General features: G+C 74.1%; 92 protein-coding genes and 6 pseudogenes (1 of these 98 running past the window's edge). 46 read left to right on the forward strand and 52 right to left on the reverse strand.

The window, feature by feature from the left end; genetic code table 11:
* The 5 genes and pseudogenes from QSK45_RS15350 to QSK45_RS15370 all read right to left on the reverse strand — a co-directional run.
* Positions 1-101: pseudogene (locus QSK45_RS15350) on the reverse strand (leucine zipper domain-containing protein); the annotation flags it as partial.
* A 110-nt stretch (positions 102-211) separates the two neighbouring features.
* The gene (locus tag QSK45_RS15355; RefSeq protein WP_285557120.1) at positions 212-754 is read right to left on the reverse strand and encodes a flavoprotein; all 543 of its coding nucleotides are present in this window, start codon (positions 752-754) and stop codon (positions 212-214) included.
* Between the two features lie 95 nt (positions 755-849).
* Complete coding sequence (locus tag QSK45_RS15360; protein WP_285557121.1) at positions 850-1068, reverse strand: ferredoxin; 219 nt, start codon at positions 1066-1068, stop codon at positions 850-852.
* A gap of 12 nt (positions 1069-1080) precedes the next feature.
* On the reverse strand, positions 1081-2310 hold the full coding sequence (locus QSK45_RS15365) for a cytochrome P450 (protein WP_285557123.1): 1230 nt from the start codon (positions 2308-2310) through the stop codon (positions 1081-1083).
* Positions 2311-2471: 161 nt separating this feature from the next.
* Positions 2472-2930 (reverse strand): nuclear transport factor 2 family protein, encoded by a 459-nt coding sequence (locus QSK45_RS15370; protein ID WP_285557124.1) that lies wholly within the window; start codon positions 2928-2930, stop codon positions 2472-2474.
* Between the two features lie 187 nt (positions 2931-3117).
* On the opposite strand from QSK45_RS15370, the gene QSK45_RS15375 reads away from it, so the two are divergent.
* Positions 3118-3567: a nitroreductase family deazaflavin-dependent oxidoreductase gene (locus QSK45_RS15375; RefSeq protein ID WP_285557126.1), complete on the forward strand. Its 450-nt coding sequence runs from the start codon at positions 3118-3120 to the stop codon at positions 3565-3567.
* Between the two features lie 79 nt (positions 3568-3646).
* On the opposite strand, the gene QSK45_RS15380 is transcribed toward QSK45_RS15375, so the two are convergent.
* A complete protein-coding gene (locus tag QSK45_RS15380; protein WP_285557128.1) occupies positions 3647-4666 on the reverse strand; it encodes a cation diffusion facilitator family transporter in 1020 nt (339 codons plus the stop codon).
* Positions 4667-4783: 117 nt separating this feature from the next.
* On the opposite strand from QSK45_RS15380, the gene QSK45_RS15385 reads away from it, so the two are divergent.
* Together QSK45_RS15385 and QSK45_RS15390 are read left to right on the forward strand one after the other, a co-directional pair.
* Positions 4784-5806, forward strand: a complete 1023-nt coding sequence (locus tag QSK45_RS15385) for a glutathione S-transferase family protein (RefSeq protein ID WP_285557129.1) — start codon at positions 4784-4786, stop codon at positions 5804-5806.
* A 28-nt stretch (positions 5807-5834) separates the two neighbouring features.
* Complete coding sequence (locus tag QSK45_RS15390) at positions 5835-6185, forward strand: DUF4235 domain-containing protein (RefSeq protein ID WP_285557130.1); 351 nt, start codon at positions 5835-5837, stop codon at positions 6183-6185.
* Between the two features lie 24 nt (positions 6186-6209).
* On the opposite strand, the gene QSK45_RS15395 is transcribed toward QSK45_RS15390, so the two are convergent.
* Together QSK45_RS15395 and QSK45_RS15400 are read right to left on the reverse strand one after the other, a co-directional pair.
* The gene (locus QSK45_RS15395; RefSeq protein ID WP_285557132.1) at positions 6210-6674 is read right to left on the reverse strand and encodes a pyridoxamine 5'-phosphate oxidase family protein; all 465 of its coding nucleotides are present in this window, start codon (positions 6672-6674) and stop codon (positions 6210-6212) included.
* A gap of 105 nt (positions 6675-6779) precedes the next feature.
* Positions 6780-7640, reverse strand: a complete 861-nt coding sequence (locus QSK45_RS15400) for a hypothetical protein (RefSeq protein ID WP_285557134.1) — start codon at positions 7638-7640, stop codon at positions 6780-6782.
* Between the two features lie 125 nt (positions 7641-7765).
* Here QSK45_RS15400 and QSK45_RS15405 point away from each other — a divergent pair, with 125 nt between their 5' ends.
* Both QSK45_RS15405 and QSK45_RS15410 read left to right on the forward strand, forming a co-directional pair.
* The gene (locus QSK45_RS15405; RefSeq protein ID WP_285557136.1) at positions 7766-8716 is read left to right on the forward strand and encodes an NADP-dependent oxidoreductase; all 951 of its coding nucleotides are present in this window, start codon (positions 7766-7768) and stop codon (positions 8714-8716) included.
* Between the two features lie 126 nt (positions 8717-8842).
* Entirely contained in the window at positions 8843-9220 is a 378-nt protein-coding gene (locus tag QSK45_RS15410; protein ID WP_285557138.1) for an anti-sigma factor antagonist, read from the forward strand.
* A gap of 51 nt (positions 9221-9271) precedes the next feature.
* On the opposite strand, the gene QSK45_RS15415 is transcribed toward QSK45_RS15410, so the two are convergent.
* From QSK45_RS15415 to QSK45_RS15445, 7 genes are all read right to left on the reverse strand, one after another.
* Positions 9272-10216 (reverse strand): ribose-phosphate diphosphokinase, encoded by a 945-nt coding sequence (locus QSK45_RS15415; protein WP_285557140.1) that lies wholly within the window; start codon positions 10214-10216, stop codon positions 9272-9274.
* Positions 10217-10930: 714 nt separating this feature from the next.
* On the reverse strand, positions 10931-12700 hold the full coding sequence (locus QSK45_RS15420; protein WP_285557142.1) for a complex I subunit 5 family protein: 1770 nt from the start codon (positions 12698-12700) through the stop codon (positions 10931-10933).
* Positions 12700-13047 carry a sodium:proton antiporter gene (locus tag QSK45_RS15425; RefSeq protein WP_285557682.1) on the reverse strand — a complete coding sequence of 116 codons (348 nt, stop codon included), beginning with the start codon at positions 13045-13047 and terminating at the stop codon, positions 12700-12702. Before QSK45_RS15425 ends, QSK45_RS15420 begins: the two co-directional genes overlap by 1 nt.
* An 8-nt stretch (positions 13048-13055) precedes the next feature.
* Entirely contained in the window at positions 13056-13796 is a 741-nt protein-coding gene (locus tag QSK45_RS15430; RefSeq protein ID WP_285557144.1) for an MnhB domain-containing protein, read from the reverse strand.
* Positions 13793-14053, reverse strand: a complete 261-nt coding sequence (locus tag QSK45_RS15435) for a hydrogenase subunit MbhD domain-containing protein (protein ID WP_285557146.1) — start codon at positions 14051-14053, stop codon at positions 13793-13795. The genes QSK45_RS15430 and QSK45_RS15435 overlap by 4 nt, the downstream gene beginning before the upstream one ends.
* A 42-nt stretch (positions 14054-14095) precedes the next feature.
* Positions 14096-14548 (reverse strand): monovalent cation/H+ antiporter complex subunit F, encoded by a 453-nt coding sequence (locus QSK45_RS15440; protein ID WP_285557149.1) that lies wholly within the window; start codon positions 14546-14548, stop codon positions 14096-14098.
* Complete coding sequence (locus QSK45_RS15445) at positions 14545-14739, reverse strand: hypothetical protein (protein ID WP_285557151.1); 195 nt, start codon at positions 14737-14739, stop codon at positions 14545-14547. Before QSK45_RS15445 ends, QSK45_RS15440 begins: the two co-directional genes overlap by 4 nt.
* A gap of 325 nt (positions 14740-15064) precedes the next feature.
* Here QSK45_RS15445 and QSK45_RS15450 point away from each other — a divergent pair, with 325 nt between their 5' ends.
* Entirely contained in the window at positions 15065-16306 is a 1242-nt protein-coding gene (locus QSK45_RS15450; RefSeq protein ID WP_285557152.1) for a ricin-type beta-trefoil lectin domain protein, read from the forward strand.
* Between the two features lie 9 nt (positions 16307-16315).
* Here the strand turns inward: QSK45_RS15450 and QSK45_RS15455 are convergent, their stop codons facing one another.
* A complete protein-coding gene (locus tag QSK45_RS15455) occupies positions 16316-16561 on the reverse strand; it encodes a hypothetical protein (RefSeq protein ID WP_285557154.1) in 246 nt (81 codons plus the stop codon).
* Positions 16562-16668: 107 nt separating this feature from the next.
* Between QSK45_RS15455 and QSK45_RS15460 the strand changes: the two genes are divergently transcribed.
* Both QSK45_RS15460 and QSK45_RS15465 read left to right on the forward strand, forming a co-directional pair.
* Complete coding sequence (locus tag QSK45_RS15460; protein ID WP_285557156.1) at positions 16669-17709, forward strand: PHP domain-containing protein; 1041 nt, start codon at positions 16669-16671, stop codon at positions 17707-17709.
* Between the two features lie 56 nt (positions 17710-17765).
* Positions 17766-18422 carry an HAD family hydrolase gene (locus QSK45_RS15465; protein ID WP_285557158.1) on the forward strand — a complete coding sequence of 219 codons (657 nt, stop codon included), beginning with the start codon at positions 17766-17768 and terminating at the stop codon, positions 18420-18422.
* Positions 18423-18700: 278 nt separating this feature from the next.
* Here the strand turns inward: QSK45_RS15465 and QSK45_RS15470 are convergent, their stop codons facing one another.
* A complete protein-coding gene (locus QSK45_RS15470) occupies positions 18701-19591 on the reverse strand; it encodes an alpha/beta fold hydrolase (RefSeq protein WP_285557160.1) in 891 nt (296 codons plus the stop codon).
* 208 nt (positions 19592-19799) lie between these two features.
* On the opposite strand from QSK45_RS15470, the gene QSK45_RS15475 reads away from it, so the two are divergent.
* From QSK45_RS15475 to QSK45_RS15485, 3 genes are all read left to right on the forward strand, one after another.
* Positions 19800-20831 carry an SDR family oxidoreductase gene (locus QSK45_RS15475; RefSeq protein ID WP_285557162.1) on the forward strand — a complete coding sequence of 344 codons (1032 nt, stop codon included), beginning with the start codon at positions 19800-19802 and terminating at the stop codon, positions 20829-20831.
* 49 nt (positions 20832-20880) lie between these two features.
* Positions 20881-21141, forward strand: a complete 261-nt coding sequence (locus QSK45_RS15480) for a hypothetical protein (protein ID WP_285557165.1) — start codon at positions 20881-20883, stop codon at positions 21139-21141.
* 86 nt (positions 21142-21227) lie between these two features.
* A complete protein-coding gene (locus QSK45_RS15485) occupies positions 21228-21977 on the forward strand; it encodes a dienelactone hydrolase family protein (RefSeq protein ID WP_285557167.1) in 750 nt (249 codons plus the stop codon).
* Positions 21978-21982: 5 nt separating this feature from the next.
* Here QSK45_RS15485 and QSK45_RS15490 read toward each other — a convergent pair whose 3' ends face one another.
* Positions 21983-23275: an ROK family transcriptional regulator gene (locus QSK45_RS15490; RefSeq protein ID WP_285557170.1), complete on the reverse strand. Its 1293-nt coding sequence runs from the start codon at positions 23273-23275 to the stop codon at positions 21983-21985.
* Between the two features lie 75 nt (positions 23276-23350).
* The gene (locus QSK45_RS15495) at positions 23351-24295 is read right to left on the reverse strand and encodes a DUF3626 domain-containing protein (protein WP_285557171.1); all 945 of its coding nucleotides are present in this window, start codon (positions 24293-24295) and stop codon (positions 23351-23353) included.
* A gap of 83 nt (positions 24296-24378) precedes the next feature.
* On the opposite strand from QSK45_RS15495, the gene QSK45_RS15500 reads away from it, so the two are divergent.
* The 3 genes from QSK45_RS15500 to QSK45_RS15510 all read left to right on the forward strand — a co-directional run bounded on the left by QSK45_RS15500 (position 24379) and on the right by QSK45_RS15510 (position 27549).
* A complete protein-coding gene (locus QSK45_RS15500; RefSeq protein ID WP_285557173.1) occupies positions 24379-24873 on the forward strand; it encodes an FBP domain-containing protein in 495 nt (164 codons plus the stop codon).
* A 153-nt stretch (positions 24874-25026) separates the two neighbouring features.
* A complete protein-coding gene (locus QSK45_RS15505; RefSeq protein ID WP_285557175.1) occupies positions 25027-26277 on the forward strand; it encodes an FUSC family protein in 1251 nt (416 codons plus the stop codon).
* 78 nt (positions 26278-26355) lie between these two features.
* A complete protein-coding gene (locus QSK45_RS15510; protein ID WP_285557177.1) occupies positions 26356-27549 on the forward strand; it encodes a lactonase family protein in 1194 nt (397 codons plus the stop codon).
* Here QSK45_RS15510 and QSK45_RS15515 read toward each other — a convergent pair.
* From QSK45_RS15515 to QSK45_RS15525, 3 genes and pseudogenes are all read right to left on the reverse strand, one after another.
* Positions 27517-28021 (reverse strand): annotated as a pseudogene (locus tag QSK45_RS15515) (DUF2470 domain-containing protein); the annotation flags it as partial. The gene QSK45_RS15510 and the pseudogene QSK45_RS15515 sit on opposite strands and share 33 nt — an antisense overlap.
* Positions 28022-28086: 65 nt before the next feature.
* A complete protein-coding gene (locus QSK45_RS15520) occupies positions 28087-29151 on the reverse strand; it encodes a tyrosine-type recombinase/integrase (RefSeq protein WP_285557179.1) in 1065 nt (354 codons plus the stop codon).
* 201 nt (positions 29152-29352) lie between these two features.
* Entirely contained in the window at positions 29353-30666 is a 1314-nt protein-coding gene (locus QSK45_RS15525; RefSeq protein WP_285557181.1) for an MFS transporter, read from the reverse strand.
* 44 nt (positions 30667-30710) lie between these two features.
* Between QSK45_RS15525 and QSK45_RS15530 the strand changes: the two genes are divergently transcribed.
* Positions 30711-31340, forward strand: coding sequence for a TetR/AcrR family transcriptional regulator (locus QSK45_RS15530; RefSeq protein WP_285557182.1), 630 nt, complete (start codon positions 30711-30713; stop codon positions 31338-31340).
* Positions 31341-31371: 31 nt separating this feature from the next.
* Here the strand turns inward: QSK45_RS15530 and QSK45_RS15535 are convergent.
* From QSK45_RS15535 to QSK45_RS15545, 3 genes and pseudogenes are all read right to left on the reverse strand, one after another.
* A pseudogene (locus QSK45_RS15535) lies at positions 31372-31713 on the reverse strand (Tn3 family transposase); the annotation flags it as partial.
* Between the two features lie 13 nt (positions 31714-31726).
* Positions 31727-31858, reverse strand: a pseudogene (locus QSK45_RS15540) (DUF2470 domain-containing protein); the annotation flags it as partial.
* Between the two features lie 107 nt (positions 31859-31965).
* Positions 31966-32571, reverse strand: coding sequence for a TetR/AcrR family transcriptional regulator (locus QSK45_RS15545; RefSeq protein ID WP_285557184.1), 606 nt, complete (start codon positions 32569-32571; stop codon positions 31966-31968).
* Between the two features lie 117 nt (positions 32572-32688).
* Here QSK45_RS15545 and QSK45_RS15550 point away from each other — a divergent pair, with 117 nt between their 5' ends.
* Entirely contained in the window at positions 32689-34254 is a 1566-nt protein-coding gene (locus QSK45_RS15550; RefSeq protein WP_285557186.1) for a cytochrome P450, read from the forward strand.
* Positions 34255-34334: 80 nt separating this feature from the next.
* Here QSK45_RS15550 and QSK45_RS15555 read toward each other — a convergent pair whose 3' ends face one another.
* Entirely contained in the window at positions 34335-35177 is an 843-nt protein-coding gene (locus tag QSK45_RS15555; RefSeq protein WP_285557188.1) for a pentapeptide repeat-containing protein, read from the reverse strand.
* Between the two features lie 208 nt (positions 35178-35385).
* On the opposite strand from QSK45_RS15555, the gene QSK45_RS15560 reads away from it, so the two are divergent.
* Positions 35386-36540 carry a glutathione-independent formaldehyde dehydrogenase gene (locus tag QSK45_RS15560; protein WP_285557684.1) on the forward strand — a complete coding sequence of 385 codons (1155 nt, stop codon included), beginning with the start codon at positions 35386-35388 and terminating at the stop codon, positions 36538-36540.
* A gap of 46 nt (positions 36541-36586) precedes the next feature.
* Here QSK45_RS15560 and QSK45_RS15565 read toward each other — a convergent pair whose 3' ends face one another.
* The gene (locus QSK45_RS15565) at positions 36587-37888 is read right to left on the reverse strand and encodes an alpha/beta fold hydrolase (protein WP_285557190.1); all 1302 of its coding nucleotides are present in this window, start codon (positions 37886-37888) and stop codon (positions 36587-36589) included.
* Between the two features lie 291 nt (positions 37889-38179).
* Here QSK45_RS15565 and QSK45_RS15570 point away from each other — a divergent pair, with 291 nt between their 5' ends.
* The 4 genes from QSK45_RS15570 to QSK45_RS15585 all read left to right on the forward strand — a co-directional run bounded on the left by QSK45_RS15570 (position 38180) and on the right by QSK45_RS15585 (position 42261).
* Positions 38180-38935, forward strand: a complete 756-nt coding sequence (locus QSK45_RS15570) for a (Fe-S)-binding protein (protein ID WP_285557192.1) — start codon at positions 38180-38182, stop codon at positions 38933-38935.
* Positions 38932-40407: a LutB/LldF family L-lactate oxidation iron-sulfur protein gene (locus QSK45_RS15575; RefSeq protein ID WP_285557194.1), complete on the forward strand. Its 1476-nt coding sequence runs from the start codon at positions 38932-38934 to the stop codon at positions 40405-40407. The genes QSK45_RS15570 and QSK45_RS15575 overlap by 4 nt, the downstream gene beginning before the upstream one ends.
* Complete coding sequence (locus tag QSK45_RS15580) at positions 40404-41045, forward strand: LutC/YkgG family protein (protein WP_285557195.1); 642 nt, start codon at positions 40404-40406, stop codon at positions 41043-41045. Before QSK45_RS15575 ends, QSK45_RS15580 begins: the two co-directional genes overlap by 4 nt.
* Before the next feature lie 61 nt (positions 41046-41106).
* Positions 41107-42261 carry a betaine/proline/choline family ABC transporter ATP-binding protein gene (locus QSK45_RS15585; protein ID WP_285557197.1) on the forward strand — a complete coding sequence of 385 codons (1155 nt, stop codon included), beginning with the start codon at positions 41107-41109 and terminating at the stop codon, positions 42259-42261.
* A 24-nt stretch (positions 42262-42285) separates the two neighbouring features.
* Here QSK45_RS15585 and QSK45_RS15590 read toward each other — a convergent pair whose 3' ends face one another.
* From QSK45_RS15590 to QSK45_RS15600, 3 genes are read right to left on the reverse strand one after another with little or no spacing between them, the layout of a single operon-like run.
* Entirely contained in the window at positions 42286-43221 is a 936-nt protein-coding gene (locus QSK45_RS15590) for an ABC transporter substrate-binding protein (RefSeq protein ID WP_285557199.1), read from the reverse strand.
* Positions 43218-43889, reverse strand: coding sequence for an ABC transporter permease (locus tag QSK45_RS15595; protein ID WP_285557200.1), 672 nt, complete (start codon positions 43887-43889; stop codon positions 43218-43220). Before QSK45_RS15595 ends, QSK45_RS15590 begins: the two co-directional genes overlap by 4 nt.
* Before the next feature lie 28 nt (positions 43890-43917).
* The gene (locus tag QSK45_RS15600) at positions 43918-44598 is read right to left on the reverse strand and encodes an ABC transporter permease (RefSeq protein ID WP_285557202.1); all 681 of its coding nucleotides are present in this window, start codon (positions 44596-44598) and stop codon (positions 43918-43920) included.
* Between the two features lie 201 nt (positions 44599-44799).
* Here QSK45_RS15600 and QSK45_RS15605 point away from each other — a divergent pair, with 201 nt between their 5' ends.
* The 7 genes from QSK45_RS15605 to QSK45_RS15635 all read left to right on the forward strand — a co-directional run bounded on the left by QSK45_RS15605 (position 44800) and on the right by QSK45_RS15635 (position 51649).
* The gene (locus QSK45_RS15605) at positions 44800-45657 is read left to right on the forward strand and encodes an AAA family ATPase (protein WP_285557204.1); all 858 of its coding nucleotides are present in this window, start codon (positions 44800-44802) and stop codon (positions 45655-45657) included.
* Complete coding sequence (locus QSK45_RS15610) at positions 45654-47003, forward strand: vWA domain-containing protein (RefSeq protein ID WP_285557206.1); 1350 nt, start codon at positions 45654-45656, stop codon at positions 47001-47003. The genes QSK45_RS15605 and QSK45_RS15610 overlap by 4 nt, the downstream gene beginning before the upstream one ends.
* 126 nt (positions 47004-47129) lie before the next feature.
* A complete protein-coding gene (locus QSK45_RS15615) occupies positions 47130-48098 on the forward strand; it encodes a D-cysteine desulfhydrase family protein (RefSeq protein WP_285557208.1) in 969 nt (322 codons plus the stop codon).
* Between the two features lie 793 nt (positions 48099-48891).
* Positions 48892-49551 (forward strand): RNA polymerase sigma factor, encoded by a 660-nt coding sequence (locus tag QSK45_RS15620; protein WP_285557210.1) that lies wholly within the window; start codon positions 48892-48894, stop codon positions 49549-49551.
* Positions 49548-49880, forward strand: a complete 333-nt coding sequence (locus QSK45_RS15625; RefSeq protein ID WP_285557212.1) for a hypothetical protein — start codon at positions 49548-49550, stop codon at positions 49878-49880. The genes QSK45_RS15620 and QSK45_RS15625 overlap by 4 nt, the downstream gene beginning before the upstream one ends.
* A 66-nt stretch (positions 49881-49946) precedes the next feature.
* Positions 49947-50912, forward strand: a complete 966-nt coding sequence (locus tag QSK45_RS15630) for a pirin family protein (protein ID WP_285557214.1) — start codon at positions 49947-49949, stop codon at positions 50910-50912.
* Positions 50913-51466: 554 nt separating this feature from the next.
* Entirely contained in the window at positions 51467-51649 is a 183-nt protein-coding gene (locus QSK45_RS15635; RefSeq protein WP_285557216.1) for a hypothetical protein, read from the forward strand.
* 76 nt (positions 51650-51725) lie between these two features.
* Here the strand turns inward: QSK45_RS15635 and QSK45_RS15640 are convergent, their stop codons facing one another.
* Positions 51726-52355 carry an LUD domain-containing protein gene (locus QSK45_RS15640; RefSeq protein WP_285557217.1) on the reverse strand — a complete coding sequence of 210 codons (630 nt, stop codon included), beginning with the start codon at positions 52353-52355 and terminating at the stop codon, positions 51726-51728.
* A 158-nt stretch (positions 52356-52513) separates the two neighbouring features.
* Between QSK45_RS15640 and sigJ the strand changes: the two genes are divergently transcribed.
* On the forward strand, positions 52514-53452 hold the full coding sequence (sigJ, locus tag QSK45_RS15645) for an RNA polymerase sigma factor SigJ (protein ID WP_285557219.1): 939 nt from the start codon (positions 52514-52516) through the stop codon (positions 53450-53452).
* A 126-nt stretch (positions 53453-53578) separates the two neighbouring features.
* Here sigJ and QSK45_RS15650 read toward each other — a convergent pair whose 3' ends face one another.
* Complete coding sequence (locus QSK45_RS15650; protein ID WP_285557221.1) at positions 53579-54895, reverse strand: PP2C family protein-serine/threonine phosphatase; 1317 nt, start codon at positions 54893-54895, stop codon at positions 53579-53581.
* Between the two features lie 580 nt (positions 54896-55475).
* On the opposite strand from QSK45_RS15650, the gene QSK45_RS15655 reads away from it, so the two are divergent.
* The 6 genes from QSK45_RS15655 (at position 55476) to QSK45_RS15680 (ending at position 63934) form a co-directional block, all read left to right on the forward strand.
* A complete protein-coding gene (locus QSK45_RS15655) occupies positions 55476-56540 on the forward strand; it encodes a tellurite resistance/C4-dicarboxylate transporter family protein (RefSeq protein ID WP_285557223.1) in 1065 nt (354 codons plus the stop codon).
* Between the two features lie 289 nt (positions 56541-56829).
* Entirely contained in the window at positions 56830-60477 is a 3648-nt protein-coding gene (locus tag QSK45_RS15660; protein WP_285557685.1) for a nitrate reductase subunit alpha, read from the forward strand.
* Positions 60477-62108 carry a nitrate reductase subunit beta gene (narH, locus tag QSK45_RS15665; RefSeq protein ID WP_285557225.1) on the forward strand — a complete coding sequence of 544 codons (1632 nt, stop codon included), beginning with the start codon at positions 60477-60479 and terminating at the stop codon, positions 62106-62108. Before QSK45_RS15660 ends, narH begins: the two co-directional genes overlap by 1 nt.
* Entirely contained in the window at positions 62105-62818 is a 714-nt protein-coding gene (gene narJ, locus QSK45_RS15670) for a nitrate reductase molybdenum cofactor assembly chaperone (protein ID WP_285557227.1), read from the forward strand. The genes narH and narJ overlap by 4 nt, the downstream gene beginning before the upstream one ends.
* Positions 62815-63558 carry a respiratory nitrate reductase subunit gamma gene (narI, locus tag QSK45_RS15675; protein ID WP_285557228.1) on the forward strand — a complete coding sequence of 248 codons (744 nt, stop codon included), beginning with the start codon at positions 62815-62817 and terminating at the stop codon, positions 63556-63558. The genes narJ and narI overlap by 4 nt, the downstream gene beginning before the upstream one ends.
* A 43-nt stretch (positions 63559-63601) precedes the next feature.
* Positions 63602-63934 carry a cupin domain-containing protein gene (locus tag QSK45_RS15680; protein ID WP_285557230.1) on the forward strand — a complete coding sequence of 111 codons (333 nt, stop codon included), beginning with the start codon at positions 63602-63604 and terminating at the stop codon, positions 63932-63934.
* A gap of 748 nt (positions 63935-64682) precedes the next feature.
* On the opposite strand, the gene QSK45_RS15685 is transcribed toward QSK45_RS15680, so the two are convergent.
* Positions 64683-66815 (reverse strand): cellulose binding domain-containing protein, encoded by a 2133-nt coding sequence (locus QSK45_RS15685; protein WP_285557231.1) that lies wholly within the window; start codon positions 66813-66815, stop codon positions 64683-64685.
* 258 nt (positions 66816-67073) lie between these two features.
* Between QSK45_RS15685 and QSK45_RS15690 the strand changes: the two are divergent.
* A pseudogene (locus QSK45_RS15690) lies at positions 67074-67170 on the forward strand.
* A gap of 151 nt (positions 67171-67321) precedes the next feature.
* Here QSK45_RS15690 and QSK45_RS15695 read toward each other — a convergent pair.
* Together QSK45_RS15695 and QSK45_RS15700 are read right to left on the reverse strand one after the other, a co-directional pair.
* Positions 67322-68431: a CU044_5270 family protein gene (locus tag QSK45_RS15695; protein WP_285557233.1), complete on the reverse strand. Its 1110-nt coding sequence runs from the start codon at positions 68429-68431 to the stop codon at positions 67322-67324.
* A complete protein-coding gene (locus tag QSK45_RS15700; RefSeq protein WP_285557687.1) occupies positions 68428-69066 on the reverse strand; it encodes an RNA polymerase sigma factor in 639 nt (212 codons plus the stop codon). Before QSK45_RS15700 ends, QSK45_RS15695 begins: the two co-directional genes overlap by 4 nt.
* A 115-nt stretch (positions 69067-69181) precedes the next feature.
* Between QSK45_RS15700 and QSK45_RS15705 the strand changes: the two genes are divergently transcribed.
* The gene (locus tag QSK45_RS15705; RefSeq protein ID WP_285557235.1) at positions 69182-69880 is read left to right on the forward strand and encodes a VOC family protein; all 699 of its coding nucleotides are present in this window, start codon (positions 69182-69184) and stop codon (positions 69878-69880) included.
* A 73-nt stretch (positions 69881-69953) separates the two neighbouring features.
* On the opposite strand, the gene QSK45_RS15710 is transcribed toward QSK45_RS15705, so the two are convergent.
* Complete coding sequence (locus QSK45_RS15710) at positions 69954-70973, reverse strand: LacI family DNA-binding transcriptional regulator (RefSeq protein WP_285557237.1); 1020 nt, start codon at positions 70971-70973, stop codon at positions 69954-69956.
* Positions 70974-71360: 387 nt separating this feature from the next.
* On the opposite strand from QSK45_RS15710, the gene QSK45_RS15715 reads away from it, so the two are divergent.
* The 3 genes and pseudogenes from QSK45_RS15715 to QSK45_RS15725 form a co-directional block, all read left to right on the forward strand.
* On the forward strand, positions 71361-74594 hold the full coding sequence (locus tag QSK45_RS15715; protein WP_490993575.1) for a glycosyl hydrolase 115 family protein: 3234 nt from the start codon (positions 71361-71363) through the stop codon (positions 74592-74594).
* Between the two features lie 75 nt (positions 74595-74669).
* Positions 74670-76001, forward strand: coding sequence for an SGNH/GDSL hydrolase family protein (locus QSK45_RS15720; protein WP_285557239.1), 1332 nt, complete (start codon positions 74670-74672; stop codon positions 75999-76001).
* 180 nt (positions 76002-76181) lie between these two features.
* Positions 76182-76307, forward strand: a pseudogene (locus QSK45_RS15725) (glycoside hydrolase family 11 protein); the annotation flags it as partial.
* Between the two features lie 38 nt (positions 76308-76345).
* Here the strand turns inward: QSK45_RS15725 and QSK45_RS15730 are convergent.
* The 10 genes from QSK45_RS15730 to QSK45_RS15775 form a co-directional block, all read right to left on the reverse strand.
* Positions 76346-77677, reverse strand: a complete 1332-nt coding sequence (locus QSK45_RS15730; RefSeq protein WP_285557242.1) for a protoporphyrinogen/coproporphyrinogen oxidase — start codon at positions 77675-77677, stop codon at positions 76346-76348.
* A gap of 71 nt (positions 77678-77748) precedes the next feature.
* The gene (locus QSK45_RS15735; protein ID WP_285557244.1) at positions 77749-79344 is read right to left on the reverse strand and encodes a class I adenylate-forming enzyme family protein; all 1596 of its coding nucleotides are present in this window, start codon (positions 79342-79344) and stop codon (positions 77749-77751) included.
* Positions 79345-79393: 49 nt separating this feature from the next.
* Positions 79394-80425 carry a UbiA family prenyltransferase gene (locus QSK45_RS15740; protein WP_285557246.1) on the reverse strand — a complete coding sequence of 344 codons (1032 nt, stop codon included), beginning with the start codon at positions 80423-80425 and terminating at the stop codon, positions 79394-79396.
* A 469-nt stretch (positions 80426-80894) separates the two neighbouring features.
* A complete protein-coding gene (locus QSK45_RS15745) occupies positions 80895-81386 on the reverse strand; it encodes a hypothetical protein (RefSeq protein ID WP_285557248.1) in 492 nt (163 codons plus the stop codon).
* A 135-nt stretch (positions 81387-81521) separates the two neighbouring features.
* Positions 81522-82028, reverse strand: coding sequence for a DUF6584 family protein (locus QSK45_RS15750; RefSeq protein WP_285557250.1), 507 nt, complete (start codon positions 82026-82028; stop codon positions 81522-81524).
* Positions 82029-82038: 10 nt separating this feature from the next.
* The gene (locus tag QSK45_RS15755; RefSeq protein WP_285557252.1) at positions 82039-84354 is read right to left on the reverse strand and encodes a lantibiotic dehydratase; all 2316 of its coding nucleotides are present in this window, start codon (positions 84352-84354) and stop codon (positions 82039-82041) included.
* Between the two features lie 71 nt (positions 84355-84425).
* Positions 84426-84689, reverse strand: a complete 264-nt coding sequence (locus tag QSK45_RS15760; protein WP_285557254.1) for an acyl carrier protein — start codon at positions 84687-84689, stop codon at positions 84426-84428.
* On the reverse strand, positions 84686-85879 hold the full coding sequence (locus tag QSK45_RS15765) for a threonine ammonia-lyase (RefSeq protein WP_285557256.1): 1194 nt from the start codon (positions 85877-85879) through the stop codon (positions 84686-84688). The genes QSK45_RS15760 and QSK45_RS15765 overlap by 4 nt, the downstream gene beginning before the upstream one ends.
* A 125-nt stretch (positions 85880-86004) precedes the next feature.
* Complete coding sequence (locus tag QSK45_RS15770; RefSeq protein WP_285557259.1) at positions 86005-87492, reverse strand: amino acid adenylation domain-containing protein; 1488 nt, start codon at positions 87490-87492, stop codon at positions 86005-86007.
* Positions 87492-89816, reverse strand: a complete 2325-nt coding sequence (locus tag QSK45_RS15775; RefSeq protein WP_285557261.1) for a lantibiotic dehydratase — start codon at positions 89814-89816, stop codon at positions 87492-87494. The genes QSK45_RS15770 and QSK45_RS15775 overlap by 1 nt, the downstream gene beginning before the upstream one ends.
* A 246-nt stretch (positions 89817-90062) precedes the next feature.
* Between QSK45_RS15775 and QSK45_RS15780 the strand changes: the two genes are divergently transcribed.
* The 3 genes from QSK45_RS15780 (at position 90063) to QSK45_RS15790 (ending at position 92116) form a co-directional block, all read left to right on the forward strand.
* Complete coding sequence (locus tag QSK45_RS15780) at positions 90063-90311, forward strand: MbtH family protein (RefSeq protein WP_395484571.1); 249 nt, start codon at positions 90063-90065, stop codon at positions 90309-90311.
* 172 nt (positions 90312-90483) lie between these two features.
* Positions 90484-91230 (forward strand): 4'-phosphopantetheinyl transferase family protein, encoded by a 747-nt coding sequence (locus tag QSK45_RS15785; RefSeq protein ID WP_285557262.1) that lies wholly within the window; start codon positions 90484-90486, stop codon positions 91228-91230.
* Positions 91231-91375: 145 nt separating this feature from the next.
* On the forward strand, positions 91376-92116 hold the full coding sequence (locus QSK45_RS15790; RefSeq protein WP_285557264.1) for a Type 1 glutamine amidotransferase-like domain-containing protein: 741 nt from the start codon (positions 91376-91378) through the stop codon (positions 92114-92116).
* Between the two features lie 25 nt (positions 92117-92141).
* Here the strand turns inward: QSK45_RS15790 and QSK45_RS15795 are convergent, their stop codons facing one another.
* Together QSK45_RS15795 and QSK45_RS15800 are read right to left on the reverse strand one after the other, a co-directional pair.
* Positions 92142-92741 carry a response regulator transcription factor gene (locus QSK45_RS15795; protein WP_285557267.1) on the reverse strand — a complete coding sequence of 200 codons (600 nt, stop codon included), beginning with the start codon at positions 92739-92741 and terminating at the stop codon, positions 92142-92144.
* A gap of 5 nt (positions 92742-92746) precedes the next feature.
* Positions 92747-93349 (reverse strand): helix-turn-helix transcriptional regulator, encoded by a 603-nt coding sequence (locus tag QSK45_RS15800; protein ID WP_285557268.1) that lies wholly within the window; start codon positions 93347-93349, stop codon positions 92747-92749.
* A 471-nt stretch (positions 93350-93820) separates the two neighbouring features.
* On the opposite strand from QSK45_RS15800, the gene QSK45_RS15805 reads away from it, so the two are divergent.
* The 3 genes from QSK45_RS15805 to QSK45_RS15815 all read left to right on the forward strand — a co-directional run bounded on the left by QSK45_RS15805 (position 93821) and on the right by QSK45_RS15815 (position 100338).
* A complete protein-coding gene (locus QSK45_RS15805) occupies positions 93821-96985 on the forward strand; it encodes a type 2 lanthipeptide synthetase LanM family protein (protein WP_285557271.1) in 3165 nt (1054 codons plus the stop codon).
* 96 nt (positions 96986-97081) lie between these two features.
* On the forward strand, positions 97082-97285 hold the full coding sequence (locus QSK45_RS15810; RefSeq protein WP_285557273.1) for a hypothetical protein: 204 nt from the start codon (positions 97082-97084) through the stop codon (positions 97283-97285).
* A 137-nt stretch (positions 97286-97422) separates the two neighbouring features.
* Positions 97423-100338, forward strand: coding sequence for a helix-turn-helix transcriptional regulator (locus QSK45_RS15815; protein ID WP_285557275.1), 2916 nt, complete (start codon positions 97423-97425; stop codon positions 100336-100338).
* Here the strand turns inward: QSK45_RS15815 and QSK45_RS15820 are convergent.
* The 4 genes in view from QSK45_RS15820 to QSK45_RS15835 are tightly spaced (at most 55 nt apart) and all read right to left on the reverse strand, a layout consistent with a single transcriptional unit that may run on beyond the window.
* Complete coding sequence (locus tag QSK45_RS15820; RefSeq protein ID WP_285557277.1) at positions 100335-101603, reverse strand: MFS transporter; 1269 nt, start codon at positions 101601-101603, stop codon at positions 100335-100337. The genes QSK45_RS15815 and QSK45_RS15820 overlap by 4 nt on opposite strands.
* A gap of 39 nt (positions 101604-101642) precedes the next feature.
* Complete coding sequence (locus tag QSK45_RS15825) at positions 101643-102941, reverse strand: cytochrome P450 (protein ID WP_285557278.1); 1299 nt, start codon at positions 102939-102941, stop codon at positions 101643-101645.
* A complete protein-coding gene (locus tag QSK45_RS15830) occupies positions 102938-110272 on the reverse strand; it encodes a non-ribosomal peptide synthetase (protein ID WP_285557279.1) in 7335 nt (2444 codons plus the stop codon). Before QSK45_RS15830 ends, QSK45_RS15825 begins: the two co-directional genes overlap by 4 nt.
* Positions 110273-110327: 55 nt before the next feature.
* On the reverse strand, positions 110328-114929 hold the 3' portion of the coding sequence (locus QSK45_RS15835; RefSeq protein WP_285557281.1) for a non-ribosomal peptide synthetase. The gene runs 1653 nt beyond the window's last position; 4602 of the gene's 6255 nt are visible here — the last part of the coding sequence; the start codon falls outside the window, past its right edge; it ends in the stop codon at positions 110328-110330.

A 114929-nucleotide genomic window follows, 5' to 3' on the forward strand; every position in this document is an offset into this window, starting at 1 on the left:
AAGCGTTCCGCGGCCCGCCGCAGCGGCCAGCCGTCGTCCACGACACACCGGGCCAGACGCAGCCTCCCGGTCGGCGTCAGCGGGGCGTTACGGTGGGACACGAGGGCCTCCTGGACGTCGGTGCAGATGTCGCAATCCACACCGAACCCAGAAGGCCCTCACCTGTTCAAGCACCCAGCGCGCGTGTCACCAACGTCCCGGGACAGCACACCTAGTCCCCTTCCAGCAGGTCCAGGGCGGTCGTCCACGGGAACGTGGGACGGCCGCCGCCGGGGCCCGGCTCACCGGAGTACGGCTCCCCGAAGCGGACGCCCATCCCGCGCAGCCGTGCCAGGCTCTCCCGGTAGGCGGGGTGGGCGGCCAGACCGCCGGCCACACAGGGCAGCACGGCGATCGGCACGCCGAGACCCGCGGCCTCGCACAGGGTACCGACGGCGAGGGTGTCGGCGATGCCCGCCGCCCACTTGTTGACGGTGTTGAAGGTGGCCGGCGCGACCACCACGGCGTCCGGCGCAGGGAACGGGCGCGGGTCGTCCGGCGAACGCCACGCCGAGCGGATGGCCCGCCCGGTACGGGCCTCGACCGCCGCGACGTCGAAGAACCCGCCCGTCGCGATCGGAGTGGCGATCACCCCGGTCTCCCACCCCCGTTCCTGCGCGGCTTCGATCAACTCGCCGACACCGGCGGCGACCCCGGCCGCGCAGACGACGACGTACAGGAACGGCTTCTCGGACCCCTCGACGCGTTCGGTCATCCGGGAAGCCTAGCGAGCGACGGGCGGCCGCGCGGGGATGTCCCCGCGCCGGGCCCCCGCCGGCCGGCCGGCCAGGGGCCCCGCGCGTCCGCCGGTCAGTCCGCCTTCGCGTCCGCCGGCTCCGTCCCGGTCACGGTGATCGCGCCCACCGGGCACGCCCGCGCCGCCTCGCGGACCATCGGGTCCCCCGCCCCGTCCTCACGGCCGGGGACCAGCATGCTGAACCCGTCGTCGTCCTGGGTGAACACGCCCGGCGCGGTCAGCGCGCACTGGCCCGCCCCGATACAGACGTCCTTGTCGATCTCGATGTGCATGAGCTGAGCCTCTTACCAGGTCACGGGGAGTTCCAGCATCCCCTGGATCGTGTCGCCGGGTTTGAACGGGATCTCCTCGGCCGGTGCGGCGAGGCGCAGTCCCGGCAGCCGGGCGAACAGGGTGCCGAGGGCGATCTCCAGCTCCGCGCGGGCCAGGTTCTGGCCGAGGCACTGGTGGATGCCGAAGCCGAACGCCAGGTGGTGGCGGGCGGGACGGTGGAAGTCCAGGTCGTCGGGGTCGTCGTACTGGCCGGGGTCCCGGTTGATCACCGAGGTGGAGAAGAACACGCCCTCGCCGGCCCGGATGACGGTGCCGTCGGTCTCGATGTCCTCCAGCGCGATCCGCACCAGGCCGTCGGCGATGGACAGCATCCTCATCAGCTCCTCGACGGCGGCGGGCAGCAGCGCCGGGTCGGCGCGCAGCTCGGCCAGCCGGTCGGGGTTCCGCAGCAGGGTGAAGGTGCCGAGGGAGATCATGTTGGCGGTGGTCTCATGGCCCGCGACCAGCAGGATCACCGCGAGCGAGACGACGTCGGCGCGCTCCAGGGTGCCCTGGGCGAGCTGCTGGTGGACGAGGTCGTCGAGAACGCCGTCGCCGGGTTCGGATTGCCGGGCCTTGGCGTCGACCAGGCCGCCGAGGTACTCCTCCAGCCGGGTGCGGGCGCTCTGGGTGTCCTCGGCGGTCGGGCCGCGCAGCAGCCGTCGGGACTGCTCCTCGAAGAACTCGTGGTCGGCGTAGGGGACGCCGAGCAGGTCGCAGATCACCATCGACGGGACCGGCAGCGCGAAGGCGGAGACCAGTTCGGCGGGCGGGCCCTGTTCGATCATCGCGTCCAGCAGCCCGTCCACGATCCGCTGGATGGCGGGGCGCAGCCCGGCGGCGCGTTTGACGGTGAACGACGGGATCATCATCCGCCGCTGCCGCTGGTGCTCGGGGTCGTCCTGGCCGAGCAGGGCCACCCGGCGTTCGCGGACCCCCGCGAAACGCGCCGAGGGCATCGGGAACCCGGGACGGCGGCGGTCACTGGACAGCCGGGGATCGGCGAGCAGCGCGCGGGCGGTGGCGTGCCCGGTGACCATCCAGACCTGGCGGCCGTCGTAGAGGGTGACGCGGGCCAGCGGCCGCTGCTCGCGCAGCGGGGCGTATCCGGCCGGCGGGTGGTAGGGGCAGGTGCGGTCCTGGGGGAAGGAGACGGGGTCGGCCGGGGTCGCCGGGCCGGTGATGTCCGTCAGTTCCTGCATGGAAAGACCTCGCAGACGAAGAGGTGCGTCGTGCCGATCTTCATTAGATGCCTCAGGCATCTATGCGTCGACGGCAAGTTCGGCCAGTTCAAGGATCCTCCCGATCTGTCCGGAACGCGAAGCCACAGGTACCGGATCCGGCCATCCGGCGTAAGGGCCGCTCACACCGGGCCGGCGTCCCCCTCGCGCGGCGCGAAGGCACGAGCCACGGCGAGGCTGTCCTCGTACACGTGGTGGCGTACGACGACGCCGTCGCGGACCGTGAGGTGCAGGGCGAACCGGGCCGCGTAGGCGCGGCCGGTCGGTGCGGCCGTCTGCCGGATGACGCCGAGCACGACCGCGTCCTCGCCGTCCACCAGGACGCGTTCGACGACGGTGTCCGCCTTCTCGGGGACGTGGTGGGCGGCCAGCTCCCGGAAATGGGCGGCCGCGTCGGCGCGGGTGGCGCGGTGCCGGATCCAGGGGATGTCGGGGCGGCCGTGCTCCTCCTCGGGCCAGTCGAGTCGCCAGTCGCAGTCGTCGGCGTACAGCTCGGCGATCCGGTCGGGGTCGCCCGCGCCGATCCGGGTGAGGAGTTCCTGGACCGTGGCGCGCGTGTCGGGACCGGAGGTGGACGTCATGGCGGGTGCTCCCGGGGTCGGTGGCGGTCGGGACGGCGACCACTGTGCCAAGACCGGCGGGGTGACGCGATGACTCCGGGGGTAATGATCGCGGCGGAGCGGGGAAGCACGGTACGGATGAAGCATGCGGCCGCGGCTGTCGGAGCGGGACCCGCGCATGCGTCGGAGCGACGAAGGGGACGGATCCATGCCTCTCGAGGGTGAGTACGAGCCGAGCCCGGAGCAGTGGGTGCGCGATCAGGTGGAGTTGTACGAGAGTTCGGGCGGGACGAAGGGGAACACCCTGCTCGACACCGGGCTGCCGGTCATCGTCCTGACGACCCGGGGCGCGAAGAGCGGGAAGATCCGCAAGACCCCGCTGATGCGGGTGGCGCACGAGGGTGCCTACGCGGTGGTCGCCTCCCAGGGCGGCGCGCCGAAGCACCCGGTGTGGTATTTCAACGTCAAGGCCGATCCGCACGTCGAGCTCCAGGACGGCCCGGTCAAGCGGGACATGCGGGCGCGCGAGGTCACCGGGTCGGAGAAGGCGCAGTGGTGGGAGCGGGCGGTGGCCGCGTACCCGCCGTACGCGGACTACCAGCGCAAGACCGAGCGGGAGATCCCGGTGTTCGTGCTGGAGCCGGTCGACGGGGGCTGACCGGCCTCCGTGACGGCACCTTCCGGAGAATTCTCCGCCCGGGACGTGTGAACCGCCTCCCGGGCGGGCAGTCGTGCCGTCAGGCCCCGCCGCGTTCCCCCGTCGCGGCGGGGCTCTGCCGTGCCTCACCCGCCGGCCGGTCGGTGACGTCGAGGAAGATCTGGTCGGCGGCCGGGAACGTCGCGGCCAGCGAGCGCTTGATGCGGTCGGCGACCTCCTCGACGCGCTCGCTGTCCAGGCCCGGCGCGAGGTCGACGCGGGCGGCCACCAGGGTGGAGTCGAGGCCCAGCTTCATCGTGAACAGCGCCTCCACGCTGTCGATCTCCGGCTGTGCCCGCAGCAGCGCGCGGATGCGGCCGCTGAGTTCCGGGTCGGCGGCCTGTCCGATGAGCTGGTCGCGGGCCTCTCGGCCCAGCCGGTAGGCGACGTACACCAGCAGGACCCCGATGGCGAGCGAGGCGGACGCCTCCCAGACGACCTGCCCGGTGACCATGTGCAGGACCATCCCGGCGATCGCGAGGACCACGCCGAGCACCGCCGTGCCGTCCTCGGCGACCACCGTGCGCAGCGCCGGATCGCGCAGCGCCGCCCGGCCGCCCCGGCGGCGCACCTGGTGCAGGGCGCGCAGCAGCGAGACCCCCTCGGCGAGCAGTGCCACGCCCAGGACGGTCAGGCCCACCGCATAGCCGCGCGAGGTCTCCCGTGTGCCCTGGCGCAGGGCCTCGAAGCCCTGGAAGAAGGAGAAGCAGCCGCCCATCACGAAGATCCCGACGGCGGCCAGCAGGGACCAGAAGAAACGCTCCTTGCCGTAGCCGAAGGGGTGCCGCGCGTCGGCGGGGCGGCGGCTGCGGCGCAGGGCGGCCAGCAGGAAGACCTCGTTGAACGCGTCGGCGACCGAGTGCGCGGCTTCCGACAGCAGCGCGGGCGAGCCGGAGAGGGCACCGCCGACGGCCTTGGCGACGGCGATCACCAGGTTGGCGGCGAGGGCGACGAGGACGGTGACCCGGGTGCGCCGGTCGGTCGCCCGGGTGCGCCGGCCGGCGCGGGCGCCCGCCGGGGTGGTCTTTTGCTCCTGTCGTTCCGATGATGTTCCGCTCACGGGGGCCGAATGCCCGGGGCCGTGGGAATCACACCGTGCGGGCGCCCGGAAACGGGGAAGTCGGTGCTCTGGGAAACCCGGCCGCGAGGGCCCGGGACCCGTCGGCGAGGAGGAGACATGGGCGGTGACGGCGACGGCAACCGCGCCTACGGCCACAAGACGTTCAGCCGGTCGCTCAGCCACTTCCGGGACCGGATCACGGCGGACGGGCAGGGCGGCTGGCCGGTGGAGGCGGGGCGCTACCGGCTGGTGGTGTCCCGCGCCTGCCCCTGGGCGAGCCGGGCGGTGGTCTCCCGCCGGCTGCTGGGCCTGGAGGACGCGCTGCCGATGGCGGTCGCCGACCCGATCCAGGACGACCGCAGCTGGCGCTTCACCCTGGATCCGGACGGCCGGGACCCGGTACTCGGCATCCGGTACCTCCACGAGGCGTACGACCGCAGGGAGACCGGTTATCCGGGCGGGGTGAGCGTGCCCGCCGTGGTGGACGTGCCCAGCGGCCGGCTGGTCACCAACGACTACCAGCAGCTCACCCTGGACCTCGCCACCGAGTGGCGGGACCTGCACCGCGAGGGCGCCCCCGACCTGTATCCGGCGGCCCGGCGCGACGAGCTCGACACGGTGATGGCCGAGGTGTACGAGGACGTCAACAACGGCGTGTACCGGGCCGGGTTCGCCACCCACCAGAGGGAGTACGAGGAGGCATGCGCGGGAGTCTTCCGGCGGCTGGAACTGCTCTCCGAGCGGCTGGCCGGGCAGCGGTATCTGGTCGGCGACACCCTCACGGAAGCGGATATCCGGCTGTTCACCACGCTGGTCCGGTTCGACCCGGTCTACCACGGCCACTTCAAGTGCAACCGCTGGAAGCTGGCGGAGGACCCGGTGCTGTGGGCGTACGCCCGGGACCTGTTCCAGACCCCGGGGTTCGGCGACACGGTGGACTTCGACCACATCAAACGGCACTACTACCAGGTGCACACCGGTATCAACCCGACCGGCATCGTGCCGCTCGGCCCGGATCTCGCGAACTGGCTGAGTCCGCACGGCCGTGAGGAACTGGGCGGCCGGCCGTTCGGCGACGGTACACCCCCCGGCCCGGTGCCGCCGGGCGAACGGGTGACCCCCGCGGGCCGGCCCGCATGAGGACCCGCTGACGAGGAAGGAGTCGTCCATGTCCAAGTCGAAGAAGAGCAAGCTCCCCTTCGTCTACCAGCCGATCGGCTTCGCGCTGAGCTGGGTGAGCGGCGCGGTCGCCGGTCTCGCCTTCAAGCAGGCGTGGAAGGCCATACGGCACGAGGAGGAGGCGCCCACCGCCCTGGACGAGGACCGCCGGCTGCGGGACATCCTGCTGGCCGCCGCCCTCCAGGGCGCCATCTTCGCGGTGGTGCGCAGCGCGGTGAACCGCACCGGCGCCAAGGCCATCGCGCGGTCCACGGGGGTGTGGCCGGTGGCGGAGGACAAGGGGAGCAAGGGGGCCGAAGGTGTCGAGGCGGCCGAGCGGGAGAAGCACGGCCGGCGCTGAGGGCGCCGCCCCCGCGGGCCGGTCTCAGTCGGCGAGCAGCCACCGGCCCTCGCGCATGACGTCCCGCCCGCGCAGTTCGTTCGCCTCGCGCCACGCCTGGATGCGCTCGGGGACGACCCGGAAGTAGAGGTAGCGGGTGGCCAGTCGCCTCGGGTCGAAGCCGGTCTTGCCGGCGAAGACCTCGGCGTCCTCCTCGGGCAGGTCCTCCGGGGTCACCGCCTGGACGCCGCCCTCCACGAGGACGACGTCCCGGGTCGGCCCGATGCCGAGCCTGACCCGGCCACTGGCGACCAGGTTGCGGCCGGTGGGGCTGTCGGCCGGGGTGGCGAACAGCAGGAGCGCGCCGTCCCAGACGAACGACAGCGGCACGAGGTAGGGCGTGCCGCCGTCGGGGCCGGCCGTGGCCACCCAGGCGTCCTCGTCGTGTTCCAGCCGGTGCAGGGTGTCCTGCTTGCGCTGCTCGGCGGTGCGGGCGGGCGGCGGGGTCATCGTGTTCGGCCTCCTGTGGGATGCGGGTGCGCTCCAGTGTGGCCGCCGGGGCGTGCCCGCGGGGAGTGTCCCGACGGCGTGTCACCCACCGGCGCCGGTACGGCCTCAGTCGCAGCCGACCCGGGGCCTGAGCCGTGGCCACGCCTCGACCCCGTGGGACGTGCGGACGTAGGCCGTGTCCCGGTCGGGGGTGAGCCACAGCCGCTGGTCGCGGTAGTGGTACCCGGTGTCGTACGCGTCGGCGGGCAGGGCGCGCAGGCGGCCCCGGTACGGCCCGGTGAGGAAGCCGTCGCGGGCGAGGACGCCCTCGGGGTCGCGGGCGTACGTCCGGCCGCCGAGGTCGAGGAAGTGGGCGGAGCCCCAGCCGCAGTGGTCCGGGCCCGGCGAACTGTTCAGCCGGGTCACCGGCACCCTCCTGCCGTCGCGGCCGGTCCACACCTCCCACCCGGTGGTGGCCGTGAAGCCCTGCGGGAGTTCGGCCGGGTCGCACGAGGCGCTGGTCTCGGGGCCCCAGCCGGGCCGGTCCCGCTGGTCCCTGGCCACCACCACGGCCACCTTGGTACGGCCGCCGACGTCGAAGGAGTACAGCACCCGGTCGGGCTCCCGGCGCTCCACGCGGTAGCCGTACCCGGGCACCTCCGGCTTCCACCCGTCGAGGTAGAACGCGAGCCCCTGCTCGGGGGTCGCGCCGCCGTCGGACGCGCTCCACGCCTCGGGACCGCTGCCGTCGAAGACCTCGCCGTCGCACTCCAGCGCCCGCCCGGCCGCGCCGTAGGCCGCCGGACGCGCCCGGGAGCCGTGCCCGTCGGACTGCCCGGTGGGCACGTGGAGCGGTCCTCGGTACGGCCGGGCGGGCGGGGTCCCCCGCACCACCAGGTCCGCCCGGGGGCCGCCGCCGGAGCCGCATCCCCCCGCCGTCACGGCCGTCACCGCCGCCAGCACCGCCGCGACCGACACTCTGCGCATGTTCGAGCCCCCCACGTCCTTTCCCGGATGCCTACGACTCCTGGACGCCGCGGCGGGTCCGAACGTTCGAGACTCCGTCGTGGTGCGGTTTCGCCGCGGCGCGAGGACGGGCAGGCTGGGGGACCATGAGCGATGTGACCACCATGCGAGCCATCGGCCAGGACGTCCTCGGCGGTCCCGAGGTGCTGCGAGAAGTACGGCTGGAGCGGCCGGAGCCGCGGCCGAACGAGGTGCTGGTCCGGGTGCGGGCCGCCGGGGTGAACCCCACCGACTGGAAACACCGGGCCACCGGCGGGTTCCTCGGCGAGCCCCCGTTCGTGCTCGGCTGGGACGTCTCCGGCGAGGTCGCCGCGACCGGGATCGGCGTGGCCGAGTTCGAGCCGGGCGACGAGGTGTTCGGCATGCTGCCCTACCCCTTCGGGCACGGCTCGCACGCCGAGTACGTGATCGCCCCCGTCCGCGCCCTGTGGCACAAGCCGGCCTCGGTCGACCACGCCCAGGCGGGCGCGCTGCCGCTGGTGTCGCTGACCGCCTGGCAGGCGCTGACCGAGCGGGCCGGCGTGCGGGCCGGGCAGCGGGTGCTGGTCCACGCCGCGGCCGGCGGGGTCGGGCACGTGGCCGTGCAGATCGCCAAGGCGCACGGCGCGCACGTGATCGGCACGGCGAGCGCGGCCAAGCACGGCTTCCTGCGCGAGATCGGCGTGGACGAACCGGTCGACTACCGCTCCACCGATGTCACGGAGGCGGTGCGGGACGTGGACGTCGTCCTGGACACCCTCGGCGGCGAGACAGCCCTGCGCTCCCTGCGGGTGCTGCGGCCCGGCGGCATCCTGGTGTCGATCCTGCCGGTGGGCTCCCGCGAACTGTACGACGAGGCCGAGCGGCTCGGCGTACGCGCGGTACGGATGCTGGTGGACGCCGACCGGGCGGGAATGCGGTCGGTCACGGAGCTGGTGGAGTCGGGGAAGCTGAAGGCGAGCATCGCCGGGACGTACCCGCTGGCCGACGCCGCGAAGGCACACGAACAGGGAGAGACCGGGCGCACCACGGGGAAGCTGGTGCTGCTGGTCGACTGACCGGCCCGCGAACACGCGTCAAACCCGAAGACATATGTCAATCGAACATGCTCAAATTCCTTCCATCGAGGGTAACTTGACGGTCGGAGATCCGACGTCCGGGCGCGGGTGGGAGGTGATGCCGAGGTGCGACGGGAACCCGTGTCCCTCACCCGGCATCTGCGCGTGTACACATACCGTGCGTACACCGTCCTGGAGTTCCGGGGCGAGATCGACATCATCTCGGCGGAGGAGATCCTCCCGCTCCTGGACCGGATCACCGGCAGCCCCGGCGCCCGGGTCGTGCTGGACCTGCGGCCCGTGGAGTTCTTCGACTGCTCGGGGCTGCGCCTGCTGTACCGGGCGCGGGCCCGGGTCCTCGAGCACGGCGGGCGGCTGCACCTGGTGTGCACCCACCCGCTGACCCTGCGCGTACTGCGGGTGACGGGCCTGTCCCGGCTGCTGCCGCCGCATGCCACACCGGACGCGGCCCTGGCGGCCGCCGGGGCGGTGTCGGGGTCGTGATCAGGGGAAGCCGGCCCGCGGCCGGTGGCGGTCAGGCCCCCTCGGACGGGTTCAGGCCCCCTCGAACAGGGCGCTGACCGACTCCCCGTTGTGGATGCGCCGTACCGCCTCGGCGAGGGCCGGGGCGATGGACAGGACGCGCAGCTTGTCGGTGTGCTCGTCGGCGGGGATCGGCACGGTGTTGGTGCAGACGATCTCCAGCACGTCCGGCTGCTCGCCGATCCGCTTGAGCGCACCGGCCGCGAACAGGCCGTGCGTGCACGCCACCCGGATCGAGCGCGGGCCCAGCTCCCGGAGCCGGTCCAGGAGTTCCAGCACGGTGCTGCCCTTGGCGATCTCGTCGTCCAGCACGATGACGTCCCGCCCGGCGATCTCGCCGATGACGGAGCTGATGCTCACCCGGTCGTCCGCGTACCGCTGCTTGGCGCCGGCCGCCACCTGCGCGCCGATGCGCCGGGCGAAGGCGGCCGCCTCCTTGGCGTTGCCGAGGTCCGGGGATACCACCGTGGTGCGCGAGAGGTCGTACTGCCGGAAGTGATCGGCCAGTTCGCGCAGCGCGTGCAGATGGTCCACCGGCACCGAGAAGAAGCCGTGCACCTGCGGGGAGTGCAGGGTCATGGCGAGGACCCGGCTCGCGCCCGCCGCCACCATCAGGTCGGCGACGAGCCGCCCGCCGATGGAGATGCGGGGCGCGTCCTTCTTGTCCGAACGCGCGTAGGAGTAGTGCGGCATGACGACGGTGATCCGGGAGGCGGAGGCACCCCGGGCCGCGTCGCACATCAGCAGCAGCTCGACCAGGTGCTCCTGCACCGGTTTGACCAGCGGCTGGATCAGGAAGACGTCCCGTTCCCGGCAGTTGGCCTGAAGCTGGACCTCCAGACAGTCGTTGGCGAACCGGCTGACCCTGGTCGGACTCAGCGGCACCCCCAGGTGCGCGCAGACCTCCTCGGCCAGTTCGGGATGGGCACTGCCGCTGAAGACGGCGATGTCTCGCACGATCTGCTCCTCGCATGATCATTCCGGGCTGCCGCGCTCATGCTACTGGCCCGCGCCGCGGTGGTGGCGCGTGTGCGGTGCGTCCGGGCGCGGGTGGCCTCGGCCCACTCGCCGGTCCGCGTCGCCGCGGTCGGCGCGGCGTCGGCGTTCCCGGTGCCGGCCGCCAGGGGGCCGGAACCGGCGGGGCCGCCCGCCGGCGCGTACCGGCCCCGGCCGGTGGCCACCGGCCGCCGGAGGCCCGCCCGCGGCGGGAAGGGAACCCGCCCGCCGAACCGCCGAGCGGCGGGACGTCGGCGCCGGTCGCCGGGATGTACGGGGACGCCGCGCTCCAGTCGGTGGTGGCGCGCGGCGGGCGGGGCCCTGGTGGGCGCGGGTGCGGTCGAGGAGGCGGCGCTCCTCGGCGGTCAGGTGCCGTCGGAGTGATGCCCGGCCGGGGCGGGGAGGCCGGGGACGAAGTGGTGCTCGTGCGACCGCCGGTGGCCCGCGCGCCCGGCGTGCCGGTGACGGCACGCGGGGTCCGGCCCGTCCCCGCGGGCGGGCGTACGGGGGCTCGCCCGGCGGGGCCTTCCAGGACGCGCGGCGGCCGGCGGGGTGGTCGTGTCGGGAACGCTCGTCGCCGTGCGCAGCGGCTGTCGTCACGGTTCACGGCCCCTCGCGCCGTGTCCCGGGCGCGCTTCGAGAACGGTCGAGGTGCCTGCGACGCGACGGCGGCGGTCAGCCGCCGAGCACCCCCGGCAGGGCCAGCGCCGCCAGCACGGTGGCGCCCACCAGCAGCCAGGCGACGTAGTCGCCGACGTGCCCGGACTGGAGGCGTCTCAGCGGCGCCGTCCACGCGGGGACGGCCGGCCGCCGCCGACGGCTGACGGCACCGGCGGCGAGACCCACGGCGAGGGCCGTGGAGGCCACGCCGAGCAGGACCCCGTGCGGCGTCCACTCCGCCGAGGCTCGGGCGCCGCCCGAGCCCGCCTCGTTGACCGATCGGGCGACGAGGTCGCCGAAGCCGGGCACGGTGCCCACGGCGAGCGCGGCGGCGAGCAGCACGGCCGGGACCGTCGTCATCGTGTCCGGGACCCGGCCGAGCAGCCCGGACGTCTCGGGCTCCTCCCGCGAGCCGCTCGTCTCGTAGGCGCCGGTGTCCTGCGGCGGTGTCCCGAGGCCGAGGAACACCCGCGCGGCGACCCGCAGCACCGCGCCCGCCGTGACCGCGGACGCGGCCACGTACACCACGGTGAGCGGCCCGCCGACCGCCTCCTCGCTGACCGCCTTGCCCAGGCCGGTGCCGAAGGGCGGCAGCCCCGCGAGGGCGAGCCCGCCGAGGGCGAACAGCACGCCGGTCGCCCGCAGTCGGCCCGCCCTGCCGTGCAGGGCGTGCTCGTCCACGCTGCCGAACCGGTCCAGCAGCGCGCCCGTGCAGGCGAACAGGGCGGCCTTCACCCCGGCGTGCCCGAGGATGTACAGGGCGGCGCCGTCGTCGCCCTCGGGGGTGAGGACGCCGACGGCGATCAGGAACAGACCGGTGTGCGCGATCGTGGAGAAGGCGAGCAGGCGTTTGATGTGCCGCTGGTACCAGCACATCACGGCGCCGGTCACGGAGGTGAGGACGCCGAGGGTCACCAGGGCGCGGGTCAGGTCGGCGGCCGGGATGCCGCCGGGTCCGGCGAAGACGGTGCCGTAGACGCGCCAGACGCCGTACACCCCGAGCTCGACCATCACCCCGGACAGCAGCATGCACACCGGGGTGGGGGCGACCGCGTGGGCGTCGGGGAGCCAGAAGTGGAAGGGCACGGTGGCCGCCTTCACCAGCAGCCCGGTCATCACCAGCGCGAACGCGGCGAGGACCAGCGCGTCGGGGCCGCCCTGACCGCCGGTGCTGTCCAGGCCCCGGCCGATCTTCACCATCGACAGTTCACCGGTACGGGCGTACAGCAGCCCGATGCCGGTCAACATGGCGTAGGCGCCCAGCGAGTTGACGACACCGAACGTCAACGCGCCCTGGACTGCCTTCGGGTCGTCGATGCGGTAGCCGGTGAGCGCGTACGCCACCACGCTCATCAGCTCGAAGAACACGAAGGCGTTGAACAGGTCGCCGGCGAGGGCGAATCCGCACATGGCGCCCTGGAAGACCAGCATCAGCGCGGGGAACGAACCGGCGTGGCCGCGCGGCGGCTCGTCGAAATACCGCCAGGAGTAGGCGAGCGCGGCGAGGGTGAGCAGAGCGACGAGGGCCGCCATGCCGAGCGAGGGCCCGTCCCCGATCACCTCGATGCCGACGCTCTCCCCGCCGACGGGCACCCAGCCGCCGACCCATTCGACCATCGGAGGCGAGGAGTTCAGCAGCAGTACGAGGGCGAGCGCGGCCGTCGCCGCCGAGACGACGAGGCCGGTCAGCTCGACGGCGGGGCGCGGCAGCCGGCGGCCGGCGGCGGCGAGCAGGGCGGCCCCGAGCAGCGGCAGCGCGACGAGGAGCGGGAGCAGGTGGTGCATCAGCCGCGCAGCTCCCGCAGTTCGTCGGGGTCGAGCGTGCCGTGCCGTTTGACGATCTGCAGGACCAGGGCGAGCAGCAGCGCGGTGACGGTGGCGCCGACGACGATGTCGGTGAGGGTGAGGGCCTGCACCACCGGGTCCACCACCGGCCGCGAGCCGGGCTTGATGTCGGAGAAGACGGGCGCGGTGCCGCCGGAACGGTAGCCGACCGCCAGCAGCAGGATGTACGTGGAGACCTGGCACACGGACAGACAGCCGACGGCATGGATCAGATTGCGGCTGGTGGCGAGGCCGTAGCAGCCGGTCAGGAAGACATAGGCGGCGACCAGGTAGGGCAGTACCTGCATGAGGGCGCTCATCCTCCGTTCCCCTCCTCGATCTCGACGGCCTGGTCGAGGAAGTTGGCGAGCAGGACGACGACCGCGCTCGCCACCTCGATGCCGACGGCCGCGTTCAGCAGCGGGACGGTGCCGCCGGAGGACAGCGTGTCGAACGTGCCGTACGGCAGCAGTGTGTTGGCGAGGAACGCGGTCGCGGCCAGGACCCCGGCGAGGCCCAGCACGAGATAGGCGCAGACGGACAGGGCGTCGACGGTCTCGAAGGTGCCCAGGGGGCGGACGCGTTCGAGGGCGCGGTAGTCGGCGCCCAGGTACAGCAGGTGCAGGGCGGTCGCGGCGACCACCCCGCCCTGGAAGCCGCCGCCGGGGCTGAGCTGGCCGTGGGCGATGACGTAGAGGCCGCAGACCAGGGCGACGGGTACCACGAGGAGGGCGTAGCGGCGCACCGGGCGGGCGACCTCGGCGGGTCGCGGCCGCTCCCGGTGTTCGTCGCGGGCCTGGCGCAGCAGCACCACGCAACCGAGGACGGCGGCGAACAGGATGCTCATCTCGCCGAGGGTGTCGTAGGCGCGCTGGTCGAAGTTGACGGAGGCGACGGTGTTGGCGGTGTGCCGGGCGAGGGAGGCGCGCACGGCCCGGGTGCCGTACGGGTGCGCACGGCCGCCGAAACCGGGTAGGTCCAGGCACGCGGCGGCCAGCAGGGCGGCGAGGCCCGCGCCGCCCACGGCCAGCAGCCACAGCCGCAGCCGCCGGCTCACCGCGCGCCGTCCCGGCCCCGGCCGCGCCGCCGGATCTTGCGGACCGACAGCATGATCAGCAGTGGGGTGAGGGCGGCCCCGACCGCGAGCTGGGACAGGCCGACGTCGGGTGCCTGGAGCACGGTGAACAGGACGGCCAGCAGCACCCCGAGCACGGACAGCACCAGCGCCTGGCGGGCGGGGTCGCGCTGGGCGACGGCGGCGGTGGCGGCGCCGGCGACGAGGAGCAGGGCCACGAGGTTCAGGACGCCGGTCATACGACGCCTCCCGCGGCCCTCACGAGGCTCTCCCGCGCCGGGTCAGCCACCCCGCACCCCCTGGAAACCGCCCGACAGCGCCCGGGAGGCGATCAGGTTGCCGCCGATCAGCAGCGCGCCGATCACCAGCAGCTTCACCATGGCCCGGCCGGGCCCGGTGGCCGCGCACACCACGATCACGACGACGGCGCCCACCCCGGCCACCGCGTAGGTGAGCCCCCAGGCGCTCGGCCGCCGCCCCTCCAGGTCCTCGTGCAGCAGCCGGGCGAAGACCAGGGTGCCGACCGGGCCGAGCAGGGCGAGCAGCAGGGCGAGGTCGACGTAGGCGGGGCGGCCGTAGCCCTGGGCGAGCAGCAGCAGGGCGGGGCACAGGGCCGCGGTGGTGAGGTTCTGGGCGACGACGCGGCGGGCGACCGGGCCGGTGGTCACGCCCCACAGGGCGGCCGCCCCACCCCCGCCGAGTTCGACGGTCGCCGCGAGGATCCAGCCGTTCACCGCCACCTCACCGCCCGCCGGCCGGCCCGTGCCAGCAGCGCGCCCGCGGCGGCGGCGCTCGCGCCCACGACGCGTTCCAGGGTGTCGACGGTGGTGATCAGCACCAGCCAGAGCAGGGCCAAGGCGGCCCACCAGGCGAGGAGTTCACCGGCGGCGAGGAGGACGGCACGGGGCGTCGTACGCCGGTCCATCCGCCACCTCCCCTTCTCGGACACTCCGGTCTTCCGGCGCTCGGGCTCCCGGTGCTCCAGGTCCCGGCACTCCGCCTTCCGGTTCGCGGTGGTGTGTCCGCTTCGCCACTCGGTGCATCCAAGCACCGCCGGGCCCCCGGCGGGGCGGCGGCACGCGGGTCCCGGGGCGGAGTGCCCCGGGAGCGTGAACGGAAACCGGCGGGGGCTGCCGCGCCCTCAGCAGCAGGTCTGTACCACCCTCTTGACGCCCCCTTATCTCACTTCTTAAATCAAGAGGCATTGCTCTGCGCGTCCGAGCGTCCCCCCACACACCGATCGGAGAGCCATGGTCTCCCCACGCCTGCTCCGCAGATGTCTGTTCGCCGCCCTGTCCGCCGTGCTGGTCGGCTCGGCCGCCGTCGGCCCCGCGCACGCGCGCCCCGCCGCCCCGGCCGTAACCGCCGCGACCGTGACCACCTTCTCCGACACCTTCGACGGGCCCGCGGGCTCGGCGGTCGACTCCTCGAAGTGGACGCTGGAGACGGGCGACAACGTCAACAACCACGAGCGGCAGTACTACACCTCGGGCACGAACAACGCGGCCCTGGACGGCCAGGGCCACCTGGTGATCACGGCCAGGAAGGAGAACCCGGCCGGGTACCAGTGCTGGTACGGCAGTTGCCAGTACACCTCGGCGCGCCTGAACACGTCGGGGAAGTTCACCGCGCAGTACGGGCACGTCGAGGCGCGCATGAAGATCCCGCGCGGGCAGGGCATGTGGCCCGCGTTCTGGATGCTCGGCACGCCGGTGAACTGGCCGGACTCGGGCGAGATCGACGTGATGGAGAACGTCGGCTTCGAGCCGTCCACCGTGCACGGCACCATCCACGGCCCCGGCTACTCCGGTTCGGGCGGCATCGGGGCCGCCTACAGCCTGCCGAACGGGCAGGCCTTCGCGGACGGTTTCCACACCTTCGCCGTGGACTGGGCGCCCGACTCGATCACCTGGTCCGTGGACGGCACCGTCTACGAGCGGCGCACGCCCGCCGACCTGGGCGGCAAGACCTGGGTGTACAACGACCGGCCGTTCTTCCTGATCCTGAACCTGGCGGTCGGCGGCTACTGGCCCGGCGACCCGGACGGCAGCACCCAGTTCCCGGCGCAGCTGGTGGTGGACTCGGTCTCCGTGACGACCGGTGACAGCGCGGCGGGGCTCCCGATCCGGGGGCTGGCCGGCAAGTGCGTGGACGTGGCCGGCGCGAACTCCGCGAACGGCACCCCGGTCCAGCTCTACGACTGCAACGGCACCGCCGCGCAGTCCTGGACGGTCGGCTCGGACGGCACGATACGGGCGCTCGGCAAGTGTCTGGACGTGACGGACCGGGGCACGGCGGACGGCTCGACCGTCCAGCTGTGGGACTGCACCGGCGGCACCAACCAGAAGTGGACCGTCACGGGTGCGCACGACATCGTCAACCCGCAGGCGGACAAGTGCCTCGACGTCACCGGGAACGACCCGGCCAACGGGACACGGCTGCAGATCTGGTCCTGCACGGGCGGCGCCAACCAGAAGTGGACGGTCGGCTGACCCGTCGGCTCAGTGCAGCCTCCAGGTGTACTTGCCGCCGCCCACCCAGCGGACGACGTCCGGATCGTCGAGGTCGTGGATGGTGATCCCGTGGGCGGCGGCGACCTCCAGCACATCGGTGACGGTCCTGGCCTCGCCGATCACCTCACCGTCGATCTCCACGATCCGGAAGGGCGCCTCACCCTGTTTCCCCGGGCACACGCCCAGTACCACGATCCGCGGCCGGGAGATGTGGGGAGCTGCTTGTTCGGTCATGCAATTCAGGTTAGGCCGTCATGCCCGGGAAGGGTGTCCGCGGGAACCCGATCGACGTACGGGCGTTCCCCGCGCCCCTCCGGCGCGGGAATGTGAACCTGGGAGGTATGGAACCCGTCGCCGCTCTGGAGCGGATCGCGTTCTTGCTGGAGCGGGCCCTGGCGCCGACCTACCGGGTGCGGGCGTTCCGGACGGCCGCCCGGGTGGTCGGGGGGCTCGCGCCCGAGGAGGTGGTGACGCGGGCGGCGGACGGGTCGCTGGAGGGGCTGAAAGGGGTCGGACCGAAGACGGCGCAGGTGGTGCGGGAGGCGCTGGGCGGGCAGGTGCCGGGGTACCTGCGGCGGCTGGAGGAGGAGAGCGGCGGAGCCGGGCGCGAGGGGCCGGGGGCCGCGCTGCGAGGGTTGTCGCGGGGGGACTGTCACACCCATTCGGACTGGTCCGACGGTGGCAGCCCGATCGAGGAGATGGGCCGGACGGCGGCCGCGCTCGGGCACGAGTGGACCGTCCTGACCGATCATTCGCCGCGGCTGACCGTGGCCCGGGGCCTGTCCCCGGAGCGGCTGCGCGAGCAGCTGGAGGTGGTGGCGGAGCTGAACGCGCGCTGGGCGCCCTTCCGGCTGCTCACCGGGATCGAGTGCGACATCCTTGACGACGGTTCGCTGGACCAGGAGCCGGAGCTGCTGGAACGGCTGGACCTGGTCGTCGTGTCGGTGCACTCCAAGCTGCGGATGGACGCCCGCTCGATGACCCGCCGCATGGTGACCGCCGTACGCGATCCGCACGCCGACGTCCTCGGGCACTGCACCGGGCGCCTGGTCACCGGCCGGGGGCGCCCCGAGTCGGAGTTCGACGCGGACGAGGTGTTCGCCGCCTGCGCCGAGTCCGGCACCGCCGTGGAGATCAACAGCCGCCCGGAACGCCTCGACCCGCCCCGGCGGCTGCTGCGGCGTGCCGTGGCCGCGGGCACTCTCTTCGCCGTCGACACCGACGCGCACGCGCCCGGACAGCTGGACTGGCAGATCCTGGGCTGCGCCCGCGCCGAGGAGTGCGGGGTACCGCCCGAGCGGGTGGTCACCACGTGGTCGGCGCGGGAACTGCTGGACTGGACGGGCGAGGGGCGGCTGCCCGCGCGCGTGGCGGTGGTCTGACGTGGTACCCGGAGCCGGAACGAAAGAGCCGGAAAGAGCCGGAGAGAGGGCCCCGGATGGAGCGAGCCGCCGTCTTCGACGTCGACGGAACCCTCGTCGACACCAATCACCTGCACGTGGTCACCTGGTGGGAGGCCTTTCGGCAGGCCGGTCACCGCGTGCCCATGCACGCCGTCCACCGGGCCGTCGGCCTCGGCTCGGCGGACCTGGTCGCCCATCTGCTCGGCGAGGACCGCGACCGCGACCAGGACGCCGGGCTCAGCGCGGCCCACAAGGCGCTGTACGGCCAGTACTTCGACCGGCTCCCCGCCCTGCCGGGCGCCGGCGAGCTGCTGCGCCGCCTGCACCGGGAGGGCTGGACGGTGGTCCTCGCCACCTCCGCGAGCGGCTCCGAACTGGGGGCGCTGCGCCGGGCGATCGACGCGGACGACGCCATCGAGGCCACCGCGAGCAGCGAGGACGTACAGGAGGGCAAACCCGCTCCGGAGCCGGTGGAACACGCGCTGGAGCTGGCCGGGGTACCGGCCTCGCGCGCGGTCCTCGTCGGGGACACCGTGTGGGACATGCGGGCGGGTGCCAAGGCCGGGGTGCGGTGCGTGGGGGTGCTGTGCGGTGGGATCCCCCGCGCCGATCTGACGGAGGCCGGCGCGGAGGCCGTCTACGCCGACCCCGCCGACCTGCTCGCCCGCCTCGGCACCAGCCCGCTGGCCTGAGGCCGGGGCGTGTGGCGCAGGTCACGGCAAGAGGTGGAACACCGGGCACCGGTCGCCCGTTGAACCGGGCGTGGGTACGGACGGGACAGTGTCCCCGGGCCTCATCTTCCGCCCACAGGGACGATCGTTCGGCTGAAGCCCTGTGGAGCCTTTCGCCGAGAGGCGACCGCCGTCCGCACCCACCTCAGGCCGCCCCGGCCGTGAATCCCCCGTCACGGCCGGGGCTTTCCATGTCATCGGCCCTCCGGCACCCGGCACCCGGCACCCGGCACCCGGCACTATGCGATCCCCGCCACGGCGAGCATCCGGCCGGTCCCCGTGGTGGCCGCCGTGGCCCCGCCCCCGCCGAGGAACTCCCGCAGGTCCGCGGTGAGCCGTTCCGCGTGCGTGACGAACAGGCCGTGGCCGCCGTTCTCGTACACCTTCAGCACGGCGCCCGGCACCAGCCCGGCCACCCGCTCACCCGTGTGGGCGAGGGGCGCGGAGGTGTCGTGGGTGCCGTGCACGACGAGCACCGGTACGTCCACGGCGGGCAGCTCGCCGGTGAGGTCGAGGCCGGTCACGACGGACCGGACACCGGTGGAGGCGCGGGGCGTGGCCGCCAGGCAGCGCTCCACGAGATGGCGCACGTACGCCTCCGAGACGTCGTTCCCCGCGCTGGAGACGGCGAAGAACGCGTCCGCGGAACGGGTGAACCACGCGGGCCGGTCGCGCCGGAAGAACTCCTCGTCGGCCCGAGCGATCGACGGGTCCACGCCGTCGGGCAGATGCTCCGAACGGATGATGCCGGGACTGACCCCGCAGACCAGGGCGACGCGGGCCACCCGGTCCGAGCCGTGCCGGGTCAGGCAGCGCACCACCTCGGCGGTGCCGACGGAGTGCCCGATCAGCGTGACCTCGCGCAGATCGAGATGGTCGAGCAGCCCCTGGAGGTCGTCGGCGAGGGTGTCGAGGTCGTACCCCGACCAGACGTCGTCCGAGCGCCCGTGACCGCGCCGGTCCAGAGCCACGCAGCGGTATCCGGCCTCCGCGAGCGGCAGCATCTGGTGCTCCCACATCTCGTGGCCCAGATAGGCGCTCGCGACGAAGACGGCGACGGTGCCGGAGGCGGGACCGTGGTCGACGTAGTGCAGCCGGGTGGAGTCGACGGGGCTTTCGTAGTACGGCACGGGGCCTTCCTCGGGATACGGCTCGGGAGCGGCGGCAAACGGGCATCGGTCGGCCGATGGGCCCGATCGTGCCTGGAGCGGACCCCGCGGTCGATTACCCGGCACGTCAAGCACGTGTGTACGGCCGTCCGGCGCGTGTGCGGGCGGGCCGCCCGGGTACCCGGCCGGTCGTCGCGGACCCCTCGCCCGAGGACGGAAGGAGTCGAAGGTGAGCAACGCAGCGGGCAGCACGGTGGTGGTCACGGGGGCCACCGGAAACGTGGGGACGAGCGTGGTGCGCCTGCTCGCCCAGGACCCGGGGATCGCATCGGTACGGGGCCTCGCGCGGCGCCTGCCCGAGTGGTCGCCGACGGGGATCGAGTGGTCGGCCGTCGACCTGGCGTCGGACCGGGCGGACCTCGCGGAGCGGTTCGCGGGCGCCGACGCCGTGGTCCACCTGGCGTGGGCGTTCCAGCCGACGCACGATCCGGCGGCCACCTGGCGGACCAATGTGCTCGGCGGCATCCGGGTGTTCGACGCGGTCGCCGCGGCCGGAGTGCCGGTCCTGGTGCACGCCTCCTCCGTGGGGGCGTACTCGCCGGGTCCCAAGGACCGCGCGGTGGACGAGTCCTGGCCGACGCACGGCTGGCCGGACGCCGCGTACTGCCGGGAGAAGGCGTATCTGGAGCGCACCCTGGACGTGTTCGAACGCGATCACCCCGAGGTGCGGGTGGTCCGGATGCGCCCGGCGTTCCTGTTCAAGCGGGAGTCGGCGAGCGAGCAGCGCCGGATCTTCGGCGGTCGCTTCCTGCCCGGCCCGCTGGCCCGGCCCGAGCTGCTGCCGTTCCTGCCGGACATCCCGGGCCTGCGGGTGCAGGCGCTGCACACCGACGACGCCGCCGAGGCCTACCGGCTCGCGGTGCGCTCGGAGTCGGCCCGCGGCGCCTTCAACCTGGCCGCCGACCCGCCGCTGGACGCCGCCGTCCTCGGCGACCTGCTCGGCGCGCGTCCGGTACGGCTCCCGCGCACGGCCGCCCGCTCGGCGATCGCCGCGGCCTGGAACCTCCATCTGCTGCCGGCCTCGCCGCACCTGTTCGACGCCGTGCTGCGGCTGCCGCTGATGGACTGCGCGCGGGCCCACGAGGAACTGGGCTGGCGGCCCCGGTGGACGGCGACGGAGGTGCTGGAGGAGTTCCTGGAGGGGCTCCAGCGGGGCAGCGGGCTGGAGACCGCGCCGCTGCAGGGCCACAAGGTGGGCTGAGGGGGAGGACATCCCGACCGTACGGCAAGGGGAGGAAGGCGAGGACGGCATGGCCGCACAGCGCGAGCAGGAACCCGGAGGGGCACCGGAGCCGCGACCGGTGCCGAGGGACATGCCCGACCAGGAGGCGCGGCCCGACGACCCGTGGGACCTTCCCGCGGACCGCTCGGGCGGACAGACCGGGCAGGACGAGGGGGACGACGCCGACGGCGTGCCGGACACGGACGAGGCCGGCTCCGGCCCCCGCGGCGCGCCGCGCACGGGCACCGTCCACCCGGAGCACCCCGGCCCGGACGAGTCACCCGCCTGAACAAGTCACCTGCCCGGACGACGGGGTCCCCCGCACGGTCGACGTCCCTTGCGCGCGTCCGGCATCGCGGGCAAGGATGATCGATCATGCCCACCAAGACTCCGCGCATCCCCACCCCGGACGGCGTCGCCGACGCGTTCGCCGCCTTTCCCGACGACGGCCGGCGCCACCCCGCGGTGCTGGTCTACCCCGACGCCTTCGGCCTGCGCCCCGAACTGGAGGCCAGGGCGCGTGAACTGGCCGGGCACGGCTACTACGCGCTCGTGCCCAACTTCCTCTACCGGCACGGCCCGGCTCCTGTCGTCGAGCTTCCCGCGCACGTGGGGGAGGCGGTCCGGCCCAGGCTCATCGCCGAGCTGCTGCCCCTGGTCGAGGCGCACACCACCGAGCGCGTCCTGCGCGACGCCGAGGCGTATCTCGGTTTCCTCGCCGCCCAGCCCGAGGTCGCCGACGGGCCGGTCGGCGCGATCGGCTACTGCATCGGCGCCGTCCTCGCGATGCGCACCGCGACGGCCCACCCCGACCGGGTGGCCGCCCTCGCCGGGTTCCACCCCGGCTTCCTGGTCACGGACGCGCCCGACAGCCCGCACCTGTCCCTCCCCCGGATCACCGCCGAGGTCCACGTCGGCCTGGCCGAGCACGACATGAAGCCCCCGGCCCGCGACGAGCTGGCCAAGGCCCTGGTCACCGCGGGCGTGGACCACACCATCGAGGTCTACCCCGGCGCGATCCACGGCTTCACGATGTCGGACACCGACGCCTTCGACCCCGCCGCGACGCAGCGGCACTGGGACCGGCTGCTGCCGCTCCTCGGTCGCACCCTGCCCCAGGGCTGAGGGAGCTACGCGCCCGGAGTCCGCTCCCGCAGCGCCGTCCGCCAGGCGGGGAGCGGACTTTCGGGGGCCGGGGCGGGGCGGTGGCCGCCGCCGGCGAAGAAGTCGGCCAGCGGGAGGATCGCGGCGCCGACGGTCACGGCGTCCGGGCCGAGGCGGCCGAGTTCGATGGTGACCCTGTCGGCGGGGTGGCGCAGCGAGTACGTCGCCGCGTGCCGGCGCACGGCGGGCAGGAACCGGGTGCCGAGCTGGAGCCCGGCCCAGCCGCCGACGATGATCCGCTCGGGCCGGAAGAGGTTGATCAGATCGGACAGGCCCGCCCCCAGGTACTCGGCGGTCTCCTCCAGAACGGCCAGCGCCACCGGGTCCGCCGTGCCGTCCCGCGCCGGGTAGGCGGCGGCGAGCATGGCGGTGAGCGCGGTCTCCTCGTCGGCGTCGGCGGGCGGACGGCCACCCTCCTCGCGCCAGCGGGCGAGCAGCGACTCGGCCCCCGCGTACGCCTCCAGGCAGCCCGGGGCACCGCAGCGGCAGCGGCGCCCGCGCACCCGTACCGTCAGATGGCCCCACTCGACGGCCCGTCCGCGCTCGACGTCGGGAGTGACCAGGCAGGCGCCGACGCCGGAACCGAACAGCACGACGAGGGCGTCGCGGGCACCCCTCCCCGCGCCGAACCACATCTCGGCCTGACCCAGCGTCTTGGCGCCGTTGTCGATGAAGTACCGCACCGTCCGCGGCAGTTCGGAGGCGGTCCGGAGCAGCTGCTCCAGTGGCACCGCGTCCCAGCCGATGGTCTGCCCGTGCACCACGGCACCCCGGTCGGCGGTGTGCTCGACGATGCCGGGCACGCCGACCCCGATGCCCAACAGCCTTTCGGGAGCGGCGGCTTCGGCGGCCAGGACCTCGGCGACGCCGTCGCGGATGTGTCCGGCGATCACGTCGGGGTCATAGCGCTGCGCGCTCAACGGGCGTTCGGTGCGGACCAGTTCGGTCAGGGCGAGGTCGAACAGCTCGACACGGACGCGGGTCTCGCCGACGTCGACGCCGATCATCTGTCCGCTGTCCGGGGAGACGCGCAGCAGGGTGCGGGGCCGCCCGCCGTCGGAGTCGACGCTGCCGGCCTCCTCGACCAGACCGTCGGCGGCCAGATCGGCGACCACGTTGCTGACCGAGCCGGAGCTGAGGCCGGTGGCCGGCCCCAGCTCGAAGCGGCTCAGCGGGCCGTCGAAGTACAGCCGCTGCAGCACGGCGGTGCGGTTGCCCCGCCGAAGGTCACGCACCGTGCGCCCGTTCCGCCCCGCCATGCGGCTCCTTTCACGAACCATGCCCGACCTGCAACATACTCCTTCGGGCGACCGGAACGCGACTTTCCACCACCCTTAGTTCATGCTGTGAGGTAAGTAAGGGTTCCGTGAGTCCGCGAGGGGCGGGACCGGCGGCTCGGCCCGTCGGGGCGGACGCGGGCCGCCGGACGTGCCCGCCCCCGCCGGAGCCCCGAAGCGGGCCAGGGTGTGCCAGACCATTTTCAGGTGCTGGAGGTCGTGGCGACCGGTGCGGGCGGCGCGGCCGAGATGGCGGGGGGTCAGGATGCCCGACGAGGCGATGCGGGTGCCGAGGGCGGCGTATTCCGGGCCGCGGTAGTCGGCGTGGTGCCGCAGGCGGTCGGCGGTGAGGACGTAGCCGGGGTGCCATTCCAGGGGGAAGGGGAGGCGCCGGGCCGCCGTCTCGACGGGGGTGCCGCGGTAGCTCGCGTCCAGGACCAGGGCCTCGATGTCGCGGGCGAGGAGGACTCCGCCGTGGACGTGGCACTCGATGTAGTCGTCGAGCGCGTCCCGCGTGTCCGCCTCGGCGAGGGCGATCAGCGGCATCGCGCCGGCCACGCCGAAGTCCGTGGGTTCGGCGGCGCTGTCCGGGTAGCAGAAGGTGGCGCGGGCGGCGGCCGCGGCGGTGAGCCGTAGGTGCGAGGAGCCGAACCGCGGTGCGGCGCCCACCACTTGGCGGCGGAAGTTCAGCGCGCCGTACACCGGCCGCTCCGCGGGCTCGGCGTCGTCGTACGCGCCGCCGAAGATCCGGCTCTCCCAGCGCCACCGGTCGCCGCCCCGGTGCGCGGTGAGCCCGCCGTTGCTGGTGCCGGTGACGAACTGGGAGTGGTAGACGCCGTCCCGGGCGAGGGAGGTGAGGATCGGCAGCCCGTCGGAGAGGCGGTCCGGATGGAAGTTGAGGGTGATGCGCGGGCCGGGGGCGAGCGGGGGGCCTGACGCGTGGGCGGCCACGTGCCGCAGCGCGCGCCGGGCGCGTGCCGGGAGCCCGTCGGGGAAATCCATTGGCCCGCCCTCCCCGGGGATACCTAGGCTGAAAGGGGACCCCATCCTCCCGGGTCCGGCGCACGTACGACGAAGGAATTTCCATGAGACCGCTCACCGAGCAGGACATCCGCAGCTCTTTCGTGAACTGCTCCAAGGGTGAGGCCAAGCGGCTGGCCGTGCCGCGGGACCTCGGGGAACGACCGTGGGCCGACCTGGACTTCCTCGGCTGGCGGGACCCCGGCGCGCCCGACCGCAGCTATCTGGTCACCGAGCGGGGGGACCGGCTCGTGGGCGTCGCCCTGCGCTACCCCTCCTCCCAGCGCGGCTTCCTGCACCGCAGCATGTGCTCCGTGTGCCTGACCACGCACCGCGGCGGCGGGGTGTCCCTCATGACCGCGCGCAAGGCGGGCACCGCGGGCCGCGAGGGCAACTCGGTCGGCCTGTACATGTGCACGGACCTGTCGTGCTCGCTGTACACGCGCGGGAGGAAGGTCCCCGACTCCGGGATGCGGATCGAGGAGAGCCTGAGCCTGGAGGAGCAGATCGCGCGGACGACCGGCAATCTCTCCGCGTTCCTCGACAAGCTGTACGTCTGAGACGCCCCGGCACCCGGCGGCCGCCCGTTCCGGCACCGCCGGCCGCGGCCCGGCCCCCGCCGGGCCGGTGAGCCGTTCGGCCCGACACCCTGTCCGCCCCGCCCCTCGAACAGCCACGTTCGGCGCACCCGAGGACGGGGAACAGGCCAAGGGATGCACGACGTACGCAAGGGGACCTCGGGACTGCTGCGCCTGGCGAAGCGACGCCGGGAGCCGGTGGTCGTCCAGACGCTGCGGTCGGCCACGGCGGCGACGATCGCCTACGTCATCGCGCTCCGGCTCAGTCCCGAGCCGGCCCCGCTGACCGCGCCCCTGACCGCGCTGCTGGTGGTCCAGGTGACGTTCTACGCCACCCTCACCAACGGCATCCGCCGGGTGAACTCGGTGGTGGCCGGCGTGCTGGTCGCCATCGCCTTCAGTGTGCTGGTGGGTCTGACGTGGTGGAGCCTCGCGCTGCTGATCGTGGCCTCGCTGGCCGTCGGCCATCTGGTGCGGGTGGACGAGTACGTCGCCGAGGTGGCGATCAGCGCGATGCTGGTGCTCGGGGTGACCACGGTCGGCTTCACCGCGTGGGCGCGGATCGTGGAGACGCTGATCGGCGCGGTCGTCGGCACCGCCTGCAACCTCCTGCTGCCTCCACCGGTGTGGGTGGACGAGGCGGGCCGGTCGATCGAGGACCTCTCGCGCCGGGTGCGGCAGTTGATGCTGCGGATGGGCGAGGAGGCCGCGGACCGCATCCCCTGGGAGCGGGCGGCCGAGCGGCTGCACGAGGCGCGCCGGCTCGACCAGTACATCGCCGAGGTCGACGCCTCGCTGCGGCAGGCCGAGGACAGCCTGCGGCTCAATCCGCGGGTCAAGGAGGGCCTGCTGCACCGGGTGGTGATGCGCACCGGTCTGGACACGCTGGAGATCTGCACGGTGGTGCTGCGGGTGCTGGCCCGCTCCTTCACCGACCTGGCGAAGGCCCGCGACTCCGACTACCTCTTCCCGCCCAGGATCGGCGCGACCGTGGAGGAGCTGCTGTCGGAGATCGGCGACGCGGTGGTCAGCTTCGCGGTCCTGGTGACCACCCATCTGAGTGAGAACGCCGAGTCCGCCGAGTCCCGGCTGACGGCCGAGCTGCACACCGCGGCCGGCACCCGCGACCGGCTGGCCGAGCAGATGCGGGAGGAGATCCGCAAGGACTGGGCGCACTGGCAGCTGCTGGGCGCCGTGCTGACCGAGACGACGCGGATCATCGACGAGCTGGACACCGAGCACCGCACCCGCCGGCTGCTGGAGGAGCTGGACCGGGTCTCCGCCGAGCAGCGGGCCAAGCTGCCCCGGATGTCCCGGCTGCGCGAACGGCTCGGGGTGCAGGAGGAGCTGTGGCGGCGTACCGGGTTCGGTGACCGCACGTCGTGAGGATGGGAGCTTGCCCCGCGGGCCCGGCTCGGGCGAGGGTGGCTGTCCATGGACGACCGGGCAACCCGAGGTGGGCGAATGGGCACGCGGACAGGGACGGGCGGCCGCTGGAGCAGACGCCGGTTCATCGGGATGGGCGCGGGCGCGGCGGCCGTGGTGGCGGTGCCGTCGCCGGCCGCCCCTCCCCCGGGCCCGGCGCCGGCCGGCGCCCGGCACAGCGCTCCGGGCGACGGCTCCTGCGGACCCCGCCCGCTGTACCTGGGCACGTACACCTCCGCGCCGGGCGGCGGCACCGGCATCGGGCTCGCGTCGTACGACCCGGAGTCGGGCCGGATCACCGGGGCCGGGACACTCACCGGGGTGCCCGACCCGTCGTACCTCGCCGTGCACCCGGACGGCCGGACGCTGTACGCCGTGGACGAGCGCCAGGACGGCGGGGTGACGGCCGTACGGCTCGACGACCGGCGCGTGCTCGGCACGCGGAGCACCGGCGGCGCGGGCCCCTGTCATCTGTCGGTGCATCCGTCCGGGCGCTGGCTGCTCAGCGCGAACTACGGCTCGGGCAGTGTCGCCGTGCATCCGATCGGGGCCTCGGGCGCCCTGGGCGAGCGCACGGACCTGGTGACACATACCGCCCCGGGGCCCGGACCCGGGCAGGAGGGGCCGCACGCGCACCAGTTCCAAACCGCCCCGGACGGACGCCACCTGCTCGCGGTGGACCTCGGCACGGACACCGTCCACACCTACCGCCTGGACGCCACACGGGGCATGCTCACCGAGGTGGGCCAGGCACACACCCGGCCGGGCGCGGGGCCGCGCCATCTGACCTTCCATCCGGGCGGGCGGCACGCCTATCTGGCCAACGAGGTGGACGACACGGTCGTCGTCTGCGCCTACGATCCCGCCACCGGCCTGCTGACGGTCGGCGAGCCGCAGTCCACGGGCGCCACCGGGGACGTCACCAACTTCCCGGCGCAGGTGCTGGTCACGGCGAACGGCCGGTACGCCTTCCTCGCCAACCGCGGCCACAACAGCCTGGCCCGGTACGCGATCGAGGCCGGCGGGGCCCGGCTGCGGCTGCTCGGCACGGTGCCGGTGCGCGGGGACTTCCCGCGGCAGATCGCGTTCTCGCCGGACGGCCGGCTGCTGTTCGCGGCGAACCAGCGCTCCGGCACGGTCACCGTCTTCCACGTCGACGCCGAGCACGGTGAACTGCGGCCCGCGGGCGAGCCGTTCGCCTCACCCGTCGCCGTCTGCGCGCTGCCGCTGTAGCGCCCGCGGGCACCCGGCGGTGCCGGCCTGCGCCAGCAGGGCGCGCACCCGCTCGGTGAGCTGGGCGAGGTCGTCGGCGGGGCTGTGGAAGGGCAGGCGTACGTCGCCGTGGGCGCGGGTGCGTTCGATGCGCAGGGTCAGCCCGTGCCGGTCGACGGCGAGGGGGCAGGACACGGGTCGCGGCGTGCAGGCTCTCGGGGCGCACCAGGCGGGTGAGCCGTTCCACGGCGTCCGGGTGGGCGTCGGCGAGATGGGTGAGCAGCCGGGCCTCGGCGGCGGCCAGCGGGTCGGGGCGGGCGCCGGCGTACTCGTCCGGCTCGACGAGTACGGCCCCGCACGCGCGCCGCAGTACCACCCGGGCGGGGTGAAGGCGCAGGGCGCCGGCGGCCGGGGTGAGCCGGCTGGCCGGCCACAGGCGGGCGCGGATCCGGTCGCGCACCGGCACGGGGGCCACGTCGGCGAACTCCAGTAGGGGTGTGACCGAGATACGCGCCAAAGGGGCAACGGGATGATCTTGAAGCCCTGATCCGCTCGGATTTACGTGCGGCGACGTGCAGCGGGGTCGCGTTCGGCGACGTGCCGGGCGACCGAGTCGACGCCGGGGCGGGCGTATCGCTCCAGGGAGCGGACGGAGGCGTGGCGGGAGCGGGCCAGCAGCATCGGGGTCGAGGTGCCGTCCTCCGCGTCATGCGTCAGGGCACTGTGACGTAGCCGGTGAAGCGTCCAGCCGTCCAGATCCTCGATGTCGTCGGGTGAGGCGAGGGGGTTGGCCAGCACCCGGGTGTTCTCCTCGAAGATCTCCTCAGCGCGGCGGTAGGAGAGCCGGGCCCGGCCGGTCTCCGGGCACACGTCGAGCGTCGGCGTTCCGGCCGGGGCCTTGCGGTCGGTGAGGAACAGCGGGCCGCGGGTACGGCGCGCGATGAGGCGGGGCAGCAGCTGGGCGGTGCCGGACTGCCAGTGAATCCACTCGGTCGCCCCGCCCTTGGCGGTGATCTTCCCTCGCTTGTCCTGCGGATAGAGGTCTTCCACGTTGAGGCACAGCACCTCGTCGGCCCATGCGGCGGACTCGTAGAGCATCTTCCACTGCGTCTTCTCCCGCAGCGCGACGTCGAGGCGCCACAGGGCGGCGATCTGGTTCTCCGCGAGAGCCTTGGTGCGGTCCGGCGGTGCCGGCCGCCGCTCGATGCCGATCGTGGGATCGCCTATCCAGCCTTGGCGCTGCCACCAGCCGATCGCCTTGCGGGCGATGGACAGTTCACGGTTGACGGTGTCGGCGTCCATCTCGTCCGCCCGCGCGGCGGCCAGCTCGGCCAGGACTTCCGGCAGTGCCTGGTCGTCGATCGCGGTGACGGGGAAGACGGGCGGTTTCGCGCCCCGGCGGGCGGGTCCGGTCGGCGCGGGTTCGCCGGTGAGCATCCATCCCCACGTCGTCAGCGAGAACCGGTAGATCCGCGGGGAGGACTTCGCGACGCCCGCACCGGTGAGGTAGCGCTCGACCGCCGCGGTGTACGACGACGGAGCGGCGGACAGAGGTACGACCCGAGCGCGCGGCAACCGAAGTGCGCCCCCACTCCCGAGTTCGGCCACCGGTTCGATCGTCACGCTGTCCCGCCCTTCCGGTACTGCCGCAGTAAATGCGTACACCTCGCCCTGGCGGCCGGATTGGTCCGCCGCAGGTCGCGGTGATCACGGTAGGGCTCTGCCGCAGTAAATCCGGTATTTACTGCGACGGCTCAGTCCTGGGCGCTGCGACCGGTTCGGGCAGAGTGTGAACGTGGCCGGAGTCCCGTAGTCGCCCCGGAGTCAGCGGGTCTCCGCGTCGTCTGCTCGTGTGGATCCGGTGCTGCGGTGTGCTCCCGTAGCACCGTCGTCGATGGCCGTTGCGCTCTGGGAGGGTGGCGCGGTCTTCTCGCTGGATCGTGTGCTGATCAGGCTGGTGGCGAACAGGAGGATGGCCCCGGCGCAGAAGGGGACGCGCAGTCCGAAGGCATGGGCGGTGAAGCCGGCTGCCACGGCACCCAGTGCGGTGCCGATGCCGATGACCATCTGGTAGGCCATGGCGACACGCCCCAGCAGTTCGGCGGGCACAAGTGACTGGCGCAGCGATACCGCGGTGACGTTCCATGCCAGGCTCGCTGCTCCGTACGCGGCGATGCCCATGCCGGCTACAGGGCCTGAGGTCGCGGTGCCTGCGACGGCGGCAGCGACGGCAGTGCCCGCAGCGGTCAGTTTGAGGACGCGCGGAGCGCCGAAGCGTGCGGTTAGGCGCGGGGTCGACATCGCCCCGGCCACGCCGCCGAGCGCGAAGGAGGCGACCAGCAGGGCGAAGCCCAGGTTGCTCAGGCCCAGAGTTTGCCGGGCGTAGAGCACCAGGATGGCGATCAGGCCACCGCCGACGAGGTTGGTGATCCCGGATGCCAGGCAGAGCCGGCGCAGCAAGTGGTGGCGCCCGAGCCAGCGGACGCCCTCGGTCGTGTCACGGCGCAGGGTCGTCCACGTCTTCGATGCTGGCTGGGAACGGGGCTGGAAGCTCCCGCGGAGGATGCATACCAGTGCGGCAGCGGTGGCGAAGGACACCGCGTCGACGGCGAAGGGGAGCGCGGCGGCGATGCCGAACAGCAGCGCGCCCAGGGGGGTTCCGAGCAGCGTGTCAGTGATGAGGGAACTGGACTGCAGACGGGCGTTGGCCCGTGTGAGTTCGCCGTGGGCAACCAGTGCGGGGACCATGCCGGCCCAGGCGCCGCTGTAGAGCGTCTGCCCACAGCCGAGCAGGAAGGCGACGAGCGCCAGGAGCGGAATTGTCACCATGCCGGCTGCGACCGCCGCGGCGAGCGCTCCGACAAGCAAGGCCCGGGACGCGTCGACGAGCCACAGGATGCGGCGGCGGTCGAAGCGGTCCGCCAGAACACCGGAGGGCAGGCCGAGGAGCAGCCAGGGCAGTCGTTCCGCCAGGGACATCAGCGCGATCTGCCGCGGATCGGCGGTCAGTTGCGCCGCGAGGAGCGGCAGAGCAACGAAGCTCATGCCGTCGCCGAGGCTGGATACGGTGACCGAGGCCCAGATCCGATTGAAGCTCGGCCCGAGCCGTGTGCGGGGGATCCCTCTGACGGATAACATGAACCAGACTCTGGTTCTGGTTTTGGGAGGTGTCAAGGAGTCAGATGACTGAGCAAGTCCACAAACCACAGCAGCAGCGCAGCCGGGAGAAGGTGACCCGCATCCTTGAAGCGACGGCCACGCTGCTGGAGACGACTTCCTACGAAGAGCTGGGCACCAAGCTGATCGCCGCCGAAGCGGGAGTCTCAGTGGGCGTGCTCTACCGGTACTTTGCCGACAAGGAAGCAATCGTCGCCTCCCTGGTTCACCGCTGGTTCCAGATGGACGTGCAGATTGCCGAGCGGATCACTGAGGAGCCCTTGCCTCAGCGCTCGCAGGAGCTGCTGGAGAAACTTCTCAGCGCCTACGCGGACCGCTTGCGCATGGAGCCCGGCTACCGGCGCGTCTGGTACCACGGGCCACGTAACGCCGCGCTGCGCGCGGATGGCCGACAAACGGACCAGGCGATCGCTGAGCGGGTCCACAAGGCACTCGTCCGCGGCTACGCGATGCCGGACACCGAGCAGTTCCGGCGACGCGCTCGACTCGCCGTGGAAGTCGGGAACAACCTGCTCGACCTCGCCTTCCGCGAGAGCGCCGAAGGCGACCCCGAGATCCTCGCCGACGCCGCGCTCATGATGGACCGCTACCTCTTCGCACCGTCCACCGACTCAGGGTCTCCAGGAACCGGGTGAAGCTGCGGCAGAAGCCCTTCGGCACGGACTGTCAGGCGGCCTGACCGAGAACAGCAGCGGTCAGGTCCTGCTCACGCAGCGGGGCGAAGCCGACGTCCAGCTTCGGGTCGTACGCCTCAGGCTGGATTCCAAGCTCGTGTGTGGAGTACTCGCCGAACCGATTGATGTGCTCGGTCAGGTACGGCGAGATGCGCGCCAGGTCCTCCGGGTCGATCTCCCATCCCTCCTCCAGCAGTTGCCGCACGATCTCCGCGATGTCCAGGGCGTTGTGGAAGATCACCGCGTTCGTGAGCAGCGCGTTGAACTTCATCGCCTTCTCCTGCTCGATGGGGTCGTTGTCGGCGATGACGCCACGGTTGCCGAAGCCGATCCACTGGGAGAACCGCGGTGTGCGCGCCGACGTACTCCTCGCGGACGCCGCCCGCGGTCACCGCGCACGACCACGCGGCGGCGAGCGCCGAGCGTGCCCGTTCCGCCGCGCCGGGGGCGGCCGTCCATGCCTGCGTGTCATCACCCATCCCGAACCCTCCTTAGGCAAGCCTGCCTAACTCATCCGAGATCGGGGTGTGCGCCGACCAGGCTCCTCGGCCGAGGGGATCGCGGGAGCCGAGGGGATCAGGGGACCTCAGGCGATGGCGCCCAGCAGCGCTCGCGCGCACAGGTCGCGCACCTGCTCCCGGCTCAACTCGCCGTCGCGCAGCCACTCCAGGCAGACCGCGGTGGTGAAGGCCAGCCAGCCGCGCACCGCGAGGCGCGGATGCGGGGCGCGTGCGAAGACGGGCCCGAACTCGGGGTCGGCCGCGAGGGCGGCCAGGATCTGCTTCTCCTGCGCGGCCAGCGCCCGCCGATAGACCCGTCGCACGGCCTGGTCGCCGGCGGCGTCGGCGCGGTGGAAGGCACGGAAGCCGTGTGCGTGGGCCTGGACGTAGCCGAGGTAGGTGTCGAGTCCCGCGGTCAGCTGCTCGCGCACCGGGACGCCCGGCTCGGCCGCGGTCATGCGCAGCATCCGCTCGCTCTCGCGCTCCACGACGGCCGCGAAGAAGTCCCGCTTGTTCGGGAAGTAGTGGTACAGCAGGCCCCGGGAGACCCCGGCGAGATCGGCGACCCGCTCGATCCACACGTCGTCGTAGGGACTCTCCGAGAACAGTCGCGCGCCGACCGACAGCAGTTGCTCACGGCGTTCGCCGGTGCTGAGTCGGCGCCGGGCGCGTTCCCCCTGGTTCGCGGACATGGCGTCACTTTACTTGACGCCGGTTCAACAAGCGGATCACACTGCGTTATTGAATCCACGTATAACAGGAGCGCGCCGCGGACTCGACGGTCCGCCGGGTCAAGGGAGATCGGCGTCATGGCGGAGACGACGCAGAGGTCGCGGACCACGGACGCGACCGGTGGTCCGCGGCTGCCGAAGGGGTTCCGCAGCGCCGAGCTGGGATGGCCCGAGCTGGACCGCATCCCGCATCCGCCGCACCGGCTGCCGCTGCTCGGCGACGTGGTGGGCGTCGACCGGCACAGGCCCATCCAGGACTCGATGCGGTTCGCGCGCGCGTTGGGCCCGATCTTCCGGCGGCGGATCTTCAACAAGGAGATCGTCATGGTGTGGGGGGCGGGTCCGGCCGCCGACCTCGCCGACGAGTCCCGGTTCGCCAAGCACGTCGGACTCGGCGTGGCCAACCTGCGGCCGATCGCCGGGGACGGACTGTTCACCGCGTACGACCACGAGCCCAACTGGCAGCTGGCGCACGACGTCCTGGTGCCCGGGTTCAGCCGGGACGCGATGGAGGGCTACCACGGGATGATGCTGGCGGTCGCCGGACGGCTGACCGACCACTGGGACCGGGAACTGGCCGCGGGGCGCACGGTGGACGTGCCCGGGGACATGACCAAGCTGACCCTGGAGACGATCGCGCGCACGGGGTTCGGGCACGACTTCGGGTCCTTCGAACGGGACCGGCCGCACCCCTTCGTCACGGCGATGATCGGCACCCTGAGCTACGCGCAGCGACTCAACGCCGTGCCCGGACCGCTGGCCCCGCTCCTGCTGCGCGGCGCCGCGCGGCGCAACGCGGCCGACATGGCGTTCCTCAACCGTACGGTCGACCGCCTGGTCGAGGAGCGGCGCGGCTCGGGTGGCGGCGAGGGGGACCTGCTGGACCGGATGCTGGACACGGAGCACCCGTCGACCGGCGAGAGGCTGTCCGCGCCGAACGTCCGCCGACAGGTCATCACCTTCCTGGTCGCCGGGCACGAGACGACGTCCGGCGCGCTGTCCTTCGCCCTCTACTACCTCGCCCGGCACCCGGACATCGCCGCGAAGGCGCGCGCCGAGGTGGACCGCGTCTGGGGCGACACCGGGCGGCCCGGCTACGAGCAGGTGGCCAAGCTCCGGTACGTCCGCCGGGTCCTCGACGAATCCCTGCGCCTGTGGCCGACCGCCCCCGCCTTCGCCCGCGAGGCCCGCGAGGACACGGTGCTCGCCGGGGACCACCCGCTGCTCCGGGGCGCGTGGGCGCTGGTCCTCACCCCCATGCTGCACCGTGACCCCGCGGTCTGGGGCGACGACGCGGAGACCTTCGACCCGGACCGCTTCACCCCCCAGGCGGTCCGCACCCGCCCCCCGCACACCTTCAAGCCCTTCGGCACCGGCCTCCGCGCCTGCATCGGCCGCCAGTTCGCCCTCCACGAGGCCACCCTGGTCCTCGCCCTCCTCCTGCGCCGCTACGACCTCCACGCGGACCCCGCCTACCGGCTGACGGTGACCGAGCGGCTGACCTTGATCCCGGAGGACTTCCGCCTGCGGCTGTCACGCCGTACGGCACCGGGGCGGCCGGTGGAGGAGGACTCGGCGCCGGAGCGGGAGGACGGCGGGAGCCCTGGGAGCGGCTGCCCGGCGCATGCGGGCGAGGGGGCCTGACCGTCCCGCCTCCGAAAGAGCGGCGCCGCCGCCCGCGTCGGTGCCCGGTCATCACCCCGTCGGCGGTGCGTCCCCGGCGTTCACTCCCAGTGCGTCGGCCGGCCCAACGCCGCCGGCAGCTTCGTGCCCGCGTTCCCCCGTGCCGCGTTGACCTGCGGCTGGGTGAGGAAGAACGCGCCGGTCAGGTCGGCGTCGGAGAGATCGGCGTCACGGAGGTCCGCGCCGATCAGGTCGGCGTCACGGAGGTCCGCGCCGGTGAGGTCGGCGGCGATGAGGTACGCGCCACGAAGGGTCGCTCCGCGCAGGTCGGCGCCCCGGAGCCGGGCGCCCATCAGGTCGGCGCCCCGGCGGTCCTTGGCCTTCCCGCTCTTCCCGGTCCCGCGGCCGGCCGCGCCGACGCGGACCAGTTCGCTGGTGCGCAGGAGGAGGACGTTGACCTCCTGGCGGTGCGCGGCGACGTCCAGGACGGCCAGTTCCTCGGCGGACAGCAGGGTGAGGCGTTCGGTGGCCCCGAGCGCCCGGCGCAGATCGGCGTGGACGGGCCGGGCCGCCGGGAGGGACAGCGCCTCGGTCAGGTACCAGAGGAGCTCGTGCAGCTGCCGCACGACGGGAAAGACGTCGAATATCAGACGGGCCCGCTCCTTGGGCGCCGTACGCCAGTCCTGCCCGCCGAAGGTGTGCCGCGAGACCTTCTGGCCCGCGCCGAAGCAGTCGTAGACGGTGCAGCCGGTGAAGCCCTCGTCCCGCAGCCGGGCGTGGATGCCGCAGCGGTGGTCGGCGGCGAGGTTGGGACACGCCCTGCCCGCCGGCTTGTCGAGCGCGAAGTCGGCGGACGCGGCGAAGGGCAGGGCGACGCAACACAGCCCGAAGCAGCTTCCGCAGTCCCCGCGCAGCTCCGGAAGTCCGGCTGTCTGATCTGGCATGAGCACAGCCTACTGGGGTCGGCCGGGCGGAATCCCGGCGCGCCGGAGCCGAGGTTGCGACCCCCGCCGTACGGGGGTTACCTGGAAGTACCGGCGGTGACGCGCGCGCATGGGGGGTTCCGGCACGTGACGAGGGCCCGGGGCGACGTGCGCTCCCCCGGTCCTGGCTCGCCGCCGTCATCCAGCGTTCCACGCGGAGGTGACCAAGGTGAAAGCCGTCGTCTACGAAAAGCCGTTCAGCGTGACGGTGCGGGACGTCGATGATCCGCAGATCCAGCACCCCAACGACGTGCTCGTACGCGTCACGTCGACCGCGATCTGCGGCTCCGACCTGCATATGTACGAGGGCCGCACAGCGGCCGAGCCGGGCATCGTCTTCGGACACGAGAACCTCGGTGTGATCGAGGAGATCGGCAGCGGCGTGTCCTCCCTGTCCGTGGGTGACCGCGTCGTGATGCCGTTCAACGTGGCCTGCGGATTCTGCAAGAACTGCCTCGCCGGCGAGACCGGCTTCTGTCTGACGGTGAACCCCGGCTTCGCCGGCGGCGCCTACGGATACGTGGCCATGGGCCCGTACAAGGGCGGTCAGGCCGAGCACCTGCGGGTGCCCTTCGCCGACTTCAACTGCCTGAAACTGCCGCCGGGCGAACAGTTCGAGACCGACTTCGTGCTGCTCGCCGACATCTTCCCGACCGGCTACCACGGCTGCGAGCTGGCCCAGGTGTCCCCCGGTGAGAGCGTGGCCGTCTACGGGGCCGGGCCGGTGGGTCTGATGGCCGCCTACTCGGCGCTGCTGCGCGGCGCGTCCAAGGTGTTCGTGGTGGACCGGGTGCCCGAGCGGCTGGCCAAGGCCAAGGAGATCGGGTGCATACCCATCGACTTCACCAAGGGCGACCCGGCCGAGCAGATCAAGGAACAGACCAACGGCGAGGGCACGGACAAGGGCGTGGACGCCGTCGGCTACCAGGCCCAGGCGCACGACGACACCCACCACGAGGAGCCGGCCATCGTCCTCAACGCGCTGGTGCAGACGGTACGGCCGACCGGCAGGCTCGGCGTGCCGGGTCTGTACGTGCCGTCCGACCCGGGCGGGCCCGATGAGCACGCCAAGCACGGACAGCTCCTGGTCTCGATCGGCAAGATGTTCGAGAAGGGCCAGAAGGTCGGCACCGGCCAGTGCAACGTCAAGCGGTACAACCGCCAGCTGCGCGATCTGATCATCGCCGGGCGGGCCAAGCCCAGCTTCGTGGTCTCCCACGAGCTGCCGCTGGAGGACGCGCCGCAGGCGTACGAGAAGTTCGACAAGCGGATCGAGGGCTACACCAAGGTCGTACTGCACCCGGGTCACGCGCTCGCCGCATGAGGCCCAGGGGTCCGGGCGCCCGGCGCGGGTGCCCGGACCACCTGTGTCACACCTCGTCCCGGACCACCGCGAGGAGCCGGTCCAGCACCCGGGGCGCGCCGGTGCGCAGTCCGTCGTGCTCGTACTCGTCGGTGACCCAGGTGCGCAGCCCGCGGATGGCGGCGGCGGTCCGCAGCGAGTGGGCGGCGTCGACGTACATGTCGTCGTGGTACACGGCCGCGGCGACCGGGACCTCGTTGCCGGCGAGGCGGTCGGGGTCGTACAGCGGGGGCCAGTCGCCGCGGGCGGCGAGCAGCTCGGCCGTCTCGCGCAGCGGGCGCAGCGCGGGGTCGTTCTCGAACATCCAGGGGTGGATCGTCTCCCCGGTGAACAGCACCGGGGCGTCGCCCGCGAGCGCCTTCGCCGCGTCGAACTGCGGGAACTCGGCGCGGACGCGTTCGGCGGCCCAGGCGGTGGGGCGGGTGTCCTGGCCGTAGATCGACTCGTGGACGAGCGCGTAGAGGGGGTGTCCCGCGTACGACAGCAGGTTCTGGACCTGCTCCTGGAAGGCGTCCGCCAGGTCGAGGCCGGCCGGGGTGCGCACGAAGGCGTCCTCCAGCAGGTGGTGCAGGCGGTGGCTGCCGTCGCCGGTGCCGAGCATCAGGCCGAGGGACTGGAAGGCCTCGACGGTGAGGCGGTAGCCGTTCGGCAGGACCACGTCGTGGGTGAGCAGGTGGTCGGCGATCCGGCGGGCCCGCTCGACGTCCTGCGGATACCGGGTGTAGTGCGCGGTGACCTTGCGTTCGATGCGGGGGTAGGCGGCGCGGTAGACGTCCTCGGCGTGCGCGTCGAGGGAGGGCAGCCCGCCGGTGATCAGCGCGGTGTCCAGGCCCTCGGGGGCGAGCGAGAGGTACGACACCGTGCAGAACCCGCCGAAGCTCTGCCCGAGCACGGTCCAGGGGGCGCCGCCGGTGACCTCGCCGCGGATGGCCTCGCAGTCGCGCACGATGGAGTCGGCGCGGAAGCGGGCGAGGTAGTCGGCCTGCTCGGCCGGGCCGCCGCGCAGCGGCAGCGTCTGCCGGGTGGCGGGCGTGGAGCGGCCGGTGCCGCGCTGGTCGAGCAGCAGCACCCGGTAGTCGTCCAGTGCCCGGTCGAGCCATGCCTGCCGCCCGACGAAACGATTCGCCCCGAAGCCCGGTCCGCCCTGGAGGTACAGCAGCCAGGGCAGTTCCTTCCCCGCCTTGTCCCCCGCGACCACCTCCCGCGCGTACAACTCGATGCGCTCGCCACCCGGATCGGCGTGGTCGAGGGGCACGGTGAACCGGCGGTCGGTCAGGACGACGCCGGGCTGGCGGTAGCTGATGCTCAACGGGTCTCCCGGGAAGGGTGAGGCGGACGGGTCAAGTTCAGCACATGGGAGGGGACGGCGGACGAACGGGCTTGCCGGTCGCCCGCGGGGCGGGTTCCGCGGGAGGGGGACGGTCTCCTCCGGGGCCGTCGCGGGCGCCCGCGCGTGCCCGGCGGCGACCCGTCCGCCGGCGTCCACCGGCGCGGTCCGGGGCACCGCCGCGCCACGCCGCGCCCCGGGCCTCGCTCCGCGCCGCTCCCGATCCGGCGGTTAGGCTCCGTCGCGCCCCGTGACCGACCCCGAGGAGCCGCGATGCGTGTCGCCCTGTTCCTGACGTGTGTCAACGACACGCTCTATCCGGAGACCGGGAAGGCCGTGGTGAAGCTGCTCGGGAGGCTGGGGGTCGAGGTCGACTTCCCGATGGGGCAGACGTGTTGCGGGCAGGCCCACTACAACACCGGGTACCGGCACGAGGCGGAACCGCTGGCGCGGAGGTTCGCCGAGGTGTTCGGGGAGTACGACGCCGTCGTGACACCCTCCGGGTCCTGCGGGGCGATGGTGCGCCAGGCGTATCCCCGGATGGGCGAACGGGCCGGGGCCGAGGGGCGGGGCGACTCGCTGGCGCGGGCCCTCGCGCCGGTCGTGCCGAAGACCTACGAGCTGACGGAGTTCCTGGTGGACGTACTGGGCGTGACCGACGTCGGCGCCCGGTACCCGCACAGGGTCACCTACCACCCGACCTGCCACGGACTGCGCGGCCTGGGCCTCGGGGACCGGCCCCGCCGGCTGCTGGAGGCGGTCGAGGGGCTGGACCTGGTGGAGTTGCCGGGCGCGGACGAGTGCTGCGGGTTCGGCGGTACCTTCGCCGTGAAGAACGCCGCGGTGTCGGCGGCGATGGGCAGGGACAAGGTGCGCAACGCCGAGTCGACGGGCGCCGAGGTGCTGTGCGCCGCGGACAACTCCTGTCTGATGCACATCGGCGGCACCATGAGCCGCCTCAGGGTGGGGATGCGGCCCGTCCACATCGCCCGGATCCTGGCGAGCACCGAGGAGGACCCCGCGGTATGAGCAGCACCTTCGTCGGTATGCCGGCCTTTCCCGAGGCCGCGCGGAACGCCGTGGCCGACCCGACCCTGCGCGGGAACCTGCGGCACGCCACCCACACCATCCGCGCCAAACGGGCCGGCGCGGTCGCCGAGTTGTCCGACTGGGCGGAGCTGCGCGAGGCGGGCCGCCGGATCAAGGACCACACGCTGCGCCACCTCGACCGCTACCTGGAGCAGTTGGAGGCGTCGGTGACCGCGGCCGGCGGCACCGTCCACTGGGCCGCCGACGCAGACGAGGCCAACCGGATCGTGACCCGACTCGTCAAGGAGACGGGCGAGTCGGAGGTCGTCAAGGTCAAGTCGATGGCCACGCAGGAGATCGGGCTCAACGAGGCGCTGGAGGCCGAGGGAATCCGCGCCTACGAGACCGATCTCGCCGAGCTGATCGTGCAGTTGGGCAAGGACCGCCCCTCGCACATCCTCGTCCCGGCCATCCACCGCAACCGCGGCGAGATCCGCGACATCTTCGCCCACGAGATGGCCGCCTGGGGCCGCCCGGCCCCCGCGAACCTCACCGACACCCCCGCCGACCTCGCCGAGGCGGCCCGGCTGCACCTGCGGGAGAAGTTCCTGCGCGCCCGGGTCGGCGTCTCCGGCGCCAATTTCATGGTCGCCGAGACCGGCACCCTGGTCGTCGTGGAGTCCGAGGGCAACGGGCGGATGTGCCTGACCCTGCCCCGGACGCTGATCTCGGTCGTCGGCATCGAGAAGATCGTGCCCACCTGGCGCGACCTGGAGGTCTTCCTCCAGACTCTCCCCCGCTCGTCCACCGCCGAGCGGATGAACCCCTACACCAGCACCTGGACGGGGACCACCGACGAGGACGGCCCCCGCACCTTCCACCTGGTGCTGCTCGACAACGGCCGCACCGACGCCCTCGCCGACCAGGTCGGCCGCCAGGCCCTGCGCTGCATCCGCTGCTCGGCCTGCCTCAACGTCTGCCCCGTCTACGAGCGGGCCGGCGGGCACGCCTACGGCTCCGTCTACCCCGGCCCCATCGGCGCCGTCCTCACCCCCCAACTGCGGGGCACCACGAGCGAGATCGACGCCTCGCTGCCGTACGCGTCGAGCCTGTGCGGGGCCTGCTACGAGGTGTGCCCGGTCGCCATCGACATCCCCGAGGTGCTGGTGCACCTGCGCGAACGGGTCGTCCAGGGCGGCCCCGCGGTACGGCAGGGCAACAAGGTGGTGCTGCGCCCGGCCAAGGGACACGCGGCCGAGCGGGCCGCGATGCGGGCGGCGGCCTGGGCGTTCGGCCACCCGGGCGCCCTGCGCGCCGGCCAGCGGCTCGCCTCGCGCTCCCGCCGGCTGCACCCCCGAACCCTGCCGGGCCCCGGGCGGGCGTGGTCCGGCACCCGGGATCTGCCGACACCGCCCGCGGAGCCGTTCCGCGACTGGTGGCAGCGCACGCGCGGCGGAAAGGACGCCAAGTGAACAGCAGGGAGCGCATCCTGGGCCGGGTGCGGCGCGCGCTCGCGGACGTACCCGCGGACGAGCGGTCGTACGAGGAGGCCGTGCCCCGGCACTATCTGCGCGAGCACGGGGAGCGGACGACCGAGGAGACGATCGATCTGCTGGCCGAGAACCTCACGGACTACCGGGCGGTCGTGCACCGCGCCGACGCGGAGGAGTTGCCGCTCCTCATCATGCGGCTGCTGGCCGAGCGCGGCTCCCAGGAGGTGATGGTGCCGCCCGGACTGCCGCCCTCCTGGATGGCCGCCGCCGATCCGGTACGCATCCACGACCGGGCCGCGCTCACCCCGGACCGTATCGACCGGGTGGGCAGCGTGGTGACGGGCTGCGCCGTGGCGATCGCCGAGACCGGGACCATCGTCCTCGACGGCTCCCCCGACCAGGGCCGACGCCGGATCACGCTCGTCCCCGACCACCACATCTGCGTGGTCGGGGTCCCCGACCAGGTGGTCGCCTCCGTGCCGCAGGCCCTCGAACGCCTCGACCCCACCCGCCCGTTGACCTGGATCTCCGGCCCGTCGGCCACCAGCGACATCGAGTTGGAGCGGGTGGAGGGCGTCCATGGGCCCCGCGCGCTGGAAGTGATCCTCCTGGGCTGAGGACGGTACGACGGCCGCCGTCGCCGCGCGTCGTACCGGCGGCGCCGCTAGCGTTGAGGGCATGATCCGGTTCGAGCACGTCACCAAGCGCTACCCGGACGGTACGACGGCCGTGGACGACCTCTCCTTCGAGGTGGCCGAGGGCGAGCTGGTGACGCTGGTCGGCCCCTCGGGCTGCGGCAAGACCACGACCATGATGATGGTCAACCGGCTCATCGAACCGACCTCCGGGCGGATCCGCGTCGGCGGCGAGGACATCGCCGCCGTCGACCCGGTGCGGCTGCGCCGCCGTATCGGGTACGTCATCCAGCAGGTGGGCCTCTTCCCGCACCGCACCGTGCTGGACAACACCGCGACCGTGCCCGCGCTGCTCGGCTGGTCACGGGCGCGGGCGCGGGCCCGCGCCGCCGAGTTGCTGGACCTGGTCGGCCTCGACCCGAAGACGTACGGGCCGCGCTATCCGGAGCAGCTGTCCGGCGGGCAGCGCCAGCGGGTCGGGGTGGCGCGGGCGCTGGCGGCGGACCCGCCGGTGCTGCTGATGGACGAGCCGTTCGGCGCGGTCGACCCGGTGGTGCGCGAGCAGTTGCAGGACGAGTTCCTGCGGATGCAGGCGGCGGTGCGCAAGACGGTGCTGCTGGTCACCCATGACATCGAGGAGGCCGTCCGGCTGGGCGACCGGATCGCCGTGTACGGGCAGGGGCGCATCGAACAGTTCGACACACCAGGTGCGGTGCTGGGGGCGCCCGCGACACCGTACGTCGCCTCCTTCGTGGGCGCGGACCGGGGACTGAAGCGGTTGTCGGTGACCCCGGTCGAGCCGGACGACCTCCGGCAGCCGCCCGTGGCCCGGCCGGACGAGCCCGCCGGACGGGCCCGGGACCGGCTGCGGGAGCAGGACGCGCGCTGGGCGGTCGTCCTCGACGCGCACGGTGATCTGCGCGGCTGGGTCGGCATCGACGACCTCGCAGCGGGCGGCACGGTCGGGGAACTGGCCCACCGGATGACCGCGTGGGTGCCGGTGGGGGCACCGCTCAAGCAGGCGTTCGGGGTGATGCTCCAGCACGACGCCGGGTGGGTCGCGGTGCTGGACGGGGCCCGCTTCCTCGGGGTGCTGACCCCGGCGAAGCTGCACGAGGCGCTGCGCCGCTCGGTGGACGCGGACGCGCGGGGCGTGGCGCGCGGGCAGGTGCCCTTCGACTCCGTGCCGGACGCGTGAGATCCGGCGCCCGCGGACAGGGGCCTACGCCGGCAGACCCCTGTCCTCAAGGTAGGCGCGGGCCACGTCGGCGGGCAGTCTGCGCCAGCTGTCGACCTGCTCGGTCAGGTCGGCCAGGTCCCGCGTGGTGAGGACCTCGTTGAGCCGGCCGAGGGCCTTGGTCACCCCGGCGCCGCCCGCGCGGGAGCGGTTGACGACCGGGACCACGTAGTCGGCGTTCTGCAGATGCCGGTCGTCGGCGAGCAGGACCAGGCCGAACTGGTCGAGGGTGGCGTCCGTGGTGGTCGTCAGCACCATCTGGTCCCGGCCGTCCCGCACCGCCTGCTTGGCCGGGGTGGTGCCGACGCCCTTGGGGTCGACGCCGGTCACGTCGATGCCGTACACCTTGCGCAGCCCCGGTGCGCAATACGGCCGTTGCACGCATTCGTCGCCCGCGGCGAGCCGTACCCGCAGGCCCGACGCGCCGAGATCGCCGAGCGTCCTCAGACGGTGGCGGCGGGCGTAGTCGGCGGCCACCGCGAAGGCGTTCTGGTCGACGGCCCGGCCCGGCGGGAGGACGGTGAGGCCGCGGGGGGTGGCGAGCGCGCGCAGGGCCTTCATCGTGGCGCCGAGGTCGGGCGAGCCGACCGGTGCGGCCCCGGCGCCGTGGGTCTTGGCGTTGAGCCAGTCCGCGAAGGTGGCGGCGAACTCGGGCACGACGTCGATCTGACCGGATTCCAGGGCCGGTTCGTACAGCTCACGGTTGGACACGGTGAGGACGGAGGTCCTGTAGCCGGCCCGGTTCAGCAGCTGGGCGTACATCCGGGCGAGCAGATCGCTCTCGGTGAAGCCGGCCGAGCCGATGATGAGGTGGTGGCTGTCCCCGGGCGGCGCGGTGACCTGGCCGCGGTTCTCCAGGGCGGGGCCGGTGGCACAGGCGGTGAGGGCGAGGAGTGCGAGCACGCAGGGAACGGTCCTCATCGGCCGCCCCTGGCCCACGCCGGTCCCAGCCGTTCGGCGATCTCGAAGACGCCGTCCACGACCAGTGCGAACACCGCGACCAGCACCGCACCCGCGACCACCTGCGGCGTGCTGGCGAGGTTGAAGCCCGCCGTGATGATCCGGCCGAGGCCACCGCCGCCCGCGAGCGCCGCGATGGTGGCGGTGGCGACGAGCTGTACGGCGGCGATCCGCACTCCGTTCAGGAGCAAGGGGAGCGAAAGGGGCAGTTCCACGTGAAACATCAGCTGCCGGCCGGTCATCCCCATGCCCCGGGCCGCCCGCACGACGCCCCGGTCGACCTCGCGCATCCCGACGTAGGCGTTGGTGAGCAGCGGCGGCACCGCGAAGAGCACCAGGGCGACGACGGTGGGGCCCTCGGCCCAGCCGCCGACCGGGGTGAGGAGCAGCAGGACCAGCACGGCGAAGGTGGGTACGGCCCGGCCGACGTTGGAGATGTTCACGGCGAGGGCGCCGCCCCGGCCGAGGTGGCCGAGGACCAGGGCGACGGGCAGGGCGATCAGGCAGCCGAGGGCCAGGCAGACGACGGTGAGGACGAGGTGCTGGAGCAGCCGGTGCCACACGCCGTTGTCGCCGGACCAGTGTGCGGGGTCGGCGAGCCACTTCCAGGTGGCGGCGAGCACGCTCATGGCCGGTCCGCCCCCGGCCGGGCCCCGCTCACGCGCGCGTCGCCCTCGTCCACGGCGTGAGCAGCCGCTCGACGCCCAGCAACAGGAGATCCGCGACGACCGCGATCAGCACGCAGAGCACCGACGCGGTGAGCACCTGCGCCTTGAAATACGTGTTCATGCCCGCGTAGACGAGGTTCCCGAGGCCCCCGTAGCCGACGATCGCGCCGACCGTGACCAGGGAGACCGCGGAGACGGTCGCGATGCGCAGCCCGGCCATCGCGGCGGGCAGGGCGAGGGGCAGTTCCACGGCGAGCAGCAGCCGGAGCGGGCCGTAGCCGAGGCCGCGCGCGGCCTGCCGGGTCTCCTCCGGGACCGCGCGCAGGCCCGCGAGGATGTTGCGGACCAGCAGCGTCAGCGAGTACAGCGCGAGGCCGGCGACGACCAGGGTGGCGGAGAGACCGTAGAGGGGCAGGAGCAGGGAGAACATCGCCAGGGAGGGGATGGTGTAGAGGATCGTCGTCACGGCGAGCACCGGCCCCGCCGCCCAGCCCCGGCGTCGGGCCAGCACCGCGAGCGGCACCGCGACGAGCAGGCCGATCAGGACGGAGAGGGCGGTCAGCCGGATGTGCTGGACGGCCGCGTCGAGCAGGATCCCGCGGCGGCTGCTCAGATAGGCGCCGCAGATCCACTCGTTGCGCGCGAGGCAGTCGTCGGGGGCCGCGGTCACGGGTCCATTTGACCGGGCGGGACGCGGGAGCCGCGCGGGATGGTGGGCCGTCCGGGGGAGCGGAGGGGGCGCCGCCGTACGACCGGGGCGGGCACCCGCGCGTGACAGCGGCGCTGAACAAGCGCTTAGATAGGAGAGATTGGACAGAAGCGCTCGGACAGCATCCTGGACGCTGCTCCCCGACCCGCCGGAGGACCCCCGTTGTTCACGTCCGTCGACGACGTCTCCGCCCGCCTCGCGGAGACCGGCTACCTCGCCTCGCCCGCGGTCGCCACCACGGTGTTCCTCGCGGCCCGGCTGGGCAAGCCCCTGCTGGTGGAGGGCCCCGCGGGGGTCGGCAAGACCGAGCTGGCCAAGGCCGTCGCCCAGGTGGCCGGTGCCCGCCTGGTCCGGCTCCAGTGCTACGAGGGCGTGGACGAGTCCCGGGCGCTGTACGAGTGGAACCACGCCAAACAGCTGCTGCGCATCAGCGCGGGCCGGGACGAGACCTGGGACGACACCCGGACCGACATCTTCAGCGAGGAGTTCCTGCTCCCGCGCCCGCTGCTGACCGCGATCCGCGGCGACGAGCCGACGGTGCTGCTGATCGACGAGACCGACAAGGCCGACGTCGAGATGGAGGGCCTGCTCCTGGAGGTGCTCAGCGACTTCCAGATCACCGTGCCGGAGCTGGGCACGGTCACCGCGACCCGGCGCCCGTTCGTCGTGCTCACCTCCAACGCGGGCCGGGAGTTGTCCGAGGCGCTGCGCCGCCGCTGCCTGTTCCTGCACATCGGCTTCCCGGAGGAGGAGCTGGAGCGGCGGATCGTACGGCTGAAGGTGCCGGGGCTGTCCGAGGCGCTGACGGAGTCCGTCGTGCGGGTGGTCGGGGCGCTGCGCGCGATGGACCTGCGCAAGGCGCCGTCCGTCGCCGAGACCGTCGACTGGGCGCGCACCCTGCTGGCCCTGGGCGCGGACACGCTGGACGAGACGGTCGTGCGGGACAGCCTCGGGGTGATCCTCAAGCACCAGGACGACATCCACAAGGCCGCGGCCAAGCTCGACCTGGACGCGCTGTGACGGACCCCGCCGGGCGGATCACCGGGCTGGTCGGCGCGCTGCGCGCGCACGGGGTGCGGATCGGCACCGGGGAGACGGTGGACGCGGCCCGCGCGGTCGAGGCGCTGGGGCTCGCCGACCGGGATCTGCTGCGTGAGGGACTGGCCGCTACCCTGCTGCACGGTGCGGCCCAACGCGCCGTCTTCGACCCGGTCTTCGACCTCTACTTCCCGCGCGGGGTGGGGGGTCCGGACGGCGGACCCACCGACCGCGAGACCCTGCGCGACCGGCTGGCCGAGGCACTGGCGGCCGACGACGGTGCCTCGCTGGCCCGGTTGGCGGCACAGGCGGTCGACGGCCTGGGCGGCTACGGGAGTTCACCGCGGTCGGACGGATGGTCGGCGTACCAGACCCTGGAACGGCTGCGTCCGCAGACCCTGTTGGCACGGGTGCGGGACGACCTGCGGGCCCGCGCGGGCGACGGCGCCTTCGCGGACCGGCTGCTGGACGACGAGATCCGGCGCCGCATCGAGGAGTTCAGGCGGCTGGTCGGGGCGGAGGCGCGGCGCCGGGTCGCGGAGCGGCGCGGGCGGGACGAGATCGCGCGGCGCGGGGTGCGGCCGACGGCCGACCGGGTGGACTTCCTGTTCGCGGGCCGGGACCAACTCGCGGAACTGCGCCGGACGGTCCAGCCGCTGGCGCGCAAGCTGGCCACCCGGCTCGCCGCACGCCGCCGCCGGGCCGCGCGCGGCACCGTCGACCTGCGCCGCACCCTGCGCTCCTCGCTGTCCACGGGCGGCGTCCCGATGCGGCCGGTGCTGCGCAGGCGCCGCCCGGTCCGCCCCGAACTCGTCCTGCTCTGCGATGTGTCCGGCTCCGTCTCGGGCTTCTCGGACTTCACGATGCTGCTGGTGCAGGCGCTGCACGACCAGTTCAGCAAGGTCCGGGTGTTCGCCTTCGTCAACCGGCTGGACGAGGTGACCGGCCTGCTCGACCACGGCCGCGCCGACCCCGAGGGCCTCGGCGCCCGCATCCGCGACGAGGCCACGCTCACCGGCTGGCACGGCAGCAGCGACTACGGCATGGCGCTGGGCGAGTTCGCCGAGCGGTACGGCGCCGCGGTCGGCCCGCGCACCACGGTGTTCGTCCTCGGCGACGCCCGCACCAACCGGAGCGACCCGAACCTGCCCGCCGTCCGCGAGATCACCCGGCGGGCCCGGCGGGTGTACTGGCTGAACCCCGAGCCGGCCGGCCAGTGGGGCACCGGGGACTCGGTGGCGCCCGCGTACGCGGAGCTGGTGGAGATGCACGAGTGCCGGACGGCGCGGCAGCTCGGGGGGCTGGTGGGGCGTTTGTTGCCGGTGTGAGGGAGGGCGGCGCCCCGCCCGGCGGCGGGTGCCGGGGTGTGACGTACGACGCCGGCTGTGATCGACTGACCGTCGTACCGCCGTCACCGTACCGAGGGCCCCGGCCCCCCGCCCACGAGGATGTCCATGACGCACCCGCCCGTGCCGCTCGGCACCTTCCCCACCCCGCTCGAACCGGCCCCCCGGCTGGCCGCGGAACTGGGTCTCGGCCCGGAGGACCTGTGGGTCAAGCGGGACGACCTGACCGGGCTCGGCGGTGGCGGCAACAAGATCCGCAAGCTGGAGTGGACGGTGGGCGCGGCGCTCGCCGAGGGCGCGGACACCTTGGTGACCACGGGCGCCGCGCAGAGCAACCACGCCCGGCTGACGGCCGCCGCGGGCGCCCGGCTGGGACTGGACGTCGTCCTCGTGCTGCGCGGCGCGGCCGGTGCCTCCCGCTCCGGGAACCTCGCGCTGGACGGGCTGTTCGGGGCCCGGCTCGCCTGGGCGGGCGACGTGGACCGGGCGGGCCTCGACGCGGCCGCCGCCGGGGTGTGCGACCGGCTGCGCGCGACGGGGGCCCGGCCCGCGCTGATCCCGTTCGGCGGGTCCGGGACGCTGGGCGCCCGGGGCTACGTGCGCTGCGGCGAGGAACTGCGCGCCCGCGTGCCGGACCTGCGGACGGCGGTCGTCGCACTCGGCTCCGGTGGCACCATGGCGGGCCTGGTCGCCGCCCTCGGCACCGGTTCCGTGCTCGGCGTCGACGTCGGCGCGCTGGCCGACCCGGCCGCGGCGGTGGTGGCCTTCGCGGCGCCGCTCACCTCGGAGGCGGTCACGGCGGAGAGGCTGCGGGTACGGCGGGACCAGGTGGGCGCGGGGTACGCGGCGCTGACCGAGCCGGTGACCGAGGCGCTGCGGCTGGCCGCGCGTACGGAGGGGATCGTGCTGGATCCGACCTACACGGGACGGGCCCTGGCCGGGCTGCGGGCGGCGGTGCGCGACGGTTCCGTGCGGCCCGGCGAGAAGACGGTGTTCGTGCATACCGGCGGGCTGCCCGGTCTGTTCGGGCACGCTGACGCGGTGGCGGCCGCGGAGGAGGGGGCCGGGGTGTACTGAGCCGGCGTCGACGGGGCGGTGAGGGTCGTACGGGAAATTCGCCGGCCGGTACCCGCAACCTCGCCCGGGGCCGGACGTCTGTCGGGGTGGAGGCCTCCACTTCGACCAGCCGTCCGACCCGACCCCCGAAGGAACCCATGTCCGCATACCGTGTCCCCCGCCCGAGCCGCGCGCGCAGGCTGCGCGCCGCCCTCGGGGTCTCCGCGCTGGGCGCGGCACTCGCCGTCACCGGCACCGTGGCCGCGCAGGCGGCGCAGTCCCACCACCATGCCGCGGCGCGGCCCGACGCCCACGGCGCGGGCCGCTCCGCGGGTGTCGCGGCGACGCCGAGTCCGGTGCCGTCGGTTCCGGCGACCCCGACACCCGTACCGTCGGCTCCCGGTGGTGCCGCGACCCCGACACCCGTACCGTCGTACCCCGGCGGTTCGGCGAGCCCGGTTCCCGTACCGTCGGCTCCCGGTGGTGGCGCGACCCCGACACCCGTACCGTCGGCTCCCGATGGTGCCGCGACCCCGACACCCGTTCCGTCGTACCCCGGCGGTTCGGCGAGCCCGGTTCCCGCACCGGCTCCCGCGCGTCCGGCGTCCCCGGCCCCGGTGCCGCCCCCGGGGCGCACCGCGACGCCCTTCCCCGTGCCGTCGGCCCCTGCCGCCGCCCCGCGCCACGGTCAGGCCGGGCCGCGGCCTGTACCGTCCCACGGCCCGGCCGCTTCGGCGCCGGTTCCGCAGCACTGAGGTGGGACGGGTGCGGGAGCCGTCGCACGGCGGCTCCCGCACCCGGTCCCGGGAGATCCATGACGACGACCGCACCACCACCGGCGGCCCTGCCCTGGGAGCGTGCCGGTGAACCCCAACCCCCCCTGTCCTGGCGCAGGTTCATCGGGTTCCTCGCCCGCACCCGCACGGACACGGCCACCGGGCCCACACCGCGGCGCTTGCTCACGGGCGCTTCGGTCACCCCCGAACCATCGCCGCGGTTCGAGGAGTTGTACCACCACCGCCGGCTGCCCCTGGTGCGCCTGGCGGTGCTCCTGGTGGACGATCTGCCCACGGCCGAGGACGTCGTACAGGACGCGTTCACCGCGCTGTTCCGACGGCACGGGCATCGGCTCGCCTCCCTGGACGACCCCGAGGCGTACCTGAGGACCAGTGTGGTCAACGCGGCCCGCTCGGTGCTGCGCCGCCGCAGGACCGCGCGGGCGCACACCCCCGACCCGGAGGGGCACGCGCCCGCGCCGGAGGAGGACGTCCTGCTCCACGAGGAACACCGGGAGGTGCTGGCGGCGCTGCGCACCCTGACCCGGCGCCAACGGGAGGTCCTGGTGCTGCGCTACTGGTCGCATCTGACCGAGGCCGAGATCGCGGCGACGCTCGGGCTGTCGCGAGGAGCCGTCAAGTCCACGGCCAGCCGGGCCCTGGACGCGCTCGGCCGGCGTCTGGAGGGCTCCCGGTGAACCACTCGCCCGTCGAGGAACGGCTGCGCGCCGCCCTGTCCGCCCGCGCGGACGCCGTCGGCCCGGCCGATCTGCGCCCCCTGCGCCCGCCGACCGCCGCGCCGCGGACCCACCGCCTGCCGGCGCGCGGGACCCTGGCGGCCCTGCTGGCCCTGGCGGCGGTGGCGGCCCTGGTGTTCCTCACCGTCCACGGCACCCGGACGCGCCCGGCGGAACCGGCCCGCTCCCCCGCCCCGACGGTCGACGCCCCCTCACCGCACGCGGGTTCCGCCACCCCCACCCCCCTTCCCACGGCCGTTCCGTCGTCCCCCGCGCCGGGGCCTCGGTGAGACGACGGCGGAATCGCACCCGTTCGCGCTCACCGGTCCGGCGTCCGCACCGCTAAGTTGGGCCGTATGAGCAACCTTGACCGCGCGCCCGTACCCACCGTCTGCGGTGGCCGTGGCTTCGTCGTCGCCGAACCCGTCCGGGAACTGCTGAGCCCCCGCCAGGTCAAGCTGGGGGAATCCAGCGAGGTGCGGCGGCTGCTGCCGAACCTCGGCCGCCGCATGATCGGCGCGTGGGCCTTCGTCGACCACTACGGCCCGGACGACATCGCCGACGAGCCCGGCATGCAGGTCCCGCCGCATCCCCACATCGGGCTGCAGACGGTCAGCTGGCTGCACGAGGGCGAGGTGCTGCACCGCGACTCCACGGGGAGCCTGCAGACGATCCGGCCCCGTCAACTGGGTCTGATGACCGCGGGGCGCGCGATCAGCCACTCCGAGGAGAGCCCCCGCCCGCACGCCCGTTTCCTGCACGGCGCCCAGCTGTGGGTGGCGCTGCCCGACGCCCACCGGAACACGGCCCCCCGCTTCGAGTTCCACGCCGACCTGCCCACGGTCACCGCGCCCGGCCTGACCGCCACGGTGATCCTCGGCGACCTCGACGGCTCCGTCTCCCCCGGCACGGCCTACACCCCGCTCCTCGGCGCCGACCTCGCCCTCACCCGGGGCGCGGACGTCCGGCTGCCCCTGGAACCCGACTTCGAGTACGGCGTCCTCGCGATGTCCGGCGAGGTCCACGTGGACGGCGTCCCCGTCCTGCCCGGGTCGATGCTCTACCTCGGCTGCGGCCGCTCCGAACTGCCCCTGCGCGCCGAGTCCGACGCCGGCGTCATGCTCCTCGGCGGTGAGCCCTTCGCGGAGGAGCTCATCATGTGGTGGAACTTCGTGGCCCGTACCCAGTCCGAGATCGAGCAGGCTCGCGAGGAGTGGATGAAGGGCGCACGCTTCGGCGAGGTGAAGGGCTACGACGGCGGGCCCCTGCCCGCGCCCGAGCTGCCGCCGGTGCCGCTGAAACCACGCGGGAGGGTGCGCTGACCTCGGGGGACGCCAAAGCCCCCGTCCAATGCCGCCCGCCGTACCTCCGCGTGGCCGGCAGCCGCGGCTGCCGGCGGAAGGGCACCGCCGTGGCGCCGCGGGACGGCGCCGAGTTCCCTGATGGGTCGTCAGCAGTCGTCGGGGCCGCTCCTGCGGCCCCCACGACCCAAGGGGCCTCATCACTGGAGAGACCCTGACCCGCGCGTGTCGGGACTCCGGCCGCCCGGCTTCGCGAGGGAGGCCACGGCACGGCTGACCACGCGGGTGATGGTGGGAACCCGGCAGACCCGGTCGGGGCGGCGAGTGGCTCCTGACCCTGGATCTCCCGCAGGTCGCCGTCGAGGTCCTTGCCCGTGGAGGCGGTGCCGGCCGCACAGCCCCCGCATGCGAAGCGAGACCTGAGTACCGTCGCGGGGACGCCGCCGACGGCAATGGACTCCGTGACCAGACGCCGATCGGGTGAACGGGGACATCGAAGTCGTGGATTCCGGTTGCGGTGTGGCAGGACGTGCCGCGGGTACTCGCGAGGGCAGGAGGAAGGGAGGCGGCGGCGCATGGCACGCGGCGACGACGACTTCTACAGCCGGGACCGTCCGGAGAACCCGACCCTTCCGGAGGACCGTCCGCGTGGCGGCGGCCCCGAGGATCGGCCGCAGACCGGGCACCGGCGTGTGTTGGTCTGGTGGCTGGTGGCGGCGGTGGTGCTCGTGGCTCTCCTGATCATCTTCTGGTTCTGAGCACCTGCGGGTCCCGCCTCAGTCGCGAGGCGGGACGGTCGCGGGTCTGCGTGTTGTCCGGACGACTCCCGTCGGTTCAGAATCCGATGGCCTCGCGGAGCAGCAGGACGGTGCCGCGCCCCGGGACGAACTCCGCGTTGAGGACGAGGAGGCGGTTCACGGCGCTGGGCCACCCGTGCGCCGCCTGCGTGCGGGCGCTTTCCAGGGGGAGGCAGTGGTCTTCGACGCGGCGCAGCGCGGTGGGCAGGTCGGGTACCACCTTCTGCGCCCCGACGATCCAGATCGCACGGGCGGCGCCGCCGGCATTGCCGGGCAACTGGCTTCCGCTGCCCGAGGCGATCACGAGGGAACCGGTTTCGGTGACGGCGTGGACGCTGCCCACGATGACGTCCGGACCGGCCGTCAGCCGCCGGATCTCGTTCATCCGGGTGGCGCGGTCCATGGCCAGGACGCGTGGCCTGATGGCGTCGTATCGCCCGCTGTCGTTGATGTCCTCGGCGATGCCGGACAGGCGGAGGGTCTCGCTGGCTCCGGTGAACACGCCGGCGCCTTCCGGTATCAGATCTCTGACGCGCGTACGCGCGGCCGCGGCGTCGTCGAGGATCTCCACGGTGAAACCGTGTGCGGTCAGCGCGGTGGCCGCCCGCTCCAGGGACTGCGCGGGCGCCGGGTCGGCGAACGATGTGGCCGGCGGTGGGGTGGTCATGACGTCTCTGTGCTCCCTGTTCGCTGGATGATGGGTCCGTCTCAGCGGTCCGACAACGCAGCCCCCCGGAATGTGAGGCGACGCACCGGCCTCACATTCCGGTGCGCTGTCTTGTCGGAGTGGTGAGGACAGATGCGACCGAGGGAGCCGTCGGCACCATGACCACCCGATCCGAGCCAGGACAGGACCGGCCCGATCCGGGCCTGGAGGCGATCACGAGCGAACGGCGTCAGCTGATCAACCTCGCCTACCGGCTTCTGGGCTCCCTCGCCGAGGCCGAGGACGCCGTCCAGGAGACGTACACCCGCTGGTACGCCATGTCCCGGCAGCAGCGGGACGCCATCCGCTCCCCCGGCGCCTGGCTGACGACGGTCGCCGGCCGCGTCTGCCTCAACCTGCTCGGCTCGGCACGGGCCCGGCGCGAGACCTACGTGGGTGAATGGATTCCCGAGCCGCTGCCCGAGCATACGGAGTGGATCAGCGGGCGGCAGGGCTTCACCATGGCCGATCCGGCCGACCGGGTCACCCTGGACGAGTCGGTCGACCTGGCGTTCCTGGTCCTGCTCGAATCGATGACACCGGCCGAGCGCGTCGCGTTCGTCCTGCACGATGTCTTCTGCCACTCCTTCGCCGAGGTGGCCGAGATCGTCGGCCGTACCCCGGCGGCCTGCCGCCAGTTGGCCTCCTCGGCCCGCCGCCGCGTCCGGGCCTCACGGCCCGCCACGACTCCGGCGGCCCAGCGCGCCGGCATCGTCAGGGACTTCAAGCAGGCATGGGAAGCCGGGGACATCGACGCCCTGATCGGACTGCTCGACCCCGACGCCACGGCGATCGCCGACGGCGGCGGCGTCGTCACCGCCTTCCTGCACCCCATCGAAGGCGGCGAGCGGATCGCGCACGCCTGGGCCGAACTCGCCCGTCGCAGGCCCGGCGACATGACGTTCCTGGAGCGCACGGTCAACGGTCAGCCCGGCCTGGTGGCCCAGCAGGGCGGCGTCACCGTGACGGTGCTCGCGTTCGAGGTCACGGGCGACCGGATCAGGCGGATCTGGGTGATACGCAACCCCGAGAAACTCCGTCGCTGGACGAGGGGCTGAGACGCGTCCCCCTACCGGCACCCGCAGGCGGGACGCGGGGACCCTTCGGCCGGTTCGGCCGCCGCGCCATCGCCTGCCAGGCCGCACGTCCACTCCTCGGCGTGTGAAGGGAGAAGGGAGCGTGTCTCACCGTGCCGTGTCGTCCGAGGGGATACGCAGGGCGAGCAGAGCGACGTCGTCGTCGAAGACCTGCCGACTGCGGCTGATCAGGGCGTCGCACAGCTCTTCCAGCGGGGCCCCGGCCAGGCGGGCGGCCTGCTCGGCCAGGTCGTCCAGCCCCGCGTCGATGTCCTGGTCGCGGCGCTCGACCAGCCCGTCGGTGAACAGCAGCAGGGTGCTGCCGGGCGGAAGGGGGTGTTCGTGGCTGTAGCGGGGGACGGACGCCTCGATACCCACCGGGATTCCATGCCGGGCGGGTGCCAGGTAGCTCGTGCCGCCGTCCGGGTCGACCACCAGCGGCGGCAGGTGCCCCGCGTTGCTCCAGCCGAAGGTGTAGTGCCCGTCCTCTCCACGACCGCGCTCGATGCGGCCGAACACCAGGGTTGCCGTCGGCGGGTCCTCGGACATCGTCAGAGCGCGGTCCAGCCGGGACACGACCATGCCGGGCGGCTCGCCCCGGTCGAAGGCGAGCGCCCGCAGCATGTTGCGGATCTGCCCCATCAGCGGGGCGGCTTCCACGTCGTGGCCGGTCACGTCCCCCACCACGACGCATGTGGCGCCGTCCGGCAGGACCATGGCGTCGTACCAGTCCCCGCCCAGCCTGGGCAGCTCGGAGGCGGGCTCGTAACGGGCGGCGGCCTGGAGCGGGGCGAGGTCGGGAAGAACGGGCAGCATGCGGCGCTGGAAGTGCTCGGCCACGCGTTTGAGGTGCTCGTACAGACGGGCGTTCTCGAGACTGATGCCCGCCGCACTGGCCAACGCCGTCAGCAGGCCCTCGTCGTCGTCGTCGAAAGGCGTACCGTCCCTCTTGTCCGCGACGTAGAGGTCGCCGTGGACCGTGCCGCGCATCATGAGCGGCACACCCAGCAGAGTCCGCATGACCGGATGCCCTGGCGGGAAACCGACCGAACGGGGGTGCGCGGCCACGTCCGCCACCCGCAACGGCCCCCGGTCGTCCACCACGGTGTGCAAAAGGCCGTGGCCCTGTGGCAGGCCCATGGCAGCGCACATCCCCGGATCATCGATGCCCACGGTGATCAGATCGACGACCTCGCCGCTCTCGTCGAGCACGCCCAGTGCCCCGTAGCGCGCGGCGACGAGGTCGGTGGCCGCTTCCACGATGCGGCGCAGCACGGTGCGGGTGTCCATGTCGGTGCTGACCGCCCCGACCGCGTCCAGCAGGTGCCGCAGCCGGTGCCGGTCCAGGGCACGCTGCGGCGGCCGCGTGACCACACCGTCCCCGGCCTGCTCCCGTCCCCGCTTCCGCCACGGATCGTGCGCCATGGTGCTTCCTCCCGGCGCCGTCGAACGCCGCCATCATGTCGCCCTGCCCTGTCACACTACGCGCCTACCTGGTCGGAAGCAGGCCGCGGTGGACGCGCCGCCTGCTTCCGACGGCGGTGGCCGCCGCGGCCGGCGTTCCCCGCTCCGCCGGCCGCACGGCGCCGAGCACCCGTGCGCCGGAAGGGCCCCTCGACGGCCGCCCCCGCGGGGCCGCGACATCGATGTCCGGTTCGGCCGGGGTGGTCGCGCAGGGTGTGTCGGCGGGTTCCGCGCGTGCGGCCGGGCGGGTGCGTCGGCCTCGCGCGCCGGCAGTACGGGAGGCGCAGCAGCGGTGGGTGCCGCGGGGGCGGCGGGCCTGCGTCGGTCACGGCAGCGTTCACGGCGCTCGGCGGCCACTCACCCGGCATCGGACCGATCGCCCCGGTCAGGGCACGGGGCGGTGCGGGCAGTCGCCGCGGGCCCGTTCGCGCGGACCCGCGCCGCCTCCGCTTGCGTACCGGACGGACACCGGCGGAGGGTCGGACTGCGGGACGGCCCGCGGCGGACCGGCGGCCGCGAGGCGCGGGCGGAGGTGGTGCACGTGGATGCGGTGACCGGCGAGCGGCCCGGTACGTGGCGGGGCGCGGTGACCGGTGCGGCGGAGGATCTCGGCCCCGGCGCGTTCGCCTTCGTCATGGCGACCGGCATCGTGTCCACCGGGCTGGCCGAGTACGGCGCGTCGACCCCCTCGGCCGTCCTGCTGTGGATCGCGGGCGCGGGATACGTGGCGCTGTGGGCGGCCTTTCTGTGGCGCGTGGTGCGGCGGTGGCCACGTGTGCGCACCGACCTCGCCGGGCCGAGCGGCTTCGCCTTCCTCACCCTGGTCGCCGCCTCCGAGGTGCTGGCCGGCCGACTCGCCCTCGACGGGCGTTTCGGCGCCGCCACGGCCCTGACGGTGATCGGTGTGGCCGGGTGGCTGGTGCTCGGCTACGGCGTGCCCCTGCTGCTGGTGTGCTCCGCGCGCGCCCTGTCGCCGAGCCAGGTCAACGGCACCTGGTTCATCTGGGTGGTGGGCACGCAGTCCGTGGCCGTCGCCACCGCCGCTCTCGCCCCGCACACCGGCGGCCGCGCCCTGGGGGCCCTGGCATCGGTGTGCTGGGCCGTCGGACTGCTGCAGTACCTGCTGGTGGCCGCGCTGGCGCTGGCCCGCCTCCTGCTGGTGCCCATGGAGCCGAGGGAACTGGTGCCGCCCTACTGGGTGTTCATGGGTGCCGCCGCGATCAGCACGCTGGCCGGTGCGAGGCTCCTGCGCCTCCCGCCCGCCGACTCCCTGCCGCCCGACACGTTCGTACGGGGCGTGTCCGCCGTGGCCTGGTCGTTCTGCACCTGGCTGATCCCGCTCCTCCTCGCCCTGGGCGTGTGGCGACACGTGCTGCGCCGGGTGCCACTGCGGTACGAGACGAGCCTGTGGAGCATGGTCTTCCCCATCGGCATGTACGGGGTGGCGACCCGGGAGCTGGGCACGGCGTCGGGCCGGGGCTGGATGACCGCGACCGGCGGCGTCGTGGCGTGGACGGCGCTGGCGGTGTGGGCGGCGGTCTTCGCCGGGATGCTCGCCGCACCGGCCACCGCGCTCCGGCACTCCCGGCGGCCGGGAGCCGGGTGAGGGCTCGCGCGAGGGGCTGCCCGTGCGGCCGGCCGACCGGGGATCCGGCACCAGCAGGCCGGGTCCGGGTCCCGCGGCGGATCGCCGTGCCGCCGGACCGGGCCACGTGCGGGGGGTGACGGAGTGTCGGCCCCCTCCGGTCCGGCCGTCGGCACAGCATGGTGGCCACGACCCCCACGGCCGGCCGCGCGAGGCACCGGGGCACGCGGGGCACGAGCAGGCGACCGCAGCATCCGAGGAGGCGAATCGCGTGAGTACCGACCGGGCGGATGCCGCGGCCGAGCGGCTGATGCGCACGGCGCAGTACTTCTTCCCCGGCACCCAGTCGCCCGACCGGCGGACGCTGTACCGCGAGGGCGGCCGGGCGGCGGAGGAGTTCTACCGGGAACGGTGGCGCCACGACCGGGAGGTGCGCTCCACGCACGGCGTGAACTGCACGGGCTCGTGCTCGTGGCGGGTGTTCGTCAAGGACGGCCTGATCACGTGGGAGACCCAGGCGACCGACTACCCTTCGGTCGGCCCGGACTCCCCGGAGTACGAGCCGCGGGGCTGCCCGCGCGGCGCGTCGTTCTCCTGGTACACCTACTCGCCCACCCGCGTCCGCCACCCCTACGTGCGCGGCCCGCTGCTTCAGTTGTGGCGGCGGGCGAAGGCACGGTACGCGGACCCGGTCGAGGCGTGGGCGTGGCTGACCTCGGACCCCGGGCGGTGCGCCGCCTACAAGCGGGCCCGCGGCAAGGGCGGGTTCGTGCGCTGCGCCTGGCCCGAGGTCACGGAGATGCTGGCGGCGGCGCAGGTGCACACCGTGAAACGGTACGGTCCGGACCGGATCGTGGGGTTCTCCCCGATTCCGGCCATGTCCATGGCGTCCTACGCGGCCGGGACCCGGTACCTGTCCATGATCGGCGGAACGATCTCCTCGTTCTACGACTGGTACGCCGACCTGCCGATGGCCTCACCGCAGGTGTTCGGCGACCAGACGGACGTCCCGGAGTCCGGCGACTGGTGGAACGCCGGCTACCTGATCGTGTGGGGCACCAACCTGCCCATCACCCGCACCCCGGACGCGCACTTCATGACCGAGGCCCGCTACAGGGGGCAGAAGGTCGTGGTGGTCTCGCCGGACTACGGCGACCACACCAAGTTCGCCGACGACTGGCTCGCGGCGGCCCCGGGCACGGACGGCGCCCTGGCGCTGGCCATGGGGCACGTCGTCCTCGCCGAGTTCTACCGCGACCGGCAGGTCCCGTACTTCACCGAGTACGCCAAGACCTACACGGACCTGCCGTTCCTCGTGCGGCTGCGCGAGCGCGACGGCGGCGGGTACGTGCCGGACAAGTTCCTCACCGCCGCCGACCTGCCCGGCCCGGCCACGGAGGCCGCCGAGTTCAAGACGGTGCTGCTGGACGGGCGCACCGGCGAGCCGGTGGTGCCGAACGGATCACTGGGCTTTCGCTGGTCCGAGTCGGGCCGGGGCCGGTGGAACCTGCGGCTGGACGGGGCCGACCCCCTGCTGACCCTGAACGGGCGTCCGGACCGGGAGGCGGTGGCCGTCGACCTGCCGCGGTTCGACACGGAGCCCGGCGATCCCGGCGGGGTGCTGCGACGCGGCGTACCGGCGGTGCGGGTCGGCGGGCACCTGGTGACCACCGTCTTCGACCTGGTGCTCGCCCAGTACGGGGTGGGCCGCGAGGGCCTGCCCGGCCGGTGGCCCACCGGTTACGACGACACGGGCAGCCCGTGCACACCGGCCTGGCAGGAGGCGATCACCTCGGTGCCGGCCAGGGCGGCGGCTCGGGTGGCCCGGGAGTTCGCCCGCAACGCGGAGCGCACCCGGGGCCGCTCGATGATCGCGATGGGGGCGGGCACCAACCACTGGTTCCACTCCGACCAGATCTACCGCGCCTTCCTGTCCCTGGTGATGCTGACGGGCAGCCAGGGCGTGAACGGCGGCGGCTGGGCCCACTACGTCGGCCAGGAGAAGGTGCGGCCGCTGACCGGATGGTTCCACCTCGCCTTCGGCCTGGACTGGCAGCGGCCCACCCGGCACATGGTGGGCACCCCCCTGTTCTGGCTGGCCACCGACCAGTGGCGCTACGAGGCGTTCCCCGCCGACACCCTGGCCGGTCCGCTCGGGCGGGGTACGCTCGCGGGCCGGACCCTGCCGGACTGCAACGCGCTGGCCGCCCGGCTGGGCTGGATGCCCTCCCATCCGGCGTTCGACCGCAACCCCCTGGACCTGTGCGACGAGGCCGAGCGGGCCGGCAAGGAGGTACCGGAGTACGTCGTCGAGGAGCTGAAAGCCGGCAGGCTGCGGTTCGCCGCCGAGGACCCGGACGACCCGGCCAACTTCCCCCGTGTCCTGCTCGTCTGGCGGGCGAACCTGTTCGCGTCGTCGATGAAGGGCCACGAGTACATGCTGCGGCACCTGCTCGGCACCGACGACGCCGTCACCGCCGCGGAGACCCCGCCCGACCTGCGGCCGAGGGACGTCACCTGGCGCGAACAGGCCCCGGTCGGCAAGCTCGACCTGTCGGTGGCGGTCGACTTCCGCATGACCGGCACCTGCCTGTTCTCGGACGTGGTGCTGCCGGCCGCGACCTGGTACGAGAAGTACGACCTGTCCTCCACCGACATGCACCCGTTCGTGCACGCCTTCAGCCCGGCGATCGCGCCCCCGTGGCAGAGCCGCACCGACTTCGACGTCTTCCACACCCTCGCCGCCGAGTTCGCCAGGCTCGCCGCGGTCCACCTGGGCGTGCGCCGGGATGTGATCGCCGCCCCGCTCGCCCACGACACGCCGGACGAAATGGCGCAGCCACACGGACGGGTACGGGACTGGAGGGCCGGCGAGTGCGAGCCGGTACCGGGTCGGACGATGCCGAAGCTGATCGTGGTGGAGCGCGACTACGCGGCGGTGGCCGAGAAGATGGCCGCCATCGGCCCGCTGCTGGACAGCCTGGGCACCACCACCAAGGGCGTGACCTGGAAGCCCGAGCAGGAGATCGACTACTTGCGCCGCCGCAACGGCACCGTGCGCGGCGGCATCGCCGACGGACGTCCCTCGATCGCCCGCGACGACCAGTTCTGCGAGGCGATCCTCGCCCTGTCCGGCACCACCAACGGCCGCCTGGCCGTCCAGTCGCTGCGCGCGCTGGAGGAGCGCACCGGCGTGGAGCTGGCCGATCTCGCCGGGGAACGCTCCGGCGACCGCATCACGTTCGAGGACACCCGCGGCCGGCCCCGCGCGGTGATCACCTCGGCGGAGTGGTCCGGCACCGAGTCCGGCGGCCGCCGCTACTCCCCGTTCACCGTCAACGTCGAACGCCTCAAGCCCTGGCACACCCTCACCGGCCGCCAGCACTTCTTCCTCGACCACGACTGGATGGCCGAGTTCGGTGAGCAGCTCCCGGTGTACCGGCCGCCGTTGAACATGGTGGCCCGTTTCGGCGATCCGCGTCGCTCACCGGACGGCCGCCCGGAGCTCGTGGTGCGCTACCTGACCCCGCACTCGAAGTGGTCCATCCACTCCGAGTACCAGGAGAACCTGCACATGCTCACCCTCTTCCGCGGCGGCCCGGTGATCTGGATGAGCCCGAAGGACGCGGATCGGATCGGGGTGGCGGACAACGACTGGATCGAGGCGTACAACCGCAACGGCGTGGTCGCCTGCCGCGCGGTGGTCAGCCACCGCATGCCCGAGGGAACCGTGTACATGCACCACACCATGGACCGGCACCTGAACGTGCCGAGGACGGAGACCTCCGGCCTGCACGGCGGCGGCGACAACTCCCTCACCCGCCTGCTGCTCAAGCCCACCCATCTCATCGGGGGCTACGCCCAGTTCTCCTACGGCTTCAACTACATCGGCCCCACCGGCAACCAGCGCGACGAGATCACCGTCATCCGGCGGCGTGCACAGGAGGTCGAGTTCTGATGCGTGTCATGGCGCAGGTCGCGATGGTGATGAACCTCGACAAGTGCATCGGATGCCATACCTGCTCCGTCACCTGCAAACAGACCTGGACCAACCGGCCCGGGTCCGAGTACGTCTGGTTCAACAACGTCGAGACCAAACCGGGCACGGGATACCCGCGCCGCTACGAGGATCAGGAGAAGTGGAAGGGCGGCTGGACCCTGAACCGGCGGGGCGGACTGACGCTGAAGGCCGGCGGCCGGGTGCGCAAGCTGCTCGGCCTCTTCTACAACCCGGACCTCCCCTCGCTCGACGACTTCTACGAGCCGTGGACGTACGACTACCAGAGCCTGACCACCGCGCCGCTGTCCGACAGCTTCCCCAGCGCCCGCCCCAAGTCCCAGCTCACCGGCCGGGACATGCGGCCCGTGCACGGACCCAACTGGGACGACGACCTCGCCGGGGCCGCCGAGTACGCCATCGCCGACCCGAACCTGGAAGGTCTGTCGGAACAGGTGCGGATGGAGTTCGAGCACGCGTTCATGTTCTACCTGCCGCGCATCTGCGAGCACTGCCTCAACCCCTCCTGCGTCGCCTCCTGTCCCTCGGGCGCCATGTACAAACGGGAGGAGGACGGGATCGTCCTGGTCGACCAGGACCGCTGCCGCGGCTGGCGGTTCTGCGTGTCGGGCTGCCCGTACAAGAAGGTGTACTTCAACCACCGCACCGGCAAGGCCGAGAAGTGCACCTTCTGCTACCCGCGCATCGAGGCCGGGCAGCCCACCATCTGCTCCGAGACCTGCGTGGGCCGGCTGCGCCACCTGGGCGTGATGCTCTACGACGCCGACGCCGTCCTGGGCGCCGCCTCGGCGAAGGACGAAAAGGACCTGTACGAGGCGCAGTTGTCCGTCTTCCTCGATCCGGAGGACCCAGGAGTACGGGCGGCGGCGGAGCGTGACGGCATCGCCCACGACTGGATCGAGGCCGCCCGGCGCTCCCCGGTGTACGCGCTGATCAAGAAGCACCGGGTGGCGCTGCCGCTGCACCCGGAGTACCGCACCATGCCGATGGTCTGGTACGTCCCACCCCTGTCCCCGGTCACGGACGCGGTGCACGCCACCGGCTACCACGACGACGACCCCGACCGTGTCTTCGCCGCCATCGACGCCCTGCGCGTCCCCATGGAGTACCTGGCCAACCTCTTCACCGCCGGTGACACCGCCGTGGTGGAGGGCGTGCTGCGCAAGCTGACCGCGATGCGCGCCCACATGCGCGCGCTGCAACTCGGCGACCCGCCCGACCGGGCCCTGCTCGGCCAGGTCGGCGCGAGCGCCGAGGACATCGAGGACCTGTACCGGCTGCTGGCCATCGCCAAGTACGACGACCGCTACGTCGTCCCCCGGGTGCACGCCGAGGGCTCCGGCGCGCTGATGGCCCAGCACTGCTCCCTCGACTACCCCGGCGGCGTCGCCGACCTCGCCGCCCACGACGAGGACCAGCGGGTCGCCGCCCCGCCACCGCCGCCGGGCCCGGCGCCCTCGGGCGGCGGCAGTCGGTTCCGCGACAGCGACGGCAGGGTGCGCTTCAACCTCCTCGGCTGGAACGGATCCGGCCCCGTCCCCGGCCTCTTCGACGACGGGAGCGGCCGGTGACCGGCCGCCGGCGCGCGCCGGCCGACACACCACTGGTGCACCGCATCGCCTCGGTCCTCCTGCGCTACCCGGACGAGGCGGTGCTCGCCTGCCTCGGCGACGTGACCGCCGCGCTCCCCGCCGTCGTCGACCCGGCCGACCGCACGCGGCTCGCCGCCGCGTGCCGCCACGTCTCGGAGCCGTCCCCCACCGAAGCCGCGCAGCGGTACGTGGACACCTTCGACCACACGCGCCGCCGCACCATGCACCTGACCTACTACCGGCACGGCGACACCCGCGCCCGTGGCATGGCTCTCCTCGCCCTCAAACACGCCTACCGGCAGGCCGGGCACGAGCCGCCCGAAAGCGAACTGCCCGACTTCCTGCCGCTGGTCCTGGAGTTCGCCGCCCTCGCCCCCCGACCCGGCCATCGCATCCTGCTCCAGTACCGGGCCGGACTGGAACTCCTGCGCCAGGCGCTGCACGAGCACTCCAGCCCGTACGCCGGCGTCCTCGACACGCTCAGCGGGCGGCTGCCGGAACCGGGCCGGGGCGAGCGCGACGCGTGGCGGCGGCTGGCCGCCGAGGGGCCGCCGGGCGAACAGGTCGGTCTCGAACCCTTCGGCCCACCGGAGCGGACCGGGCTGGGGCCGTTCGCTCCGCCCGCAGGCCCGGAACCGTCCGGGTATCCGGCACGGGAGGCATTCACGAGGACGAAGGAGGGCCGGTGAGTTCCTGGGACCTGTGGTGGTGGGTGATCCTGCCCTACCTCGCCCTCGTCACCTTCGTCGTCGGCCACGTCTGGCGCTGGCGCTACGACCAGTTCGGCTGGACCAGCCGCTCGACCCAGCTCCAGGAGCGCCGCCTGCTGAAATGGGGCGGGCCGCTCTTCCACTACGGCACGTTCGCCGCGATCGCCGGACACGTCATGGGCATCCTGATCCCCGAGTCGTTCACCCGGTGGCTCGGCGTCCCGGAGGGCACCTACCGCTGGTTCTCCTCCATCGGCGGCACCGTCGCCGCGCTGGCCGTCGCCCTCGGCGTGGCGATCCTCGCCTTCCGCCGCACCGCTGTGCCCCGGGTGCGGGCCACCACGAGCCCCGTCGACTGGGTGGCCCTCGTCCTGCTGGCGATCGTCATCGTGCTCGGCATCGTCCCGACGATGGGCGTCAACCTCTTCGGTGCCGGCTACGACTACCGCCGGAGTGTGGCGCTGTGGTTCCGCGGCCTGTTCGCCGGCGCCCCGGACGTCGCCGCCATCTCCCACGCACCGCTGATCTACCAGGTGCACGCCACCGCCGCCTGGGCCATCCTCGCCGTGTGGCCCTTCACCCGGCTGGTGCACGCCTGGAGCATCCCGCTGTGGTATCTGTGGCGGCCCTTCGTCCTCTACCGCAGCCGGGTCCCCGCCCACCCCACCGAGCCGGGCACCAGCGGACGCCGCTGGCGCCGCATCGGCGCCCGCTACTGACCCCGAACCCGAAGCCCTCCGACACAGAAACGGCGACCGAGCCATGCAGAAGCTCTCCCTCGACACCAAGGCCGACGAGCACCTGGAGCGGGCCGCGGCCTCCTCCACGGGCCGCAGCGCCGAGACCCTCTACGGCGGCCACGAGCACCGACTGCGCCAGACCCTCCTCGCCCTGCGCGCGGGCACCGACCTCGCCGAACACGAGAACCCCGGTGAGGCCACCCTCCTCGTGCTGCGGGGACGGGTACGGCTGCACAGCGGCGACGAGTCGTGGGAGGGCTCGGCCGGAGACCTGCTCCCGATCCCGCCCGCCCGCCACAGCCTGGAGGCCCTGGAGGACTCCGCCGCACTGCTGACCGTCGCCAGGACCGCCTGACCCAGGCGGCTGCCGGCGGGCCGGCTTCGGGGACCGAGGCGGGATCCTTCGCGACGGCGGCCCGACGGGCCCCGGCCGCGGTGCGGTGCGTCGGGTCAGGGGCGGGGAAGGCGCCGCCGGAGGTCGCGAGGACCGGGGCGCCCTCGTCGAACCGGACGGTGGGCGGAAGTCCGCTGCCGCCCGACGCTTCGGCGCGGGCCGAGGGCTGCCGCGGCGGGGTGCCGTGGCCGCGTCCAGGGCGGCGGCCCGGCCGCTTCCCCGGCCGGGTGCGCGGTTCGGCCGCTCGGGTCGCACTGACCGCGAAGGCAGTCCTCGGTCCGCCCCTTCCACTCCCGGCACGGCCGGGGGTGAGGGCGGAGGAGCCGCTTGGTCCGGACGTCGGGAGACCCTTCCCGGGCACGGACCCCGGCCCCGCGCCCAGGAACGCGGCGCGACCGCTTGCGGCCGCCGACGAGTCGTCATCCCGACGCCCCGGGGTGCCCCGCCGACGGCGCGGCGAGGGCCGCGCGGCCCGGAGCCGGACGGCCCGGTGCGGCGCGCGGCGTCCGCTTCGACACGGTGGGCCCGGCCGCGCCGAAGCCGGGCTCGCCCGCCGGCGCCACCATCGCCCGGACGCGGCCGTGACGCGATCCGACCGGCCGCGCCTCCCGCGCGCGGATCGGACCGGAGCGAGGACGGTCGCCCGCGCTCCGGTCCGGGGAGGCGCCCCGGGCGGACGGCCGAGCCGCCCCGCCCGGAGTGCCGTGGCTCAGGAGATCGTCCGGCACACCGTTCCGTTGAGGGTGAAGGCCGTCGGAGCGGGGTTGGCGCCGTCGTTGGCGCCGACGAAGCCGAATTCGACGGAGTTGCCGCCGTTCGGCGCGAGTTCGGCGTTGTGCTCGCCGTTGGTCACATGGACGTGCTGCCCCTCACCGGTGACCTCGGCGTTCCACGACGAGGACACGGACTGACCGGTCGACGGCCAGTCGAAGGTCAGCGTCCAGCCGTCGATGTCCGCCGGTCCGACGTTGCTCACCACGACGTCGGAGACGAAGCCGTTGCCCCAGCCGGAGGTCACCTGGTACGAGACGGTGCAGGTGCTGTCGTCCGGCGTGCTCGTGGTGAAGGTCAGCGGGACGGAGGGCCTGGAGAGGTGGCCCGCCTTGTCCCGGGCCAGCACGTCGACGGTGTGCCGGGAGCCGGCCGGCAGGTTGGGGAGCGTGACGGAGGTTCCGGTGGAGGAGCCGAGCAGCTGGAGGTTGGTGCCGAGCTGCTCGTAGACCTCGTACCGGTCCACCGAGCCGTCGGCGGCCGGCCAGCTCAGGGTGGCGCTGTCGGCGCCGACCGCGGTGGTCCTCGGCGCCCCGGGGGCGCCGACGGTGGCGGCGGACGAGCCGGTGCCGCTCTTCGGGTGCAGCGTCAGTACGGTGAGGGAGTACGGCGCCAGGGTCGCCGAGCCGGCCGTGGCGGTGCCGGTGGCGTCCACCAGGCCGGCGTCACCGGGTGCCCAGCGCTGGACCCGGGGGGCCGCGGAGTCGGCGGTGAAGCCCAGGTAGCGCAGGTCCACGGTGTGCTCGGTGGCCGGGCTCTTGTTGAGCAGCAGGACGCCGAGGTCGCCGTCGGCCCGGAGCACCGCGTGCGAGGAGACCTCGGAACCGGAGGTGCCGGAGGCCACCATGCTGTCGCCCGGGTCGCTGAGGGCGCCGAGCGTCTTGATCCCGTAGTACGGCGCGAACGGGGTGTTCACCGCGGGCTCGCAGACACCGCCCGAGCAACTGCCGTTCGACAGCATGCCCATGTCTCCGTAGTCCGTCTCGCCACCGACGGTGGTGACGCCGCCCGCGCCGTTGTGGGTGTCCCACCAGTCCACGGTGAAGACGCCGTTCTCCAGCGCGGTGCTGATCGCCTCCGCGGCGAACAGGCCGTTGGGGCGGCTGGTGAAGGCACCGCCGCCGGAGTCGGAGTTCACCTCGGTCATCGCGATGCCGACGCGCGCGGAGTCGGCGCCCGCGTACCGGTCCAGCAGGTTCCGTACCTCCCGCAGCTCGCCGGGCAGTCGGCGGACGGCGGACAGCGCCCGGTCGCCGTTGCCGGTGTCGGGGTACCAGTGGACGCTCACGAAGTCGATGTCGTGGGCGACGGCGGCGAGCACGGTGTGGTTCCAGTCGCCGGTGTCACCGCCGGCCACCGAGCCGTCCGGCCAGTTGCCGGGCATGGTGAGCACCGCGCCGATCCTGACGGTGGGGTCGACCGCCTTCATGGCCTGGGCGTAGGCCTTGACCTCCCGGGCGTACTGGTCCGGCGTCTTGTCGGCGTGGGTGTCGTTCTCCCAGCCGCTGCCGTAGACGCCGTTGCCGTAGATCTCGTTGCCGATCTCCCAGTACGTCGCCCCGTAGCCCTTGGTGACGTTCGCGTACCGGACCCAGTCCGCGGCCTCCTGGGCCGTCCCCGAGCCGTAGTTGGCGATCAGGATCGGCTGGGCGCCGGTGGCCTTCACGGTGCCCATGAAGGCGTCGAAGCCGGTGCCCGGGGCGACGTAGCCGCCGGGCGCGGTGTTGTCGACCCAGTGGTACATGTCGGAGTAGGAGCCGCCCGGGTAGCGCAGCGCGCCGATCCCCGCGGACTCGTAGAGGGAGGCCACCTCGGGGTCGTTCATGTACGAGTCCCAGACGGCGGTGTTGGCGCCGAGCGCGGTGGAACCGACGGTGCCCAGGCCCGCGCTCGCGTTGACGGTGACCGTGGTGTCGGCCGGGGCGGCCGCGTCGGCCGAGGCGGCGGGCGCGGAGAGCGGCAGCACGGCGGCCGCCACGGCCAGGGCCGCCGACACCGTCACGACGAGGGGGCGAAGCCCGGTTGATCTCCCGCGTGATCTCCTGCGGGCCGGTCCGCTGCGGAACAGCATGGGGGGTTCCTCCCGGGTGAAGCGCCGGCCCGGGGCCACGCCGCGGAGCCGGACGAGGGACGGAGAACTCGGGCGTGGAGCTTGGGAGCGCTCCCATGATGGGAGCGCTCCCAAGCCATGTCAATCTTCCTGACACGCCGAGCATCCCCGTACCGCTCGACAGCGGTGCCTTCCGTCAGCGGCGCGTCAGGAGGCGGTCAGCGGCCCCTGGCACTGTTGTTCCTGTGACCGGAACGGGAGACCGAACACCGGTCACGGGGAGAGGTGCCCGGAGTGGTTGATCGGGGACCAGCGAGCTCGACTCACGGTCGGGCCCCTCCGGGGGCCCACGCAGGTTCGAATCCTGCCCTCTCCGCCGAGGCCCGTCCCGGAGACCGGTACGCCCCCGGTCATGCTGCGCGGGAGCCGGCCGCCGCCGGCCGCGACGCGGAGCCGGTGGCCGTGGGCGAGGAGTCCTGTGGGCCCGTGCCCCGCCGGGCGCTTCGCCGCGGGGCACGGGCGGACGGTCAGGTGGTTCGCGTACGGTCCGCGTCCCCCCCGTCCGCGGGCAGCAGGCCGGCCTTGTCGACGACGGCGTGGGCCAGTTCGGCCGTGCTGGACAGCAGGGTTCCGGCCTTGGCGTACGGCATGTCCTTGATCAGGTAGCTGCGGGAGCCGAGGAAGGAGTAGTCCTTCGGGTCGAAGACCCACTCCGTGCGCACGCCGTAGCGGGTGTCGTCGCGGACGATGCCGAGGCCCTGCCGGCCGATCGCGTCCCGGGCCGCGGCGGACCGGCTGACGCCGGGGATCTCGGCGGCGGCCTGGTAGAGAGCGGCGGCCGTGCGGGGCGGCATCACTCCGCCGAGCAGGTTGCCGATCTGCTCGAACACCGCTTGGTCGCGCCCTCGCCGCTCGGCGGCGGGCGTGTTGGCGTACAGGTAGGCGAGCAGTTTGTCCGGATCGGTGGGCAGGGAGCCGAGCCAGCGGTAGGTGGGCCGGCCGAAGCCGGCCGGGGTGCCCCCGGTGTCTCCCAGTTCGGCGTTGAGGGGCAGGGTCTCGCCGTCGTCGCGGACAAGGCCGAGCTTGTGCAGCGGTCCGGGCCGCTGCGCCAGCCACTTCTCGTAGTCCTTCAGCGGGCCGACGACGGCCTTGCCGCCGGTCAGGTCGGTCTCGCGGATCTTCTCCCGGGTGTAGACGAACTGGTCGTCGCGCACGGTGGGTGCGCTGCGGTCGGCCGCGGCGTCGGAGATGCGGTGCAGCAGGGCCACGGCGGGCCGCGGGTCCACGGCCGCGCCGCCGCGGCCCTTTTCCCCGCCGGTGCCGGCCAGGACGGCACCCGCGGTCACCGCGCCGGCCAGGGCCAGCGCGGTCGCCGAGACGAGGAGCACGGTCCGCGGCAGCGGCCGGGCGCGCCGGACGGACGGGCCGCCGGATGCGAGGGGTCCGGTGGACACGACGGGTCCGGTGGCCTCGGTGGAGACGGCCCGGTCGCGGTCGATGTGGCGCATGAGCAGGTCCTTGTGACGAAGGTGCTGCTCGCGCGGGAGGTCCCGGTCGGCCGGGGCCGGCAGCAGGCGCGCGATCTCGTCGCGGTCGTCGTCCTGCTCGTCGGACGTGAAGGCGGTCCTGTCGTTCATGTGAGTTCCTCCCGCACGGGCAGGGCCGCGATCGCGGCCGCACTGGTTACCTCTCCGCGACCCGCCCGCGGTTCCCGGCCGCCGACCAGCGGCTCCCGGCCGTCCGCCGCGCTCTCGTCGGCGAGCCGGGCGAGCTTCTTGCGGGCACGCGACAGCCGGGAACGCACGGTGCCGACGGCGATGCCCAGCGCCTCGGCCGTCTCCTGGTAGTCCAGCCCGGACCAGACGCACAGGGCGAGCACCTCCCGCTCCGGACGCCGCAGCCGCCCCAACGCCTCCTGCACGGCCCGCAGTCGCCGCGCGTCGTCGATGCGCCCGGCCGTCCGGGCGGCGAAGTCCTCCACCTCCCGGGCCGGCAACTGACGCGCCAGGAACACCTGCCGCCGGCGCGCGCTCCGGCGCGCGTTGTCCGCCTTGTGGGTGGCGATGCCGAGCAGCCAGGGCAGCAGGGACCCCCCGTCCTCCTGGACCCGCGCACGCGAGCGCCACGCGGTCAGAAACGTCTCTGACATGACCTCTTCGGCCGTCGACCAGTCACCGGTCAGCCGCAGCCCGTGGTTGTACACGGCTCGGGCGAACTCCTCGTACAACTGGGCGAACGCCTCTCGGTCCCCCTCGCGCACGCGGCGGCGGATGTCGTTCTCTGACTTGTTCACACTCACTTCTCTCCGCACGGCACGGGGGAGTTCCTGTGCCGTGCGTCACGGCAGCGCGTCCCGCGTTGTCGCACCCGCACGGTACGTTGAGCGCATGGCCTACGCGGAGAACAAGGTGGCGCGCATCAGGCCGCAGCAGTTCCACGAGGCCGCCGGCGTGGAGGACTGGCGGGTCGTGGGCGAGGGGGCGTGCGCGTACTTCCGCAGTGGGTCCTTCGCCGTCGGCGCCCGGTTCGTGCAGGCGATCGGTGAGATGCCGGGGATCGAGGCCGGGCACGTCGACGTCGACGTGCGGCAGGAGGGCGTGACCGTGCGGCTGATCACGATCACGGACGACTCCTACGGGCTGACCGGGCATCACGTCGATACGGCCCGGCGGATCTCGGCGGTGGCCCGCACCCTGGGCATGCCGGCCGATCCGTCCGGCGTGCAGACCGTCCAGGTCACCATCGACGCCCTCGCGCGTCCCGAGGTGGTGGCGTTCTGGCGTGCCCTGCTCGGTTACGAGGCCCGCGCGCACAGCGGCGAGGACCTGGTGGACCCGCGCCGCCGCGGCGCGCCGTTCCACTTCCAGCGGATGGACGCACCGCGCCCGCAGCGCAACCGGGTCCATGTCGACGTGTGGGTCCCGTACGACCAGGCCGAGGCCCGGATAGCCGCGGCGCTCGCGGCCGGCGGTCGCCTGGTGAACGACGCCGACGCGCCGTCGAACCGGGTACCGGCCGATCCGGAGGGCAACGAGGCGTGTGTCGGCGTGGCCGGCCCGCCGGGACCGGCCACCGGACCCGCGTGAGGGCCCTCGCCCGGCGGGACGAGGGCGACATCCGAGTCCGCCTCGTTCCGCGCGGGGCCGGGCGTCCGGGGCCTCACCCCCGCACCGGCCCCGTACTGCTCCTCACCACCAGCTGAGTGGCCAACTCGATGTGCGGGCTCTCCAGCGTCTCGCCCTGGATCAGCCGCAGCAGCGTACGCGCCGCGACCTGGCCCATCTCGTCCAGGGGCTGACGGACCGTGGTCAGTGGCGGCGGGGACCACTGGACCTGGGGGAGGTCGTCGAAGCCGACGACGCTGAGGTCGTCGGGGATGCGGAGGTCGTGCCGGCGGGCGGCCTCGTAGACGCCGAGGGCCATCTGGTCGCTGGAGGCGAAGATCGCGGTCGGTGGCTCGGGGAGGGTGATCAGCCGGGTGCCGGCGGCGAAGCCGGACTCGTGGGAGAAGTCGCCCTGGCGGACGAGCCGGTCGTCGATCTCCACGCCGGCGGATTCCAGGGCGGCGCGGTAGCCGTCCAGGCGGGCGCGGCTGCACAGCAGGGTCGACGGACCGGTGATGACGCCGATCCGGCGGTGCCCGAGGGAGAGCAGGTGCTCGACGGCGCTGCGGCCGCCGGCCCAGTTCATGGCGCCGATCGTCGGTATGCCGAAGGTGGGCACGCCGGCCGGGTCGATGATGACGGTGGGCACGCCCAGGCGCCGTAGCTCGGCGTGCAGTTCGGGCGCGAGGTCCGAGGTCACGAGGACGACGCCGTCGGAGGCCCGCGCCCGCAGGTTGACCAGCCACTGCTGGGCCGACGTGCTGCGGTGGTGCACCGCGGAGACCACGGTGCCCAGGCCGGCGGCGTGCGCCACGTCCTCCACCCCGCGCAGGATCTCCACGGCCCAGGGACTGTCGAGGTCGTTGAAGACGAGGTCGATCAGTTCCGCCCGGCCCGCGGTCTGGGCGGCGCGCCTCCGGTAGCCGTGGTGGGCCAGCAGGTCCTCGACCCGGCGGCGGGTCGAAGGGGACACGTCGGCACGCCCGTTGAGCACCCGGGAGACCGTCGGCAGGGACACGCCCGCCTCCCGGGCGATGTCCGCGATCGTGACGCGGCCCGCGTCCTGTGCTGCCATCCATGCCTCCTCGCCTGCGGTCCCTCAGCATAGGCAATCGCCGGTCGCGGGATCCGCGCGACGGCCACCCGAGCCGTCGCGGGACCAAGGCCCCGAGGACGCGGGCCGGTTGATGCCGCGGGGGTTGACGGGCCGTCGGTGCGACCCTAACGTTTCGCGACAACTTCCGGAAACTTTCCGGAAACAGTATCGGGCCCCTTTCGATGCTCCACCCCGTCCGGAGGACCGTCCCCGGAGGCCTTCCACACCGGCGACCGGCCGACAGCCGTTCGCCCGCCCGGGACACCGGACCGCACAACGGACGGTGCGCGGCGGCCGGTTCGGCAGCGGCAGTAGGCAGTACGCACATCTCGACGACGAAGGGGCTTCCGTCCCATGGAGAGCGGCATGGACTCTGCGCGGCGCAGGCCCGCCACCACACGAGCCGACACCCCCGCGGCCGGCGACGGCCTCGCGGACGGCATGAGCCGACGGACGGCGCTGGCCCTCGGGGTCGGGCTGACCGCGCTGGCGACGCCCATGGCCTCCGTGCTGGGCGCGTCGGGCCCCGCCTGGGCGAGCGGGACCGGCGGCGCGGCGCGGCCCACCGACCCGGGGTCGTACATCACCACCTCGCGGGGGGCCGGCACCTTCCCGCTCGTCGAGAACGGCGGGGCCACCCCCCTCGTGGTCAGCGCCGGCGACCACCCGGGCGTCGTGCGCGCGGCCGGCGACCTGCGGGACGACCTCGAACGGGTCACCGGCGTCAGGCCCGCCCTGTCCGAGGACGCCCTCCCGGCCGGCCGGCGCGACATCGTGCTCATCGGCACGATCGGCAGGAGCCCGCTGATCGACAGGCTGGTGGCCGCCGGGAAGCTGGACGTCACCGGGATCGCCGGCACGTGGGAGACCTCCCTGGAACAGGTGGTGGACAACCCGCTGCCCGGCATCGACCGCGCCTTCGTGATCGCCGGCAGCGACCAGCGCGGCACCATCTACGGAATCTACGACGTCAGCCGGGGCATCGGTGTCTCACCCTGGTACTGGTGGGCCGACGCCACCCCGAGCCACCAGGACCTGCTGCACGTGCTGCCCGGCCGCCACACCCAGGGCACACCCGCCGTCAAGTACCGCGGCTTCTTCATCAACGACGAGAACCCCGCGCTGGGCACCTGGGGGCCGGCCTACTTCGGCCCCGGTCTCGCCGCCGGCCATCCCGGCGGTTTCAACCACGCCTTCTACGCCAAGGTCTTCGAGCTGATGCTGCGGCTGAAGGCCAACTACCTGTGGCCCGCGGTGTGGGGGCGCGCCTTCGCCGAGGACGACCCCGAGAACCACGCCACCGCGACGGCGTACGGCATTGTCATGGGCACATCCCACGAGGCGCCCATGATGCGCGGCATCGAGGAGTGGAACCGGCACGCCGTACCCGCCGTCCGCGACAGCCAGGGCAACATCGTCACCCCGGGCAGCGACCCCTACGGCGGCACCGGCGAGTGGAGCTTCAGGCACAACGCCGAGGCGCTCAAGGCGTACTGGACCGACGGCATCCGCCGGAAGGTGGACGAGGGCTTCGAGGGCGTGGTGACCCTCGGCATGCGCGGCAACGGCGACACCGCGCTCCCCGACGGCGACGGCATCGACCTGATGCGGAGCATCGTCTCCACCCAGCGCCGGATCATCGCCGACGTCACCGGCAGACCGCAGGCCGAGACCCCTCAGGTGTGGACGTTCTACAAGGAGGTCCAGCGCTACTGGGAGCAGGGCCTGCGCGCGCCCGACGACGTGACGGTGGTCTTCACCGACGACAACTGGGGCAACCTGCGCCTGGTCCCGAGCCCCTCCCTGCCCGCGCGCAGCGGGGGTTACGGCCTCTACTACCACTTCGACTACGTCGGCGCCGGACGCAACTACAAGTGGGTCGACACCGCCAACCTGGCCAATGTCCGGGACCAGCTCGGCCAGGCGTACGCCTACGGCATCCGGCAGCTGTGGATCGTCAACTCCGGTGATCTGAAGAGCAACGAGCTGCCCACCCAGTTCTTCCTCGACTACGCGTGGAACCCCGACCGCTGGACGGCCGACGACGTGCCCGAGTGGCTGGAGCACTACGCGCGGCAGAACTTCGGTCCGGGGCACGCCGCCGACATCGCCGGGATCCTGGGCACCTACGGGTGTCTCCAGGCCCGCCGCAAACCCGAGTTGCTCAACCGCAGGATCACCGTGGACCCGAGCAAGGACCTGTCGACCGACTCCTCCGCCGTCGTCTACGACGACCGGGCGACTCCCTTCAGCATCACCAACTACCGGGAGATGGAACGGGTCACGCAGGAGTGGAAGGAGCTGTCCGCCGCGGCCGAACGCGTCGGCAAGGCCCTGCCGGCGAACAAGCATGACGGCTACTACGAACTCGTCCTGTATCCGGTGAAGGCGACGGCCAACCTCTACGCCCTGCGCCAGGCCCAGTTCACCAACCTCCTCTACGCCGACCAGGGCAGGACCGTCACCAACTCCCTCGCCTCGGCCGCGGAATCGTACTTCGCGGAGGACAAGGCGCTCGCCGACCACTTCAACAACGAGGTGGCGAACGGGAAATGGAAGGGTTTCCAGACCCAGCCGCACATCGACTACGGCGATGTGGCCCGGTACGGCCCGGACGCCCCCTGGCAGCAGCCGCAGATCGACAACGCGGCCATCCCCGACGTCATCTTCCCGGCCGTCAAGCGGATCACCCCGGACACGGCGTCCCGGATGGGCGTCGCCGTCGACGGCAGCGACCAGGTGTGGCCCGGCTCCACGGCCGAGTGCGTGCTGCCCGGCCTGAGCCCGTACGCCAGTGGCCCGGCCCCGTACATCGAGATCTTCAACCGCGGTACGAAGCCCTTCGACTACCAGATCCGCACCGGGGTCCCGTGGCTGTCCGTCGACGCGACGAGGGGGCGCGTCGACGGGCAGACACGCGTCACCGTCCGCGCGGACTGGTCCCGCGCGCCCAAGGGCAGGACCACCGTGCCGATCACGGTCACCGGTCCGGACGGCCGGCAGGTGACGGTGAAGGCCCCGGTGGACAACCCGGACGTGTCCGCGCGGAAGGTGAGCGGATTCGTCGAGGCGCGCGGCTACGTCTCCATCGCGGCCGACCACTACTCCGCGGCCCACGGCGGGGGCGGCGTCTCCTGGCGGCGCATCCCCGGGATCGGCAGGACCGGTTCCGGCATGGAGCCCTTCCCGGTCACCGCGTCCCGGCGGACACCGGGCGGCGAGGGCCCCCGGCTGGAGTACGCCCTCACGCTCTTCACGACCGGTCGGGTCACGGTGGCCGCGTACCTCTCGCCCCGCAACGACGTCCTGGCCAACGGCGGTCTCGCCTACGCCGTGTCCTTCGACGACGACCAGCCGCGGACGGTGAACATCACCAAGGCCACCGGCTCGGACGACGGCACGATGAACGCGCAGTGGCAGCGGAACACCTCCGACAACGTGAACGTCACCACGACCACGCACCGGATCACCGAGGCGGGGGTCCACGTGCTGAAGTTCTGGATGGTCGACCCCACCGTCGTCCTGCAGCACCTCGTCGTGGACACCGGTGGCCTCAAGCCCAGTTACCTCGGCCCGCCCGAGAGCCTCCGGCTGCGCTGACACCCCCGGCTCCCCGCCGGGCGCCGGCACGGGCACGACCGTCGTCACCGATCCTCCTGGGAGGGAACGCAGTCCATGGGCCGAACATCCGCTCTTGTGGTGAGCCTGGCCGCCGCGGCCGTCCTTACGGCCACCGGTTTCGCCACCTCCCCCGCGGCCGGCGGGGAACGCGCGGCGAGCACAGCCCAGGTCGCCGCGGCCGGGCACTGGGTGAACACCTGGACCTCGATGCCGCAGCTGACCGAGCCGGGCAACATGCCTCCGGCGCCGTTCACCCAGCCGGGCAAGGTATTCGCCGACAGCACCGTGCGCCAGACCGTGCACGTCTCCGTCGGCGGGACGCATCTGCGGCTGCGCTTCTCCAACGCGTTCGGCGGCGCGGCGCTGCCCCTCACGGGCGCCTCGGTGGCGCTCCCGGCCGGCGGGCGCGCCGGGGTCGGCGCCGTCCAGGCGGGCACCACCCGGAAGGTGACGTTCGACGGCCGGACCTCCACGGTGGTCCCGGTCGGCGCGGAGGCCGTCTCCGATCCGCTGGACTTCGACCTGCGGCCGGGTTCCAACCTCACGGTGACGCTCTATCTGGCCGACGGCCAGTCCTCGGACGACATCACCTCGCACCCCGGCTCGCGGACCACGTCGTACATGGTGGGCGGGAACCACCTGGACGACGCGGACCTCGGCGGGGCGGCCACCACCCAGCACTGGTACTTCCTCAGCGGAGTCGAGGTCTGGTCCAAGCGCGGCACGGCCGCGGCCGTCGTGGTGGGCGACTCGCTGACCGACGGCCGGGGCTCCACGACCGACGCGAACGACCGGTGGCCGGACCAGCTGCTCGCCCGGCTGCGGTCCCGGCCCGAGACCTCCGGCGTCGCGGTCCTCAACCAGGCGGCCGGCGGCAACCGGGTGCTGAACGACGGCCTCGGCCCCAACGCGCTGGCCCGCTTCGACCGCGACGTGCTGGCGCAGAGCGGCGTCAAGTGGCTGATCCTCTTCGAGGGCGTCAACGACATCGGCACCGCCGAGGCCACCGAGGCCGCGCAGAAGAAGGTCGCGGCGGATCTGATCGCCGCGTACGACCAGATCATCGTGCGGGCGCACGCGCAGGGCATCCCGGTGTACGGGGCCACGCTGACGCCCTTCGGAGGGAACACGGGGTACGACGACCCGGACGGCCGCCGCGAGGCGGCCCGGCAGACGGTCAACCGGTGGATCCGCACCAGCGGCCGGTTCGACGCCGTGCTCGACTTCGACCGGGCGGTCCGTGACCCGGAGCAACCCCGCCGGATCCAGCCGTCGTTGGACGTCGGCGACCACCTGCATCTGAACCCCGCCGGCTACCAGGTGCTGGCCGACACGGTGCCGGACCGGCTGTTCGAGCAGCCCGTGCCGGACTTCGGTCTCCGCTAGCGGGACCGATCCGCGCCCCCGGGGCCGCGCGGCGCGGCCCCGGGTTCTCCGCGGGCCTTCCCGAGGAGGAAACATGGGCAGGGAGGAGCAACCCCCCGCCAACCCGATCAGCCGCAGGAATCTCCTCGCCGGTGCCGGGGCCGGTGCCCTGGCGCCGGCCGCCTCCGGGCTGCTGCTGCCGGGGCCATCACCACGGGCAACCACTTCGACGCCTGGGCGAGCCACGGGACGAGCAGGGGCGCCTTCAACTACTTGATCCTCTCGACCGAGGGCTACCAGAGCGGCGGCAGCTCCGACATCAGGGTCGGCTGACCGGGGTTCACCGTAGGCGGGCGGGCCGGCGGTCAGCGGGCGTCGGCGGCCAGGACGCGGCGCGTGACCAGGGTCGCCGAGTGGGCGGCGGCCTCGCTGTTGGGGCGCAGGGCCAGCCAGTCGCCTGCGTAGTCGACGCGGCGCAGGGGACGGTCGAGGAAGGCCCGGCGCAGGCGCAGCGCGGCCGGGGCCGCCTCGGGGAGGCCGTTGGGCCAGCGCGCCACGAGGGCCGTGCGCGTCGCCTCGGTCAGGCCCGGGAGGTAGCGCTCGGCGTGCGCGCGGACCTCGGAGACGATCTCGTCATCGGTGTGCGCCAGCAGGCGCGTCGAGGCGTACGGCGAGGCGAACAGGCTGACCAGGCCGCGGCCGGGCGGTACCCGGCCGGGCGCCTTGATGTGGTCGAGGATGGCCCCGGCGAACACCGGGTCCTCCACGGCGGGGACCTGCAACCCGTAGGAGGGCCGGCGGGTCGGACTCGGCAGGGGGCGGTCCAGCAGGCACAGCACCTTGAGCATCGGGCGGTAGGTGCTCGCCGCGAGGTAGGGGCGCTCGTCGTCCGGGACACCGGCGTGGAGCGCGAGGGCCACGGGCGCGGGTACGGCCAGTACGACCCGCCCGGCGGTCACCGTCCGCCCGTCGGCCAGGTCGAGGCGTCCCGAGCGCGGGCCCTGCTCGACCGCGACGACCGCGTTGCCGGTGACGACGTCCAGCCGGTCCGCCAGCGCCCTGGCCAGGGTGTCCATGCCGTCCCGGTACGCCACCCAGCGCTCCCCGGCACCGCCGACGGCGAGCAGGAGCGCGGCCATCGGCCCGATCGCCGAACGCTCCGGCCGCCAGCCGAAGAAGGTGCCGGACATCGGCTGCAGCAGGCGCTCGTACAGGTCGCGGTGGTGGCGGCGGGCGTACTCCTCGATGGTCGCGTCGCCCAGTGGTGTGGCCTCCGGGTGATCGAGGTCGAAGCGCCTGCGGTGCCGCAGGAGCGTCGCGGTGAAGCGCAGCCAGGACAGCCGGCCGCGCCAGGACATGCCCGCGCCGGTCAACAGTCCCGTGGGATGGCCGAAGTCGGGGCGGGCGCGGCCGTCACGCCAGATCGCCACGCGGCCGCCCACCGGCACGACGGCGTCCGCGGGCAGGCCGACCGCCCGGATCAGCCGCCAGGTGGTGTCGTAGCCGCTGGTGGCGATCTGCTCCGCCCCCTCGTCCAGGACGTAGCCCTGGTGGCGGCGGCCGGCCATCCGCCCGCCGACCCGGCCGCACGCCTCGAACACGCGGACCGACCTGCCGGTGCCCGCGAGGCGGAAGGCGGTGGCCAGGCCCGAGATGCCGGCTCCGACCACGGCGACGTCGATGTCCGTGCCGGTCATCAGCGGTTCCTTCCTTCGCGTGCGGGTGGGCGGGAGTGCGGTGCGGACCGGGTCCGGCGCGGTGCCGCGGGTCAGGTCCACTGCCCGGTTCCGTAGGGTGACGCGCCGTCGAGCAGCAGGTCCCGCAGTTCCTGTCGCCGTACCTTGCCCGTGGCGGTGAGCGGGAGTCGGTGGAGGGGCAGGAGCACCGGGTCGCCGAGCGGCGGCAGATCGGCGACGGCCCGGCGCCAGGTGTCGCGGGCGAGTGTCCCGTCCCGGGTCACCAGGACGGGCAGCGGCACCCCGTTCGCCCGGCCGAGCACCACCGCCTCGACCACGTCGGGCAGCCGGTCGTGGAGCACGTCCTCGATCTCGACGCAGCTGCCGCCCGGCACGGCGTCCACCTCGCGGTCGAGCAGCCGCAGCCGGCCGGACCGGGAGGCGACGCCGAGGTCCCCGGTGGCGAACCAGCCGTCGGCGGACTTGGCCAGCAGCCGCTCCTGCTCCCCGACGTATCCCGCGCACAGGGCGCCGGTCCGGGCCAGCACCAGGCCGGGCCTGCCGGGCGGCACCGGCCGCAGGGTCGCCGGGTCCACCACCCGCAGCCGCGTCCGGCCGGGCACCGGGCGCCCCAGGTCGCGGGTCGTGGGATGCCGCTCCCCCAACGCCCGCACCGATCCCCGGGTGAAGCAGCGGAAGGTGAGCGGCCCCGTCTCGGACTGGCCCCAGACCTGCACCCACAGCGGCAGCCTGCGGCGCGTCGCGGCGAGGAAGGCGCGCACCGTGGGCGGGTGGACCGCGTCGAAGGTGTTGAGGTACAGGCGCACGTGGCCGAACGGGTTGTCCGGCGCCGCCGCGAGCGGCTGCCAGCGCACATAGGCCGAGGGGGTGGCCTCCAGCACGGTGGGGCGGTGGGCGCGCAGGACGGGCTCGGCGGTCCGGGGTTCGAAGCTGTCCAGGAGCACCACCTCGCGCGGGGCGAGCCAGAACACGCTCAACGTCCAGGCGAGGCCGCGCCCGTGGGCGTACGACGTCGCCTGCGCGACGGTGTCGTCGCGTCGGCTGGCCACCAGCGGCCAGCGTCGTGCCTCGGCGGCGACGATCCGGTGGACCAGCGAGTCGGTGGTGTGGACGACCAGCTTGGGGACGCCGGTGGTGCCCGAGGTGTGCATGATGGCCAACGGGTCCCGGTCGGACGGGTGCCGGGGAGCCGGTGCCCGGTGTCCGCGCACATCGTCGAGGGGTACGGCGCCGGGTGCCGGGGCGTCGAGGGTGAGGGTGCGGCGGGCGAGGGCGGTCAGGTCGCTGCCCGCGGCGCGCGCGGCCGCCAGGGTGTCCGAGGTGGTGACGAGGGCCGTGGCGTCGAGGCGTTCGAGCAGGAGTCGGAGCGTCCCGGGCGGGAGGCCGCCGGAGATCAGCGCGGGCACGGCGCCGATGCGGGCGGCGGCGCAGGCGAGCAGGACGTAGTCCCAGTGGTTGGGCTTGATCACGGCGACCCGGTCGCCCCGCGCCACACCCAGACCGGCGAGCCAGCCGGCGGCACGGGCCACCAGGTGGGCGATGTCCTCGACGCCGTAGGCGGTCCGGCCGTCGTGCGCGATGTCCAGCGGGCGGCTCAGGCGCACCCGTGTCCGGGTGCCCCGGTCGGCCAGGGCGTCGAAGAACGGGCCGGGTCGGAGGGTCTTCATCTCACGTCTCTCGTCTCTGCGGATCAGGCGTTCCTGGCGCGCGGGCGCGTCAGGCCGTGCCGGCGCACAGCAGATTGGCCGCGACCAGGACGGCGACCAGCGTCCGGTGCGTCCGGATGCCGATCAGCCGGCCGCGCAGCACGTCGCCGCGCAGCACGCCGACCGTGAACTGCGCGGTGCGGGCCGCCGTCACGGGAAGGAGGGCCAGCGGGAACCACCACGGCGCGAGCCCCAGGACGGCGGCCCCGGCGATCACCGCGGTCTCCAGCGCGGACAGCGCGCCGATGAACAGGGCGTTGCCGCGGCGGGAGAGGAGGCAGGCGACGGTGGGCCGTCCCACCGCGCGGTCGCCGGCGATGTCGTTCGTGTTCGAGTACACGCCGAAGAGGAGGGGCCCGAGGCCGAACAGGAAGGCCTCCACGGCGGCGAGGGCGGTGGCCTCACCGGTGGCCAGGCCGTACAGGGGCAGTACGAAGGCCCAGCCGACGGCGGCGAGGAACAGCTCCTGGAACCCGTGATGGCCGAGACGCAGGCCCCATGAGTACTGGGGGACGAGGAAGGCGGCGGCCACGATGCCGAGCACGGCCCACATCGGCCGGTGCGGTGCGAGCGCCAGAGCCGCCGCCCAGCACAGGACACCGGCGGCCAGCGCGGCGCGGCCGAAGCGCAGGGCCTGCGCCTCGGTCAGGGTGCCGGCCAGCAGCGGCTTGCGGGCGAGTCGCCGTACCGCCGCGTCCGTCCCGTAGTTCGCGGCATCGCTGCCGTCCCGGTATCCGGTGACGTCGTCGAACGCGACCGCCGCGCTCACCAGGCACAACTCGCCGGCCAGGAAGGCTCCCAGCGTCATCGCCGAGGAGGCGCCGGCGGCCGGGCCGCCGCTCGGCGGCGGCAGCGACGCCACGACGAGCAGGCTCAGGTAGTAGTCGACCATCCCGATCTTGGCCAGCCGGAGGTAGGCGGCGAGCCGGGTGCGCGGGTGCCGGGCGGGGCGGGGCGGGGCGGGGCGCGGCGGGTCAGCGGTGGCGTGTCCCACGGCGGGCTCGGCGACCGCGACGGCCGACGTGGGGGAAGAGGGCTTCACCGAAGCTCCTGACATGCTGGAACGTACGTGGCTGTGGGCTCCCGTGGGACCGGGCGGCGGGCGCGCGGCCGCACCGGTGCCGTCCTCAGGAGGGGAAGGAGCCGGAGAACTGCCCGGCGCGCGGCCCGAGTCCGGGGCTGACGGGGGAGCCGGGCGTGGGCGGAAGGGTTGCGTGTGCGGTTGGCCGGTCCGCGGGGGGCTCGATCACGGTGCGTGCGGGGTCGCCGGAGGCCGCCGGCCGCCCCGCGGGTCCGGGCGGTGCCTTCAGGGGGTCGACTCGCCGCCGCGCACGACCTCTTGGCCGCTGTCGGCCACGGCGTCCGGGATGTTCCGGGCGCGCGGATCCCGCGGATCCGAGAACGAGGCCGGCGGCCGACGCGGCGATGAGCGCGCTACGACCCGGGAGGGCCTCTCGGAAGGGAGGAGCCGCAGGACCGGGCCGCGGCTCCCCGTTCGCCGGTTCAGAACGTCACGAGAACTGGACGTCGACCTTGTAGACGCCGGGCTTCTGGGCGGTGACGGTCGCCTCGCCCCGGGCGCCGTTGTACGTCCCGGTGCCGCCCTCGACGACGGCCTTGAAGGTGTACGGGTAGTCGAGCGGGTTGGCGTCGATCACGGCCTGGGTGCTCAGGTTGAGCTCGTCACCGTTGTTGAAGACGACGTACGCGCCGCAGTCGGCGTCCATCTTCGTGGGGCCCTCGATGCCGTCGATGCCGCACGTGTCGAAGGTCCGGCCGATGGTCTGGCCCGAGGCGTCGAGCACCGGGCCGTTGCCGGCGAAGCCCCCGCCCAGGGTCGGGGCCTGGGGGATGGAGGTGTTCTTGGTGTAGTCGATGGTGAAGCTCAGCGGCGCGGGCGCCGCCGCCAGGGCAGGGGCCGCGCCGGCGACGCCGAGCGCGCCGGCGAGGGACGCGGTGGCGACGGCGGAGGCGATGCGCCTGCCCATAGCAACTCTGTGCATGAACTCTCCTTGGACATCTCGGGCCCGTTGCCCGACGACCACGCACAGTTGATCACAGATCGGAGTTCCTTGATCACCAACCGTGACATCGCGTCGGGGGTGAGGTCCGCCGGGCCGACCGGCCCGGCAGCCCGGTCAGTCGAAGAGGGCGATGAGTCCGTTCACCCAGATCGCCAGGAACGCGAGGACGGCCAGCAGGCATCCGCCGCCCGCCAGGCAGTTGGCGAACGGACTTCTCCGGTCGTCCTCCTCCCGGGCCGACGGCACCGTGTCCCAGTCGACGGGGCGCCCCATGTCCTCGGAGCAGGCCGTCCGCACGGCCGCCAGGTGTTCCCTGGCGAAGGGCGTCCTGGCGAGGGACTCGGGGCCCCGCCAGGCAAGTGCCCGCATGCGCTGACCAGTTGTGCGGTACCGCGCCTCGAAGGCCGCCGTCTCGGCCGCGTCGCGGTCCTCTTCGAGGTACATCCAGCGGCCCGCCTCCGCGGGGTCGCCGTACAGGCGGTACACCTCGGCGAGGCGCCGGCGCGGCGCCGGATCGTGCGGATAGGACGACACCAGCCCGCGCAGACGCTGACGCGCGACGGGGACGCGGCCGGCGGCCAGGTCTGCTTCGACTCGGGCGAGGGTGTCGTTCAACGGCATGGGCCCATGATCATTCCCCGCGGTGACCGCCGTCGACCCGGTTTTTTCCCCACGGGGTGGTGTCGAAGGCCACGAAGCGCAGTTCGGAGGTGTAGCGGAGGCCCTGGTCGTCGGTGAGCCAGCTCTGTTCGGGGGTGGGGAGCATCTCGGTGAACGTGGCTGTGGCGGAGGGGTCCTTGCGGGAGAGCCGGCGCAGGGCCTTGGCGAGGATCGTGACGTAGACGGGGCTGTCGAAGTCGACGTAGAAGGGGCGGGACTCGGTCGGGGAGACGACGAAGACGTAGCGGGGCAGGCCCAGCCGGGTGCGCCACCGACGGGCCCGCACGAAGCGGCGGGCCTCGTCCTTCTCCTCGGCGAACGCCGCGTGCGCGGCGGGCAGTCGCCAGGTCTCGCGGGCGACGACCAGGCGGTCCAGGGTGACGCGGGGGGTGTGGCCGGCCTCCGGGAGGAGCTGGAAGAGGTCCATCGACAGGGTGGTCAGGACGTGGGAGAAGACGTCCAGCGCGGGGAACGTCGAGCCGTCCGGGAGGCGGACGACGAGGTCGCCGTCCCGGCTCTCCACGAGGGCGTCGGCGCTGCGGATCGTGCGGGCGGGGTCGGCGGCGAGGTCGGCGAGGGCGACCTGGTGGTCCTGGGGGCGTACGAGGGTGTGGCGGACGCGGGCCGAGAGGCGGGCGCGGTGCTCCTTGGGGATCAGGGGCATCAGGCGGGGGGTCGGATGGTCGCGGTCGGTCAGTGCGAGGAGTCCCGCGACGTCGGGGTGCTGGTGGGTGAAGAGGGAGGCGCCCAACGTGTTGGAGGCGATGTGGAGTTCGCCGAGGACGAGGGTGAAGTCGCCGCGTTCGACCGACTCCGTGCCGTCGGCGGCGATCAGCACGTCGGGGCTCAGGTAACGGGCCGTCGTCCAGCCGTCCCCGCCGGACGCGAACCGCTCTCGTACCGCCGTCCCGATGTCGGCCGTTGCCACGGTCACCCGGCGGGCGCCCTCCGGGACCGCCAGGATCTGCTGCCAGCGGCCGGCGAACTCGCGTTGCAGTGCGGCGGCCTTGGCGCGAGCGGCGCCGTGCAGCACCGGCAGGCACGCGAACCAGAAGGAGGCGAGGTCGACCGGGCCCTCGGCGGCCAGGCGGTCGTGGACGCGGCGGGTCTCCTCCCGGACGGTGGCGGCCAGCTCGGAGGTCAGCCAGGCGGCGCTGTCCATCAACAGCCGCAGCGGGCCCAGCGCTTCGAGCATCGCCGGGCCGAGGCGGGCGGTGGCCGAGCGGCGGGTGTCGGAGTACACCAGCGAGCGGCAGGGTGCGGTCGAGGCGGACTTCTCCCGTACGGCGGCCGTGGCGGTCAGCTCGGTGAAGTCCTGTTCGAGTCCGGCGAGGGCCTGGACGAGCGTGTCCACGTCGGTGGCCGCGGCGACGCGGGCGCGCCCCCGTTCCAGCCGGTCCAGCGCCTCCAGGCCGCGCCGGCGGGGTTCGGGCGCGCCGACGGTCTCCAGCCAGGCGCGCAGGGCCCGGTCCGGGTGGGTGTCGGCGGGTACCTCCAGCCGCCAGACCACCCAGCGGCGGGCGACCAGGTCGGCCAGGACGGCGGGGACGTCGGTGCCGGGGAGTTCGGCGGCGATCGTCCGGGCCGGCCTGGCCCCGTCGCAGCGGGCGAGGACGGCCGCCGTCTCGGCGGGCACGGGGATCGGGCGGCGGCCCGGCACCCGGACCCGGTCGCCCTCCAGCACGAGGAAGGGTACGCGCCGGGGGGCGATCCATTCGCGCAGGGCGGGGTCGGTGTCCAGGGTCTTCGCGAGTGCGTCGATGCCCCAACTCGCCCAGTAGACGGACGATTCGGCGATCAGGCCGGTCCCGGGGTCCACGGCGACGGCCGTGGTGCCCCGGTCCCAGCGGCCCCAGCCGACCGGGCCGAAGAAGCCGATGGTGTCGTTCTTCACGCAGAACCGCTGCCAGTAGTGCGCGACCAGTTCCTCGCGCTGGCGGGGCATGCTGCTGCGGCCGCCGGCGCTCGGGGTCCAGCGCAGGAACGGGGCGATCCCGGAGGCGAGCACCGGCCGGTTCTGCCAGGCCACCGCCTCCCGGAAGGCCGGCGTACGGGCGATGTCCTGCAAGGTGTGCGCGGTCTCCACGGCGGCGTCCGAGAAGAGGCGGGCGAAGCCGCTCCACTCAGGGCCGTCGAGCGGCTCGCCGGCCCCGAACTTGTCGGCCGCCTCGGCCAGTCCGGGCGGTGCGAGGCGCAGCACGCCGTCGGCGGGGAAACCCGCCCCGCGCAGGGCGAACTGCTCCCACAGCCGCCAGCGGCCGAGGGACGGCACGAGATCTTCGGTCATGGCACGGCTCTCCTTGGCGAGCGCGGGTGGACGGGCACGGGGCGGTGGACGGGACGCGGCGGGGGAACCGGTCAGGCCGCGCCGTAGTCGGCCTCGACCACCTCGGCCAGCTCCAGCGGCGTCGGGTAGGCGAAGACCAGGGAGACCGGGACGTCGGCGCCGAGGATCTCCTGGAGGCGGCCGGTGATCTGGAAGGCGGTGAGCGAGTCGCCGCCGGCCTCGTAGAAGTCGGTCTCGGCGGTGAGGTCGGGCAGGCTCAGCACGTCCCGGAAGATGTCGACGAGCAGGTCGACGGTGACGACGGGGGTGGCGGTGGTGGCGGCGTTCGGGGTCATGGCGTGTGCTCCTTCGTGTCGTTACGGGTGAGGGTGTGCGCGGGCGGGTGGTGCGGGGTGTGCAGCCGGGCGGGGGTGTTGCCGCCCGAGACGATGGCCACGGCGCGTTCGCGGCGGCCGGCGCGCAGCGCGCCGGCCAGGGCGACGGCCCCGCTGGGTTCGGCGTCGACGCCGAGGCGGTGCAGCAGGGCGGTGGCGGCGAGGATCTCCGCGTCGCCGACGGCGATCAGTTCGTCGACGCGGTCCCGGATGACCGGGTAGGGCACGGCTCCGGGGCACTGGCCGCGCAGGCCGTCCGCGACGGTGGCGGTGGCCGGGAGCCGGACCGGGTGGCCGGCGGCCAGGGAGCGGGCGTAGCGCGGGGTGAGGGCGGGCTCGACGCCGACCACGCGGACCGGGTGGCCGGTGGCGGCGAGGCAGAGTCCCGCGAGGAGTCCGCCGCCGCCGGTGGGGACGTAGACCGTCTCCGTGTCGGGGGCGGCGGCCAGCAGTTCGAGGCCGACGGTGCCCTGTCCGGCGACGACCAGGGGGTGGTCGGAGGACGGTACGAGTACGGCGTCCTGCTCGGCCGCGAGGGCGCGGGCGCGCTCCTCCCGCTCGGCCACTCCCCCGCCCACCTGAATGGTCTCGGCGCCGAGCGCCCGGATGGCGGCGGCCTTCGACGGCATCGCGCCCGCCGCGAGGACGACGGTCAGCCGGATGCCGAGCGTCCGGGCGATCCTGGCGAGGGCGATGCCGTGGTTGCCGGAGGAACCGGTGACCACCCGGTCGGCGCCCAGCGCGAGGACCGCGTTGGCGGCCCCGCGCATCTTGAACGAGCCGCCGAGCTGGAGGTGTTCGGCCTTCAGCAGCAGCCCCGTCCCGTGGGCCTCGGTCACCGGGCCCGGGAGGAGGGGGGTGCGGACGACGTACGGCGCGATGCGGGCGGCGGCGGCGAGGAGGTCGGGCCTGCCGAGGGCGTGACCGGCGGGCCCGGGGCCGCCCGGCGGGCGACCGGCCGTACGGAGGGCCGGCTCGGCGGCGGGTCCGTGGCCGCCGCGCTCATGGGTCCGCGCGGCCGTGTCGCGTTCGTACCCGCCGCGCTCATGGGCCCATCCGACCGTGTCGCGTCCGCGGCGCGTCGCGTCGGCGCCCCGCTCGGCCGTGCGGAGTCCGTGCCCGAGTCCGGCGGAGGGCAGGTCGGCGGCCACGGCTCCCCTGTCATCGGTCCCGGCCCGCACGCCGGCGGCTCCCGGCCGTGCGCGACCGGCCCCGCCCGGCGCACCCGCGGCGTTCGCCTGCGGCCGCGCGCCCGCGCCTCGCGGTTCGGACGTGCTCATACCGGCCCCCCACCCGCCAGCACCCGCCGGTCGGCCTTCCCGCCGCGTGTCGTCGGCAGGCTCTCCAGGCGGACGAAGCGGCGCGGCATCAGGTGCGGGGGCAGCGTGCGGGCGAGGTGGCGGCGGAGGGTGGCGTCCGTGGTGTCCGACAGGGCGCCGGTGACGTGGGCGAGCAGGTGCAGGCGGCCCAGGTCGTCGGTGTGCGGGGTGACCACCGCCCCGGTGACGCCGGGGTGGGAGAGCAGGGCGCCCTCGACCTCGGCGGGGTCGACTCGGTAGCCGCGGATCTTGAGCTGGCGGTCGGTGCGGCCGGTGTAGTGGAGGCCGCCGGGGCCCCACCGGCCGAGGTCGCCGGTGCGGTAGAGGCGGGCGCCGGGCGGGCCGAGGGGGTCGGGGACGAAGTGGGCGGCGGTGCGGGCCGGTCGGCCGCCGTAGCCGCGGGTCACGCCGGTGCCGCCGATGCAGACCTCGCCCACCGTGCCGTCGGGGACCGGGGCGAGGGTCGCGTCCAGGATCCGGACGACGGTGCCCGCGCGGGGCGTGCCGACGAGGTCGGTGGTGGGGTCGGGGGCGGCGGGCACGTCGTGCCGGGTGGTGGTCATGGTGCACTCGGTGGGGCCGTACTGGTTGACCAGCCGCCCGGGTACGAGACCGCGTCCGCCGGCGGCGAGGAACGGCCGCAGGGACTCCCCGCTGGAGGCGACCAGGGCGACACCGGCGAGGGGGTCGGGGAAGTCGGTCTGGCCGCCCAGGTGGGTGAGGAAGGACGGGGTGACACTGAGCAGGGCGGTCACCCCGTGCTCGCGGACGGTCGCGGCGAACTCCGCGGGCCGCAGCAGCCGGGCCCGGTCCACGATCACCAGCCGGGCTCCGGCGAGCAGCGGTACGAAGGTGTCGCGGATGGACGCGTCGTAGCCGAGCGGTGCCGTCTGCAGGGCCACGCTGTCCGGGCCGAGGTCGAACGCCCGTGCGGTGTCGCGGAGATAGGCGTCGAGACTGCCGTGTTCGACCAGGACGGCGCTGGGTTCGCCGGTGCTGCCGGAGGTGTGGCTGACGTAGGCGAGGGCCCGCGGGTCGGCGCCACGGTCCATGGCCGGGCCGTCCGCGCGCTCCTGGTCCAGCAGGACCGTCGGCAGGCCGAGCCCGAGCCCCGGAGCGAGGGCGGAGTGGGTCAGCAGCAGCCGTGCGCCGGCGCTGCGGACGAAGGCCGCCAGCCGGTCGTGGGGCTGGCCGACGTCCAGGGTGAGGAAGGCGGCGCCGCAGCGCAGCACGGCGGCCATGGCGGCGACCGCGTCGGTGCCGTGCTCGACGGCCACGGCGCAGACGGTCTCGGGGCGGACGCCGCGGGCTCGCAGCAGCCGGGCGATCTCCTCGACGCGGCCGGCCAGCCGTGCGTACGACACCTCGCCGGCCGGGGTGTCGAGGGCGACGCGCCCTGGGTGGCGCAGGGCGTGGGCGGCGATGTCGTCGGCGACCGTGCGCATCACTGCTCCCCCGCGTCGGCGACGGTCATGTCGACCGCCACGAAACGGAGTTCGGAGGTGTAGCGGCTGCCCTCGTCGTCGGTGAGCCAGGCCTGCTCCGGGGTGGGCAGCATCTCGCTGACCTTCAACCGGGCACCGGGGTCCTTGCGGGCGAGCCTGCGGGCGGCCTTGGCGAGGATGGTGAGGTACACCGGGCTGTCGAAGTCGACGTAGAACGGCCGGGGTTCGGTGGGCGAGACCACGAACACGAACCGGGGCAGCTCGTGCCGGCGCTGCCAGTGCCGGGCCTTGACGAAGCGGACGGCCTCCGCCTTCTCGTCGGCGAAGTCCATGTCGGCGACGGGCAGTTGCCAGGTCTCGCGGGCCACGGTCATCCGTCCGAGGGTGATCCGCGGGGTGTGCTCGCCGTCGGGGCGCAGGGTGAAGCGGTCCATGACCCGCTGGGTGAGGGTGTTGGCGTAGGCGTCCAGCACGTCGTACTCCGTGCCGTCGGGCAGCACCGCGGTGAGCCGGCCGGACCGGTCCTCGATCCGGACGTCGGCGCCGAGCACGGTGCGCGGGCGGTGCGGGTCGCCGGTCTGGTCGACCAGGGCGACGTAGTGGTCCTCGGGGCGGTCCAGCGAGGGCCGGCTGCGGGTGGACCACTTCAGGGGCAGCTCCTTGGGGAGCATGGGCAGCAGACGCGGGCCGGGGAAGTCGCGGGTGGTCTCGGCGAGCAGCTCGTCGCGGTCGGGGTGCTGGTAGACGAACAGGGAGGCGCCCATGGTGTTCAGGGCGCAGTGCATCTCGCCGAGTACGAGGTCCACGTCGCCGCGGGCGAGGGCGGCCTCGTCGTCGGCGATGACCAGGACGTCGGGGCTGATGTAGCGGGCCAGCGACCAGCCGTCGCCTGGCTCGTCGAACTCGCGGCGCACCCGTTCGGCCAGCTCGGCGGTGGTCAGCCGGACCCGGCGCACGCCCTCGGGCAGGTCGAGGATCCGGGCCCACTTGGCACGGAGTTCGTCCTGGGCGGCGTCGATGAGGTCGCCCGCGTCGGGGTGCGGGGAGGGCAGGGTGTTCAGCCACAGGGTGCCCAGGTCGACCGGCGAGCCGCCGGCCGCGAGGCGCTCGTAGACGGTGTGCAGGCGGGCGCGGATGGCCTCGGCGACGCGGTTCGTCATCCAGCGGGCGGACGTCAGGCACAGCTGGAGCGGTTCCAGGTGGTCCAGCAGGGCGGAGCCGGTGGTGGCGGTGGCGGCGCGCCGGGCGTCGGAGTACACCAGGCCCCGGCAGGGCGCGGTGCGTTCGCCCTTGGCGCGCTGGGCCTCGCTGTCGGTCAGCGCGGCGAAGTCCGTCTCCAGCGCGGTGATCGCGGCGGTCAGCGCGGTGGCGTCGGTGCCGGCGGCGCGCACGGCGTCCCGGCCGCGTTCCAGCACCGCGAGCCGCTCCAGCGCCCCTTCCCGTACGGCGCGGTCGGGGATGCGCTCCAGGATGGCGCGCAGGGCGCGGTCGGGATGCGTGGCGGCGGGCACCTCCAGTCGCCACTGCACCCAGCGGCGGGAGATCAGGTCACCGACGATCCTGGTCACCTCGTCCTCGGAAAGGCCCAGTTCGGCGGCGATGGCGGGCATGTGCCGGGTGCCGTCGCAGCGTTCCAGCACGGCCCGCTCGTGCCCGTCGACCTGCCGGGCCGGGCGTCCCGGGACCTGGACGGTGCCGCCCGCGCAGCGCACGAACGACACCCGGCGCGGCGCGATCCAGCGCATCAGCGCGCCGTCCGCGGCCAGGACCTTCGCCAGGGCGTCGATCGCCCAGCCGGAGAAGTACACCTCCCGAGCGGCGAGGAAGCCGTCGCCGGGGCTGACGGTGACGCCGCCCCGGTCGGCGAGGTCCCAGTGGCCCCAGCCGACCGGGCCGAAGAAGCCGATGGTGTCGTTCTTCACGCAGAACCGCTGCCAGTAGTGCGCGACCAGTTCCTCGCGCTGGCGGGGCATGCTGCTGCGGCCGCCGGCGCTCGGGGTCCAGCGCAGGAACGGGGCGATCCCGGTGCGCAGGACGGCGGGGTTCTGCCAGGCGAGCGCCGCCTGGAAGCGGGGCCGGGCGGCGATCTCCTGGAAGTGGCGGGCGGTGTCCACGGCGGCCGCCGCGAGGTCCTCGGTGAAGGCCGTCCACTCCGGGCCGCTCAGCTCGCTGCCGGGGCCGAACTTGTCGGCGGCCTCGGCGAGTCCGGGCGGGGCGAGGCGCAGCACGCCGTCGGCGGGGAAACCGGGGCCGCGGAGCGCGAACTGCTCCCACAGCCGCCAGCCTCCGCCCGGCAGCAGGACAGGTGCGTGCTCGTCCGACATCGCGTGCTCCTTCCGGAATGGGGTGCGCGGGAAATCGCGTGGCCCGGGGGTTTCCGGGATGCCGGGCGGCCCGCGACCGGACAGCACGTTCCCGCGTCGGGGCCGTTGGTCACCAGGGAAGATCCGGCAGCAACGGGCGCCACCGCTTCGGCGCGTTCGTCCCTGACCCGGCCGGGTCGCGGCGGGGCACGCTTGCGTCGCCGGACCCGGATCCGCGGCCGGCCCATCACCTGCGGGAGGTTCACCGTGACGCAACCCGACTCCGTGAACGGCACCGGCGACGATGCTCGCCCCGGCGCCGAGGACGTGTATCTCGTGGTGCGCAACGACGAGGAGCAGTACTCGATCTGGCGGGCGGACCGCGAGCTGCCGGCCGGCTGGTACCGGGAGGGCCGCAGCGGCAGCCGGCAGGAGTGCCTGGACCACATCGACGTCATCTGGACGGACATGCGCCCGCTGAGCCTGCGCCGCCGGCTCGCCGGGGCCGATGTCTGAGGTCCGGCCGGCCCCGGTGCCGGCCAGGCCGGCCAACGCGCCTCCGACGGCGCGGGCGACGGCGGTGGCCGGCGTCCTGCCTCCGGCGGCGGGCGTCGCTCCCGCGACGAGACGGCCGCGGGCGGGGGCGGGCGACGTACTGGCCCGGCCGGCGGACGGACCGCCGCCCCCCGTGCACGACGTGCCGGCGCCGGCCCCGCCCCCCGGTCCCCTGTGCCCCGCGCTCCTGGACCTGCCCGGTCCGCGGTACGCCCCGTACCCCGTCGGGCCCCGCCCGCTGCGCGGCCGGCTGGAGCTCTACCTGACCGAGGTCGGCGCCCAGGACGACCGGTCGCTGCTGCGCGCCCAGGAGTTGCTGGACGCGCAGGAGCGGGCGCGGGCCCGTGCGTTCAGGCGGGCCCGGGACCGTGACGCCTATGTGATCGCGCATGCGACGCTGCGCTCCCTGCTCAGCCCGCTGCTGGGCGTCCCGGCGGACGAGCTGCCGTTGATGCGGGAGCCCTGCGCGGGGTGCGGGAAGCCGCATGGGCGGCCGGCGCTGCGCACCTCGGGGGTGCACTTCTCGCTGTCGCACAGCGGGGACCTGGTGCTGGTGGCGCTCGCGGGCGCGCCGGTCGGGGTCGATGTGGAGGGCGTGGCCGGCGAGGAGGCGGTGCGCGGCGCGCAGTGCGCGCTGCACGCGGCGGAGGTGGCGGAGCTGGCGCTGCTCCCGGCGCGCGAACGGCAGGCGGCCTTCACCCGGACCTGGGTCCGCAAGGAGGCGTACCTCAAGGGACTGGGGACGGGGCTGGTGCGCGATCCGGCCCTGGACCACGTCGGCACGGGACCCCGGCCGGTGTCGCCCTCGCCGGAGTGGGTCCTGCGGGACGTGCTCGTCCCCGCGGGGTACGCGGCGGCCGTGGCGCTGCGACGGGAGTGAGCGGAGGGCGGGGACGGCGCACGCGAGGACGGCGGGGACCGGTCGGGCGACCGGTCCCCGCCGCGTCGTGCGCGGCCGCCGTCGAGCGGCCCGCCTTCACCACTTCCCCACGTCCGGAGCACGTCCCCCGCGCTACGATCGCCGCGTGACCGCCCCGGAACCCACCATCGTCGCCACCTCCGGAGGCCACCGCGCCGCCGCACGCACCCGGGTGCTCTTCGACTCCCTGGTCCACCACGCGGTCGACCTCAGCGGGGCGCACGGCAGACGCCCGCGCATCCTGTACGTCGGCACCGCGATCGGGGACGCCGAGCACGTCGCGGCGCGGATGGCGGAGGCGGCCCGGGTGGCGGGCTTCGACCTGACGCCCCTGCACCTGTTCCCCATGCCCAACGTCGAGGACGTCGAGGGAACGGTCCTGGACCACGACGTGGTCTGGGTGATGGGCGGTTCGGTGGCCAACCTGCTCGCCGTGTGGCGGGTGCACGGTCTCGACGCGATCATGCGGCGCGCCTGGCGGGCGGGGGTGGTGCTGGCCGGGGTGAGCGCGGGTTCCATCTGCTGGTTCGAGGGCGGCGCGACGGACTCCTTCGGTCCCGGACTGCGGCCGGTGACGGACGCGTTGGGGCTGCTGCCGTACGGCAACGGGGTGCACTACGACTCCGACCCCGGCCGGCGTCCGCTGATCCACCGGCTGGTCGCCGACGGCACGCTGCCCACGGCCCACTGCACCGACGACGGGGTGGGCCTGGTCTACCGGGGCACCGAACTGGTCGAGGCAGTGGCGGAGTTGCCGGACAAGGGCGCGTACGTCGTGCGGCGGGAGGACGGGCGGGCCGTGGAGGAACGCATCGCGCCACGGCTGCTGCCCGCCCCCCGCCGCTGACCCGCCCGTCGACGGCCGGCCCATCTCAGATCAGCCCGTGGCGGACCGCGCGCGCCACCGCGTGCGCCCGGTTGCGGGCCCCGAGCCGGGCCATGATCTCGTAGACGACGTTCTTCACGGTGTGCTCGGAGCAGTGCAGCAACCGCGCGATGTCCGCGTTGCCGTGGCCCTCCGCCATGAGCCGCAGCACGGACAACTGACGGCTCGTCAGAGAAGGTGGCCGGTCCTCGTGCGGGGCGGGTGCGCCGGGCCGGGGGCCGGTGGTCAGCAGGTGGGACAGCTCCGGGTAGGGGATGCTCGGGTGCGGCGCCCCGGCGCGGCGGACGGCCGCCCCGAGGCTCTCCTCGGTGAGGTCGGCCATCCGCAGGACGACGGCCCCGGCGCGCAGGGCCTCGACCAGCCCGGCCCGGCCCACCGTGTCGCACACCAGCAGCAGCGGGCCGGTCGGCCGCAGTCCGCGCAGGGCCCGTTCGGCGTCGTCGGCGACGATGACGGTGACGGGCCGCCCGGGGCCGGGCGCGCAGTCGAGCCCGGCGCGGCGGGCGAGTTCGCGCACCCGCTCCGCGTGCCGCGAGGGCAGGACGCGCAGGGTCGTGGTCACGCCGCCGGGCGCGGCGGCCAGCACGGGCGTCACAGCAGACCCGCCCGGAGCGCGTAGGCGACCGCGTGGGCGCGGTTGCGCAGCCGGAACCGCTGGGTGATGTCGTGCACGACGGTGGTCACGGTGCGCGGCGAGTAGGCGAGGCGCTGGGCTATCTCGGCCGTCTCGTGGCCATCGGCGACCAGCCGCAGCACCGAGCGCTCGCGGTCGGAGAGCGAGCCGCCGGCCCAGCCCTGCTCGGCCCCCTCGGAGCGGTCGAGGACCTGTTCCAGCAGGTCGGTCGGGACGGTGCAGTCGTCCTGGGCGGCGGCCAGGACCGCGTGGGCGAGCCGGGACGCGTCGGCCTCGCGGCGCAGCAGCAGGCCCCGGGCACCGGCGGCGAGGGCGTGCAGGGCGTCTCCGGAGGCGAGCGCGCCGGCCACCAGGACGACGGCGGGGCGCTGCACGTGGGCGCGGGTGGTGCGCACCATGTCGAGCTCGGCCGGGCCGAGCCGGTCCACGGTGAGGACGGCGACCCGGGCCTGGCCCGGCTCGCACACGGTGAGTTCCGGGCAGGCGAGCAGGGCACTGCGGGTGCCGGCCTCCAGGACCGGGTCGAGGGCGACCACACCGACGGGTACGGGGACTCCCATCTTCTGCTCCTTGCAAGGTCGTTCGCCCGGTGGTGAGCACCGCGGGCGGCCTGTGGGGTACGAGGCTCACCCTGCCGCCGCCGTCGGGGCGCGGCATCGGTAGTCGGTCCCCACCTTTCCGGTCCTCGTCCGCCGCCGGGAGGGGTTTCGGCCCCCCGCGGGGTCGTGCGCGGGGCGCGGCCGGAGCGTCGCCGCCCACCCGGGGTGTGCGCGGCGGCCAGGGGGGTGCCCGCTGGGGGAAGGACGCGGGGGACGGCCGTACGGGCATGGGGGGGAGCGGCCGTACCGGGGCGCGGGGACGGCCGTGGGGGCGTACGGGGGACGGTCGTACGGGTCATGGGTAGTGCGGCGCCGACCTGCGGTTTCCCCGTGCCCGGGGGTGTCCTTCCCCACCGGCGGGGAGGGGGCGCGAAGAATATGGGGGTCACTTCCCCATGTGGGGGTGGGCCGGCGTCTGCGAACTTCGTTGACGTGACTGAGACCGCCAGCCTCCCGACTCCCCGGAGCGCCGGCCTGCCGCTCGCCTGGTGGGCCCCGGCGCTTTCCCTCGCGGAGCGCCTCGCCGCCCCCGGCCGCCCGGCCGCGCCCGCCGACCCCCACGCCACCGGGCGTGCCCCCTGGGCCGCCGGGGACGCGGAGGGTTTCGCGCTGCGGCTGGCGCACCTCGGGGTGGACGGCGCCACGGCGGCGGCCCTCGCGGCCGAGCCCGCCGAGCGGCTGGCCGCCCGCACCGCCAAGCCCCGCTGGGCGGAGTACGCCGAAGCGGCCCTGGAGGCCGCCCCCGAGGAGCGCGTGGAGCCGGCCGCGGACGGCACCGGTCCCGAGGTCTTCGCCCCTGTCGTACGACCGCTCGTCGCCCCGGCCGCGGCGCGTCTCGCCCGTCTGCTGCCGGGTGTCCCGGCCGCCGAACAGGAGATCTGGCGGGGCGAGTTCGGCGACTGGCTGACGTCTCGGCTGGTGGGGCTCGCCGCCCGCACCCTCGTACGGGAGCTGGACGGCGCGCGGCGGGCCGGGCGGCTGGCGGGGGCGACACCGCGTGAGCGGTTCGCGTTCTTCGTCGCCGGTGCCGGCACCCGGCGGGGGCTCGGCGAACTGTTCGCCGCCTACCCGGTGCTGGCCCGGATGCTCGGGCAGACCGCGCTGGACGCGCTGGACGCGGCGGCCGAACTGGTGGCCCGCTTCCAGGCCGACCGCCCCGAGCTGGTCGCCACGCTCCTCGACGGCCGCGACCCGGGTGTGCTCGCCCGCGTGGAACTCGGGCTCGGCGACGCCCACCAGGGCAACCGTTCGGTGGCGATCCTGCGGTTCGCCGACGGCGCGCGGGTCGTGTACAAGCCGCGGCCGCTCGGCCAGCACGCCCTGCTGGACGAGTTGGCGGCCTGGATGGACGTGAAGGTCCCGGGTCTCGCGCTGCGCACCGCGCGCACCGTGCGCCGGGAGGGCTACGGCTGGCTGGAGTTCGTGGCGCACCGCTGGTGCCGCTCGGTGACCGAGACCGACGCCTTCTACCGCCGCCAGGGCGTGCTGCTGGCCCTGCTGTACGCGGTCGACGGCGCCGACATGCACTACGAGAACGTCATCGCCTGCGGTGACCAGCCGGTGCTGGTGGACGCCGAGACGCTGCTGCACACCGGTCTCGGGCAGGCCATGACGGCGGGCGCCGACCCGGCCGCGGACGCCCTGCACACCTCCGTGCACCGCACCTGCCTGCTGCCCCATCTGCTCATCGGCGAGCACGGGGCGCTGGACATCTCCGCGCTGGGCCGCTCCACCGACGGCACCTTCCCGAGCGAGGGGCTGCACTGGGCGGACAGCGGCCGCGACACGATGCGCGCCGTACGGGGGCCGCTGCTCAGCCCGGCCGGGCAGAACCAGCCGCTGCCCGACGGCCGCCCGCTGGACGGCGCGGACCACCGGGCCGCCCTGCTCGACGGCTTCCGCACGGCGTACGCGGCCATCGCCGCGCACGGCGGCGAACTGGTCGGTGACGAAGGACCGTTGGCGGCCGCCGCCGACAGTCCGGCGCGGCTGATCGCCCGCGCCACGCGGTTGTACGCGACCCTGCTGGAGGAGTCCACGCATCCGGCGCTGCTCGGTGACGCGCTCGCGCGGGACGGGGTGTTCGCCGTGCTGTGGACCGAGTCCGCGCACGACGAGGCACGGCGGCGGCTCATCGAGCACGAGACGGCGGACCTGTGGCGCGGGGACGTCCCCCTGTTCACCCATCGGCCGTCCGGCACAGGGGTCCGGGCGGCCGACGGGACCTGGCTGGCGGACGTGCTGCCGGAGGCGAGCCTGGCCGCGGTGCGCAAGAAGATCGCGCGGATGGACGAGGTCGACTGCCGCGACCAGGAGTGGATCGTCTCCGCGACCCTGGCCGCCCGCGGCGCCTGCGCCCCGGCGGACCGGCCGAGGTCGGCGCTCGCCGTGGCGCCCGTGCCGGCCGTCGTGCCGGACGCCTCGCGGCTGCTGGCCGCGGTGTGCGGGATCGCCGACGACATCGCCGCCCGTGCGGTACGCGACGGCGGCCGTGCCAACTGGCTGGGCCTGGAAAGGGTTTCGGGGCCGCACTGGGCGGTGCTGCCGATGGGCGCCGGGCTCGCCCAGGGTTACTGCGGGGTCGCGCTCTTCCTGGCCCACACGGGCGCGCTCACCGGCGCCGACCGGTACACCGCGCTGGCCCGCGAGGCGGTACGGCCGCTGCCCGCCCTGCTGAGGGCCCTGGCCGCCGATCCCCAGCTCAGCGCGGCGGCGGGCCCCGGTGCCTACGACGGGCTCGGCGGGATCTGCTACGCCCTGGTCCGGCTGTCGGCGCTGCTGGGCGACGCGTTGACGGACTGTCTGCCCGACGCGCTCACCGCGCTCGCCCACGCCGCGGCCGACTGCCCCGACCCGGGGCTGGCCGGCGGCACGGCCGGGGCGCTGGCCGCCGCCGTCGCCGTGCACGAGGCGACCGGGGCGCCGCGGGCGCTGGAGCTGGCGGACGCCCTGGCGGACCGGCTGTGCCAGGCGGGCCCCGTCGCGGACGCCGGTCTCGCGGACGGCGCCGCCGGGATCGGCTGGGCCCTGCTGCGGTACGCCGCCGTACGGCCGAGGCGGTCCGCTGCGCACGAGGCGGCGGGCCGGGCCCTGCTCGACGGGGCGGCCCGGCGGGTACGGGACGCGGCGGCGGACGCGTCGTGGGCGCGGGGGGCCGCGGGAGTGGCGGCCGCCGCCTCGGACCTCGGCGCCCCGCGCCCCGCCCGGAACGCCCCGGCCCCCGCCGACGGGCCCGCCTCCGCCGCGGCGCTCACCGAACCGCCCGCCCCGGCCGCCGCGTTCCGGGCCCGGCTCAGGGACGCCGAAGTGGGACCCGACCTCAGCCTCGCCCAAGGCGCCCTCGGCACCCTGGAAGCCCTGGCCGTCCTGTCCGAACGGGGCGACGCTCGGGCCGCCGAGGCCCTGACCCTGCGCACCGGCCAGGCGCTCGCGTTCGTCGAGGCCCAGGGCCACCGCTGCGCCACCCCCGACCACGTTCCCTCCCCCGGGCTGCTGACCGGTCTGTCCGGCATCGGCTACGGGCTGCTCCGCCTGGCCCACCCCGACACCGTGCCGTCCGTCCTGCTCCTCGGACACCCCGGCCGCCACGGCGACTGACCACCGCGCACCTCCTCCTCCGCCTCCACCTCCGCCTCCACCTCCGCCTCCGCCTCCGTGTCCACCGGCACGGGACCATTTGAAGGGGATCACCTCATGGACAAGAACCTCGCCTCCGCCGCCGACGCCACCGAGATCGCCGGGATCGCCGCCGACGAGCAGGACGCGGCGGGCGGCATCACCCTCAAGGGCCGCAACCGCGCCTGCGCCCGCGCCCGGGTGCTGGCCGGAATGGTCCTCACCAGCGGCATCGTCATCACGCTGAGCACCATCGACACCTCGGTCTCCGCCCCCCGGTAGGCGACGTCGGGCTCCACAAGGCGTGATGGCGCGGACCCGCCCGGCGGGTCCGCGCCGCCGTGTGTACGAGCGGAGCGGGTCGGTCCGCTCCGAGCGACCTGCCACAGGTCGCGATATTCCGATTATCATCTGCGTTCATGCGTTCCCATGCGCCTTCCCTGGTCGGGCGGGGTCCCCAACTCCACCTGCTCGAACGTGCGTTGACCGGCGCTCAGCAGGGACGCGGCGGTGTGGTCTTCCTGGTCGGAGAGGCGGGCGTCGGCAAGTCGCGGCTCGCGGCCGAGGTCGTGGGCGGCGCCCTCGACGCCGGCATGCGCGTGCTGCGCGGCCGCAGCAGCACCACGGGCCCGGCGGTGCCGTTCCGGCCGTTGACCGAGGCGCTGATGTCCCTGTTCCGCGGCGGCGCCTCGATGGACGACCTGGCCCTGGGCCCCTACCGGCCGGTGCTCGGCCGGCTGATTCCCGACTGGGACACCGGTGAGCGCGAGAGCAGCTCCATGGTCATCCTGGGCGAGGCGGTGCTCCGGCTGCTCATCGCGGCCGGCCGCGGACAGGGCCAGCTGCTGCTCCTGGAGGACCTGCACGACGCCGACCCCGAGACGCTCGGCGTCCTCGAATACCTCGTGGACAACCTGGAGTACACACCCGTCCTGCTGCTCGCCACCGTGCGCACCGACTTCAGCGACGCCCTGGACCTGGCCCAGTCCGCGCGCCGGCGCGGTGCCGCCACCCTGCTGGAGATCCCGCCCCTGACCCGGCCGCAGGCGCACGAGATGGTCGCGGCCCAACTGGGCGTGGCGGACCCGCGCGAGGTGCCCGACACGGTGCTGCGGCGGCTGTGGGAGGACAGCTCCGGCAGTCCGTACCTGGTCGAGGAGCTGCTCCAGACCATGATCGGGTCCGGCACCCTGGTGCAGGGGCCGGACGGCTGGCGGGCGATCGGGGATCTGCGCAGCGACGTGTCCTCGACACTGGCGCGGGACATCCTGCGCCGCATCGACCGCCTCGGCGCCCAGGGCCTGACCCTGCTGTCGGCCGCCGCCGTGCTCGGCCGGCGCTTCCCGCTGACGGTGCTCCAGCGGATGAGCGGCGTGGACGACCGCGCGCTGCTCAGCCATCTGCACGCGGGCGTCGCGGCCCGTCTGGTGATCCCCGACGAACCGGCCCCCGACTGGTACTCCTTCCGGCACTCCCTCACCGTCGAGGCCCTGTTCACCCAGATGACGCCGGGGCAGCGGGCGGAACTCGCGCGCAGGGGCGCGGAGGCGGTCGAGGAACTGCACCCCGAACTGGGCGGCGACTGGTGCGCGCTGGCGGCCGGGCTGCGCAGCGAGGCCGGGGACCGCGGCGCGGCGGGACTGCTGTTCGCGGACGCGGGCGGCCGGGCCCTGACGGCCGGCGCGCTCGGCTCCGCCGTGACCCTGCTCAGCCGCGCCGAGAGTCTGCTGGCCGAGGCCGGGGACGCGCAGGGGCGGGCCGCGGTCCTGGAGAACCTGCTGCCGGCGCTCGCCGAAGCCGGTGACTTCGCCCGCGCCTTCGAACTGGCCGAGGACCTCCATGTGCTGGGCGGCTCGGGACTCAGCCCCGTCCGGCTGGCCACGCTGCACGCCCGGCTGGCCAAGGTCGCGCACACGGCGGGCCGGTGGAGTGACGGCAACCGGCAGGTGGCCCGCGCCCGGGAGGTGCTGGCCGCCGCGCCGGACGAGACGACCGCCGCCACCGTCGACGTGACGGCCGCCTACCTCGCCCTCGACACCCCGGGCCCCGACCGCACCCAGCACGCGGAGAAGCTGGCCCGCTCCGCCGCCGACACCGCCGAACGCCACGGCCTGCCCGTGGTCGCCTGCCAGGCACAGGAGCTGCTCGCCACCGTGGCCCGCGAACGGGACCCCGAGGAGTCGGAGGCGATGCTCGGCCAGGCCCTCGCCACGGCGGAGCGCCATCGCCTGCCCTTGCAGCGCATGTACGCGGCCACCCGGCTGGGCGGCAACGCCTGGCTCGCCGAGGGCGACACCGCGGGCCTGCTGGCGGCGCGCGAGGAGGCGCTGCGGCTCGGCTCGGTCAACATCGTGCACACCGTCGACGGCATCCTCGTACTCGACGCCGTCCTGCGCGGTGCGTACGACACCGCCCGCACGGCCGCCGCCGAGTGCCTGGCCGTCGTACGACGGCTGCGGCTCGCGCCCGCCGTGCGGTACGTCCTGATGGCGCAGGCCGTCCTGGAGGCGCACCACGCCGACCGCGCCGGGATGGAGTCGGCGCTGGCCGCCTTCGCGGAGTGGGACGGGGCCGGTTCGCAGGAGGAACCGCTGAGCCATGGCCTGGCCCGCGCCTTCTGCGCGCTCCTGGAGGAGGACCGGGAACTGGCCCGGGAGGACCTGGGCACGGTGCTGGCGCTGGAGGCGGACAACCCCTCGACCTACCATCTCAGCGGCACCCACGGCATGGTGCTGCTGCTGGACGTGCTGGCCGGGCGCGCGGACCGCGCCCGGCACGCGGAGATCACCGCCACCGCGATGGCCCGGATGCGCTGGAACCGGCACTTCGTGCTGCTCACGGACGCCGTGCTGCTGGGCCGGGAGGGCGCGGGGGGCCGCGCGGCGCGTGCGGTCGAGGCGGCGCAGGCGGTGGCGGAGCCGTATCCGCTGGCCCGGCACCTCGGGCTGCGGCTGATCGCGGACGCGGCGCACCAGGACGGCTGGGGCGACCCGGTGAGCTGGCTGCGGCAGGCGGAGCACTACTTCCACGAGCGGGACGTCCCGGCCGTCGCGGGCGCCTGCCGGGCGGGCCTGCGCCGGCTCGGCGCCCCCGTGCGCCAGCACCGCACCGGCTCCAGCGGCATCCCGGACCAACTGCGCGCCCAGGGCGTCACGGTAAGGGAGTTCGAGGTGTTCCGGCTGCTCGCGGAGCGGCTGTCCAACAAGGACATCGCCGACCGGCTGTTCATCTCGCCGCGTACGGCGGAGAAGCACATCGCGAGCCTCGTCACGAAGACGGGGGCGGCCAACCGCGCCGATCTGTGCGCGCGTTCGGCCGCCCTGCGCGACGCCTAGCGCATCTCGCGCACCGCCCGGGACCCGAGTACCGCGAGACCCGTGAGGGCGAGCACCCCGGCGACCGCCCCGAACAGGGCGAGCGTGCCGGTCCGGGCGAGCGCGCCGCACACGATGAGCGAGAGCGGGGCGGCGGCGTAGCCGAGGACCATGTCGACCGAGATGACCCGGCTGAGCACCTCCCCCGGGATGTTGCGCTGGATCCAGCTCAGTCCGAACACCCCCTGGAAGCCGATGGCGAAGCCCATGGCCAGCACGGTCGCGACGACCGCCGGTGTGCTGTGCACCAGGCCGAGGACGGCCATCCCGGCGGCCAGCCAGCCGGCCAGACCGGCCACCAGCAGCCCCACCCGCGGCCGGCCGCCCATCGCGCCGCCCGCCAGCGTGCCGAGCATCGCGCCGCCGGCGAGGGACCCGTTGAGCACGCCCAGGGTGGCCGAGCCGCCGCGCAGCACCTGGTCGGCGAGCGTGGCGAAGCCGACCGTGAAGGGACCGGCGTAACAGAAGTTGACGGCGGTGTCGAGGACGACGACGGTTCGCAGACGGGGGTCGCGGAGGGTGAAGACGACGCCCTCGCGGATGCGGGCGCCGAGGGACGGCGGGCGTTCGGCCCCGGTGCCGTCCCCCGGTTCCGCCTCCTTCGCCGGCCCGGCCGCGCGCGGCCGGGTGGCGATGCGGGACACGCACCAGCCGCACAGCGCGAAGCACACCGCGTCGACCACGAACGCGACCGGCGCCCGGGTCAGCGCGATGACCACGCCGCCGACCGCCGGTCCGACGACGGCCGCCGTGCGCGAGCCCGCGCCCAGCAGCGCGTTGGCCGGGGTGAGCAGGCTCTCGTCCACCACGGAGGGCAGGATCGAGACCCGGGCGGGCTGGAAGAAGGCGTCCACCGCGCCGAAGGCCGCGGCCGCCGCGCACAGCATCCAGACCGTCAGGTGCCCGGTGAGACCGGCCAGCCCGACCCCGGCCATCAGGACGGCGCGGGTCCAGCTGGAGGCGATCATCAGGGTGCGGGTGGACCAGGAGTCGCTGAGGGTGCCGCCGACCAGGGTGAGCAGGGCGCGGGGTACGGCCTGGAAGGCGAGGACGTAGCCGAGGGTGAGGGTGGAGCCGGTCAGGCCGAGGGTGATCCAGGAGAAGGCGACGACGCTGAAACCGTCGCCGAGCAGGGACAACGACTGCCCCAGCCACAGGAGCCGGAAGGACCGCTGCCGGGCGGGTGCCCACAGCCGGGGACCGGCGCCGGCGAGGGTGGTGGCCATGATGTGCCTTTCGGGATGCGGACGCTCGCGGCGGTCCGGTCAGTAGCGGACGGGCAGCGCGGTGAGGCTGCGGTTGAGGAGGGACGGCTGCCAGGTGAGCGCGCCGGGGTCGGTCAGGGTCAGGCCCGGATGGTCGCGGACCAGCGTGCCCACCGCGGCGACGGCCACGAGCCGGGCCAGCGCGGCGCCGATGCAGAAGTGGGCGCCGAAGCCGAAGCCGAGGTGGGTGGCGCCGGTGCGGCGGACGTCGAACCGGCCGGGGTCGGGGAAGCGGGCCGGGTCCCGGTTGGCGGCGGCCGTCACCAGGAAGATCCGGTCGCCCGCCCGCAGGGTGCGGCCGTCCAGGTCCAGGTCGCGGACGGTGGTGCGGATCGACATCTTGGAGGGGCCGTCGAGCCGCAGCGTCTCCTCCACGGCGCCCTGGGCCAGCCCGGGGTCCTCGCGTACGGCGGCCAGTTGACCGGGACGGCTGTGCAGGGCGAGGACGGTGTTGGCGATGAGGTTGCTGGTGGTCTCCCCGCCGGCGAACGCCATCTGGGTGAGCATCCCGACGAACTCCTCCTCGCTGACCGACTCCCCCACCCGGCCCTCCTTCAGCACCTGGCTGATGAGGTCGTCGGCGGGTTCGGCTCGCCGCTCTGCGACCAGTCCGGCGAGGTAGTCCTCCAGGCTCACCAGCGCCTGGAGGGAGGCCCGGTACTCGCTCTCCTCCTGGGCGGTACCGAGCACGAGGTCGGCGACGCGGGCGTTCCAGTACCAGAAGGCGGCGGCGTCGGTGCGCGGGACGCCGAGCCAGCGGGCGAACACCAGCGCGGGCAGCGGCTTGGCCACGTCGGCCATGAGGTCGCCGCCGCGGCCGGGTACGGCCTTGCGGGCGAGGACGGCCCGGGTCGCCTTCTCTGTGAAGGCGCGGTAGCGGGCCACCGCCCGTGCGGCGAAGGCCTCCTGGAAGACCTGGCGCAGTCGGCGGTGCTGCGGCGGGTCGTTGAACACCATCCAGCGGGACAGGATCCCGAAGGCCCGCTCGGCGTCCTCGCGGGCACCCTGCGGTACGGCGTCCATCAGGGGCCGTACCCGGTCGGCGGAGACGGCCGGGTCGCGCAGGCAGCGCATCACCTGGTCGTAGCCGGTGACCAGCCAGGCGTGGTGCATCGGGCTCCAGTGCACCGGCGCGTGGGCGCGGAGGGCGTCGAGGTGGCCGTAGGGGTCGGCGATCATGTCCGGCGAGAGGAGGTAGCGCTCGGTGAAGGGCGCTTCGGGGGCTTGGGGGACGGTACGGGTCGGCGGGGCTTCCGCGGTGCCCGGGGTGCCCCCCGCGAGCGGGGTCGCCGTGCTCATCGGTCCTCCCCCTCCTGGATCGCGACGAGGATCCCGGCGATGCCGGACACCCTCGGCTCGGCCATCATCGACATGTGGTCGCCGTCGCTGACGTGCACGGTCAGCCCGTCGCCGGCCACTTCGCGCCACCGGGCGAGGTAGGTGTCGTAGTCGACGTCCAGGCCCGGCATGGTGCGGCCGCGCGGCAGGCCCGCGGCCTCGCTGCCGACCACGAGGTGGATGTGGCCGGGGTAGGTGCGGACCTCGTACCCGGCGAGGGCGGCGAGGAGCGAGTGCCACACCTCGATGGGCGCGTTCTCGACGAGGGCGGCCTCGGCGGGGCTCATGCCGGCGCCGAGCAGGGTGGCGGTGAGTTCGGCGGTGGCCCGGTCGCGCTCCGGGGAGGGCGGCAGCTGCCGGATCAGGTCGCGTTGGCGCCAGGCGGCGCGCAGGTCGTCGGTGACGCCGTTCAGGCGGGCGCGGGCGGCGGGGTTGGGGAGGTACGGCTCGATCAGGACCAGCGGGGCCACGGGGTGACCGGAGCGGTGCAGCTGGGTGGCCATCTCCAGGGCGATGTTGGCGCCCATGGACCAGCCGAGGAGGGCGTGGGGGCCGTGCGGGGCGTGGGTGCCTCGGGCACCGCGATCGGTGATCTCGGCGACGTAGTTGGCCGCGATCCCGGTCACCGTGCTCGGGTCGACGCCGCCGAGCAGCCCCCGCGCCTGGAAGGCGTGCACGGGCCGGCCGGGCGGCAGGGCGCGGGCGAGCGGGACGAACCAGGCGGCGCTGCCGCCGGTGGGGTGCACGCACCACAGCGGCTCCCCCGTGCCCTCGCGCAGCCGTACCTCGGAGGTGACGGCGGTGGGCAGGCCGTCGCCCGCCGCTCGGGTGGCGTGCTCGGCGAGCTGGGCGATGGTCGGGTGTTCGATCAGGTCGCCGACGGAGACCGGGAGGCCGCGTCCGGCGGACATCAGGGAGACCCGTACGGTGGACAGGGAGCTGCCGCCGATGCGGAAGAAGTCGTCGTGGACGCCGACGCGGGCGAGACCGAGGACCTCGCGCCAGATCTCGGCGAGGATCTTCTCCGCCGGGGTGGCCGGGGCGACGTACGCGCTGTCGGGCCGGTCGAGTTCGGCCGGCGGCAGCGGCAGCGCCCGCTTGTCGATCTTGCCGCTGCGGTTGACGGGGAGTGCGTCGAGGAGCACGAACCGGGCGGGGATCATGTACGCGGACAGCGAGGTGCGCAGGGCGCGGCGCAGTTCCTCGGACGTGGGCCGCGCGGAACCCCGCGGGACGAGGTAGGCGACGAGGGCCGGTTCACCGCCGGGCAGGTCGGTGCGGTGCAGGACGACGGCCTGGCGGACCCCGGGCAGGCTCCGCAGCGCGTGCTCGATCTCGCCGAGTTCGATGCGGAAGCCGCGCAGCTTGACCTGGGAGTCGCGGCGGCCGACCCACTCCACGGAGCCGTCGGGCCGGTGGGTGCCGAGGTCGCCGGTGCGGCACAGCCGCTCGCCGGGCAGCCCGTAGGGGTCGGGCACGTAGGTGGCGGCGGTGAGCGCCGGGCGGCCGAGGTAGCCGCGGCCGACGGCCTGTCCGCCGAGGTAGATCTCACCGGGGACGCCGGCCGGGACGGGCTGGAGGTCGTCGTCCAGGACGTGGATACGGGTGTTGCGGATCGGGGTGCCGATGGGCGGGTGGCCCTGGTGCGGGCGGAGTTCGGCGGCCACGGACCACACGGAGGTCTCGGTGAGGCCGTAGACGTTGTGGAAGCGCCGGCCGCGCGACCAGACGTCGGCGAGTTCGGCCGGGCATGCCTCGCCCGCGACCTGGAGCACCCGCAGCTCGGGGAAGTCGTCCTCGCCGAGCACCGCGAGGGCGCTGGGCGGCAGCATGGCGCAGGTGACGCGGGCCTCGCGCAGGGTGCGGGCGAGGTCGGGGCCGGGGCGCAGGTCCTCCTTGGGCGCGGTGACCAGGCGGCCGCCGTTGGCGAGGGACCAGGTGAGTTCGAGGACGGAGGCGTCGAACCCGAAGGAGGCGAACTGGAGCACCCGGTCCTCGGGGGTGGGGCGTACCAGGTCGCGCTGGCCTTCGAGCATGTTGGACAGGCCGCGGTGCGGGAGGGCGACGCCCTTGGGGGTGCCGGTGGAGCCGGAGGTGTAGATGATGTAGGCGAGGGTGTCGGCGTCGGGCTCCCGGCCCGGCACGGGCTCCATGTGCTCGGCGGGGACGTCCAGTCGGACCACGGGACCGTCGAAGGGCACCGTTCCGTCGAGGCGGCGCTGGGTGAGCAGCACCCGCATGCCGCTGTCCTCGGCCATGAACGCCAGCCGCTCGGTGGGGTGTTGCGGGTCCAGCGGCAGGAAGGCGCCTCCGGAGCGCAGCACACCGACCGCCGCGCGCACCAGGTCCGGCCCGCGTTCGACGCAGATGCCCACCACGGTCTCCGGGCCGACGCCCAGCGTCCGCAGTCGCCGCGCCAGCTGCTCGGCCTGCTCGTGGAGTTCGCCGTACGACAGCTGCTCGCCGCGGTGTTCGACGGCGACCGCGTCCGGGGTGCGGGCCGCGTGCGCCGCGATGTGCTCGTGCAGCATCAGCGGCGAGGACGGGATCTCGGGTCCGCGCGCCCAGACGTCGAGCGCGGTGTCACGGGCGGCGCCGGTGAGCGCGGGCCGGGTGACCCGGGCGTCGGGGCCGGCGACCATGGCCTCCAGCTGGGCGCAGTACACGTCGGCCAGCTGCTCGGCCGTGGCGGGGGCGACGAACTGCGGGTCCACGTCGAGGGTGAAGGCGTTGACGCTGGCGTTGACCAGCAGCGGGAACATGGTCCGGGCGATCTCCAGGGAGTCGTCCCAGGAGTCGTGCGAAAGCCGGTGGAAGTTGACGTAGTTGAACACCGCGTCGGTCAGGTTCGGTTCGGTGGGCCGCAGTTGCGCGATGCGGACCAGGGGCACCCTGCGGTGCGGCAGCATCTCCTGCTCGGCCCGGAACACGTCCCGCAGATAGCCGCGCCAGCTGCCGCGCGGGCGGGCGACGCCGAACGGCACGGTGTTCAGGAACAGTCCGCGCATCCGGTCCGCGCCGGGGACCTCGGGCCGGCCGTTGGTGACCAGGCCGACGCTGTGCCCGAGCACGCTCTCGTCGCGGTCCGCGAACAGGCTCATGGTGTGGTGGAAGGCGGTGAGCAGCACGGTGCGCCGCGGCACCCCCGCCTCCTTCGCCAACGTGCCGATGCGCTGCGCGAGATGGGCGTAGGAGCGCCGGACCTCGTGCACCGGCTGCCGGTCCGTGTCCGCGCCGCCCGCCACGCGCCGCCGGAAGGTCACGGGGCGCAGGTCGGCGAGGCTGTCCCGCCAGTACTCCAGCGACTCCTCGCTGTCCAGGGCGGCCCGCTCCAGGGCCACGTACTCGGCGAACGCCGGGGCCTGCGGGGGCAGGGGCGCGGTGCCGTGGGCGACGGCCTCGCGGTGCAGGGCGAGCAGGTCGGCGACGAGCGAGGTGAGGCTCCAGCCGTCCAGCACGACATGGCAGTCGGTGAGCACGAGGCGCAGGTCGTGGTCGGTGACGTGGTGCAGATGGATGCGGACGAGGGGCGCGGCGGCCAGGTCGAAGCGACGCTCGAACTCCTCCGTCACGAACCGCCGAAGCCGCGCCCGCTGTTCGTCGCGGGGCAGAGCGCGCAGATCGGTGTAGCCGACCCGCAGCCGGGCGGTGCGGTGGACGAGCTGGAGGGGTTCGCGGTAGCCGACGAGGTCGACGGAGCTGCGCAGTATGGGGTGCCCGGCGACCACCGCGTCCACGGCCGCCTGGAACGCGCCGAGGTCGAAGCCCTCGGGCACGGTGATCTTCAGGTCGGTGACGTTGTGGTAGGCGCCGCGCCGGGGGTCGGCGAGCATCTCGTGCAGCATGCCGGCCTGGAGCATGGTGAGCGGGTAGGCGTCCTCCAGCCCGTCGGGCAGCCGGCCCGCGTCGGCCGGGTCGATCTGGGAGAACGGGGCGACCGGGGCGGGCGCGTCGACGGCGTCGGTGACGAGGGCGGCGAGATCGGCCAGGGTGGGGGTGCGGAAGACGTCGGCGACGGAGAAGCCCAGCCCGGCGAGCCGGCCGAGGCCGACCAGGCGCAGCGCCAGGATCGAGTCGCCGCCGAGGTCGAAGAAGTTGTCGCCGCGGCCGACGTGTTCGGCGCCGAGCACCTGGCTCCACACGCCGGCCAGCGCCCTCTCCACCGGGCCCTCGGGGGGCACATGGGTGGCGGGTCCGGCCGCGGCCGGGGTCACGGCGGTCAGCGCGGCGCGGTCCACCTTGCCGTTGGCGGTCAGCGGCAGCCGCTCGTGGCGCACGAACAGCGCGGGGACCATGTAGTCGGGCAGGGTCAGCCGCAGTCCCTCGCGCAGCGCGGGCGGATCGAGCGGGCGGGCCTCCGGGGTGACGACGTGGGCGACCAGGCGGGCCGTCTCCCCGTCCCGGCGGGCCACCACGGCGACGTCGGCGACGCCGGGCAGGGCGCGCAGCGCGGTCTCGATCTCGCCGGGCTCGATGCGGTAGCCGCGGATCTTCACCTGGTGGTCGGCGCGCCCGACGTACGCCAACTCGCCGTCGGGCAGCACCCGGACGAGATCGCCGGTGCGGTACATCCGGGCGCCGGGCGCGCCGAAGGGGTCGCGCAGGAAGCGTTCGGCGGTCAGCTCGGGCCGGTTGCGGTAGCCGCGGGCCACGCCACCGCCGGAGACGTACAGCTCGCCGACGCTGCCGGGCGGCACCAGCCGTCCCGAGGGGTCGAGGACGTACCCGTGCTGCCCGGTGAGCGGGCGGCCGATGGGCGAACGGACGGCGCCGTGCACGTCCCGCTCGGTGATGGTGCGGAAGGTGACGTGCACGGTGGTCTCGGTGATGCCGTACATGTTCACGAGGGCGGGGCGCTCGCCCGGGGTGGTGAACCAGTCGTCGTAGTCGCGGACGTCGAAGGCGTCGCCGCCGAACACCACCGTCCGCAGCGGGAGTCCGGCGAAGCCGTCGCCGCTGTCCCTCAGGTGCGCGCGCAGGCCCTTGAAGGCGGCGGGGGTCTGGTTGAGGACGGTGACGCGCTCCTCGCGCAGCACCCGGTGCACCGCGGCCGGGTCGCGCACCTCGTCCGCGGTCAGCACGACCACGCGCCCCCCGCTGGTCAGCGGCGCCCACAACTCCCACACGGAGAAGTCGAAGGCCGGCGAGTGCATCAGCGTCCACACGTCGTCCGGGCCGAAGTCGAAGTGGTGGTCGGCGGCGGCCAGCAGCCAGGCCAGGTTGCCGTGGGTGACCTCCACGCCCTTGGGGCGGCCGGTGGAGCCGGAGGTGTAGATGACGTAGGCGAGGTCGCCGGGTGCGGGGAGGACGTCGGGGGCCTGCGCCTGGGGGCCGTCCTCGTCCAGCAGCATGACCTGGACGGGCAGTTGGTCGAGGGCTGACCGGGTCGCGCCCGAGGCGACGATCCACTCGATGCCGGAGTCGGTGACGGTGAACTCGCGGCGCGCCTTCGGGTGGGAGGGGTCGAGCGGGAGGTAGGCGGCGCCCGCGCGCCAGACTCCGAGCAGGGCCACGGCGAGGTCGGGTGTGCGGTCGAGGCAGACGCCGACCAGGGAGCCGGGGGTGACCCCGGCCGCGCGCAGTCGCCGGGCCAACCGGGAAGCCTGTTCGTCGAGTCGGCGGTAGGTCAGGGAACGGGCTCCGCTCACCGCGACCGCGTCCGGCGCCCTGCCGATGTGTTCGGCGAGGCGGTCGGGGGCGGTGCGCGGGGTGGTCCGGGGCTCGTCGCCGGTGTTGGCGGGCCCGTCCGGGCCGAGCAGGTGGGCGCGTTCGGCCGGGGTCAGCGGGTCGATGGCGCTGAGCGGGGTGTCGGGGGTGGCGCAGAACGCCTCCAGCAGGTTCACGGTGTGCCGGGCGAGCGCCGCGACGGACGCGCCCTCGAACAGGTCGGGACGGTAGACGAAGGCCAGCTCGGTGCGGCCGTCGCCGTCGCGCAGGTCGAGGGTGAGGTCGAACTTCGCGGTGGTGAGGTCGATCCGGTACGGCGTCCCGGTCGCCCCGCCGAGGTCGAACCCGGAGGCGGTGGTGTCGGTGTGGGTGTACAGGACCTGCACCAGCGGGTTGCGGGCGAGGTCGCGCTCGGGGCTCAGCGCGTCCACGACCTGCTCGAAGGGCAGCGACTGGTACGAGAACGCCTCCAGGACCCGCTCCCGGGTACGGGCGAGCAGCGCGGCCGGCGTCGGGTCGTCGGACAGGTCGCCGCGCAGTACCAGGGTGTTGACGAAGAACCCGACGAGCTGCTCCGTCTCGGCCCGCTCCCGGTTGGCCACGACGGTGCCGACGGCGATGTCCCGCTGCCCGCTGTGGAAGGCGAGCGCGGCCTGGAAGGCGGCCAGCACCGTCATGTACGGCGTCGTACCCGCGCGTCGGCCGAGTTCGGCGAGCGCGCCGGTCAGCGCGGGCGACAGGGTGACGGTGTGCGCCTCGCCACGGCCGCCGGGGGCGTCGGGCCGGGGGTGGTCGACGGGCAGTTCCAGCGGGGTGAGGCCGGCCAGCCGGGTGCGCCAGTGGTCGAGGGCGGCGGACTGGTCGCTGCCCCGCTGCCAGATGGCGTAGTCCGTGTATTCCAGCGGGAGTTCGGGCAGCCGGGCGGCGTGGTGCCGCGTCCTGGCCCGGTACAGCTCGGTCAGGTCGCGGACGATCAGGCCGAGCGACCAGCCGTCGGAGACGATGTGGTGCATGCCGAGGACGAGCACGTGGTCGTCCTCGCCGGCCCGGACGAGGGTGGCGCGGAAGGCGGGTTCCCGTCCGAGGTCGAAGGGGCGCAGCGCGGCGGCGTGCACGGTCGCGGCCAGCCGTGCGGCGCCGTCCGTGCCGGGTGGGGCGGTGGCGTCCACCAGGTCGAGGCAGCCGGGGTCGGGCGGCAGGATCCGCTGGTACGGGATGCCCTCGCGTTCGGGGAAGACGGCCCGCAGCTGCTCGTGCCGGGCCGTGAGGTCGGCGACGGCCGCGCGCAGGGCGGGGAGGTCCAGCGGGCCGGTGAACCGCCAGGCGGCGGGCAGCAGATAGGTGGACGCGCCGGGGTCGAGGCGGTCCAGGAAGTACAGGCGCTGCTGGGCGGGCGACAGCGGGATCCGGTCCGGGCGCGGGCTGACCCGGGTCGGGCCGTCCTCGCGTACCGCGGTCCGGCCGCGCAGCCGCTGTTCCAGGAGGCGCCGGGCGGCCGGGGACAGGCCGCCGGCCGGGGACGCTCCGTCGGCCGAGGGCGCCCGGCCGGCCGGGGCCGGCCCGTCGCCCGTGGGCCGGCCGTCCGCCGGGACGAGGAGGTTGGGGCGCACGTCGGATGTGGTCATGCGGGCACTCCGATCTGAACTCTGGGGAGGAAGCCGGGGTCGGGGCGGGGTGCCCTCAGAAGTCGGCGGTGAGGGAGAGGTCGATCTCGTCGTCGCTCATCTGCGAGATCAGTTCCAGCAGCCTGCGCTCCACCTCGGCGGCGAGCCGCGCCACCGTGGGGTGCTCGAACAGGTCCCTGACCTGGAGCATGCAGTCGAACGCGGTGCGCAGCCGGGAGGCGACCGCGACGGCGCGCAGGGAATGGCCGCCCAGGGCGAAGAAGTCGTCGTGGACGCCGACCCGGGGCAGGTCGAGCACCTCGCACCAGATCTGCGCGACGACCGTCTCGGCCGGGCTGCGCGGTGCCACGAAGGTCCCCGCGCCGGGGGCCGCGGGCTCGGGCAGGGCGGCGACGTCCAGCTTCCCCTGCACCGTCAGCGGCAGCGCGTCGAGCAGGGCGAACGCCGACGGCACCAGATAGTGCGGCAGCCGGGCCCGGCAGTGCGTCGTGAGGGACTCCTCCGACAGCCCGTCGCCGACGACGTAGCCGACCAGGGCGGGCTCGCCGCGCAGGGTGCGCACGACGACCGCGGCGCCCCGCACCCCGGGGTGCCGGCGCAGCACCGCCTCGGCCTCCTTGGGCTCGACGCGGAAGCCGCGGATCTTCACCTGGTCGTCGTTGCGGCCGAGGAACTCCAGCTCGCCCGAGGGAAGGCGGCGTACGACGTCCCCCGTGCGGTAGAGCCGGCCGCCGAGCGCCCCGAAGGGGTCGGGCTCGAACCGCTCGGCGGTGAGTCCCGGCCGCCCCAGATAGCCGCGTGCCAACTCGCGTCCGCCGACGAGGAGTTCGCCGGGGACGCCGTCGGGGACGAGTTCACCGAGGGCGTCGACCACATAGGTACGGCGACCACCCAGGGGCCGACCGATGGGCACCCGTCCGGTCCGGGCGCCGTCGACGGTGTGCGCGGTCGCGGAGATCACCGACTCCGTGGGCCCGTAGGTGTTGAGCACGGGCACCCGGGGCAGGTGCGCGAACCACCGCTCCAGCGGGTCGGCGGGCAGGGCCTCTCCCCCGGTCACCAGCAGCCGCAGCGAGACGAGTCGGGGCGCGAGCCGGTCCAGCCGGGACACCAGTTCCGCCCAGTAGGAGGGGGTGAGTTCCATGACGGTGACCCGCTCGGCCGCGACCCGGGCGGCCAGCTCCTCCGGGCCCCAGATCTCGTCCGGGCGCACGATCACCGTGGCGCCGGCGCTCAGCGCGGGCAGGATCTGCTCCAGGGAGGCGTCGAACGCCGTGGAGGCGAAGGTGAGCACCCGGTCGTCGGCGGTGAGCCCGAACCGCTCGCGGGCGGCGGCCACATGGGCGTCCAGGGCGTGGTGTTCGACGCCGACGGCCTTGGGGCGGCCGGTGGACCCCGAGGTGAAGATGACGTAGGCGAGATCGCCGGGGTCAGGAGTGTACCGGGGCCCGTCGGGCAGGGGTCGTACGTCCTCGACGGCGACGGCCCGTACCCCGAGCACGGTGACCTTCTCGCGGGTGCCCGCGTCGGCCACGACGTGCCGTACCCCGGCCTCCCGGAGCATGTACCGGAGCCGTTCCTCGGGCAGCAGGGCGTCGAGCGGGACGTAGACCCCGCCCGCCCGCCAGACGGCGAGCATCGCGGCCACGGACCAGGCACCCCGGCCGACGCACACCCCGACGGGGTCGCCGGGTGCCACCGACGCGTCGTGGAGGGCGGCCGCCAGCCCGCCCGTCAGGGCGTCCAGTCGGGCATGGTCGAGGACCGTCCCCTCGCACACGACGGCGGGGGCGTCGAGGGGTCCCGCCACCTGGAACCCCGGCGCGGCCGTCACCTCCCGCCCGGCCGTCGCCACCAGGAGGTCGCGCTCCCCCGCGGACAGCAGCGGTGCCGCGTCGACGCGGGCGGCGGGGTCGGCGAGGCACGCCTCCAGCAGCCGGCCGACGTGGCGGGCGAACCGGGTGGCGGTGGCCGGGTCGAAGAGGTCGGCGGCGTACTCGACGTTGAGCGCGAACCCGCTGGGACGGACCACGAACGTGGCCGTCAGATCGAACTTGGCCGACCCCCAGGGAAGGCGGAAGTCGACGGTGTCGAGCCCCGGGAGTCCCGACCCGCCCGTGGACGCGTCCTGGACGTCCACCATGACCTGGAACAACGGGTTGCGGGAGAGGTCGCGTTCGGGGCGCAGCCGCTCCACGACCCGTTCGAACGGCACCTCCTGGTGGTCGAAGGCGCCCAGCACGACGTCCCGTACCCGCTCCACCAGCTCGGCGAAGGTCGGCCGCCCGGACAGATCCGTGCGCAGCACCACGGTGTTCACGAAGAACCCGACCAGCGGTTCCAGTTCGAGACGGCCGCGGCCGGCGACGGGCGTGCCCACCGGGACGTCGGTCTGCCCGGACCAGCGGGCCAGCACGGCCTGCGCGGCGGCCAGCAGCACCATGAACCGGGTCGCGCCGTGCTCCCGGGCGAAGGTGTCCACGCGGTGCACGAGCGGGGCGGGCAGGTCGACCTCGACGGCGCCGCCCCGGCCGGTGAACGCGGCCGGCCGGGGCCGGTCGGTGGGCAGCTCCAGGGCGGGCGTCGCCGCCAGCACGTTCTCCCAGTAGTCCAGTTGCGGCTCCAGCGCGCCGCTGTCGGCGCGCTCGCGCTGCCAGACGGCGAAGTCGCCGTACTGGACGTCCAGCGGCGGGAGCTGGGCCCGCCGGCCCGCCCGCCGGGCCGCGTAGTGGTGGGCGAGTTCGTCCAGCAGGACGCCCTTGGACCAGCCGTCGGTGACGGCGTGGTGCAGGGCGAGCAGGACCACGTGGTCGTCCGCGGCCAGCTCCCACACTCCGGCGCGCAGCAGCGGCGGCCGGGCGAGGTCGAAGCGGCGCGTGGCGAGGGCCTCGGCCTGCCGTCGCACGGCGTCCAGGCGGGCCTCCTCGTCCGGCCCCTCGGGTGCCGTCTCCCACCGCAACGGCACGCCCGCCGGGTCGCACACCTGCTGCACGGGACGGCCGTCGGACTCGATCAGCGCCGTGCGCAGCACCTCGTGCCGGGCCACCAGATCGTCCAGCGCCTGTTGCCAGCAGGCGCGTTCGAGCCCGCCGCGCACCCGCCAGCAGTACCACAGCAGATAGGAGTCGCCCCGGTCGGACGTGCGGTCCAGGAACCACAGCCGTTCCTGCGCGAAGGACAGCGGCAGCGGCCTGGTGCGGTCGACAGGCAGCACCTCGGTCGTGCCGGAGGCGCGGGCGCCGGCCACGCGCGGGGCGAAGCCGCGCACGGTCGGGTTCTCGAAGAGGGTGCGCAACTCGATGTCCCGGCCGAGCCGCCCGGCGATGCGGGAGACCGCCATGGTGGCGAGCAGGGAGTGCCCGCCCAGGTCGAAGAAGCTGTCGTCGATGCCGATCCGCTCCAGGCCCAGGACATCGGCCCACACCTCGGCGACGATCCGCTCGGTCTCGTCGCGGGGTCCGGCGAAGGCGGCGTCGTCGGCCGGGCCGTTCCGGTCCGGATCGGGCAGGGCACCCCGGTCGAGCTTCCCGGAGACACCGACCGGCAGGGCGTCGAGGACGACGAAGTCGGAGGGGACGGCGTAGTGCGGCAGGCAGCGGGCGCACCAGGACCGCAGCTCCGCCCGGTCGGGCGCCGAGGGCGCGTCCGGGGCGGGTACGACGTAGCCGGTCAGGGTGCGTCCGGTGGCACGGTCGGGCCGGACGGCGGCCGCCGCGACCAGCGGGCAGGCCCGCAGCACGGCCTCCACCTCGCCGAGTTCGACGCGGAAGCCGCGGATCTTGACCTGGTCGTCGCGGCGCCCGACGAAGTCCAGTTCCCCGGCCGCCGTCCAGCGCACGAGGTCGCCGGTGCGGTACAGGCGGCCGCCGGGCGGCCCGTACGGGTCGGGCACGAAGCGCTCGGCGGTCAGCGCGGGCCGGTTGAGGTAGCCCCGGGCCAGCTCCGTCCCGCCGATGAGGAGTTCACCCGTGACGCCGACCGGCACCTGCTCGTCGTCGGCGTCCACCACGTACACGCTGCGGTCGCCGAGCGGCCGGCCGATGGGCACGCTGTCGGCGGACGGTCCGCCGGCGTCGTGGGTGGTGGCGGTGACGGTGGTCTCGGTGGGCCCGTAGGCGTTGCAGACCCGCACCCACGGCACGGCGGCCCGCCACACGGCCAGGGTGTCGGCCGGGACCGCCTCGCCGCCGAGCACCAGCAGCCGCAGCGGGGCGAGGGCCGCGGCGAGCCGGCGGTCGAGGGAGAGGGCCAGCTCGGACCAGTAGGTGGGCGGCACGTTGACCACGGTCAGCTCGTGCCGCTGGACGATCTCCGGCACCTGGGTCGGCAGCCAGGGCTCCTCGGGCCGCATCACGACGGTGGCTCCGGAGGTCAGGGCGGGCAGCACCTGGTCCAGGGAGGCGTCGAAGGAGAAGGAGGCGAAGGCCAGCACCCGGTCGTCGGCGGTGATACCGAGGCGCCGCCGGGCGGCGGCCACGTGCGAGGCGAGCGCGGCGTGCTCGACGCCGACCGCCTTGGGATGTCCGGTGGACCCGGACGTGAAGATGACGTGGGCGAGTTGGCGGGGGTCGGGCCGGTGGCGGGGCCCGTCCGCGTCCGGGGCGACGGCCGCGACGTCGACGGTGACGGGCGCGAGCGGACCGGCGGTCGCGGCGGT

The organism is Streptomyces hygroscopicus subsp. hygroscopicus (genome assembly GCF_030269125.1).
GTDB classification, from domain to species: domain Bacteria; phylum Actinomycetota; class Actinomycetes; order Streptomycetales; family Streptomycetaceae; genus Streptomyces; species Streptomyces hygroscopicus_C.

Bases quoted from the DNA above. Each gene is read 5' to 3' on its own strand.
- QSK45_RS15450 (WP_285557152.1), top strand. From the start codon at position 15,065: ATGGTCTCCCCACGCCTGCTCCGCAGATGTCTGTTCGCCGCCCTGTCC.
- QSK45_RS15730 (WP_285557242.1), bottom strand. From the start codon at position 77,677: ATGACCGGCACGGACATCGACGTCGCCGTGGTCGGAGCCGGCATCTCG.
- QSK45_RS15590 (WP_285557199.1), bottom strand. From the start codon at position 43,221: ATGAGGACCGTTCCCTGCGTGCTCGCACTCCTCGCCCTCACCGCCTGT.
- QSK45_RS15525 (WP_285557181.1), bottom strand. From the start codon at position 30,666: ATGTTATCCGTCAGAGGGATCCCCCGCACACGGCTCGGGCCGAGCTTC.
- QSK45_RS15615 (WP_285557208.1), top strand. From the start codon at position 47,130: ATGACGCACCCGCCCGTGCCGCTCGGCACCTTCCCCACCCCGCTCGAA.
- QSK45_RS15365 (WP_285557123.1), bottom strand. From the start codon at position 2,310: ATGCAGGAACTGACGGACATCACCGGCCCGGCGACCCCGGCCGACCCC.
- QSK45_RS15465 (WP_285557158.1), top strand. From the start codon at position 17,766: ATGGAGCGAGCCGCCGTCTTCGACGTCGACGGAACCCTCGTCGACACC.
- QSK45_RS15435 (WP_285557146.1), bottom strand. From the start codon at position 14,053: ATGACCGGCGTCCTGAACCTCGTGGCCCTGCTCCTCGTCGCCGGCGCC.
- QSK45_RS15370 (WP_285557124.1), bottom strand. From the start codon at position 2,930: ATGACGTCCACCTCCGGTCCCGACACGCGCGCCACGGTCCAGGAACTC.
- QSK45_RS15705 (WP_285557235.1), top strand. From the start codon at position 69,182: ATGGCCTACGCGGAGAACAAGGTGGCGCGCATCAGGCCGCAGCAGTTC.
- QSK45_RS15545 (WP_285557184.1), bottom strand. From the start codon at position 32,571: ATGTCCGCGAACCAGGGGGAACGCGCCCGGCGCCGACTCAGCACCGGC.
- QSK45_RS15360 (WP_285557121.1), bottom strand. From the start codon at position 1,068: ATGCACATCGAGATCGACAAGGACGTCTGTATCGGGGCGGGCCAGTGC.
- QSK45_RS15460 (WP_285557156.1), top strand. From the start codon at position 16,669: ATGGAACCCGTCGCCGCTCTGGAGCGGATCGCGTTCTTGCTGGAGCGG.
- QSK45_RS15550 (WP_285557186.1), top strand. From the start codon at position 32,689: ATGGCGGAGACGACGCAGAGGTCGCGGACCACGGACGCGACCGGTGGT.
- QSK45_RS15555 (WP_285557188.1), bottom strand. From the start codon at position 35,177: ATGCCAGATCAGACAGCCGGACTTCCGGAGCTGCGCGGGGACTGCGGA.
- QSK45_RS15405 (WP_285557136.1), top strand. From the start codon at position 7,766: ATGAGCGATGTGACCACCATGCGAGCCATCGGCCAGGACGTCCTCGGC.
- QSK45_RS15755 (WP_285557252.1), bottom strand. From the start codon at position 84,354: ATGACCGAAGATCTCGTGCCGTCCCTCGGCCGCTGGCGGCTGTGGGAG.
- QSK45_RS15490 (WP_285557170.1), bottom strand. From the start codon at position 23,275: ATGGCGGGGCGGAACGGGCGCACGGTGCGTGACCTTCGGCGGGGCAAC.
- QSK45_RS15685 (WP_285557231.1), bottom strand. From the start codon at position 66,815: ATGCTGTTCCGCAGCGGACCGGCCCGCAGGAGATCACGCGGGAGATCA.
- QSK45_RS15530 (WP_285557182.1), top strand. From the start codon at position 30,711: ATGACTGAGCAAGTCCACAAACCACAGCAGCAGCGCAGCCGGGAGAAG.
- QSK45_RS15355 (WP_285557120.1), bottom strand. From the start codon at position 754: ATGACCGAACGCGTCGAGGGGTCCGAGAAGCCGTTCCTGTACGTCGTC.
- QSK45_RS15735 (WP_285557244.1), bottom strand. From the start codon at position 79,344: ATGAAGACCCTCCGACCCGGCCCGTTCTTCGACGCCCTGGCCGACCGG.
- QSK45_RS15760 (WP_285557254.1), bottom strand. From the start codon at position 84,689: ATGACCCCGAACGCCGCCACCACCGCCACCCCCGTCGTCACCGTCGAC.
- QSK45_RS15750 (WP_285557250.1), bottom strand. From the start codon at position 82,028: ATGCCGTTGAACGACACCCTCGCCCGAGTCGAAGCAGACCTGGCCGCC.
- QSK45_RS15620 (WP_285557210.1), top strand. From the start codon at position 48,892: ATGACGACGACCGCACCACCACCGGCGGCCCTGCCCTGGGAGCGTGCC.
- QSK45_RS15820 (WP_285557277.1), bottom strand. From the start codon at position 101,603: ATGGCCACCACCCTCGCCGGCGCCGGTCCCCGGCTGTGGGCACCCGCC.
- QSK45_RS15425 (WP_285557682.1), bottom strand. From the start codon at position 13,047: ATGCAGGTACTGCCCTACCTGGTCGCCGCCTATGTCTTCCTGACCGGC.
- narH (WP_285557225.1), top strand. From the start codon at position 60,477: ATGCGTGTCATGGCGCAGGTCGCGATGGTGATGAACCTCGACAAGTGC.
- QSK45_RS15495 (WP_285557171.1), bottom strand. From the start codon at position 24,295: ATGGATTTCCCCGACGGGCTCCCGGCACGCGCCCGGCGCGCGCTGCGG.
- QSK45_RS15710 (WP_285557237.1), bottom strand. From the start codon at position 70,973: ATGGCAGCACAGGACGCGGGCCGCGTCACGATCGCGGACATCGCCCGG.
- QSK45_RS15400 (WP_285557134.1), bottom strand. From the start codon at position 7,640: ATGCGCAGAGTGTCGGTCGCGGCGGTGCTGGCGGCGGTGACGGCCGTG.
- QSK45_RS15445 (WP_285557151.1), bottom strand. From the start codon at position 14,739: ATGGACCGGCGTACGACGCCCCGTGCCGTCCTCCTCGCCGCCGGTGAA.
- QSK45_RS15810 (WP_285557273.1), top strand. From the start codon at position 97,082: ATGGACAAGAACCTCGCCTCCGCCGCCGACGCCACCGAGATCGCCGGG.
- QSK45_RS15825 (WP_285557278.1), bottom strand. From the start codon at position 102,941: ATGAGCACGGCGACCCCGCTCGCGGGGGGCACCCCGGGCACCGCGGAA.
- QSK45_RS15715 (WP_490993575.1), top strand. From the start codon at position 71,361: ATGGACTCTGCGCGGCGCAGGCCCGCCACCACACGAGCCGACACCCCC.
- QSK45_RS15800 (WP_285557268.1), bottom strand. From the start codon at position 93,349: ATGGGAGTCCCCGTACCCGTCGGTGTGGTCGCCCTCGACCCGGTCCTG.
- QSK45_RS15830 (WP_285557279.1), bottom strand. From the start codon at position 110,272: ATGACCACATCCGACGTGCGCCCCAACCTCCTCGTCCCGGCGGACGGC.
- QSK45_RS15720 (WP_285557239.1), top strand. From the start codon at position 74,670: ATGGGCCGAACATCCGCTCTTGTGGTGAGCCTGGCCGCCGCGGCCGTC.
- QSK45_RS15395 (WP_285557132.1), bottom strand. From the start codon at position 6,674: ATGACCCCGCCGCCCGCCCGCACCGCCGAGCAGCGCAAGCAGGACACC.
- QSK45_RS15570 (WP_285557192.1), top strand. From the start codon at position 38,180: ATGCGTGTCGCCCTGTTCCTGACGTGTGTCAACGACACGCTCTATCCG.
- QSK45_RS15660 (WP_285557685.1), top strand. From the start codon at position 56,830: ATGCGCACGGCGCAGTACTTCTTCCCCGGCACCCAGTCGCCCGACCGG.
- sigJ (WP_285557219.1), top strand. From the start codon at position 52,514: ATGACCACCCGATCCGAGCCAGGACAGGACCGGCCCGATCCGGGCCTG.
- QSK45_RS15375 (WP_285557126.1), top strand. From the start codon at position 3,118: ATGCCTCTCGAGGGTGAGTACGAGCCGAGCCCGGAGCAGTGGGTGCGC.
- QSK45_RS15455 (WP_285557154.1), bottom strand. From the start codon at position 16,561: ATGACCGAACAAGCAGCTCCCCACATCTCCCGGCCGCGGATCGTGGTA.
- QSK45_RS15745 (WP_285557248.1), bottom strand. From the start codon at position 81,386: ATGCACAGAGTTGCTATGGGCAGGCGCATCGCCTCCGCCGTCGCCACC.
- QSK45_RS15640 (WP_285557217.1), bottom strand. From the start codon at position 52,355: ATGACCACCCCACCGCCGGCCACATCGTTCGCCGACCCGGCGCCCGCG.
- QSK45_RS15510 (WP_285557177.1), top strand. From the start codon at position 26,356: ATGGGCACGCGGACAGGGACGGGCGGCCGCTGGAGCAGACGCCGGTTC.
- QSK45_RS15575 (WP_285557194.1), top strand. From the start codon at position 38,932: ATGAGCAGCACCTTCGTCGGTATGCCGGCCTTTCCCGAGGCCGCGCGG.
- QSK45_RS15480 (WP_285557165.1), top strand. From the start codon at position 20,881: ATGGCCGCACAGCGCGAGCAGGAACCCGGAGGGGCACCGGAGCCGCGA.
- QSK45_RS15390 (WP_285557130.1), top strand. From the start codon at position 5,835: ATGTCCAAGTCGAAGAAGAGCAAGCTCCCCTTCGTCTACCAGCCGATC.
- QSK45_RS15585 (WP_285557197.1), top strand. From the start codon at position 41,107: ATGATCCGGTTCGAGCACGTCACCAAGCGCTACCCGGACGGTACGACG.
- QSK45_RS15770 (WP_285557259.1), bottom strand. From the start codon at position 87,492: ATGCGCACGGTCGCCGACGACATCGCCGCCCACGCCCTGCGCCACCCA.
- QSK45_RS15500 (WP_285557173.1), top strand. From the start codon at position 24,379: ATGAGACCGCTCACCGAGCAGGACATCCGCAGCTCTTTCGTGAACTGC.
- QSK45_RS15485 (WP_285557167.1), top strand. From the start codon at position 21,228: ATGCCCACCAAGACTCCGCGCATCCCCACCCCGGACGGCGTCGCCGAC.
- QSK45_RS15650 (WP_285557221.1), bottom strand. From the start codon at position 54,895: ATGGCGCACGATCCGTGGCGGAAGCGGGGACGGGAGCAGGCCGGGGAC.
- QSK45_RS15385 (WP_285557129.1), top strand. From the start codon at position 4,784: ATGGGCGGTGACGGCGACGGCAACCGCGCCTACGGCCACAAGACGTTC.
- QSK45_RS15420 (WP_285557142.1), bottom strand. From the start codon at position 12,700: ATGCACCACCTGCTCCCGCTCCTCGTCGCGCTGCCGCTGCTCGGGGCC.
- QSK45_RS15505 (WP_285557175.1), top strand. From the start codon at position 25,027: ATGCACGACGTACGCAAGGGGACCTCGGGACTGCTGCGCCTGGCGAAG.
- QSK45_RS15695 (WP_285557233.1), bottom strand. From the start codon at position 68,431: ATGAACGACAGGACCGCCTTCACGTCCGACGAGCAGGACGACGACCGC.
- QSK45_RS15635 (WP_285557216.1), top strand. From the start codon at position 51,467: ATGGCACGCGGCGACGACGACTTCTACAGCCGGGACCGTCCGGAGAAC.
- QSK45_RS15595 (WP_285557200.1), bottom strand. From the start codon at position 43,889: ATGAGCGTGCTCGCCGCCACCTGGAAGTGGCTCGCCGACCCCGCACAC.
- QSK45_RS15775 (WP_285557261.1), bottom strand. From the start codon at position 89,816: ATGTCGGACGAGCACGCACCTGTCCTGCTGCCGGGCGGAGGCTGGCGG.
- QSK45_RS15630 (WP_285557214.1), top strand. From the start codon at position 49,947: ATGAGCAACCTTGACCGCGCGCCCGTACCCACCGTCTGCGGTGGCCGT.
- QSK45_RS15680 (WP_285557230.1), top strand. From the start codon at position 63,602: ATGCAGAAGCTCTCCCTCGACACCAAGGCCGACGAGCACCTGGAGCGG.
- QSK45_RS15815 (WP_285557275.1), top strand. From the start codon at position 97,423: ATGCGTTCCCATGCGCCTTCCCTGGTCGGGCGGGGTCCCCAACTCCAC.